This is a genomic window from Thermomonas fusca (genome assembly GCF_005862345.1).
GTDB lineage: Bacteria > Pseudomonadota > Gammaproteobacteria > Xanthomonadales > Xanthomonadaceae > Thermomonas > Thermomonas fusca.
On sequence record NZ_SROY01000005.1, the window covers coordinates 68,188 to 182,342 of the forward strand.

General features: G+C 69.8%; 96 protein-coding genes, 1 tRNA gene, 1 pseudogene and 1 riboswitch (1 of these 99 running past the window's edge). Of the genes and pseudogenes, 40 read left to right on the plus strand and 58 right to left on the minus strand.

Going from position 1 to position 114,155, the window contains the following annotated elements; genetic code table 11:
• The 5 genes from E5S66_RS11200 to pilG all read right to left on the minus strand — a co-directional run.
• On the minus strand, positions 1-2,667 hold a 2,667-nt coding region (locus tag E5S66_RS11200), incomplete at its 3' end, for an Hpt domain-containing protein (RefSeq protein ID WP_171033544.1).
• An 81-nt stretch (positions 2,668-2,748) separates the two neighbouring features.
• Positions 2,749-4,764, minus strand: coding sequence for a methyl-accepting chemotaxis protein (locus E5S66_RS11210; protein WP_028840320.1), 2,016 nt, complete (start codon positions 4,762-4,764; stop codon positions 2,749-2,751).
• 33 nt (positions 4,765-4,797) lie between these two features.
• Positions 4,798-5,349: a chemotaxis protein CheW gene (locus E5S66_RS11215; RefSeq protein WP_138349454.1), complete on the minus strand. Its 552-nt coding sequence runs from the start codon at positions 5,347-5,349 to the stop codon at positions 4,798-4,800.
• A 225-nt stretch (positions 5,350-5,574) separates the two neighbouring features.
• Positions 5,575-5,940 carry a response regulator transcription factor gene (locus E5S66_RS11220; RefSeq protein WP_028840318.1) on the minus strand — a complete coding sequence of 122 codons (366 nt, stop codon included), beginning with the start codon at positions 5,938-5,940 and terminating at the stop codon, positions 5,575-5,577.
• Between the two features lie 18 nt (positions 5,941-5,958).
• On the minus strand, positions 5,959-6,360 hold the full coding sequence (pilG, locus tag E5S66_RS11225) for a twitching motility response regulator PilG (RefSeq protein WP_028840317.1): 402 nt from the start codon (positions 6,358-6,360) through the stop codon (positions 5,959-5,961).
• Between the two features lie 158 nt (positions 6,361-6,518).
• On the opposite strand from pilG, the gene gshB reads away from it, so the two are divergent.
• Together gshB and E5S66_RS11235 are read left to right on the plus strand one after the other, a co-directional pair.
• Positions 6,519-7,481 carry a glutathione synthase gene (gshB, locus tag E5S66_RS11230; protein ID WP_138349307.1) on the plus strand — a complete coding sequence of 321 codons (963 nt, stop codon included), beginning with the start codon at positions 6,519-6,521 and terminating at the stop codon, positions 7,479-7,481.
• Entirely contained in the window at positions 7,481-8,368 is an 888-nt protein-coding gene (locus E5S66_RS11235; RefSeq protein ID WP_138349309.1) for an energy transducer TonB, read from the plus strand. The genes gshB and E5S66_RS11235 overlap by 1 nt, the downstream gene beginning before the upstream one ends.
• Before the next feature lie 7 nt (positions 8,369-8,375).
• Here the strand turns inward: E5S66_RS11235 and E5S66_RS11240 are convergent, their stop codons facing one another.
• Genes E5S66_RS11240 through mrcB form a run of 4 tightly spaced genes read right to left on the minus strand, consistent with a single transcriptional unit; the run spans position 8,376 to position 14,156 of the window.
• Complete coding sequence (locus E5S66_RS11240; protein WP_138349311.1) at positions 8,376-8,903, minus strand: hypothetical protein; 528 nt, start codon at positions 8,901-8,903, stop codon at positions 8,376-8,378.
• Between the two features lie 52 nt (positions 8,904-8,955).
• On the minus strand, positions 8,956-9,651 hold the full coding sequence (gene tsaB / locus E5S66_RS11245) for a tRNA (adenosine(37)-N6)-threonylcarbamoyltransferase complex dimerization subunit type 1 TsaB (protein WP_138349313.1): 696 nt from the start codon (positions 9,649-9,651) through the stop codon (positions 8,956-8,958).
• A gap of 3 nt (positions 9,652-9,654) precedes the next feature.
• On the minus strand, positions 9,655-11,685 hold the full coding sequence (gene yoaA, locus E5S66_RS11250) for a DNA repair helicase YoaA (RefSeq protein WP_138349315.1): 2,031 nt from the start codon (positions 11,683-11,685) through the stop codon (positions 9,655-9,657).
• A gap of 5 nt (positions 11,686-11,690) precedes the next feature.
• Entirely contained in the window at positions 11,691-14,156 is a 2,466-nt protein-coding gene (gene mrcB / locus E5S66_RS11255) for a penicillin-binding protein 1B (protein WP_138349317.1), read from the minus strand.
• Positions 14,157-14,267: 111 nt separating this feature from the next.
• Between mrcB and E5S66_RS11260 the strand changes: the two genes are divergently transcribed.
• On the plus strand, positions 14,268-16,358 hold the full coding sequence (locus tag E5S66_RS11260) for a glycosyltransferase (protein WP_138349318.1): 2,091 nt from the start codon (positions 14,268-14,270) through the stop codon (positions 16,356-16,358).
• Positions 16,359-16,400: 42 nt separating this feature from the next.
• Here E5S66_RS11260 and E5S66_RS11265 read toward each other — a convergent pair whose 3' ends face one another.
• The 3 genes from E5S66_RS11265 to hrpA form a co-directional block, all read right to left on the minus strand.
• Positions 16,401-17,909, minus strand: coding sequence for a hypothetical protein (locus E5S66_RS11265; RefSeq protein ID WP_138349320.1), 1,509 nt, complete (start codon positions 17,907-17,909; stop codon positions 16,401-16,403).
• Positions 17,906-19,948, minus strand: coding sequence for a RelA/SpoT family protein (locus E5S66_RS11270; protein ID WP_138349455.1), 2,043 nt, complete (start codon positions 19,946-19,948; stop codon positions 17,906-17,908). Before E5S66_RS11270 ends, E5S66_RS11265 begins: the two co-directional genes overlap by 4 nt.
• 159 nt (positions 19,949-20,107) lie before the next feature.
• The gene (gene hrpA, locus E5S66_RS11275; protein ID WP_425472219.1) at positions 20,108-24,121 is read right to left on the minus strand and encodes an ATP-dependent RNA helicase HrpA; all 4,014 of its coding nucleotides are present in this window, start codon (positions 24,119-24,121) and stop codon (positions 20,108-20,110) included.
• Positions 24,122-24,217: 96 nt separating this feature from the next.
• Between hrpA and E5S66_RS11280 the strand changes: the two genes are divergently transcribed.
• The 3 genes from E5S66_RS11280 to dusB all read left to right on the plus strand — a co-directional run bounded on the left by E5S66_RS11280 (position 24,218) and on the right by dusB (position 27,801).
• Positions 24,218-24,754 carry a Dps family protein gene (locus E5S66_RS11280; RefSeq protein WP_138349324.1) on the plus strand — a complete coding sequence of 179 codons (537 nt, stop codon included), beginning with the start codon at positions 24,218-24,220 and terminating at the stop codon, positions 24,752-24,754.
• Positions 24,755-24,962: 208 nt separating this feature from the next.
• Positions 24,963-26,777 (plus strand): DNA helicase RecQ, encoded by a 1,815-nt coding sequence (recQ, locus tag E5S66_RS11285; RefSeq protein ID WP_138349326.1) that lies wholly within the window; start codon positions 24,963-24,965, stop codon positions 26,775-26,777.
• Positions 26,778-26,802: 25 nt separating this feature from the next.
• The gene (dusB, locus tag E5S66_RS11290) at positions 26,803-27,801 is read left to right on the plus strand and encodes a tRNA dihydrouridine synthase DusB (RefSeq protein ID WP_138349328.1); all 999 of its coding nucleotides are present in this window, start codon (positions 26,803-26,805) and stop codon (positions 27,799-27,801) included.
• A 10-nt stretch (positions 27,802-27,811) separates the two neighbouring features.
• On the opposite strand, the gene E5S66_RS11295 is transcribed toward dusB, so the two are convergent.
• Positions 27,812-28,633, minus strand: coding sequence for a UDP-2,3-diacylglucosamine diphosphatase (locus E5S66_RS11295; protein ID WP_138349456.1), 822 nt, complete (start codon positions 28,631-28,633; stop codon positions 27,812-27,814).
• A gap of 57 nt (positions 28,634-28,690) precedes the next feature.
• Positions 28,691-30,421, minus strand: coding sequence for a bifunctional ornithine lipid synthase OlsF (olsF, locus tag E5S66_RS11300; protein ID WP_171033545.1), 1,731 nt, complete (start codon positions 30,419-30,421; stop codon positions 28,691-28,693).
• 200 nt (positions 30,422-30,621) lie between these two features.
• On the opposite strand from olsF, the gene metK reads away from it, so the two are divergent.
• Entirely contained in the window at positions 30,622-31,833 is a 1,212-nt protein-coding gene (metK, locus tag E5S66_RS11305; RefSeq protein ID WP_138349330.1) for a methionine adenosyltransferase, read from the plus strand.
• Between the two features lie 96 nt (positions 31,834-31,929).
• On the opposite strand, the gene E5S66_RS11310 is transcribed toward metK, so the two are convergent.
• A complete protein-coding gene (locus E5S66_RS11310) occupies positions 31,930-33,891 on the minus strand; it encodes a GGDEF domain-containing protein (RefSeq protein WP_171033546.1) in 1,962 nt (653 codons plus the stop codon).
• Positions 33,892-34,028: 137 nt separating this feature from the next.
• Between E5S66_RS11310 and E5S66_RS11315 the strand changes: the two genes are divergently transcribed.
• Positions 34,029-35,888 carry an ATP-binding cassette domain-containing protein gene (locus E5S66_RS11315; RefSeq protein ID WP_138349334.1) on the plus strand — a complete coding sequence of 620 codons (1,860 nt, stop codon included), beginning with the start codon at positions 34,029-34,031 and terminating at the stop codon, positions 35,886-35,888.
• A 4-nt stretch (positions 35,889-35,892) separates the two neighbouring features.
• Here the strand turns inward: E5S66_RS11315 and E5S66_RS11320 are convergent, their stop codons facing one another.
• Positions 35,893-36,417 carry a redoxin domain-containing protein gene (locus tag E5S66_RS11320; RefSeq protein ID WP_051247293.1) on the minus strand — a complete coding sequence of 175 codons (525 nt, stop codon included), beginning with the start codon at positions 36,415-36,417 and terminating at the stop codon, positions 35,893-35,895.
• A gap of 102 nt (positions 36,418-36,519) precedes the next feature.
• Positions 36,520-36,605, plus strand: a riboswitch (S-adenosyl-L-homocysteine riboswitch).
• Positions 36,606-36,632: 27 nt separating this feature from the next.
• On the opposite strand from E5S66_RS11320, the gene ahcY reads away from it, so the two are divergent.
• Positions 36,633-38,078 carry an adenosylhomocysteinase gene (ahcY, locus tag E5S66_RS11325; protein WP_138349336.1) on the plus strand — a complete coding sequence of 482 codons (1,446 nt, stop codon included), beginning with the start codon at positions 36,633-36,635 and terminating at the stop codon, positions 38,076-38,078.
• Positions 38,079-38,138: 60 nt separating this feature from the next.
• On the opposite strand, the gene E5S66_RS11330 is transcribed toward ahcY, so the two are convergent.
• Positions 38,139-38,645 (minus strand): SRPBCC family protein, encoded by a 507-nt coding sequence (locus tag E5S66_RS11330; protein WP_138349338.1) that lies wholly within the window; start codon positions 38,643-38,645, stop codon positions 38,139-38,141.
• Positions 38,646-38,808: 163 nt separating this feature from the next.
• On the opposite strand from E5S66_RS11330, the gene metF reads away from it, so the two are divergent.
• A complete protein-coding gene (metF, locus tag E5S66_RS11335) occupies positions 38,809-39,633 on the plus strand; it encodes a methylenetetrahydrofolate reductase [NAD(P)H] (protein WP_028840299.1) in 825 nt (274 codons plus the stop codon).
• A gap of 54 nt (positions 39,634-39,687) precedes the next feature.
• Positions 39,688-40,227 (plus strand): hypothetical protein, encoded by a 540-nt coding sequence (locus E5S66_RS11340; protein ID WP_138349339.1) that lies wholly within the window; start codon positions 39,688-39,690, stop codon positions 40,225-40,227.
• A gap of 36 nt (positions 40,228-40,263) precedes the next feature.
• Here the strand turns inward: E5S66_RS11340 and E5S66_RS11345 are convergent, their stop codons facing one another.
• From E5S66_RS11345 to E5S66_RS11370, 6 genes are all read right to left on the minus strand, one after another.
• Complete coding sequence (locus E5S66_RS11345) at positions 40,264-41,370, minus strand: branched-chain amino acid aminotransferase (protein WP_138349341.1); 1,107 nt, start codon at positions 41,368-41,370, stop codon at positions 40,264-40,266.
• 65 nt (positions 41,371-41,435) lie between these two features.
• A complete protein-coding gene (locus tag E5S66_RS11350; RefSeq protein ID WP_138349343.1) occupies positions 41,436-42,746 on the minus strand; it encodes a sensor histidine kinase in 1,311 nt (436 codons plus the stop codon).
• A complete protein-coding gene (locus E5S66_RS11355) occupies positions 42,733-43,416 on the minus strand; it encodes a response regulator transcription factor (RefSeq protein WP_138349345.1) in 684 nt (227 codons plus the stop codon). Before E5S66_RS11355 ends, E5S66_RS11350 begins: the two co-directional genes overlap by 14 nt.
• A 214-nt stretch (positions 43,417-43,630) precedes the next feature.
• Entirely contained in the window at positions 43,631-44,545 is a 915-nt protein-coding gene (gene rimK / locus E5S66_RS11360; protein WP_138349347.1) for a 30S ribosomal protein S6--L-glutamate ligase, read from the minus strand.
• A 107-nt stretch (positions 44,546-44,652) separates the two neighbouring features.
• Positions 44,653-44,726 (minus strand) — tRNA-Gly (locus E5S66_RS11365).
• Between the two features lie 72 nt (positions 44,727-44,798).
• Positions 44,799-46,736: an autotransporter domain-containing protein gene (locus tag E5S66_RS11370; protein WP_246037216.1), complete on the minus strand. Its 1,938-nt coding sequence runs from the start codon at positions 46,734-46,736 to the stop codon at positions 44,799-44,801.
• Between the two features lie 201 nt (positions 46,737-46,937).
• On the opposite strand from E5S66_RS11370, the gene trmB reads away from it, so the two are divergent.
• Together trmB and E5S66_RS11380 are read left to right on the plus strand one after the other, a co-directional pair.
• Complete coding sequence (gene trmB, locus E5S66_RS11375; protein ID WP_138349460.1) at positions 46,938-47,672, plus strand: tRNA (guanosine(46)-N7)-methyltransferase TrmB; 735 nt, start codon at positions 46,938-46,940, stop codon at positions 47,670-47,672.
• 37 nt (positions 47,673-47,709) lie between these two features.
• Entirely contained in the window at positions 47,710-49,548 is a 1,839-nt protein-coding gene (locus tag E5S66_RS11380; RefSeq protein WP_138349351.1) for an SLC13 family permease, read from the plus strand.
• Between the two features lie 12 nt (positions 49,549-49,560).
• Here E5S66_RS11380 and E5S66_RS11385 read toward each other — a convergent pair whose 3' ends face one another.
• Complete coding sequence (locus tag E5S66_RS11385) at positions 49,561-49,920, minus strand: Rieske (2Fe-2S) protein (protein WP_425472220.1); 360 nt, start codon at positions 49,918-49,920, stop codon at positions 49,561-49,563.
• 74 nt (positions 49,921-49,994) lie between these two features.
• On the opposite strand from E5S66_RS11385, the gene E5S66_RS11390 reads away from it, so the two are divergent.
• From E5S66_RS11390 to E5S66_RS11405, 4 genes are all read left to right on the plus strand, one after another.
• Positions 49,995-50,285: a hypothetical protein gene (locus tag E5S66_RS11390; RefSeq protein ID WP_138349355.1), complete on the plus strand. Its 291-nt coding sequence runs from the start codon at positions 49,995-49,997 to the stop codon at positions 50,283-50,285.
• Complete coding sequence (locus E5S66_RS11395; protein ID WP_138349357.1) at positions 50,285-51,010, plus strand: fumarylacetoacetate hydrolase family protein; 726 nt, start codon at positions 50,285-50,287, stop codon at positions 51,008-51,010. Before E5S66_RS11390 ends, E5S66_RS11395 begins: the two co-directional genes overlap by 1 nt.
• Before the next feature lie 34 nt (positions 51,011-51,044).
• The gene (mscL, locus tag E5S66_RS11400) at positions 51,045-51,458 is read left to right on the plus strand and encodes a large-conductance mechanosensitive channel protein MscL (RefSeq protein WP_138349359.1); all 414 of its coding nucleotides are present in this window, start codon (positions 51,045-51,047) and stop codon (positions 51,456-51,458) included.
• A gap of 69 nt (positions 51,459-51,527) precedes the next feature.
• On the plus strand, positions 51,528-52,925 hold the full coding sequence (locus tag E5S66_RS11405; RefSeq protein ID WP_138349361.1) for a M28 family peptidase: 1,398 nt from the start codon (positions 51,528-51,530) through the stop codon (positions 52,923-52,925).
• 94 nt (positions 52,926-53,019) lie between these two features.
• Here E5S66_RS11405 and aceE read toward each other — a convergent pair whose 3' ends face one another.
• Positions 53,020-55,710, minus strand: a complete 2,691-nt coding sequence (gene aceE / locus E5S66_RS11410; protein ID WP_138349363.1) for a pyruvate dehydrogenase (acetyl-transferring), homodimeric type — start codon at positions 55,708-55,710, stop codon at positions 53,020-53,022.
• Between the two features lie 255 nt (positions 55,711-55,965).
• The gene (locus E5S66_RS11415) at positions 55,966-58,266 is read right to left on the minus strand and encodes an NADP-dependent malic enzyme (RefSeq protein ID WP_138349365.1); all 2,301 of its coding nucleotides are present in this window, start codon (positions 58,264-58,266) and stop codon (positions 55,966-55,968) included.
• Positions 58,267-58,353: 87 nt separating this feature from the next.
• Here E5S66_RS11415 and gltS point away from each other — a divergent pair, with 87 nt between their 5' ends.
• Together gltS and E5S66_RS11425 are read left to right on the plus strand one after the other, a co-directional pair.
• Positions 58,354-59,550, plus strand: coding sequence for a sodium/glutamate symporter (gene gltS / locus E5S66_RS11420; protein WP_138349367.1), 1,197 nt, complete (start codon positions 58,354-58,356; stop codon positions 59,548-59,550).
• Positions 59,538-60,773: an FAD-dependent oxidoreductase gene (locus E5S66_RS11425; protein ID WP_212745351.1), complete on the plus strand. Its 1,236-nt coding sequence runs from the start codon at positions 59,538-59,540 to the stop codon at positions 60,771-60,773. The genes gltS and E5S66_RS11425 overlap by 13 nt, the downstream gene beginning before the upstream one ends.
• Here E5S66_RS11425 and E5S66_RS11430 read toward each other — a convergent pair.
• Together E5S66_RS11430 and rsgA are read right to left on the minus strand one after the other, a co-directional pair.
• Entirely contained in the window at positions 60,770-62,026 is a 1,257-nt protein-coding gene (locus tag E5S66_RS11430; RefSeq protein WP_138349369.1) for a flavohemoglobin expression-modulating QEGLA motif protein, read from the minus strand. The two genes, E5S66_RS11425 and E5S66_RS11430, sit on opposite strands and share 4 nt — an antisense overlap.
• Positions 62,013-63,140: a ribosome small subunit-dependent GTPase A gene (gene rsgA, locus E5S66_RS11435; RefSeq protein ID WP_425472224.1), complete on the minus strand. Its 1,128-nt coding sequence runs from the start codon at positions 63,138-63,140 to the stop codon at positions 62,013-62,015. The genes E5S66_RS11430 and rsgA overlap by 14 nt, the downstream gene beginning before the upstream one ends.
• A gap of 144 nt (positions 63,141-63,284) precedes the next feature.
• On the opposite strand from rsgA, the gene E5S66_RS11440 reads away from it, so the two are divergent.
• From E5S66_RS11440 to grxD, 3 genes are all read left to right on the plus strand, one after another.
• Positions 63,285-64,544, plus strand: a complete 1,260-nt coding sequence (locus E5S66_RS11440) for an aminotransferase class I/II-fold pyridoxal phosphate-dependent enzyme (RefSeq protein WP_138349373.1) — start codon at positions 63,285-63,287, stop codon at positions 64,542-64,544.
• 9 nt (positions 64,545-64,553) lie between these two features.
• Positions 64,554-65,162, plus strand: coding sequence for an SGNH/GDSL hydrolase family protein (locus tag E5S66_RS11445; RefSeq protein ID WP_138349374.1), 609 nt, complete (start codon positions 64,554-64,556; stop codon positions 65,160-65,162).
• A 115-nt stretch (positions 65,163-65,277) separates the two neighbouring features.
• A complete protein-coding gene (gene grxD / locus E5S66_RS11450) occupies positions 65,278-66,201 on the plus strand; it encodes a Grx4 family monothiol glutaredoxin (protein ID WP_138349376.1) in 924 nt (307 codons plus the stop codon).
• Between the two features lie 78 nt (positions 66,202-66,279).
• Here the strand turns inward: grxD and E5S66_RS11455 are convergent, their stop codons facing one another.
• Both E5S66_RS11455 and E5S66_RS11460 read right to left on the minus strand, forming a co-directional pair.
• A complete protein-coding gene (locus tag E5S66_RS11455; protein WP_281278281.1) occupies positions 66,280-66,822 on the minus strand; it encodes a DUF924 family protein in 543 nt (180 codons plus the stop codon).
• Entirely contained in the window at positions 66,819-67,595 is a 777-nt protein-coding gene (locus tag E5S66_RS11460) for an AMP nucleosidase (protein ID WP_138349378.1), read from the minus strand. Before E5S66_RS11460 ends, E5S66_RS11455 begins: the two co-directional genes overlap by 4 nt.
• Before the next feature lie 119 nt (positions 67,596-67,714).
• Between E5S66_RS11460 and E5S66_RS11465 the strand changes: the two genes are divergently transcribed.
• From E5S66_RS11465 to E5S66_RS11485, 5 genes are all read left to right on the plus strand, one after another.
• Positions 67,715-69,097 (plus strand): amidohydrolase, encoded by a 1,383-nt coding sequence (locus E5S66_RS11465; RefSeq protein WP_138349380.1) that lies wholly within the window; start codon positions 67,715-67,717, stop codon positions 69,095-69,097.
• On the plus strand, positions 69,094-70,404 hold the full coding sequence (locus E5S66_RS11470) for an amidohydrolase family protein (RefSeq protein WP_138349382.1): 1,311 nt from the start codon (positions 69,094-69,096) through the stop codon (positions 70,402-70,404). The genes E5S66_RS11465 and E5S66_RS11470 overlap by 4 nt, the downstream gene beginning before the upstream one ends.
• A 135-nt stretch (positions 70,405-70,539) precedes the next feature.
• Positions 70,540-71,481, plus strand: coding sequence for a DegV family protein (locus E5S66_RS11475; protein WP_138349384.1), 942 nt, complete (start codon positions 70,540-70,542; stop codon positions 71,479-71,481).
• A gap of 62 nt (positions 71,482-71,543) precedes the next feature.
• A complete protein-coding gene (locus tag E5S66_RS11480; protein WP_138349386.1) occupies positions 71,544-71,888 on the plus strand; it encodes a hypothetical protein in 345 nt (114 codons plus the stop codon).
• Positions 71,889-71,901: 13 nt separating this feature from the next.
• Entirely contained in the window at positions 71,902-72,573 is a 672-nt protein-coding gene (locus E5S66_RS11485; protein ID WP_138349387.1) for an adenine nucleotide alpha hydrolase, read from the plus strand.
• Between the two features lie 33 nt (positions 72,574-72,606).
• Here the strand turns inward: E5S66_RS11485 and fghA are convergent, their stop codons facing one another.
• The 6 genes from fghA to yihA form a co-directional block, all read right to left on the minus strand.
• Entirely contained in the window at positions 72,607-73,437 is an 831-nt protein-coding gene (gene fghA / locus E5S66_RS11490; protein ID WP_138349389.1) for an S-formylglutathione hydrolase, read from the minus strand.
• A 13-nt stretch (positions 73,438-73,450) separates the two neighbouring features.
• Complete coding sequence (locus E5S66_RS11495) at positions 73,451-74,560, minus strand: S-(hydroxymethyl)glutathione dehydrogenase/class III alcohol dehydrogenase (protein WP_138349390.1); 1,110 nt, start codon at positions 74,558-74,560, stop codon at positions 73,451-73,453.
• Positions 74,561-74,584: 24 nt separating this feature from the next.
• Positions 74,585-74,869, minus strand: a complete 285-nt coding sequence (gene frmR / locus E5S66_RS11500) for a formaldehyde-responsive transcriptional repressor FrmR (protein ID WP_138349391.1) — start codon at positions 74,867-74,869, stop codon at positions 74,585-74,587.
• A 62-nt stretch (positions 74,870-74,931) separates the two neighbouring features.
• Positions 74,932-77,646, minus strand: coding sequence for a phosphoenolpyruvate carboxylase (gene ppc / locus E5S66_RS11505; protein WP_138349393.1), 2,715 nt, complete (start codon positions 77,644-77,646; stop codon positions 74,932-74,934).
• Positions 77,647-77,722: 76 nt separating this feature from the next.
• Complete coding sequence (locus E5S66_RS11510; protein ID WP_138349394.1) at positions 77,723-79,087, minus strand: glutamate--cysteine ligase; 1,365 nt, start codon at positions 79,085-79,087, stop codon at positions 77,723-77,725.
• A 101-nt stretch (positions 79,088-79,188) separates the two neighbouring features.
• Complete coding sequence (gene yihA, locus E5S66_RS11515) at positions 79,189-79,800, minus strand: ribosome biogenesis GTP-binding protein YihA/YsxC (protein ID WP_138349395.1); 612 nt, start codon at positions 79,798-79,800, stop codon at positions 79,189-79,191.
• 100 nt (positions 79,801-79,900) lie between these two features.
• Between yihA and E5S66_RS11520 the strand changes: the two genes are divergently transcribed.
• The 4 genes from E5S66_RS11520 to E5S66_RS11535 all read left to right on the plus strand — a co-directional run bounded on the left by E5S66_RS11520 (position 79,901) and on the right by E5S66_RS11535 (position 83,094).
• The gene (locus E5S66_RS11520; RefSeq protein WP_425472221.1) at positions 79,901-80,686 is read left to right on the plus strand and encodes a c-type cytochrome; all 786 of its coding nucleotides are present in this window, start codon (positions 79,901-79,903) and stop codon (positions 80,684-80,686) included.
• Positions 80,687-80,765: 79 nt separating this feature from the next.
• A complete protein-coding gene (locus E5S66_RS11525; protein ID WP_138349397.1) occupies positions 80,766-81,464 on the plus strand; it encodes a thiol:disulfide interchange protein DsbA/DsbL in 699 nt (232 codons plus the stop codon).
• Positions 81,465-81,482: 18 nt separating this feature from the next.
• Complete coding sequence (locus tag E5S66_RS11530) at positions 81,483-82,325, plus strand: thiol:disulfide interchange protein DsbA/DsbL (RefSeq protein ID WP_138349399.1); 843 nt, start codon at positions 81,483-81,485, stop codon at positions 82,323-82,325.
• Positions 82,326-82,335: 10 nt separating this feature from the next.
• Positions 82,336-83,094, plus strand: a complete 759-nt coding sequence (locus E5S66_RS11535; RefSeq protein ID WP_138349401.1) for an endonuclease/exonuclease/phosphatase family protein — start codon at positions 82,336-82,338, stop codon at positions 83,092-83,094.
• A gap of 7 nt (positions 83,095-83,101) precedes the next feature.
• Here E5S66_RS11535 and E5S66_RS11540 read toward each other — a convergent pair whose 3' ends face one another.
• Entirely contained in the window at positions 83,102-83,902 is an 801-nt protein-coding gene (locus tag E5S66_RS11540; RefSeq protein ID WP_138349402.1) for a sulfite exporter TauE/SafE family protein, read from the minus strand.
• Between the two features lie 49 nt (positions 83,903-83,951).
• On the opposite strand from E5S66_RS11540, the gene E5S66_RS11545 reads away from it, so the two are divergent.
• Together E5S66_RS11545 and E5S66_RS11550 are read left to right on the plus strand one after the other, a co-directional pair.
• The gene (locus tag E5S66_RS11545) at positions 83,952-86,018 is read left to right on the plus strand and encodes a lytic transglycosylase domain-containing protein (RefSeq protein ID WP_138349404.1); all 2,067 of its coding nucleotides are present in this window, start codon (positions 83,952-83,954) and stop codon (positions 86,016-86,018) included.
• 24 nt (positions 86,019-86,042) lie between these two features.
• Positions 86,043-87,284 (plus strand): multifunctional CCA addition/repair protein, encoded by a 1,242-nt coding sequence (locus E5S66_RS11550; protein WP_138349406.1) that lies wholly within the window; start codon positions 86,043-86,045, stop codon positions 87,282-87,284.
• 76 nt (positions 87,285-87,360) lie between these two features.
• Here E5S66_RS11550 and E5S66_RS11555 read toward each other — a convergent pair whose 3' ends face one another.
• The 6 genes from E5S66_RS11555 to tsaD form a co-directional block, all read right to left on the minus strand.
• Positions 87,361-87,768 (minus strand): VanZ family protein, encoded by a 408-nt coding sequence (locus E5S66_RS11555; RefSeq protein ID WP_138349407.1) that lies wholly within the window; start codon positions 87,766-87,768, stop codon positions 87,361-87,363.
• A 10-nt stretch (positions 87,769-87,778) separates the two neighbouring features.
• Positions 87,779-88,969, minus strand: coding sequence for a class I SAM-dependent methyltransferase (locus E5S66_RS11560; RefSeq protein WP_246037218.1), 1,191 nt, complete (start codon positions 88,967-88,969; stop codon positions 87,779-87,781).
• The gene (locus E5S66_RS11565) at positions 88,969-89,460 is read right to left on the minus strand and encodes a 6-pyruvoyl trahydropterin synthase family protein (protein WP_212745352.1); all 492 of its coding nucleotides are present in this window, start codon (positions 89,458-89,460) and stop codon (positions 88,969-88,971) included. The genes E5S66_RS11560 and E5S66_RS11565 overlap by 1 nt, the downstream gene beginning before the upstream one ends.
• Positions 89,457-90,161 (minus strand): SDR family oxidoreductase, encoded by a 705-nt coding sequence (locus E5S66_RS11570; protein ID WP_138349409.1) that lies wholly within the window; start codon positions 90,159-90,161, stop codon positions 89,457-89,459. The genes E5S66_RS11565 and E5S66_RS11570 overlap by 4 nt, the downstream gene beginning before the upstream one ends.
• Positions 90,158-90,517 (minus strand): dihydroneopterin aldolase, encoded by a 360-nt coding sequence (folB, locus tag E5S66_RS11575; RefSeq protein WP_028840256.1) that lies wholly within the window; start codon positions 90,515-90,517, stop codon positions 90,158-90,160. The genes E5S66_RS11570 and folB overlap by 4 nt, the downstream gene beginning before the upstream one ends.
• A gap of 111 nt (positions 90,518-90,628) precedes the next feature.
• The gene (gene tsaD / locus E5S66_RS11580) at positions 90,629-91,645 is read right to left on the minus strand and encodes a tRNA (adenosine(37)-N6)-threonylcarbamoyltransferase complex transferase subunit TsaD (protein WP_138349411.1); all 1,017 of its coding nucleotides are present in this window, start codon (positions 91,643-91,645) and stop codon (positions 90,629-90,631) included.
• Positions 91,646-91,735: 90 nt separating this feature from the next.
• Between tsaD and rpsU the strand changes: the two genes are divergently transcribed.
• The 4 genes from rpsU (at position 91,736) to dnaG (ending at position 94,819) form a co-directional block, all read left to right on the plus strand.
• On the plus strand, positions 91,736-91,951 hold the full coding sequence (gene rpsU / locus E5S66_RS11585; RefSeq protein ID WP_028840254.1) for a 30S ribosomal protein S21: 216 nt from the start codon (positions 91,736-91,738) through the stop codon (positions 91,949-91,951).
• 114 nt (positions 91,952-92,065) lie between these two features.
• Positions 92,066-92,512, plus strand: coding sequence for a GatB/YqeY domain-containing protein (locus tag E5S66_RS11590; RefSeq protein ID WP_138349413.1), 447 nt, complete (start codon positions 92,066-92,068; stop codon positions 92,510-92,512).
• Between the two features lie 54 nt (positions 92,513-92,566).
• Positions 92,567-93,064, plus strand: a complete 498-nt coding sequence (locus E5S66_RS11595; RefSeq protein ID WP_138349415.1) for a GNAT family N-acetyltransferase — start codon at positions 92,567-92,569, stop codon at positions 93,062-93,064.
• 21 nt (positions 93,065-93,085) lie between these two features.
• A complete protein-coding gene (gene dnaG, locus E5S66_RS11600) occupies positions 93,086-94,819 on the plus strand; it encodes a DNA primase (protein ID WP_138349417.1) in 1,734 nt (577 codons plus the stop codon).
• A gap of 3 nt (positions 94,820-94,822) precedes the next feature.
• On the opposite strand, the gene ada is transcribed toward dnaG, so the two are convergent.
• The 6 genes from ada to E5S66_RS11630 all read right to left on the minus strand — a co-directional run bounded on the left by ada (position 94,823) and on the right by E5S66_RS11630 (position 99,819).
• Positions 94,823-95,674 carry a bifunctional DNA-binding transcriptional regulator/O6-methylguanine-DNA methyltransferase Ada gene (gene ada, locus E5S66_RS11605; protein WP_138349419.1) on the minus strand — a complete coding sequence of 284 codons (852 nt, stop codon included), beginning with the start codon at positions 95,672-95,674 and terminating at the stop codon, positions 94,823-94,825.
• A gap of 62 nt (positions 95,675-95,736) precedes the next feature.
• Positions 95,737-96,381: a DNA oxidative demethylase AlkB gene (gene alkB / locus E5S66_RS11610; protein WP_138349421.1), complete on the minus strand. Its 645-nt coding sequence runs from the start codon at positions 96,379-96,381 to the stop codon at positions 95,737-95,739.
• On the minus strand, positions 96,378-97,307 hold the full coding sequence (gene cyoE / locus E5S66_RS11615) for a heme o synthase (RefSeq protein WP_138349423.1): 930 nt from the start codon (positions 97,305-97,307) through the stop codon (positions 96,378-96,380). The genes alkB and cyoE overlap by 4 nt, the downstream gene beginning before the upstream one ends.
• A gap of 2 nt (positions 97,308-97,309) precedes the next feature.
• Positions 97,310-98,458, minus strand: coding sequence for a COX15/CtaA family protein (locus E5S66_RS11620; RefSeq protein ID WP_246037226.1), 1,149 nt, complete (start codon positions 98,456-98,458; stop codon positions 97,310-97,312).
• Between the two features lie 12 nt (positions 98,459-98,470).
• On the minus strand, positions 98,471-99,058 hold the full coding sequence (locus E5S66_RS11625; protein ID WP_138349427.1) for a hypothetical protein: 588 nt from the start codon (positions 99,056-99,058) through the stop codon (positions 98,471-98,473).
• A complete protein-coding gene (locus E5S66_RS11630; protein WP_138349429.1) occupies positions 99,055-99,819 on the minus strand; it encodes an SURF1 family protein in 765 nt (254 codons plus the stop codon). Before E5S66_RS11630 ends, E5S66_RS11625 begins: the two co-directional genes overlap by 4 nt.
• Positions 99,820-99,879: 60 nt before the next feature.
• On the opposite strand from E5S66_RS11630, the gene E5S66_RS11635 reads away from it, so the two are divergent.
• Complete coding sequence (locus tag E5S66_RS11635) at positions 99,880-100,107, plus strand: twin transmembrane helix small protein (RefSeq protein ID WP_028840246.1); 228 nt, start codon at positions 99,880-99,882, stop codon at positions 100,105-100,107.
• A gap of 66 nt (positions 100,108-100,173) precedes the next feature.
• Here E5S66_RS11635 and E5S66_RS11640 read toward each other — a convergent pair whose 3' ends face one another.
• The 5 genes from E5S66_RS11640 to coxB are packed head-to-tail and all read right to left on the minus strand — an operon-like array spanning position 100,174 to position 104,445.
• A complete protein-coding gene (locus tag E5S66_RS11640; protein WP_138349431.1) occupies positions 100,174-101,064 on the minus strand; it encodes a cytochrome c oxidase subunit 3 in 891 nt (296 codons plus the stop codon).
• A 31-nt stretch (positions 101,065-101,095) separates the two neighbouring features.
• Positions 101,096-101,674, minus strand: a complete 579-nt coding sequence (locus tag E5S66_RS11645) for a cytochrome c oxidase assembly protein (RefSeq protein ID WP_138349433.1) — start codon at positions 101,672-101,674, stop codon at positions 101,096-101,098.
• The gene (locus E5S66_RS13585) at positions 101,671-101,808 is read right to left on the minus strand and encodes a hypothetical protein (protein WP_171033547.1); all 138 of its coding nucleotides are present in this window, start codon (positions 101,806-101,808) and stop codon (positions 101,671-101,673) included. Before E5S66_RS13585 ends, E5S66_RS11645 begins: the two co-directional genes overlap by 4 nt.
• 19 nt (positions 101,809-101,827) lie before the next feature.
• Positions 101,828-103,450, minus strand: a complete 1,623-nt coding sequence (ctaD, locus tag E5S66_RS11650) for a cytochrome c oxidase subunit I (protein WP_138349435.1) — start codon at positions 103,448-103,450, stop codon at positions 101,828-101,830.
• Between the two features lie 29 nt (positions 103,451-103,479).
• Positions 103,480-104,445 (minus strand): cytochrome c oxidase subunit II, encoded by a 966-nt coding sequence (gene coxB / locus E5S66_RS11655; protein ID WP_138349437.1) that lies wholly within the window; start codon positions 104,443-104,445, stop codon positions 103,480-103,482.
• Positions 104,446-104,721: 276 nt separating this feature from the next.
• On the opposite strand from coxB, the gene putA reads away from it, so the two are divergent.
• Complete coding sequence (gene putA, locus E5S66_RS11660) at positions 104,722-107,937, plus strand: bifunctional proline dehydrogenase/L-glutamate gamma-semialdehyde dehydrogenase PutA (protein WP_171033548.1); 3,216 nt, start codon at positions 104,722-104,724, stop codon at positions 107,935-107,937.
• A 142-nt stretch (positions 107,938-108,079) separates the two neighbouring features.
• On the opposite strand, the gene E5S66_RS11665 is transcribed toward putA, so the two are convergent.
• Complete coding sequence (locus E5S66_RS11665; protein WP_138349438.1) at positions 108,080-109,459, minus strand: outer membrane protein transport protein; 1,380 nt, start codon at positions 109,457-109,459, stop codon at positions 108,080-108,082.
• A gap of 182 nt (positions 109,460-109,641) precedes the next feature.
• Between E5S66_RS11665 and E5S66_RS11670 the strand changes: the two genes are divergently transcribed.
• A complete protein-coding gene (locus E5S66_RS11670) occupies positions 109,642-110,334 on the plus strand; it encodes a rhomboid family intramembrane serine protease (RefSeq protein WP_028840239.1) in 693 nt (230 codons plus the stop codon).
• A 15-nt stretch (positions 110,335-110,349) separates the two neighbouring features.
• On the opposite strand, the pseudogene E5S66_RS11675 reads toward E5S66_RS11670, so the two are convergent.
• The 3 genes and pseudogenes from E5S66_RS11675 to gpmI all read right to left on the minus strand — a co-directional run.
• Positions 110,350-111,699: pseudogene (locus E5S66_RS11675) on the minus strand (S41 family peptidase); the annotation flags it as partial.
• A 102-nt stretch (positions 111,700-111,801) separates the two neighbouring features.
• Positions 111,802-113,007 (minus strand): murein hydrolase activator EnvC family protein, encoded by a 1,206-nt coding sequence (locus E5S66_RS11680; protein WP_138349442.1) that lies wholly within the window; start codon positions 113,005-113,007, stop codon positions 111,802-111,804.
• Positions 113,007-114,155, minus strand: the 3' portion of a protein-coding gene (gpmI, locus tag E5S66_RS11685; protein WP_246037219.1) for a 2,3-bisphosphoglycerate-independent phosphoglycerate mutase. The gene runs 411 nt beyond the window's last position; 1,149 of the gene's 1,560 nt are visible here — the last part of the coding sequence; its start codon lies beyond the right edge, outside the window — the gene reads right to left on this strand; its stop codon occupies positions 113,007-113,009. Before gpmI ends, E5S66_RS11680 begins: the two co-directional genes overlap by 1 nt.

The window sequence follows — 114,155 nt, forward strand, 5'->3', positions numbered from 1 at the left end:
CAGACGCGCCGCTTCTTCCGCGGCCAGACGCTCGGCTTCCGCCTGCTCGGCGGCCACGCGTGCAGCCTCGGCTTCCGCCGCGGCGATGCGTTCGGCTTCCAGACGCGCCGCTTCTTCCGCGGCCAGACGCTCGGCTTCCGCCTGCTCGGCAGCCACGCGTGCAGCCTCGGCTTCCGCGGCGGCGATGCGTTCGGCTTCCAGACGCGCCGCTTCTTCCGCGGCCAGACGCTCGGCTTCCGCCTGCTCGGCGGCAACACGCTCGGCCTCGGCCTGCTGCGCGTGACGCGCGGCATCGGCGTCGCCGACCGACCCGGTGTCGATGAAGGGCAAGTTGGCTTCGGGCAAAGCGTCGCGCAGTGCCGCCATCCGTTCCGCCAGCGCGGCGAACATGGGCACCTGCGTCGGGCTTTCCTGCAGCGCACGGGTGGAGGCGCGCACCGCTTCGGCCACGGCGCCCAGCGCGGCGACGCCCTCGCTGCCGGCGACCGCGTGGGCCGCCAGCAAGCGCTTCACATAACCCTCTGCGGGCGCTGTGAACGCAGTGACCGACGGCACTTCGGTCATCGCGAAGGCGCCGTTGAGGGTGTGGATTGCACGCACCAGCGCATCGCTGGCGACGGTGTCGCCGGTGCGCGCCTGTGCCAGCCACGCATCGACGGTTTCAAGGTGACCGCCAACCTCGGTGCCGAGGATCTCCAGCAGCACCGGATCGACCGCAACCACCCGCGTGTCGGCCGCGGCGGCTGGCTCGTCCGCGGTACCGGCCTGCGCCGGTTCCGGCTGCGCGGCCTGGGCGATCGGCGGCGCCGACATCAATACATCTTCGCCGGCGGCCAGACGATCGGCGATGGCTTCCATCGCAGGGATATCGGTGGTGACCGCGCCTTCGCCGCGCAGCGCGGCATGCAGCTGAGGCAGCACGCCGCGGGCCTGGCCGACGTACGCGACCACGGCGTGGCTGGCCGGGCGCGAGCCGTCCAGCACGCGGTTGAGCATGTTCTCGACGTGCCAGGCGAACTCTCCCAGCACCTTGGCACCGACCAGCCGGCCGCTGCCCTTCAGGGTGTGGAACACGCGGCGGATCGGGCGCAACGTGTCGCCATCGTCCGGCGTCAGCTTCCAGGTCGGCAGCAGGCCGTCCAGGTTGTTGATCTCGTCCTCGAACTCCTCGAGGAAGATCTCGCGGATCTCGTCGTCGATCTCGTCGCCGGCCGATTCAAAGCCGGCCGCCATCGCCACCGCGGCCGGGGCGACGCTGACCGCCACTTCGGCGGGCGCGGCAACCGGCTCTTCCTCGGCAACGATTTCGCCCTGCGCCTCAACTGCCGTCCCGTCAGCGACGGCTTCCGGCACCGGCTCGGCGAACTCTTCAGCGGGCGCGGGCAGATCGGCCGGCGCCTTGTCCACGACGGGGGCAGCTTCCGGCAGCGGCCAGTAGCGCAGCGCCTCCAGGCTGGAACGAGTCTTGTCCAGCAGGTCCTGGCGCTGGCCGTGCGGATCGTGCAGGGTCTCGAGGAAATACTCCATGCTGGACAGCGCGTCCGCCAGCGTATCGAGCTGGCGTCCGCCCGGCACCTGCGCGCGCTCGATCAGCTCGACCTGACTGTAGCGGCGCAGCGCTTCCAGGTAGTCGGCCGGTTCCGGGCGCTCCAGCATCCGCATCGCCCCGGCCACTTCGGCCAGCAGGCGGGGCACGGATTCCAGCGCGGAATGGCTCCAGTCGGTTTCGACGAAGGCCACGAACGCGTTGCGCACTTCGGCGAAATTGGTCACCGCGGCGCGGGTCAGCGCGCCCATGACCTTGCGCGATTCCTGCGCCAGCAGGTCACCGGCGTCACCCTCGGTGCTGCCGCTGCCGAGCTGGGCGACCTGGTCGTCCAGCGAGTGGTCGATGTAGAGCAGCGCGCCCGCCACTTCCAGCAAGTCGTTCTCCGCCTGCGGCCGCAGGCCGCTGGCGATGTCATGGACGATCCGGCGCTGTTCCTGTACCACCCTGCGGGCGCTGTCCAGCCCGAGCATGCCCAGGGTGTCACCGATCCGGTCCAGCGCTTCGGCCTGCGGCTGCAGTTCCTGCACGTTGTCGCGGCTGCCGCGCAGGTGCAGGTCGAGTGCGTCCTTGACCTTGAGCAGGTCTTCCTTGATCGCCGTGGACACGGTGTCCAGCAGCGCGCGGTTGCGTCCGGCCAGACTGCCGCGGGCGTGCTCGAGTTCGGCTTCAGTCGGTGCGTCCAGCAGGCTCGGCAACGCTTCCTGCCCCAGCGCGGGAACGCCGCGCGCGGCACGCAGTTCGTTGATCAGCGGCAGCAGCACGATCGGAATGTCGCGGTGCCCGCCCTGCAGTCGCTCCAGGTAGTCGGGCAGCTGCACCATGCCGCGCATCAGCACGGCCAGCGCTTCGTCGCGGTCGGCGGTGGCATCTGCGCGCAGCGAGTCCGCGAGCTGCTCCATCTCGCCGGCCACCATCGCCGGGGCCCGCAGTTCCAGCATCTGCAGGGTGCCCTGCACCTGATGCAGGTGGCCCATGCAGGTTTCCATGGGCAGCGGATCGCCGGGGTTTTCGGCGAAGCCTTCGAGCTCGATCCGCGCCTGGCGCAGGGTCTCGTCGATCTCCGGCTTCACCCAGCCCAGCGCGGTGTGGTCGATGGCATCCTGCAACGCCGTGGTCATGGCGCGGCTCCGTCACGGCCCGGCGATGCGGGGCTGGCCTGGAGGGTGTTGTTCATCCCGATCCCTGTGTTCCGGCCGGCGTCAGGCGGGCAGCTTGAAGTCGGCGACCGAACGACGCAGGTCGGCGGCGAGCTGGGCCAGGTTGCCGATCGACTCGGCGGTCTGGCTGGCGCCCTGCGAGGTCTGCGCGGTGATCGACTGGATGGTGTTCATGGTCTGGGTGATGTTGGAGGCCGCGTTGGACTGCTCCTGCGCCGCCACCGAGATGCCTTCAATCAGGCCCGACAGGTCGGACGACACCTTTTCGATCTCGCCCAGCGCGGTACCGGCGTCCTCGGCCAGGCGCGCACCGGCGACCACTTCCGAGGTGGTCTGTTCCATCGACGACACCGCTTCGTTGGTATCGGCCTGAATGGTCTGCACCAGCGATTCGATGCGCTTGGTCGCGCTGGAGCTGCGTTCCGCCAGTCGCTGCACTTCGTCGGCCACCACCGCGAACCCGCGGCCCGCCTCACCGGCCGAGGCCGCCTGGATGGCCGCGTTCAGGGCCAGGATGTTGGTCTGTTCGGAAATGTCGTTGATCAGCTCCACGATCGAGCCGATTTCCTGCGAGCTCTCGCCCAGCCGCTTGATGCGCTTGGAGGTTTCCTGGATCTGGTCGCGGATGCTGTCCATGCCGGCGATGGTCTGGCGCACCACGCCGGCGCCGTTGGTCGCGATCTGCACCGAGCGGCGCGCCACCTCGGCGGAGTCCGCGGAGTTGCGCGACACCTGGTTAATGCTGGAGGCGATCTCGTTGATGCGGTCGGTGGCGGAGTTGATCTCCTGCGCCTGGTGCTCGGCGGCGTCGGCCAGGTGCATGGCGGTGGCCTGGGTTTCCTGCGCGCTGGCCGCGACCTGCACCGAGGTGTCGTTGATGGTCGCCACCAGGGTGCGCAGCTGTTCCACCGCGAAGTTGATCGAGTCCGCGATCGCGCCGGTCATGTCCTCGGTCACGGTCGCCTTCACGGTCAGGTCGCCTTCCGCCAGCGAGCCCATTTCGTCCAGCAGGCGCATGATCGCCTCCTGGTTGCGGTCGTTGAGTTCCTTGGTGGTCTGGTAGCGGACGCGCTGGGCGCGGTTCAGGGCCCACAGCAGGCCGACGATGGAGAACAGCGCCAGCACGCCGGACAGGATGCTGACCCAGACGCCGCCGATGATGCTGGTGTCCTTCAGCGAACCGAACTGGGTGAACGACGAGAACAGGCTCTCGCTGTCGGTCAGCAGCTTGTCGGAGCCGCTGGCCAGCGCGGACGCCGAGGTCTGCGCGCCGATCAGCTTGCGCGAGTCGCCGACGATCGCGTCGAGGTCCTTCTTCATGCCCTGCCACAGGGTGTTGGACTGATTGAGCGGGCCGATCGCGCCTGCCGCGCTGACCTTGACGATGTCGCCGCTGCCGTTGATCAGCGCGTTCATCTGCCGGTCGAACACCGCCGCGTCGCGGCCCAGCGCGTTCGCCGCCACCTGCGCGCCGTCGCCGCCCGCACGCAGCTCGGCGATGCGCTGCGCCATGCGCGAGCTGATGTTGGCCTGCTGCAGCGCCGCGCTCACCTGCGCGGAATTGGCACCGCCGGAGACCAGGCCGCGCAGCACTTCGTACAGCTGCGCCTGCAGCTGCGGCACCTTGTTGGTGAAGCTGTCGGCGCGGCCGGCCAGCGCCAGCACCGCTTGCTGAGAACCCAGCACTTCCTCGGCGCGCTTGGTCAGCGGATTCCAGGTCTCGGTGACCTTGCGGATCGGCGCGGCCACGTCGGCGGCGTCGCCGAAGCGGTCGTTCAGCCACTTGATGTCGCCGTCGATCTCTTCCTTGGTCGCCTTGAAGGATTCGAACGCCTGCACGTTGCCGTCGATCGCTTCCCGGCCCTGGTTGGCCAGACGCTGCGAGTTCAGCTGCAGGCGCGAGGCCGCCGAGCTGGCGCCGCCGAGACGCGAGGCCTTGGTGGTGGCGTACAGGGTGTTGCCGGCGAACACCACCAGCGAGCCGATCAGCAGCCAGATCCAGAAGTTGGTGCTGAGATTGCGGCCCTTGCCGGCGGCGGAATCCATCAAATTGCTCATTGTGCGACCTCGGCTTACTTCGGAGTTCCGCGTTTAGGCGGCGGCTTGTCGGAATTCGGGGGTGCGGGCCAGGCGCTCGAGGCTGAACACGCCCCAGTCCTGCCCGTTCATGCGGTAGGCGCGATCGACGAAATGGGCATAGCGTCCGTCCGCCAGCGCCTCGGCGTCGATGCCCTGTTCGTCGATGAAGCTGCGCTGGCCGTACAGCTCGTCGATGGTGACGGCGACGTCGCCACCGGCCTGGCGCACCACCAGCACGCGCTGGCGCTCGTGCAGCACGGTGCGCTCGCCGTCGAGGAACTGCTTGAGGTCGACCACCGGCAGCAATGCGCCGCGGATGTTGGCCACGCCCATCATCCACGGCTGCGCGCCGGGGACGTGCGTCAATGCCGGCATCGGCAGGATTTCCACCACTTCGTCGAAACCGGATGCCAGTCGGTGGCCGCCGACGCGATAGGCCACGCCGCGCCACAGACCGGGCGCGTCCAGCTGCTCCGGCAGGCCGGCAACGTGGGCCAGGCTGCGCTGCTCGTAGTCGGCCAGCACCAGGAACGGCGAACGCCGCTCGCCGGTAGCCTGCTGCACCCATTCGGCAGCCGCCTGCTCGGCCTGCCCGGCCGCAGCGACGAATGCCTCCCGATGCCCGTCTGCCTCGGCGGATTCGATCGCTTCGGCGGGTTGTTCCGCTTCGCCGTCCGCATCCTCGTCCACGTCGACATCTCCGGCGGTGGCCAGAACCGTGGCCGCCGGCATCCCGGCGGACTGCTGCGGACGGAACTTGTGCTTGTGCTTGCCGCGCTTGGCCATGGCTCAGCGCCCGAGCAGCGCGTCGATGCGCGCGACCAGTTCGCTTTCGCGCGGCGGCTTGGCGATGTAGTCCCGCGCGCCCTGACGCATGCCCCAGACGCGGTCGGTTTCCTGACCCTTCGTACTGACGATGATGACTGGAATGTGGCTGGTGTCGGCGTCGCGGGTCAATGCGCGGGTCGCCTGGAAGCCGTTCATGCCGGGCAGGATGATGTCCATCAGGACCAGGTCGGGCTTGTCGCGCTTGCAGCTGGCGATGCCGTCCTCCGCGTTGGCGGAGGTGGTGACCTGGTGGCCGTTGCGTTCCAGCAACTGAACCATGACCGCGGCTTCGGTCGGCGAATCCTCGATCAGCAGAATGCGTGCCATTGGTGCCTTACCCCCCGGTCAGGCGTTGACGTACGTGCGGATGGCGCCAAGCAGTTCTTCCCGCGTGAACGGCTTGGTCAGGTATTGCTCGGAGCCGACAATACGGCCTCGGGCCTTGTCGAACAAACCGTCCTTGGATGAAAGCATGATCACCGGCACGCTTTTGAACGTCTGGTTGTTCTTGATCAGCGCGCAGGTCTGATAGCCGTCCAGCCGCGGCATCATGATATCCACGAAGATGATCTGCGGGGCGTGGTCGGCGATCTTCGACAGCGCCTCGAAGCCGTCGGTCGCGGTGACGACCTCGCAGCCTTCGCGCACGAGCAACGTCTCCGCCGTGCGGCGGATCGTCCTGGAATCATCGATCACCATCACCCTCAAACCCTTGAGGCCGATGCCGGAATCGTCCTGCAGCGCCATGTAGTCCCCTTGCGCGATTGCCAACCGCCGCGTCTGCGCGCGTTGCGGACTACCTTTATCCAAGCCCGCGCGCGATGTGTCAAGCACCGCAATACCCGTGCGGATGGGTGGGCGTCGGTGCCTGCTACCATCCGCGCATCCCGCCCACGGATGTGCAGATGACGGCAGCCGCACCGCTTGACGTGGTGGTCGTGATGGACCCGATCGGGTCCGTCAGGATCGCCAAGGACTCCACCTTCGCCATGCTGCTGGAAGCCCAGCGGCGCGGCCACCGGTTGCATTACGTCCGTCCCGGTGGACTGTCGGTGCGCGGCGCGCGCGCGGTGGCCGCGGCGGCCTCCCTGCAGGTGCGGGACGTGCCCGGCGACCATTTCTCGCTGACCGACTGGACAGAACTTGCGCTCGGGCCGGGCCAGGTGGTGCTGATGCGCACCGACCCGCCGGTGGACGCGAACTACCTGCACGATACCCAGGTGCTGGACCTGGCGCGGCTGCAGGGCGCGCTGGTGGTGAACGACCCGCGCGGCCTGCGCGATTTCAACGAGAAGCTGGCCGCGCTGCTGTTCCCGCAGTGCTGCCCGCCGACGCTGGTCAGCCGCGACGCCGCCGCGCTGAAGGCGTTCGTGGCCGAGCATGGGGAAGCCGTGTTGAAGCCGCTGGACGGCATGGGCGGGCGCTCGATCTTCCGCGCCCGCACAGGCGAAGCCAACCTCAATGTGATTCTGGAAACCCTGACCGACGGCGGCCGCCACCTGGCGATGGCGCAGCGCTACCTGCCGGAGATCGCGCAGGGCGACAAGCGCATCCTGCTGATCGACGGCGAGCCGGTCGATTACTGCCTTGCCCGCATCCCGCAGGGCGACGAGTTCCGCAGCAACCTAGCCGCCGGTGGCCGCGGCGAAGGCCGCCCGCTGAGCGAGCGCGACCGCTGGATCGCCGCGCAGGTCGGCCCGGAGATGAAGCGGCGCGGGATGCTGTTCGTCGGCCTGGACGTGATCGGCGACTACCTCACCGAGGTCAACGTCACCAGCCCCACCTGCATCCGCGAGCTGGACGCGCAGTTCGGGCTGAACATCGCCGCGCAGCTGTTCGAGCGCATCGAGGCGCTGGCCCGGGGCTGATGCCGGCAACCGTGGCCCCCGCCGTCCCCGCCCCGCCCCGCATCGGCGAAACCGAGCGGCTGCGCGCGACCTTCGTGCTGTCCGTGCTGCTGCACGCGATGGCGGTGTTCGGGGTCGGCTTCGCGATCGAGGACGCGGCGCCGCTGCTGCCGACGCTGGACGTGATCCAGACCCGCACGCAGACCCCATTGACCCCCGCGCAGGCGGACTTCCTCGCCCAGGCCAGCAATCAGGGTGGCGGCGAACACGAACGCAGCAGCCGCCCCAGCGCCCCGCAGGCCGGCCCGCTGCCGCAGCCGAAGGACGGCCTGGCGCCGCGCCCGCTGCGCGCGCAGACGCCCGCGCCCAGCCCGCCGCCGGAGGCAAGGGTGGTGGCGTCGGCCAATGGCGACACCGCCCTGCCGACCCCGCAGGCGCGCCCCGAAATCCCGCTGGACGACGCCCCGCGCGGGCGCGAGAAGATCGAGCGCGACATCGAGATGGCGCGGCTGGCAGCCGAGATCCAGCTGCGCTCGGTGGAATACGCCAAGCGCCCGAAGCGCAAGTTCGTCTCCGCCAGCACCCGCGAATACGCCTGGGCGCAGTACCTGCGCGGCTGGGTGGACCGGGTGGAGCGCGTCGGCAACCTGAACTATCCGGATGAGGCCCGCCGCCGCCGCATCGGCGGGCTGGTGGTGATCAGCGTGGGCGTGCGCCGCGACGGCAGCGTGGAAAGCGTGCGCATCATCCGCTCCAGCCGCATCCCGATGCTGGACGAGGCGGCGCTGCGGATCGTCAAGCTGTCGGAACCGTTCGCGCCGCTGCCGCAAAGCAACGAAGACCCGGACGTGCTGCACGTCACCCGCACCTGGCAGTTCATGCCCGGCGGCGAACTGATCGACCGCTGACCGCAGGCTAGCGGTACAGGCAGTCCACCAGCCGGTTTTCGGTCTCCACCAGCGCCTCCAGCCCTTTTTCCCAAACGCTGCCGGACTGCACCAGCGGCCCGTAGACGACACTGCCCTCGTCGCCACCCTGGGCGAGCGAGAAGTCCGATTCAACGATCTGGAAACGGCCATCGCCGGCCTCGAAACGCAGCCGGCTGCGCAGCGTCTGGGCGGAGAAACTGGCGCGGAAGCCGGTCTCCACGCTGGCCAGCAACAGGCCCTGCGCCGGATCGGCGGATTCGACGACGACACCGCCCTGCCCGGCAAGGCAGCTGCCCGCCATCTCCACCAACTGCTCGCCGCTGCGCTGGATGGCGTACTGGGTGCCGCTCATGCGCAGGATCGGCCGGGCCTCCTCGCCCGCGCCGAGTTCCAGCATGCGGCCGTTGAACGGCACGTCCTCGGCCAACGCCGGCATCGCGGCCAGCGCCGCCGCCAGCCACAGGATCCGCAACTTCACATTCACCCCGGTCTGGATGGAGCCTTCGGCGAGCATATCCAAAACGCGGGCCGGCGGGGTGCCCCGCACCGCCCGCGACGGCCAGGATTCAGCGGGTAATGCCCTGCGCCACCCGTTCGGCGATGGTGAGGGCGACGTTGTTGCGCAGGTAGGCGGGCTCGATGCGTTCCGGCGCCAGCGCTTCGCCGCGCGCGAAGGCGAGCGCAGCCAGTGCGGCGACGTCCGCGGCATGCGGCAGGGCGGCCGCATCCACGGCCACCAGCCGATCGCGGAATCTCGCCCGGAGCGCGCCATCGGCCGCGGCGAAGCCGGTGCCGGCGCCGTGCCAGCCGCTGCCATCCGGCAGCGCGGCGGCAGCCGGCGCCACCACGATTTCGTCGGCCAGCGCGCGCAGGCCGCCATCGGCTTCGCATGCGAACGCGCCCAGATAGACCTCCCCCATGCGCGCGTCGATGGCGGCGATGCGGCGCTCGCCGTCGGCCCGCATCGCCAGCGCCGCCAGCGTGGACACCGGCAGCACCGGCCGGTCCAGCCCGAGCGCGATGCCTTGGGCGATGGCGATGGCCAGGCGCACGCCAGTGAAGGCACCGGGGCCGCGGCCCACCGCGATGGCATCCAGCTGCGAGCGCGCCACGCCGGCCTCTGCCAGCAGCGCCTGCGCCCACGGCAGCGCCAGTTCGGTGTGCCGGCGCGGAGCGATTTCAAAGCGTTCGTGCACCTGGCCATCGACGTACACGGCGACCGAGCAGGCCTCGGTGGAGGTTTCGAAAGCGAGCAGTCTCATCGTTCAATTATCCGCGAAGAACGCCTGCACATCCTTCACCTCACGGGTGATCGGCAGCGGCGGCAGCGACTCCAGGAAGGTCCGGCCATAGGTTTTCCCCAGCAGGCGCGGGTCGCACAGCACCAGCACGCCGCGGTCGGTTTCGGTGCGGATCAGCCGGCCAGCGCCCTGCTTGAGCGCGATCACAGCCTGCGGCAGCTGTTCGTCGCGGAACGGATTGCCGCCGGCACGGCGGATCGCGTCCAGCCGCGCCTCGAACACCGGGTCGTCCGGCGCGGCGAACGGCAATTTGTCGATGACAACCACGCTCAATGCATCGCCGGCCACGTCCACCCCTTCGCGGAAGCTGGCGGTGCCCAGCAGCACGCCGTTGCCGGACTCGCGGAAGCGCTGCAGCAGCACGTGGCGCGGCTCGCTGCCCTGCACGAACAGCGGCCACGGGCCGCCCTGCAGTGCCTCGGCGGCTTCGCGCAGCGCGCGGTGCGAGGCGAACAGCAGGAACGCGCGGCCGCCGGAGGCTTCCAGCACCGGACGCAACGATTCCAGCAGGGCCATTCCAAAGTCGCGTGACGCCGGCTCCGGCAGGCCCTTCGGCAGGTAGCACAGCGCCTGCCGGTCCCAGTCGAACGGGCTGGGCTCGAGCAGTTCGCGGGCGTGCTCGACGCCGAGGCGCTGGGCGACGTGGTCGAAGCGCCCGGCCACCGCCAGCGTCGCCGAAGTGAACACCCAGGCCGCGTTCGAGGCCTCGCGATGGGCGCGCAGCGGCGCCGCCACGTCCAGCGGGGTTCGCTGCAGGCGAAAGCCGCGTGGGGTGAGTTCGTACCAGTGCACAGAAACGGGGTCCACAGAAACGGTGTCAGGTTCACTTTCCGGGACGGTTTTTTGCGATGCCAAACAAACGCCATCGGAAAGTGAACCTGACCCCGTTTCACCCGTTTCGCCCTCCTCGCCCAGCCAGCGCTGCAGCCGGCCCAGCTGGTCCTGCGCGCGCACGTGGCAGGCGTCGAAGCCCGGCGCGGCCTGGCGCAGCGGCGCCACCACCTCGCGCAGCGCCGTCAGCGACTGCACCAGCGCGTGGAAGGCCGGCTCGATGTCCACTTCGTCCAGCGCCCGCCAGGCGGTGCCGCGCAGCGGCAGGTTGTCCATCGCCGCACGCAGCGCGCGGGTGGCGGCTTCCAGCGCCCGTGCCGGCTCCTGCACCGCGGCCAGGGCGCCCGGCACCTCCTTGCACTCGGACACCGCATCGCGCGCCAGTTCCACCAGCGGGCGCGCGCCCAGTCCTTCGCCGAAGAACTGCGCGGCCAACTCCGGCAGCTGGTGTGCCTCGTCGACGATGAACGCCTGCGCACCCGGCAGGATTTCGCCGAACCCTTCCTGCTTCAGCGCCAGGTCGGCCAGCAGCAGGTGGTGGTTGACCACCACCAGATCGGCCGCCTGCGCGCGCTGGCGCGCCTGCACCACGAAGCATTCGCTCCAGAACGGGCATTCGGTGCCCAGGCAGTTGTCGGCGGTGGAGGTGACCAGCGGCAACAGCGGCGAATCCTCCGCCAGCGATTCCAACTCCGCCATGTCGCCGCTGCGGGTGCGCCCGCTCCACGCCACCACGCGCTGGAACTGGCTGATCTGCTCGCGCGATGTGAAGCGCGGCTCGCCCTTGGCCTGCTCCATCCGGTAGCGGCACAGGTAGTTGGCGCGGCCCTTCAGCAGCGCGGTCTTCAGGCCGATGCCGAGCGCGTCGCGCACCCGCGGCAAGTCGCGCAGGTAGAGCTGGTCCTGCAGCGCGCGGGTGCCGGTGCTGACGATGGTCTTCATCCCCGACAGCAGCGCCGGCACCAGGTAGGCGTAGGTCTTGCCGGTGCCGGTGCCGGCCTCGGCCAACAGCACCTCGCGACGTTCGAATGCATCCGCCACCGCCACCGCCAGCCGCTGCTGCGCCGGGCGCGGACGGAAACCGGGCAGCGCCTGCGCCAGCGCCGAATCTTCGCCCAGCGCGTCGCGCACGGCCCGGCCCAGCCGCGAGTCGGTGGCCGCCATCGGGCTCACTGCACCGGTCGCGGCGCCGGCGCGTCGGTCGGCGGCAGCTGCTTGGCCGGGTCGCCGCCACCGAAGAAATCACGGATCGCCTGGCCGGCGCGCTCGAGCGGATTCTGCGACCCGTCCGCAGGCGGCAGCGGGTTGCCGAATTCGTCCAGCTCCGGCGGCGGCACGTACGGGCAAGGCTGGTAGGGCGGCGCGTAACCGGCCACGAACGGCAGGTGACGCGCGCCGGGGCAGTCGCCGTCGGTGCTCTGACCGTCCAGCACCCAGCGCCAGTCGACGCCTTCGCTGGACAGCCGCAGCGGCGCGCTGGGCAGGCGCGCAAACATGTCCGACCACACCCGCATGCCACCGGTGGCGCCGTACAGGCCGGTGGACTTGTTCTGGTCGTTGCCCACCCAGACCACCGCCAGGTGGTCGCCGGTGTAGCCGGCGAACCAGCTGTCGCGGCCATCGTTGCTGGTACCGGTCTTGCCGGCCGCCGACAGCCGGCCAAGCCCGTCGCGCACCAGCGCGTTGCCGGTGCCGGATGTCACAGCGTACTGCAGCGCGCTGCCGACCAGCCGCGCTGCCACCGCGTCGCCCTTCTGCGCCGGCGGGGCCTCGCTGTCGTAGCGCTTGATGGTGCGGCCCTGCGGATCCAGCACGCCGCGCACCGCGTGCAGCGGCTGGATTTCGCCGCTGGAGGCAAGGAACTGGTACAGCTGGGCCATCGCGTACGGGCTCTGGTCGACCGCGCCGAGGATCAGCGACGGCTGCGCTTCGGATTCGATCCCGGCCAGGGTGCGGATCAGTGCCGCCAGCCGCTGCGGCTGCACCTCCATGCCCAGCCGCACCGTGGCCTGGTTGTAGCTCTGCGCCAGCGCATCCATCAGCCGCACGTTGCCGTGGCTGCGGCCATCGGAATTGCCGGGTTTCCAGTTGCGGCCGCGGCCGAGGCCGACGGTCACCGGCGCATCGCTGATGATGCTGGCCAGCGACCACTTATCCGGCTGCGCCAGCGCCAGCAGATAGACGAAGGGTTTGAGCAGCGAGCCGACCGGGCGCCGCGCATCGACCGCGCGGTTGAAGCCGGGCTCGGTGAATTCGCGGCTGCCGACCACCGCCAGCACGTCGCCGTTGTGGACATCGGTCACCACCAGCCCGGCCTGCAGCGGCGGCCGGCCCTTGGTCGACAGCGACTTGAGCGTCCGCGCCACCGCGCCTTCGGCATACCCCTGCGCTGCGGGCGCCATGCCGGTCATCACCGACAGCCCGGCGCCGGACAATTTGTCGGCCGGGTAGTCGCGCGCCAGCTGCTTGCGGACCAGGTCCACGTAGGCCGGGAAGCGGTTGGCGGCCAGGTTGCCGGCGCTGGTGGTCACGCCCAGCGGCGCCTTCACCGCGCGGCGGTACTCGGCGTCGTCGATCAGGCCGGTTTCGTGCATCTCGCCCAGCACGAAGTTGCGGCGCTCCAGCGCGCGCTCCGGGTTGCGCCGCGGGTTGTACCAGGACGGCCCCTTGACCATGCCGATCAGCAAAGCGGTCTGCTCGGAGGACAGGTCCTTGAGCTCGCGCCCGAACCAGAACTCGGAGGCCGCGGCCACGCCGCGTATCGCCTGCGCGCCGCGCTGGCCCAGGTCGACCTGGTTGAAATAGGCCTCGAGGATGGTGCGCTTGTCGTAGCGCGCCTCCAGCAGCAGGGCGAACAGGATTTCCTTGACCTTGCGGGTGTAGGTCTGCTCCTTGCCGATGCCGAGCAGGCCGCTGCGCGCCAGCTGCTGGGTCAGGGTGCTGGCGCCCTGGCGGGTGTCGCCACCGGAGCGCACGTTGACGAACACCGCGCGCAGCATGCCGCTGACATCGATGCCGATGTGGTGGTTGAAGTCGCGGTCCTCGACCGCCTGCAAGCCGGTGACCAGCAGTTCCGGCACTTCCTCGATCCGCACCAGCCGGCGCTCTTCCTGGTTTTGCCCGTACAGGGTGGCGATACGGGCGGGATCGAGGCGCGCGCTGCGCAGGGCGCGCTTGGCCTGGGCGTCGCGGATCGCCGCCACCCGGCCGCTGGAAAGGGTCACTTCCAGCACTGCCGGCGCCACCCGCCCGTCGACGTCGTTGTAGCCGCGGCTGGAGATGCGCCAGCGCGCGCCGTTGCGGGCGTAGCTGCCTGCGCGGCGGCCGTCGCCGTCGCGATAGGAGGCCGCATCCAGTTCGGTCTTCAGGGTCTGCGCGTCCATCGCCACGCCCTGACGCAGCACCAGCGGACGCGCGTACACGCGGGTCGGCACCTGCCAGCGCAGCTTGCCGAAGCGCTCGCCGACCTGGTGGTTGAGATACAGCAGGTAGGGGATCAGGAAGCCCAGCAGCAGCGCCGCCGCGGCCAGCCCCCAGGTCAGCAGACGCCGGCGCCAGCCGGACCCGCCGCCGCCCGCATCGCCACCATCGTCCTTTTCGTACAGCTCGTCTTCTTCGTCTTGGATGCGGGGCATTGGCTGGCGGTCGGCCGCTGGATGCGACAATGGCGTTGGCCCCGAGTCTAGCGCAGCCGCCTGCGCGGCCATGTGCGGATTTCCCCGATTCTTGTGCAGGAGTTCAGCCGCATGCCCGTCCCCGTCGAAGCGCGCTTCTGGATCCTGCGCGCGCTCGGCCTGTGGCGGCGCGGCTGGGCCAGCCTGCGCACGCGCGGACCGGCCGCCACCTGGCGTCGGCTGGCGCTGCAGTTCCGGCGCGCGCCCGCCAGCGCCCGCGCGCTGTACCTGCCGCCAGCGGCGCCGTTCGCGCCGTTCACCCTGCCGACCGCGGAAACGCCGCGGGCCAGCATCGTGATCCCGGTTTACGGCGCCTTCGCGCACACGCTGGCCTGCCTGCGCGCGATCGCCGCGCATCCGCCGCTTGCGCCGTTCGAAGTGATCGTGGTGGACGATGCCTCGCCCGACGATTCGCTGGAAAAGCTGCGCGCGATCGGTGGCCTGCGCGTGCATGCACGGCCGGCCAACGGCGGTTTCATTGCCGCCTGCAACGACGGCGCGGCGCTGGCTCGCGGCGAGTACCTGGTGTTCCTGAACAACGACACCGTGCCGCAGCAGGGCTGGCTGGACGCACTGCTGGCCACCTTCGGAACCGTCGCGGACGCCGGGTTGGTGGGCGCCAGGCTGGTCTATCCGGATGGCCGCCTGCAGGAGGCCGGCGGGGTGGTATTCGCCGACGGCAGCGGCTGGAACTACGGCCGTTTCGATGACCCGAACGGTTGTCGCTACGGCTACCTGCGCGACGCCGACTACCTCAGCGGGGCCGCAATCGCGATTCCGCGCGCGCTGTTCCAGCGATTGGGCGGCTTCGACACCCGCTACGCGCCGGCCTACTACGAGGACACCGACCTTGCGTTCGCAGTGCGCGCCGCGGGACTGCGCACGCTGTACCAGCCCGCGGCAACCGTGGTCCACGACGAGGGCACCACCTCGGGTACGGACCTCTCCGCCGGTCCGAAGGCGGCGCAGCTGCGCAACCAGAAGGTGTTCGCCGACAAGTGGCGTGAAGCGCTGCAGCGGCAGCTGCCGCCGGGCACCGAGCCGACGCCGGCGCTGCTGCATCGCGGCCGGCGGCAGGTGCTGCTCATCGACGCCCTGACCCCGCAGCCCGACCGCGACTCCGGCTCGCTGCGGCTGGTGGAACTGATGCGCCTGTTGATCGAAGAGGGCGCGCACGTGGTGTTCCTGCCGGCTGGCGGCAAGCCGGATGGCGACTACACGCGCGCGCTGCAGGCACTGGGCGTCGAGTGCTGGCACGCGCCGGAGGCGGCGCGGCTACCGGCCTGGCTGCGCGAACACGGGCCGCGCTTCCACGCTGCGATGGTCAGCCGCCATTACATCGCCCGGGAATTTTTCCCGCTGCTGCGCCGGTATGCGCCGCAGGCGCGGCTGCTGTTCGATACCGTCGACCTGCACTACCTGCGCGAGCGCCGCGACGCCGAACTGGCCGGCGACGCCGCCGCCCTGCGCGCGGCCGGCCGCACCCGCACACTGGAGTTGGCGCTGATCCGCGAGGCCGATGCCAGCTTCGTGGTCAGCGCGGTGGAACGCGCGCTGCTGGCGCAGGACGCGCCCGGCGCGCGCGTCGAGATCCTGTCCAACCTGCACCGGCCGGCCCCGCCCGGTCCCGGCTTCGCCAGCCGCCGCGACCTGCTGTTCGTCGGCGGCTTCCGCCATCCGCCGAACGCGGATGCGGTGCGGTGGTTCGTCGAGGCCGTGTTCCCGCGGCTGCGCGCCGCGCGTCCGGACATCGCCTTCCACTGCATCGGTGGCGATGTCCCCGAGGCGATCGCGCGGCTGGGCAGCGCCGCCGGCGTGCATGTCCACGGCCATGTACCGGACCTGCAGCCCTGGCTGGACGGCTGCCGCATTTCGGTGGCGCCGCTGCGGTTCGGCGCCGGCGTCAAGGGCAAGGTGAACCAGGCGATGGCGCACGGCCTGCCGGTGGTCGCCACCGGCTGCGCGGTGGAAGGCATGCATCTACGCGAAGGCGATGACGTGCTGGTGGCCGACGAGGCCGAGGCATTCGCGCAGGCGCTGCTGCGGCTGTACGACGACGAGGCGCTGTGGATGCGCCTGGCCGCAAACGGCCGCGCCAACGTGGCCCGCCATTTTTCCGCCGACGCCGCGCGCGCGGTGGTGCGGTCGCTGTTCCTGGACTGAAGCGGGCCCGGTTGCCGGCGGCGCAGACCGATCCTCGCGCCGTCAGCGCAGCTTCTCCAACCGCGCCGCGAATTCACCCAGACCCGGCGTCTGCGGATCGAGGGTGCGGGCCTGTTCCAGCGCGCGTCGCGCGTCGGCGGTGCGGCCCGCTTCGAGGCGCTCGCTGCCGACTGCGATCCAGCGCTGCGCCAGCCGTCGGCGCGCTGTCGCCAGACCCTCGTCTGACGGCGCCAGCTGCCGCCATGCGTCCAGGCAGACCAGCGCGCGGCCGAGGTTGTTGTCGCGCAGGGCCTCGGCATTGCATTCGCGCGCGGCCGCCAGCAGCGCCGTCGATGCCTGCAGCACGCGCGGGTCGCGCGGGGCCAACGCGCGCGCCTCGCGCAGGCGATCCCAGGCACTGTCACCGGGAGGCGTGAGCCAGTCGCCGCGGGCGCGGGCGCGCTCCATCTGTTCCAGCAGGCGGGCAACGCGCGCGCGGGTTTGCGGCGTCGTGGCGGGCAAGACCGGGTGCGGTGGGCTGCGCTGCTCGCCGCGCCGCTGCCGCTGCGCCTGCTGCAGGTGCGCGGCGTCCACGCCCGCCGCCTCCGCCAGCGCCAGCAGGCGCGCGACCTTCGCCGCGGGCGCCGTGGCCGCCGCGCGCAGCAGCGCATCGCCCAACGGCGCAGCGCAAGCCTGCGGCAACGGCCCGGCCTGCAGCTGGCGCAGCTGGTCGCAGGCCTGCGCCGCGGCTTCCAGCCGGCCGCGCGCCAGCAGCTGGCGGATGTGCTGGCCGCGCGCCTCCAGCGCCCGTGCCAGGCTCGCGTGCAGCGGCGGCAGCGCGGCGTGGCCGGGATCGAAATTTTCCGCGCGATGCAGCAGTTCCGCCGCCTGCAGCAGCTCGCCGCGCGCCAGCATTCCGCCGGCCGGCTTCAACAGGTCTTCCAGCGCGTCCTCGCGGCCTTCCAGCGCCGGCTGGCTGCGCGGCTGCGCCTGCAACACCTGCTGGTACAGCGGCAGCGCAGCATCGGAACCATCGTCCAGATGGCCGGCCGCCTGCGCGGCGCGCGCGCGCGCCAACAGCTCGTCGATGCCAACGGCCTGCGCCCGCATGGCCTGCAATCGCGCGGCCAGCGCATCGACCCGCGCCTTCGGCGCCTGCAGCTCGCGCGCCAGCTGCAGCGCGGCGTGCGCCTGCGCGGTATCGCCCTTGTCGGCACCGGCTTCGGCGCGCGCCAGCGCCGCCAGCGCCACCCGCGCCAGCCCATCGCGGGCTTCCAGCTGATCCGGCTGCAGCGCCAGCGCCGCCTCGAACAGTTCGCGTGCACCATCGCCCTGCGCATCCGTGAGTCGGCCGGCCTGCAGCGCGACCTCGGCGCGCTGGCGCAGGGCGTCGTAGCGCGGATCCGGCCACAGCCAGCGGCCCAGCGCATCGCGATATGCGAACACGCCCAGCAGCCCCAGCACCAGAACCGCGCCACCTGCGATGGCGGCGATTCGCGCCGGCTCCGGCCATGCCTGCCAGCGCGCCCGCATCGCCGCGCGTCGCGCCGGCACCGAGGCGAAGCGCTTCATGCGCGGCGCGCGGACTCGATGCCGGGCAGCGACTCCAGCCGTGCCAGCAGCAGGCCCAGCTGCTCGTAATCGGAGACCCGCACCTGCAGCCGCACCCGCACGCGGCCGCTGCCGCCGCGCATCGGCTCGGTGTGCAGGCCGAGCGCATGCACGCCGACCTGCGCCACCAGCGTGGTGATGTCCTTGAGCAGCCATTTGCGCTCCACCCCTTCGATGCGGATCGCCACGTCCTGGCCGCCGCGCCGGTTCCCCCACTCCACCGGCAGCACCCGCGCCGGCTCCTTGCCGGCCAGTCGCAGGAACGCGGCGCAACCGGGGCGGTGCACGCTGACCCCGCGGGCGCGGGTGAGATAGCCGACGATGGCCTCGCCCGGCAGCGGCTGGCAGCAGCGCGCCACCTGCGCCAGCAGGTTGTCCACGCCCTGCACGGTGACCGCGCCGGCGCCGGGCGCCGCCGGCGCCACCGGCTTGGCCGGCAACGCGGGCAGCGCCGGTTCGGGTTCCTGCGCCGCCTTTTCCAGCTCCAGCAGCGCGCGGCCGATCTGGTTGGGGCCGACGTCACCCAACGCCACCAGCACCAGCAGGTCGTCTTCGGCCTGCGCGTTGAACCTGGCGAGCACCGGGGTGAGGTCGGCGTGCAGCAGTCCCATCCGACGCAGGTCGCGCTCCAGCAGCTCGCGGCCTTCCTTCAGGTTCTGGGCGCGGTCGAGCTTGTTGAACCAGGCCCGCACCTTGTCGCGCGAGCGGCCGCTGGCCAGGAAGCCGGCGCTGGGCTGCAGCCAGTCGCGGCGCGGCGCGGCCTCCTTGCCGGTGAGGATCTCGACGCGCTGGCCGGTCTTCAGCACCTGGGTCAGCGGCACGATCCGGCCATCCACCTTGGCGCCACGGCAGCGGTGGCCGACCATGCTGTGGACGGCGTAGGCGAAGTCGAGCACGGTACCGCCCTGCGGCAGGTCGATCACTTCGCCCTTGGGCGTCAACGCGTACACGCGGTCTTCGATCAGCTCGCTGTCGATGCCCTGCAGCGGCGCGGCTTCGCCTTCGCCCGCCGCCTCCGCGGCCTGCTCCAGCAGCTTGCGCATCCACGCGATGCGCTTGTCCATCGCCGCGCCGCCGGCGCTGCTGCCCTCCTTGTAGCGCCAGTGCGCGGCCACGCCGAGTTCGGACTGCGCGTGCATCTCGCGGGTGCGGATCTGCACCTCCACGGTCTTGCCTTCCGGGCCGATCACCGCGGTATGCAGCGAGCGATAGCCGTTCGGCTTGGGCCGGGCGATGTAGTCATCGAATTCGCTCGGGATCGGCACCCACAGCGCGTGTACCAGCCCCAGCACCGCGTAGCAGGTGGGAATGTCGTCCACCAGCACGCGCAGCGCGCGCAGGTCGTAGAGTTCCTCGATCGGCAGCGCCTTGCGCTGCATCTTCTTCCAGATGCTGTAGATGTGCTTGGGCCGGCCGGCCACGTCGGCGTCGATGCCGTGCGCGGCCACCGCGTCGCGCAGCTGCGCACGCACCGCCTCGATGTAGCGCTGCCGGCCGCTGCGATTGTCGTCCAGCGACTGCGCGATGCGCAGGTAGTCCGCGGCCTGCAGCAGGCGGAAGGCCAGATCCTCCAGCTCCCACTTCAGCTGCCAGATGCCGAGGCGGTTGGCCAGCGGCGCGTGGATGTCGCGGGTCATCAGCGCCAGCGCGCGCTGCTCGTCGGCCGGCAGCCGCCACGCCGCACGCATGCGCGAAAGCTGGCGGGCCAGCACGATGGGCACCACCCGCAGGTCGCGCACCAGCGCCAGCAGCAGCCGACGCATGCCTTCCGGGTTGCGGCCGCCGCCGTGGCTGCGGTGCAGCGCCCACACCCGGCTGGCGGCGCGCTGGCCCTCCAGCAGCACGTGCAGGCGCTCCGGCACTTCCACCTGTGTCTGCGCCGCCATCGCTTCGATATCGATCAACGAATCCAGCAGGGTGGCGGCCAACACCTCGGCGTCGGCGTTGAGCGAGGCGAGGATCGACAGGGTGTCGGCCAGCACTTCCGGGCGGTCGCGCATCGGCGCGCCGGCCTCGGCATGGGTGCGCCAGCAGGCGACCAGCGGCGCCGGCAGCGCATCGGCGGGCACGCGCGCCAGCGCGTCGGTCCAGGTGAGGGTGGCGATGGCGGGAACGGACATGTTTCTACAGTAGCGGGAGGTACCTGAAGCGGCCAGCAGTCAGCGCCGCGCACCGCTTGCGCCAAGCCGTTCCACCCGCGCGGCCAGCCGCTTCGGCGAGATGCCGCCCTTGGCGCCCAGTTCCTGCGCGAACAGCGACACCCGCAGCTCCTCCAGCTCCCAGCGCAGCGCTTGGGCCTGCGGGTCGGCCGGGTCGGCGGCGGCCAGCGCGGCGGTGAACGGCGCCAGCTCCAGCATGCGCTGCTGGTCGCGCACCGGGTCGCGCTGGGCGCGTTCGGCGCGCAAGGACATCGCCTTCAGCCAGCGCGGGTATTCGACCAGCGTCGGCGCCGGCACGTCGCGCAGGAAGCCCGGCGCGGCCAGCGCCCCCAGCTGCGCCTGCATGTCGTCGAGGTTGGCGCGCGCCCAGCCGATCAGCTTCGATTCCAGCTTGGCGCGCACTTCGGCCACCAGCGACAGGATGGTTTCCGCCTGCTTGAGCCGCTGCATGGCCTCGCCGAACAGTTCCCGCGCGATGGCATCGCGGCGCTGCGCGAAGGCTTCGGCGTCGCGCACCTCCAGCAGTCCGTCGGCGGTGAGTGCTTCAAACGCGCCATCCACCAGGTCGGCGCGCAGGCGATCGCGGGAAAGGGGGTCAGAGTCACTTTTCCAGCCCTGCTTCACGGCCTTGCCACCGTGGCGAAGGAAAAGTGACTCTGACCCCCTTTCCTCCGCCGACTCGATGGCGGCGTACAGCAGCGAGGTCTTCGGCTGCACCGGCAGCTGCCGGCGCGCCTGCTTCAGCTTGTCGGCCAGCGCGATTGCCAGCAGCCGGCGCACGCCCTGCGGGTGCAGCCGCTCGGCCACCTCGCGCTGCGCGTGCAGCGCCAGCGACACCGAATCGCCATCGTCCTGCAGCGCCGGATACGCCGGCACGCCGCCGGCTCCGGGCACCGAGGCGGGAACGGGCGTTTCGGGGAACGCGGTCATGCCCGCCTGCGCCATGCCCTGCGCCGCCTGGCGCGCGAACGCCTGCGCCGCGCGCTCGCCGAAGCGGCTGCGCAGCCCGGCGAGATCGCGCGATTCGGCCAGCACCGCCTTGCCGTCCAGCAGCCGCAGGTTGGCGCGCAGGTGCGGCTCGATGGCGGCGGCATCGAAATCCGGCGCGGAGACGTCCACGCCGGAGAGCTTCTTCAGGAACCTCGCCAGCGCGCCCTCGATCGCATCCGCGTCCGGCTGGGCGAAGGCTTCGGCAAACGCGCGGGCGAAATCCGGCGCCGGCACGAAGTTGCGTCGCAGCGCCTTCGGCAGGGTGCGGATCAGCGCCGTCGCCTTGTCCTTCACGAAGCCCGGCGCCAGCCACGACAGCCTTGCTGCATCCAGCGCGTTGAGCAGGTGCAGCGGCACCGCCACGGTCATGCCGTCGTCCACCGCGCCCGGCTCGAAGCGGTACTGCACCGCCAGCCGCGCGTCGCCCAGCGCGATGTAGGCCGGGAAGCGCGCGGCGTCGCTCTGGTCGGCCACCAGCAGGTCATCGCGCGACCACTCCAGCGCGGCCTTTTCGTCCTTCGACAGTTTGCCGAACCATGCATCCAGCGCCTGGGCGTTGTGCACGTGCGCGGGCAGCCGGTCCAGATACCAGCGCGCCTGCCAGTCCTCGTCCACCACCAGCCCCACCCGGCGCTGCTTGGCCTCTTCCTGCTGCGCCAGTTCCAGCGTGCGCAGGTTGCGCGCGAGGAAGGCGCTGCGGGTGTTGATCTCGCCGGTCAGCAGCGCCTCGCGCACGAAGATCGCGCGGCTCTCCTCGGGAAACAGCGCGCCGTAATGGATCGGCCGCTTCGGCGCCAGCACCAGTCCGAACAGGCTGATCTGCTCGCTGCCCAGCACCCGCCCCTGCGCCCGCGACCAGTGCGGATCGTGCTGGCGTCGCGCCAGCAGATGCGGCAGTTCGGCGATGACCCAGTCCGGCTCGATGCCGGCATTGGTCAGCGCCCAGACCTTCTCGGTGTCGAGCAGGTTGGCCGACAGCACCCACGGCGGCGGCTTCGACGCCAGCTTCGAGCCGGGGAACAGCTGGAACTTGCGCCCGCGCGGGCCGTCGTACATGCCCTTGTCGCCGCGATTTCCGATCTGCGTGGGCAGGCCGGCGATCAGGGCGCGGTGGAGTGCCGCGAAAGGAAAAGCGGGGTCGGCGGAAAGGGGGTCAGGTTCACTTTCCGCGGAAAGTGAACCTGACCCCCTTTCCGGCCACAGTTCTTCGCACTGCAGCTTCAGCTGCCGGTGCAGCTCCCACCACTCGCGCAGTCGCAGGAAGCCGAGGAAATTGCGATCGGCCCACTTGCGCAGCTGCGACTGGGTCATTGCCTCGTGCGCTTCGCGGTAGGCCTGCCAGAGCTTGAGGATGCCGATGAACTCCGACTTGGCGTCAGCGAACTGCGCGTGCGCGGCATCTGCTGCGGCGCGGGCATCGGACGGACGCTCGCGCGGGTCCTGGATGCCGAGGAAGCTGGCAATCACCAGCATCTCGCGCACCACCCCATGCGCCTGCGCGGCCACCAGCATGCGCGCCAGCTTCACGTCCACCGGCAGTTTCGCCATTGCCTTGCCGATGGCCGTCAGCTTGCGCTGGGCATCGACGGCACCCAGTTCGCCCAGCTGCTGCCAACCGTCGGCGATCGCGCGCGGATCGGGCGGCTCCAGGAACGGGAAGCTTTCGATACTGCCCAGACCCAGCGACAGCATCCGCAGGATCACCCCGGCCAGCGCGGCGCGGCGGATCTCCGGATCGGTGAATTCCGGCCGCGAGGCGAAATCCGCTTCCGAATACAGGCGGAAACAAGTGCCCGGCGCGATGCGACCGCAGCGGCCGGCGCGCTGGTTGGCGCTGGCCTGCGAGACGTCCTCGATATGCAGGCGGTCCAGCTTCTGCCGCGGGCTGTAGCGCTTGACGCGGGCCACGCCGGGATCGACCACGTAGTGGATGCGCGGTACCGTCAGCGAGGTCTCGGCCACGTTGGTGGCCAGCACGATGCGACGCTGCGGGCCCGGATGGAACACCCGGTCCTGGTCCTTGGCCGACAGCCGCGCGTACAGCGGCAGCACTTCGGTATGGCGGTACTTGCGCTTCTCCAGCGCCTGGTGTGCGTCGCGGATCTCGCGCTCGCCGGGCAGGAAGATCAGGGTGTCGCCGATGCCCTTGTCGCGCATGATCTCGTCGCAGGCGGCGACGATGCCGTCGATGATGCTGCGCTGTCCGCCCTCCTCGCCTTCGCCCTCCAGCGGGCGATAGCGTATCTCCACCGGATAGCCGCGTCCCTCGACGCCGACCACCGGCGCGCCGCCGAAGTGTTCGGCAAAGCGGGCGGTGTCGATTGTCGCCGAGGTGACGATCAGCTTCAGGTCGGGGCGCCTGGGCAGCAGCTGCCTGAGATAGCCCAGCAGGAAATCGATGTTGAGGCTGCGTTCGTGAGCCTCGTCGATGATCAGGGTGTCGTACTTCGACAGCCAGCGGTCGTTCTGGATTTCCGCCAGCAGGATGCCGTCGGTCATGAACTTGATCGCGGTCTGCTCGCTGACCGCATCGTTGAAGCGGACCTGGAAGCCGACCGTGCCGCCCAGTGGCACCTGCAGTTCCTCGGCCACGCGCCGCGCCACCGACCGCGCGGCGATCCGGCGCGGCTGGGTGCAGCCGACCAGGCCCGCCGCTCCGCGCCCGGCCAGCAGGCACAGCTTGGGCAGCTGGGTGGTCTTGCCGCTGCCGGTTTCGCCGGCGATCACCACCACCTGGTGTTTGCGGATCAGTGCCACGATCTCGTCGGCGTGCGCGGCGATCGGCAACGTCGCATCCACCGTGGCCGCAGGCAGCGCGGCGACGCGGCGCTCACGTTCGGCGCGCGATGCTTGCAACTTGCCTGCGAACGCCTCGCGCATGCCCGCATCGCCCGGCTTGGCCTGCCAGCGCGCCAGCAGGCCGAGCAGGCGGCCGCGGTCGCGGGTCAGCGCGCCATCGATGTCGCGGCGGGCCCGATGCAGGGCGTCGGCGGGTGCCGGCTTGATGTTCGGTTCGTCAGACACCATGGTTCCAACAACGTGTTTGTTCGCCTGCAGACGGGCGCAGAATCCGCGTATTGTCGCCGCAAGTTCCCCCCGAAGCGTGTAAAGGAGTCCGCCATGCCCAAGAGCAAGACCCCCAGCAAGCCCGCGAAAGCCAAGGCCCCGGCCGCCAGCGCCGCCGACATCGACATCGGCATCAGCGCCAAGGACCGCGCCGCCATCGCCGACGGCCTGTCGCACTTCCTCGCCGACAGCTACACGCTGTACCTCAAGACCCACAACTTCCACTGGAACGTGACCGGGCCGATGTTCAACGCCCTGCACGTCATGTTCGAGACCCAGTACACCGAGCAGTGGACCGCGCTGGACGAGATCGCCGAGCGCATCCGCGCGCTGGGCTTCAACGCCCCCGGCAGCTATTCCGAATTCGCCCGCCTGTCCTCGATCCGGGAAGAACCCGGCCTGACTGCCGCGCCGGCCTGGCACGACATGGTGCAGCAGCTGGTGGACGGCAACGAAGCGGTCTGCCGCACCGCCCGCAAGATCCTGAAGGTGGCCGATGCCGGCGGCGACGACCCTACCGCCGACCTGCTGACCCAGCGCCTGCAGACCCACGAAAAGTACGCGTGGATGCTGCGGTCGCTGTTGCAGTAGGCGCCCCGCAGCGAGCAGGTCCGGAGGGGAGTCGCCGCACCGGGGCCATTCCAACCAAGCGAGTATCGGGGAGCGACTTGGAATGGCTCCGGTGCGGCGACTCCCTGCGAGGTATTTCCGGCTGCGATTGCGCCCGAACACGCAAAAACCGACCGCAGACCGGGAAGATGTCCGATGACGGCATCGCCCCGCTTGCTACCCTTGTGGCATGTCCGACCCCGCTCTAGACACCCTTCGCCGCATTTTCGGCCACGACGCCTTCCGCGGCCGCCAGCAGGAGATCGTGACGCGCGTTGTCGACGGCGGCGACGCGCTGGTGCTGATGCCCACCGGCGGCGGCAAGTCGCTGTGCTACCAGCTGCCGGCGCTGCTGCGCGACGGCTGCGGCGTGGTGGTGTCGCCGCTGATCGCGCTGATGCAGGATCAGGTGGACGCGCTGCGCCAGCTGGGCGTGCGCGCCGCCTTCCTCAATTCCAGCCTTGACGGCGCCGAGGCCGCGCAGGTCGAGCGCCGGTTCGCCGCGGGCGAGCTGGACCTGCTCTACGTCGCCCCCGAACGCCTGCTCACCCCGCGCTTCCTCGGCCTGCTGGAGCGCGCGCGGATCGCGCTGTTCGCGATCGACGAGGCGCACTGCGTGTCGCAGTGGGGCCACGATTTCCGGCCCGAATACCGCCAGCTCACCCTGCTGCACGAGCGTTGGCCGGAGGTGCCGCGGATCGCCCTGACCGCGACCGCAGACGCCCCCACCCGCCGCGAGATCGTCGAGCGGCTGGCGCTGCAGGACGCGCAGCAGTTCGTCAGCTCGTTCGACCGCCCCAACATCCGCTACAGCGCGGTGGCGCGCGACGACGGCCGCCGCCAGCTGTTCGATTTCCTCGACGGCCATCGCGGCGAGAGCGGCATCGTCTACTGCCTGTCGCGGCGCAAGGTGGATGCCACCGCCGAGCTGCTGGCCGGGCAAGGCTATCCCGCGCTGGCCTACCACGCCGGGCTGGATGCGGTCACGCGCGCCGCACGCCAGCGCCAGTTCCTGCGCGAGGATGGCGTGGTGATGGTGGCCACGATCGCCTTCGGCATGGGCATCGACAAACCCGACGTGCGCTTCGTCGCCCACCTCGACCTGCCCAAGTCGCTGGAGGGCTACTACCAGGAAACCGGTCGCGCCGGCCGCGACGGCGACCCGGCCGAGGCCTGGCTGGCCTATGGCATGGGCGATGCCGTGCTGCTGCGGCGGATGATCGAAGAGGGCGATGCCAGCGACGAACGCAAGCGGCTGGAGCACGGCAAGCTGGACGCGCTGATCGGCTATGTCGAGTCCACCGGTTGCCGCCGGCAGACCCTGCTGGCGTATTTCGGCGAAGCGCATGCCGGCGCCTGCGGCAACTGCGACAACTGCCTGCACCCGCCGCGCACATGGGATGCCACCGAGGCCGCGCGCAAGGCGCTGTCCTGCGTGTACCGAACCGGCCAGCGTTTCGGGGCGGCGCACCTGGTGGACGTGTTGCGCGGCGCCGACACGGCCAAGGTGCGCCAATTCGGCCACGAAAGCGTCAGCACCTATGGCATCGGCAGCGACCTCGACGCCCGCCAGTGGCGCGGCGTGTTCCGCCAGCTGCTGGCAGCCGGCCTGCTGGAGGCCGATCTGGAAAGCCATGGCGCCCTGCGCCTGACCGCCGAGGCCACCCCGCTGCTGCGCGGCGAGCGCAGCCTGCACCTGCGCATGGAGGCGCCCAAGGCGGAACGGCGGCGGTCGCGCGGCAGCGGCGAGACGCGTGCCACGCCCGCACCACTCGATCTGCCCGAGGACGCGGCGACCCGTTTCACCGCCCTGCGTGCCTGGCGCGCGGAAGTGGCGCGGGCACAGAATCTTCCCGCCTACGTGATCTTCCACGACGCCACCCTGCGCGCGATCGCGCTGGCCCAGCCGCATGACCTTGATGCGCTGGCCGGTATCGGCGGCGTCGGTGCCGCCAAGCTGGAACGCTACGGGCACGAGGTGATCGCCACGCTGGCCGCGGCCTGAGAAGCCGGGCCACTACAATGCGTACATGCGCATCGGCCCCCACCTGATCGACCCGAAGGTGATCCTCGCGCCCATGGCGGGCGTGACCGACAAGCCGTTCCGGCTGCTGTGCAAGCGCCTCGGCGCCGGGCTTGCGGTGTCGGAGATGACCATTTCCGATCCACGCTTCTGGAACACCAGCAAGTCGCGCACGCGGATGGACCATGTCGGCGAACCGGACCCGGTCAGCGTGCAGATCGCCGGCACCGACCCGGCCGCGCTGGCCGAGGCGGCGCGCTTCAACGTCGACCACGGCGCGCAGATCATCGATATCAATCTGGGTTGCCCGGCCAAGAAAGTCTGCAACGTGCTGGCAGGCAGTGCGCTGATGCGCGACCCGCCGCTGGTGGCGCGGATCGTGGCAGCGGTGGTGGCCGCGGTGGAGGTGCCGGTGACGCTGAAGATCCGCACCGGCTGGAATGCGGACAACAGGAACGCGCCGGAAATCGCGCGCATCGCCGAGGACGCCGGCATTGCCGCGCTGGCCGTGCATGGCCGCACCCGCGACCAGCATTACACCGGGCAGGCCGAGTACGACACCATCGCCGCGATCAAGGCGATGCTGAAGATCCCGGTGGTCGCCAACGGCGACATCGACTCGCCGCAGAAAGCCGTCTTCGTGCTTGCGCGCACCGGCTGCGATGCGGTGATGATCGGCCGCGCCGCGCAGGGCCGGCCGTGGCTGCCGGGCCACATCGCCCACTTCCTGGCCACCGGCGAGCAGCTGCAGGAGCCTTCGCCGGCGCAGGTGCGCGACATCCTGCTGGGCCATCTCGATGCCCTGCACGCGTTCTATGGCGAAGAGATGGGCGTGCGCATCGCCCGCAAGCATCTGGGCTGGTATGCGAAGGACCGGCCGGAAAACGCGGCGTTCCGCGCCGTGGTCAACCGCGCGCAGAGCGCCGACGAACAGCTGCGGCTGACCCGCGACTATTTCGACGCGCTGGCCGCAGGCGTCGCGCCCGCGCTGCCGGCCGCGGCCTGAGCGCCGCGGCTCAGGCGGCTGCGGCTTCGCCCGTATCGCGCGCCAACGGCAGCATCCTCGGCGGGACTTCCGCCAGCACCTGCCCCAGATGCGACAGCAGCCGCAGGGTGCCGTCGGCTTCTTCGACCAGCGCGCTCAGGCTTTCCACCCAGTCGCCGTCGTTGGCATACAGCAGGCCATCGTGCTGCAACAGCGCGGCGCGATGGATGTGTCCGCAGACGATGCCGTCCAGCCCGCGCCGGCGCGCATCGTCCAGACCGGCGCGAACGAAACGCCCGATGTAGCGTTCGGCGGCGCCGCTTTTCGACTTCAGGAATTCCGACAGCGACCAGTAGCGCAGCCCCAGCCGAGTGCGCAGCGCGTTCAGCCACTGGTTGCCGGTGAGGATGCGGTAATACAGCCAGTCGCCGAATTTTTCCTGCAGGCTGCCGAAGTGCGTCACCGCGTCATAGTCATCGCCGTGCGCCACCAGCAGGCGACGGCCGTCGGCGGTGACGTGGATCGCGCGCCGGCGCAGCTGCATCGCCGGCAGAACGAGGCCGCAGAAGCGGCGGATCGGGCGGTCGTGATTGCCGGGGATGTAGACCAGCTCGGTGCCGCTCCGGTTCAGCGCGTGCAGCGCCTCCACCACCCGGTTTTGGGCAGCGCCCCAGCTGGCGCGGCGCTGCGCCAGCCACCACAGGTCGACGATATCGCCCACCAGGTACAGCCGCTCGCAGCGCAGGCCGTCGAGGAAGTCAGCCAACTCGGCGGCATGGCAATGGCGTGCGCCCAGATGCACGTCGGAGATGAACACCGCGCGACGGAGCGGCGAGTGGGCCGGCACGGGCAGCCGCGGCAACGCCGCAACCGCAGCTGCGAGCTCGCCGTTGCGGGTCGGCGCGCCCACCTATCCGGCCACGTCCGCCACGACATCCACTGCCGCGCCGAGATAGCGCTGGCGCTTCTTCGGCCGCATCCGCTGGATGTCGACCTCGATCAGCCCGTCCACGGAATCGCTGAAATCGGGATCGACGCCGAAGGCGAGGAAGCGTGCCCCGCCCGGCTCGCACAGCTCGACGTACTGCTTGTAGAGCATCGGCACCTGCGCGCCCAGCGCGTCGAGGTTGGCCTTGAGCACGCGCAAGGCGGTATCGGCGTCCAGCGCGGCATCGCCGGGGTCGGCGGCCTCGTAGTGGTACGGTCGGCGCGACACCGCATCGCCCTGCGGGCCGCCGTGCCAATGCGCGTAGTGGGCGACGATCTGCGCACGCGCCGCCGCCGGCAGCGCGGCGCTGATCGAGACCGCGCCGAACAGGTAGCGCACCCGCGGATGCGCGCGCAGGTAGGCGCCGATGCCCTGCCAGAGATAGTCGATGCTGCGGCTGCCCCAGTATTCCTGTGCCACGAAACTGCGCCCCAGCTCCATGCCCTGCGCGATCCGCGCCAGCGCGTCCTCGCCGTAGTCGAACAGGCTGGCGGTGTAGAGCCCGCGCAGGCCGTGCCCGGCCAGCACCGGCGCGCCGCGGGCGATGCGGTAGGCGCCGGCGATCCTCGCCGCGGCTTCGTCCCACAGCACGATGTGCTCGTACCAGCTGTCCCAGGCATCCAGATCGAGGCGGCGGCCGGTGCCCTCGCCCACCGCGCGGAAGGTCAGCTCGCGTAGCCGGCCGATCTCGTGCAGGAGCGGCGAATCCACCGCCAGCGTGCCCACCCGGATCTGCTTGCCGTCGCCGGTCCGGCCGAGCAGGCGCAGCCCGGCCACCGCCGTGCCGACCAGCGCGGGATCGCCCGCTGCAGCCACCGGCTCGGGGCCGCGGTTGCCCGCCTGCTCCATGCGCTGTCGGCGGGTGCCCAGTGCGTACAGCTCGCGGCGGATCTGGCGCAGCAGGACCGCGTCCCCGGCATCGGCCGGGATCGCGCGCGGCGTGCCTACCCGCAGCAGCACCCGGCGGGCGCGGCGGGCGAACATCTCGCGCGCCAGCAGCGCCGTGCCCACCGGCTTGAACAGCGCCGAAGCGCCGTAGAACAGCATCGAATTGCGCGCATCGATGCGCACCGGCAGCACCGGCGCAGCGCAGGCGCGGGCGAAACGCAGGAAGCCGCGCCGCCAGCGGCCGTCGCGGATCCCGCGCGGGCCCAGGCGCGAGACCTCGCCGGCCGGGAACACGATCACGCATTCGCCGCGGGCCAGCGCCGCGCGCACCGCGCGCAGGCTCTCCGGCGCCGGTCGCCCGCCGAGGATGCGCACCGGCAGCAGCAGCTCGCCGAGCCCGCCCAGCGCGGACAGGAAGTCATTGGCGACGATGCGCACGTCGCGCCGCACCTGCCCCACCAAGTCCAGCAGCGCCAGCGCATCCAGCGCCCCGGACGGATGGTTGGCGACGATCAGCAGCCGCCCATGCGCCGGAATCCGCGCCCGGTCCGCATCGCTGGCCTCGTACCCCGCCCCCAGGTGGCGCATCGCCACGGTGACGAAGTCGAAGCCGCGCACATGCCGGTTGGCGGCGAGGAAAGCATCGATCTCGTCCAGCCGCGACCAGCGCGCGATGCCGCGCAACAGCGGCCTGGCCAATACCGCCCGGCGGCCGCGGAACCAGTGCGGGAAACGCTGCTGCAGGCGCTGTTCGAGCTGGATCATCGCGATGGGTCGCCGCCGTATTGGGCAACAGCCTGCGTGGCAACCGGGACAGTCCGGTTTCACGCGGATTACCCGGCGGTGACGGCACGCTTAACGCGCGCCCAATACCCCACTGGCCGGAAACAGGGCAGGATGCACATCCAGCCGTGTCGCTGTATCATGCGCACCCATCTTTTCATCCGAATGCAGGGATATAAGAAATGTCCAGCTATCTGTTCACTTCCGAATCGGTCTCCGAAGGTCATCCGGACAAGATCGCCGACCAGATCTCCGATGCGGTGCTGGACGCCATCCTGGCCCAGGACAAGCAGGCGCGCGTGGCCTGCGAGACGCTGGTGAAGACCGGCGCGGCGATCGTCGCCGGCGAAGTGACCACCAGCGCGTGGGTGGACATCGAGGCGCTGGCGCGCAAGGTCATCAACGACATCGGCTACGACAATTCCAGCGTCGGCTTCGATGGCCACACCTGCGCCATCATCAACATGCTCGGCAAGCAGTCGCCCGATATCAACCAGGGCGTGGACCGCAAGAAGCCGGAAGACCAGGGCGCGGGCGACCAGGGCCTGATGTTCGGCTATGCCTGCAACGAAGCCCCCGAGTTCATGCCGGCGCCGCTGTACTACAGCCACCGGCTGGTGGAACAGCAGGCCAAGGTGCGCAAGAGCGGCAAGCTGAAGTGGCTGCGCCCGGACGCCAAGTCGCAGGTCACCCTGCGCTACGACGGCAACACCGTGCTGGGCCTCGATGCGGTGGTGCTGTCCACCCAGCATGACCCGGACATCAAGCAGAAGGACCTGATCGAGGCGGTGCGCACGCACATCCTCGCCCCGGTGCTGCCGAAGAAGTGGCTGGAAGCGCTGCCGAAGAACAAGGTGCACATCAACCCGACCGGCAAGTTCGTGATCGGCGGCCCGGTGGGCGACTGCGGGCTGACCGGCCGCAAGATCATCGTCGACACCTACGGCGGCATGGCCCGCCACGGTGGCGGCGCGTTCTCCGGCAAGGACCCCTCCAAGGTCGATCGCTCGGCCGCCTACGCCGCGCGCTACGTGGCCAAGAACATCGTCGCCGCCGGCCTCGCCGACAAGTGCGAAGTGCAGGTCTCCTACGCCATCGGCGTGGCCCAGCCGACCTCGATCTCGGTCACCACCTTCGGCACCGGCAAGGTCGGCGACGACGTGATCGAGAAGCTGATCCGCGCGCACTTCGACCTGCGTCCGTACGCGATCACCCGCATGCTGGACCTGGAGCACCCGATCTACCAGCCCACCGCCAGCTACGGCCACTTCGGCCGCAAGCCGAAGGAAATCAGCTACACCGACGGCGAGGGCAAGAAGCACAAGGCCACTGCCTTCTCGTGGGAGAAGACCGACAAGGCCGAGGCCCTGCGCAAGGCGGCGAAGCTGAAGTAAGCCGTACTTCGACCAGGCGATACGCGAACGGGCCGCAGCGATGCGGCCCGTTTCCGTTGGTGCAGCCGGGATCGCAGAAACCCGGTGGCGCGTCGCTCACGCAGCCCCGGCGCGGGCGGAGGTCTGACTGCTGTCGCTCAGTTCGACCAGGCCTTCCCGGAGCGACACCTCCAGGTCCTGCGCCAGGATCCGGTCCAGCGCGCCGATGTCCGGGATCCTGTCGATGCAGACCCAGCAATCCCGCGACTTGCGCTTGCCCAGATACAGGGCGGCATCCGCCAGCTGCACCAACTGCTGCCAGGTGATTTCCGCCGGCTTGCCGCTTTCCATTCGCGGGTAGGGCACGATGCCACTCGTGCAGGTCACGTCCAGCGAAGCACCGCCCGGAATGACGAAAGGATCACTGGAGACGGCCGCGCGGATACGCTCTCCGATCCTGCACGGCTCGCCGGCATGGGCCACGCGCGCCACCAGCAGGAACTCTTCGCCACCCCAGCGCACCAGCATGTCGGTGTCGCGGATGGCGTCCTTGATCCGGCGCGCGAACTCCACCAGCACCCGGTCACCCGCCTCGTGGCCATGCTGGTCGTTGATCCGCTTGAAATGGTCGATGTCGAACAGGCAGAACGCGATCGAATGCGCGTCGCCTTCCTGCCCGGCCCGCTTGACCAGGCCGATCTCGCGCCCGACGTTGTGCTCGAAATAGCGCCGGTTGCGCAGTCCGGTAAGGCCGTCCTCCAGGCTCATCGAGCGGAACTGCCGGGCCAGCTTGCGGTTGTGCAGCAGGCGCAGCACGATGACCAGCAGCACCAGCAGCAGGATGGCGACGGTTGCCGCCGCCAGCAGCCGCTGGGTGGCAAGTTTCTCCTGCTCGGCGCGCTTCAGCGCCTGCTCCTTTTCCAACAGCTGGGCCACCAGCTTCGATTCGAGTTCGAGCCGGCGGAGTTCGGTGTGAGAGGCCGCACGGATCGCACTCTGCTTCAGCTGCGGCTCCAGCGTCCGCACGAACAGTCGGTGCAGGCCCTCCAACCCCGCCAGCCGCCAATCGGGCGGCGCCATGACGGCCAGGCGCTTGTACAGGTCGAGACGGACCTCCAACGGCGTCTCCGGGGAGAAGTCGCGGCATGCCGCCAGCGCCGCCTGCCCCTCCAGCTTGAGCTGCACCAACTGCTGGTAACAGCCAAGATAGGCGGTATCCGTCTCGGTGCTGGGCGGGGTTTCGCGGGACTCCCGCAACCACTGGCGCGCCTGCGCCGTGCGCCCCAGCTCCACCGCGGACAGGGCCGAGAACACCAGCACGCCCTGGCGCAGGTTCTTCTGGCCCGGGGCGACCTGGCCGAACCAGTGCAGTGCCCTGGCGTAGTCGTGCAGGTGCAGCGCGTGTGCCACGCCCGCGTTGAACTGGGTCATGGCGATGACGCTGTCGAAATAGCCCGCATCCTCCGCGTATTGCCGCTTCATCGCGCGGAAACGCGCAATCGCGTCCTCCTGCAGCGCGATGCCCTTGTTGATGTACGCGCGGTCGCCATGCACCACGTAAAGGGTGGCGGTATTCAGGGTCACGTCGATCAGCGTTTCCGGCCGTGCCTTTTCGGCCAGCTTCAGGGCACGTTCGTACGACTGGAACGCGGCGGCGATGTCCCCGGTTTCGGATTGCGCCCAGGCGGCCGACGACAGTGCCTGGGTGGCAATGTCGATGTCGCCCGCCTTGATCGCATCGGCGTGAATTCCCAGGAGATCCTTGGTCTGGCGCCTGCCTCCCGCATCGCTGATGGTGGCGCAGACGAGTCGGTACTGGAAATCGAAGGCGGCCGGCTTGCTCAACCGGCAGTCCGCCCTGGCTAGCGCGTTGTTGCCGGCCTGGTAGTGCTGGATGGCGCGTTCGGAGACCAGCTGGTAGCGACGCACGGGATCGGTGATGCTGGCGAGCTGACGCTCCAGCCATTCGATTCGCTGCGGATAGGTCATCCTGGCGAATTCGGCGGGAATCTTCGGCTGCGCTTCCAGCGCCTTCACGGTGATCGCCCCGTCCGCCGCCCTCACGGGCAGCGCGAGCATCAATGCGATACACGCAGCGGACGTCCAGTGCATGGCCGGGTCATGACCAGCAAGTGCCTGCGGTCAGTCTGGCGGGTGGGCCAAGGGCACGCAAGCCACGCGCCCCGCTCATCCTGCCGGCCGCGTAAAATGGCCGGATGCCCCTCCTCCAATTCCAGAACGTCGACTTCAGCGTCGGCGGCCCACTGCTGCTCGAACAGGTCAACCTGACCATCGAACCCGGCGAACGCGTCTGCATTGTCGGCCGCAACGGCGCCGGCAAATCCACCCTGATGCGGCTGATGGCCGGCGACATCAAACCCGACGACGGCGAGCTGCGCGTGCAGGGCGGCGTGGTGGTCGCGCGGATGGCGCAGGAAGTGCCGCAGGACACCCACGGCAGCGTGTTCGACGTGGTGGCCGAGGGGCTGGGCGACCTGGGCGCGCTGCTGGCACGCTTCCACCACGCCGTGCACGACGGCGACATGGATGCGATGGCCGACGCGCAGGCGCAGATCGAAGCGCAGCACGGCTGGGACCTGGATCGCCGCGTGCAGCAGGTGCTGGAGCGGCTGGAACTGCCGGAGGACGCGGATTTCGCCGCGCTGTCCGGCGGCATGAAGCGACGCGTGCTGCTGGCACAGGCACTGGTGCGTGCGCCCGACATCCTGTTGCTGGACGAACCCACCAACCACCTCGACATCGAGGCGATCGACTGGCTGGAAGGCTTCCTAAAATCCTTCAACGGCAGCATCGTCTTCGTCACCCACGACCGCAGCTTCCTGCGCGCGCTGGCCACCCGCATCGTCGAGATCGACCGCGGCCAGGTCACCAGCTGGCCCGGCGACTACGACAACTACCTGCGCCGCCGCGAGGAACGCCTGCACGCGCAGGCGCAGGAGAACGCGCGCTTCGACAAGCTGCTGGCGCAGGAAGAAGTGTGGATCCGCCAGGGCATCAAGGCCCGCCGCACCCGCAACGAAGGCCGGGTGACCGCACTCAAGACGATGCGCCGCGAGCGCGCCGCGCGCCGCGAACTCACCGGCAAGGTGAAGATGGAGGCCGCCAGCGCGCAATCTTCCGGCAAGAAGGTCATCGAGATGACCGGGGTGTCGCAGGCGTTCGGCGACAAGGTGATCCTGCGCGATGCCAGCACCGTGCTGCTGCGCGGCGACAAGGTCGGCATCATCGGCCCCAACGGCTCCGGCAAGTCGACCCTGCTGAAGATCCTGCTGGGCGAACTGATGCCGGATACCGGCACGGTGGCGATGGGCACCAACCTGCAGATCGCCTATTTCGACCAGCACCGCAGCCAGCTGGACGAAACCCGCAGCGCGCTGGAGAACGTGGCCGGCGGGCGCGACTTCGTCGAGATCAACGGCAGCCGCAAGCACATCATCGGCTACCTGCAGGAATTCCTGTTCAGCCCGGAACGCGCGCGCGCACCAATCACCCGCTTGTCCGGCGGCGAGCGCAACCGCCTGCTGCTGGCGCGGCTGTTCGCGCAGCCGTCCAACCTGCTGGTGATGGACGAACCCACCAACGACCTCGACGTGGAGACCCTCGAGCTGCTGGAAGAACTGCTGCTGGACTACCAGGGCACCCTGCTGCTGGTCAGCCACGACCGCGATTTCCTCGACAATGTCGTCACCAGCACGCTGGCGCTGGAAGGCGGTGGCCGGCTGGGCGAATACGTCGGCGGCTACAGCGACTGGCTGCGGCAGCGGCCGCAGGCGCAGATGCAGCTGCAGACAGCAGCGGCAGCGGCCCCGGCAGCGCCTTCCGCGCCCCCCCCCGCGAAGATAAAGCTCAGCTACAAGGACCAGCGCGAACTGGAGCTGCTGCCAGCGAAGATCGAGCAGCTGGAAACCGACATCGCCACCCGCAGCGCCGCCATGCAGGATGCCGCCTTCTACAAGCAGGAAGCCGCTGCCCAGCAGCGCGCGAATGTCGAATTGGCCACGCTGCAGGCCGAGCTGGACGCCGCCTACGCGCGCTGGGAAGCGCTGGGCGGCTGATCCGTCAGTCGCAGCTGCCGTCCACGCTGCAGGCCGCACCACCCGTTGCCGGGCCAGGCACGGGTTCCGCCGCCAACATCGCGATCTGCGCACCCAGCATCAGGTCCTCCACCTGACCGAAGTGGTGCTGGCGCAGGCGGCCGACGCGGTCGACCAGCAGCAGCGTCGGCGTGCCGCGCATGCCGTAGGCGGCCATGGTGCGCGGGATCGCGCCCGCCTCGGACGCTGCATCCACGCCCACCGGGAAGCCGATCCGGTATTCGTGCAGGAATGCTTCCAGCGCCACCGGCGTCATCGCCGCATGGTGTTCGAACACGGTGTGCAGGCCGATCACCTCCACATCCTCGCGCGCGAACACCTGCCGCACCCGTTGCGCCTGCGGCAACCCGTGCGAGACGCAGCCGGGGCACAGCATCTGGAATGCCTCGATGACCACCACGCGACCGCGCAGCGCGGCCAGCGACAGCGGCGCGGGCGCGTTGAACCAGCGTGAAACCTGCCATTCCGGAGCTTGCGTATCGATCGCCATGCGTGCCTCGCCGCTGCAACGCGGCCAGTCTGCGCCCGCACGGCGGCAGTGGCCAGCCATCGCTACCCATGGCTCCATCGCGATGCTGCGATACAATGCGCGACCGCCGAGGGGCGCTGCGATGGAGGCCGGGTCCAACCCCGCCGACCACCAGGCTCGGCGATGTCCAACAACGGCGCCCGTGACCGCATCCACCGCACTCACGGAGTTTCACCATGAACGCTGTTGCCAGGACCTTCTCGACCGAGGGCGATTACAAGGTCGCCGACATTTCGCTGGCCGACTGGGGCCGCAAGGAACTCGACATCGCCGAGCACGAGATGCCGGGCCTGATGTCGATCCGCAAGCAGTACGCCGCCACCACCCCGCTCAAGGGCGTGCGGGTGACCGGCTCGCTGCACATGACCATCCAGACCGCGGTGCTGATCGAGACGCTGAAGGACATCGGCGCCGACGTGCGCTGGGCGTCCTGCAACATCTTCAGCACCCAGGACCACGCCGCCGCCGCGATCGCCGCCACCGGCACCCCCGTGTTCGCCTGGAAGGGCGAGACGCTGGAGGAATACTGGGACTGCACGCTCGACGCGCTGACCTTCACCCTGGCCGACGGCACCCTGACCGGCCCGGAACTGGTGGTCGATGACGGCGGCGACGTGACCCTGCTGATCCACAAGGGCTATGAGCTGGAACAGGGCGACGACAGCTGGGTCAATTCGGCCTCCGGCAGCCACGAGGAGCAGGTGATCAAGAACCTGCTCAAGCGCGTCGCCAGCGAGCGTCCCGGCTACTGGACCCGCGTGGTCAAGGACTGGAAGGGCGTTTCCGAGGAAACCACCACCGGCGTGCACCGCCTCTACCAGCTGGCCGAGAAGGGCCAGCTGCTGGTGCCGGCGATCAACGTCAACGACTCGGTCACCAAGTCCAAGTTCGACAACCTGTACGGCTGCCGCGAGTCGCTGGCCGACGGCCTCAAGCGCGCGCTGGACGTGATGCTGGCCGGCAAGGTGGCGGTGGTCTGCGGCTACGGCGATGTCGGCAAGGGCTCGGCGGCCTCGCTGCGCGCCTATGGCGCCCGCGTCATCGTCACCGAGATCGACCCGATCTGCGCGCTGCAGGCGGCGATGGAAGGCTTTGAAGTCACCACCGTCGAGGACACCCTCGGCCGTGCCGACATCTACGTCACCACCACCGGCAACAAGGACATCATCACCCTGGCCCACATGCAGGCGATGAAGGACCAGGCCATCGTCTGCAACATCGGCCACTTCGACAACGAGATCCAGGTCGATGCGCTGTACGCCAGCGGCGCGGTGAAGACCAACATCAAGCCGCAGGTGGACAAGTTCACCTTCGCCAATGGCAACAGCATCTTCCTGCTGGCCGAAGGCCGGCTGGTGAACCTGGGCTGCGCCACCGGCCACCCGAGCTTCGTGATGTCGAACTCGTTCTCCAACCAGACGCTGGCGCAGATCGACCTGTGGGCCAACAAGGACGCCTACGAGGCCAAGGTCTACATCCTGCCGAAGAAGCTGGACGAGGAAGTGGCGCGCCTGCACCTGGAGAAGATCGGGGTAAAGCTGACCCGGCTGACGACCGAGCAGGCCGACTACCTCGGCGTGTCGACGGACGGCCCGTACAAGCCGGAGCACTACCGCTACTGATCGCCTTCCGGCGGCGGTGACAACGACGGGCGCCGCAAGGCGCCCGTTTCCGTTGCGGGACTAGCCCAACCGCGCCACCTGTTCGGCGTACGACTTGCGGGTCTGCACGAACAGGTCGAACGGGAATCGGGTCGACACGCCTTCCAGCGCCGTCCCCAGCATTTCCAGGTGGCCCTCGAAACCGGCGCAGGCCTTGGCCACGTCCTCGTCCGCCGGGATGCTCACGAACAGCTCCAGCCGGGTGCCGCCGCCGCGCGGATGCAGCTCCCAGCGCAACGGTCGCTGCGGCTGGTCACCGCTGCTCCACGAATACTCCAGCACCCGCCCCGGTTCGAACGCGGTCAGCCTGCTGTCGATGATCGTGCCGCTGTCGGCGAAATCGACCCGCACCGCGCCGCCCGGCTGCTGCTGGATGCTGCCCGGCGCCAGCCACTGCGCCATCGACGCCGAATCGGTGAGCATGGCCCAGACCGCGTCCGCCTCGTGTTCGAGGTCGCGCGAGAGATGGCCCTGGAAGCCGGTGTCGGTGCGCTGGATGCGCCCGACCGGAAACAGCATGGTGCTCATTGGCAGAATTCCTGGATGACGGCCTGCCAGTTGTACCCCCAGCGCCGCCGGCCTGCATTGACGCACGTCACCCGGCCCCGAGCGGCGGCCATGTCCGGACATATATCGCTTCATCCGGAAAAAGCGATATATAATCCCGCCACCCACGGACGATCCCGCCGAAATGCTGCCGATCAGCTTCGAGTTCTACCCGCCCAAGACCGACGAACAGCATGCCCAGTTCGACCGCACCGTGCGCAAGCTCAAGGCGCATGCGCCGCAGTTCATGTCGGTCACCTTCGGCGCCGGCGGCTCCACCCTCAGCCATACCCCGGAGACCGTGCAGCGGCTGCGCGGCGAACACGGCGTGGACGGCGTGCCACACCTGACCTGCGTCGGCGGCAGCCGCGAGGAGATCCGCACCCTGCTCAAGCTCTACCGCGCGCTGGGCTGCACCCGCATCGTCGCGCTGCGCGGCGACCTGCCCTCCGGCATGGCCCGCAGCGGCGACCTGCGCTATGCCAGCGAGCTGGTGCGGCTGATCCGCGACGAACACGGCGAGCATTTCCACGTCGAGGTGGCCGCCTATCCGGAAACCCACCCGCAGTCCGAAGACGCGCGGATCGGCCTGGGTCATTTCAAGACCAAGGTCGAGGCCGGCGCCAGCGGCGCGATCACCCAGTATTTCTACAACGCCGACGCCTATTTCCGCTTCGTCGACGATGCGCGCGCGCAGGGCATCGACCTGCCGATCGTTCCCGGGATCATGCCGATCGCCAACTTCAGCCAGCTGCGCCGGTTCTCCGAGGCCTGCGGGGCGCAGATCCCGCGCTGGATCGACCAGCGCATGCGCGCCTTCGGCGACGATGCCGAGGCGGTGCGCGAGTTCGCCGCCGACGTGGTGGCGGGGCTGTGCCGCCGGCTGGTCGAAGGCGGCGCGCCGGCGCTGCATTTCTACACGCTGAACCTGGCCAAGCCCACCCAGACGGTGCTGCAGCGGCTGGCCTGAACGCTTCGCGCGGGCTTTCTTTCGCATTGACGGGGCCACGCGTACCCTGCGGGAATGCTCCGTTTTTCCTTGCTGCTGCTCCTGCTGGCCAGCCTCGCACCGATGCGCGAGGCGTCGGCGCAGGTGCGGCATTGCGTCACCGCCGATGGCACCCGGCTGTACACCGACCGCCGCTGCGCGGACATGGGGGCGGTCGAGGAGCTCCGACTCCCAACGCTGGGCACTCCCGCGGCCTACAGCCGCCGCCCGCTCTGCGCGCGCAATGTGCAGGATCTGGCCTACGCGCTGGAAGAGGCGATCCGCTCCGGCGATGCCAACCGCATCGCCGGGCTGTACGACTGGGCAGGCATGGGCACGGCCAACGCCAACCGGGTGATGAACCGGCTGCAGGCGATCGCCAAGCGCGAGGTGGTTGAGGTGCGGCCGGTGCATGCCGGCGAACGCGGGGAGGTCACCGATCCTTGGCTGGCACCGCCACCGCCCGGCCCGCCGGTCGGTCTGCGGGTGGAGCAGGTGCAGGCCAACGGCCACACGCCGGCGCGCGCCAGTTTCGGCCTGCGCCAGCGCATGGGCTGCTGGTGGGTGCGGATGTAGCCGCCCGCGGCATGGCCGGGGACGGCTGTGCGCCGGTCAGCGCAGGCGCGCCATCCAGCCGTGGCGATCCGGCGCGCGGCCATGCTGGATGTCGGTCAATTCGCGACGCAGCGCCATGGTGACCTCGCCGGCCGGCGCATGGATGTCGCCGACCGCGAAGTCCTTGCCCTTCAGTTCGCCGATCGGGGTGACCACCGCGGCGGTGCCGCAGGCGAACACTTCGGCGATCTCGCCGGAGGCAACGCCGGCCTTCCACTCATCGATGGAAACCCTGCGCTCCTCCACCGTCATGCCGCGGTCGCGCGCCAGCTGCAGGATGCTGGAGCGGGTGATGCCCTCGAGGATGCTGCCCGACAGCTCCGGAGTGACCAGGCGACCGTCGCGGTAGACCAGGAACACGTTCATGCCGCCCAGTTCTTCCAGGTACTTGCCTTCGACCGGGTCGAGGAACAGCACCTGCGAGCAGCCCTGCGCCTGCGCTTCCTGCTGCGGCAGCAGCGAAGCGGCGTAGTTGCCGCCGCATTTGGCCGCGCCGGTGCCGCCCTTGGCCGCGCGCGCGTAGTCCTCGGACAGCCAGATCGACACCGGGGCGACGCCCTTGGCGAAGTAGGCGCCGGCCGGGCTGGCGATCACGTAATAGGTCGCCACCTGCGCCGCGCGCACGCCGAGGAAAGCTTCGCTGGCGATCATGAAGGGGCGGAAATACAGGCTGCTTTCCGGCGCCGACGGCACCCAGGCGTGGTCGACCGCGACCAGCTGGCGCAGCGATTCGACGAACTCGTCCACCGGCAGCTGCGGCAGCGCCAGCCGCGCGGCGGAACGCTGCAGGCGCGCGCCATTGGCCTCGGGACGGAAGGTCCAGATCGAACCGTCGGCATGGCGATAGGCCTTGATGCCTTCGAAGATCTCCTGGCCGTAATGCAGCACCGCCGCCGCCGGGTCCAGCGACAGCGGGCCGTAGGCGTGGACCTGCGCGTCGTGCCAGCCCCGGTCCTTGTCCCACTGGATCGCCACCATGTGGTCGGTGAAGCGCTTGCCGAAGCCCAGCTCGCCGGCCAGCAGCGCGTTGCGCTGCGCCTCGCCGAGGGCGTGATCGGACAGGTTGACCTGGTAGGCCAGCGGTGCGGCGGTGGAAGCGTGCATGCGCGAATTCCTGGAAAACGTATCCGCACATTATGACGCCGCGACGCCGCCGGCGCTGCCGCGCCTCAGCCGAAGGTCAGCGTGGCGACCACGCCCCTGCCGTCACCCGGCCGCACCCGCACGTCCCAGGCGTACAGCGCGCACAGCCGGCGCACGATCGACAGGCCGATGCCGCCACCTTGCGAATGCCCGGCGTGGGTGCCGCGGTAGCCGCGGGTGAACAGCTTGGCCGCGTCCTCGGCGCTCAGGCCCGGGCCGGAGTCGCTGACTTCCACCGCGTTGGCCAACACCCGCACCACCACCTCGCCGCTGGGCGTGTATTTCACGGCGTTGCCGATCAGGTTGCCCAGGGCCACCGACAGCACCGATTCCGGCACGTCCAGCGGCAGCGTCGCGGCGCCCTCCAGGCGCAGCTCCACCGGCTTGCCGGCAAGCTGGGCGCGATGGCTTTCCAGCAGCTGCTGCGCCACCCGCGCGGCATCGCACTGGCCCACCGCGCGCTCGTTGCGCGACAGCAGCAGCAGCGCGCTGATCAGGTCGGTGCACTGCAGTTCGGCGCGCTGGATGCGCGACAGCCGGGTGCGCGTGCGCTCGTCCAGTTCGGGCCGGGCCAGCAGCAGCTCCACCGCGCCGCGGATCACCGCCAGCGGGGTGCGCAGTTCATGGCTGACGTCGGCGTTGAATTCCCGGTCGCGCTGCACCACCTCGGTCAGCCGCGCGGCGTAGTCGTCCAGCGCCTTCGCCAGCTCGCCCACTTCGTCCTCGGGAAAGTGCGGCGCCAACGCCTCCGGGCTGGAACTGGTGCCGGAACGGCGCAGCCGCTGCGCCAGCTCGGTGACCGGGCTCATCACCCGCGCGGCCGACCACCAGCCGATCAGCAGCGAAAACACGGTGAAGATGCCGACGCTGGCCACCAGCGCGCTGTTGAGCTTCTGCTGGCTCTCGCGCTCTTCGGCGATGTCATAGGCGAGGAAGAACCAGTAATCCGGGTCCTTGCGCACCGCCAGCTTGTAGACCCGCGGCTCGCCGGACGCCTGCGCGGGCATGGCCACGTCGTGCACGCCGTTGGACAGGTCGCGCCATTCCGGCGGCACCTTGTCGAGCTTGCGGGTGCTGAACTGCCGGCCCTGGATCTTCTCGAACGGGATGCCCACCGCGGTCGGGTTGCGATAGAACCCTTCCGCGAACATGTTGTTGTTCTTTTCCAGCGCCGCGCCAAGCACGTTGCTTTCGACGCGGTTGCGCATGTAGACCGTGGTCGCCGCGATCAGCGTAGTCAGGGCGAAGCCGAACAGCACGAACGACAGGATGATGCGGGTGCGCAGCCGCCGCCGGGCCCGCGGCAGGCGCGCCAACGCAGGGTCAGTTGCCTGCATCTGGCACAGCGATCCTGTAGCCGATGCCGTGGCGGGTCTGGATCATCGGCGTGCCGAACGGCTTGTCCACCGCCGCGCGCAGGCCGTGGATATGCACCCGCAGCGAATCCGAATCCGGCAGTTCCTCGCCCCAGACGCGGCCCTCCAGGTCCTGCCGGGTCACCACCGCCGGCGAGGCCTCCATCAGCGCCTGCAGGATCTTCAGCGCGGTGGGATTGAGCTGGATCAGCTTGCCCTCGCGGTGCACTTCCAGGGTGTCGAGGTTGTATTCCAGCTCGCCGACGTGGAGCACCCGCGCCGGCAGCCCGCGTCCGCGCCGCGCCAGCGCGTTCAGGCGCACGTTCACTTCCTGCAGCGCGAACGGCTTGATCAGGTAGTCGTCGGCGCCGGAATCGAAGCCGGCCAACTTGTTGTCCAGCGAGTCGCGCGCGGTCAGCATCAGTACCGGGGTCTGCTTGCGCGCATCCACGCGCAGCTTGCGGCAGACCTCCAGGCCATCCATGCCCGGCAAGTTGAGGTCCAGCACGATCGCATCGAAGTCGTGCACCACCGCAAGGTGCAGCCCGGTGATGCCGTCGGCGGCGAAATCCACGGTGTGGCCGCAGTCCTCCAGGTAGTCGCCCAGGTTGGCGGCGATGTCGGGGTTGTCCTCGATGACCAGAATGCGCATGGGGGTTCCAGTTTGGCGGGTCCGCCGGGTGAGACCGGCGCGGCTCTCGCCGGTTCCCGATTCTTGCACAGCGGGTTCATTTGCGCGGGCCACTTGGCGCAGGCAACAAAAGGCCCGGGCGAAGCCGCCCGGGCCGAAGTTCACATGCATGCCCTGCATGCCCGACTGCGGGGGAAGTACAGCCGGGCACGTGGGGATGTTGGGCGATGCCCGATTAAGAATCCGTCAAATCGGTGTTGCGAGTGCGTTGCGTCGCTGCGGCGCGTTCGGCCACGTGCTCGATCACCGCACCGGCCACGTCCAGGCCGGTGACCGTCTCGATGCCCTCCAGTCCCGGCGACGAGTTGACCTCCAGCACCAGCGGGCCGCGCTGGCTGCGGATCAGGTCCACCCCGGCCACGCCGAGACCGAGGATGCGCGCCGCGCGCACCGCCGTGTCCACCTCGGCGCGGGTCGGCCGGATCTTCCTGGCGATGCCGCCGCGGTGCAGGTTGGAGCGGAAGTCGCCCTTCGGTGCCTGCCGCCGCATCGCCGCGACCACCCGCTCGCCGACCACGAAGCAGCGCAGGTCGGCGCCCTTGGCCTCGGCGATGAACTCCTGCACCAGGAAATTGGCATACAGGCCGCGTAGGGTTTCGATGGCCGCGCGCGACGCCGACGGCTTCTCGGTCAGCATCACCCCCGCGCCCTGGGTGCCCTCGTTGAGCTTGATGACATGCGGCGCCGGCCCCAGCATCGCCAGCAGGTCGCCGGTATCGTCGGGGTTGTCGCCGAACACCGTCACCGGCAGGCCGATGCCCTCCGCCGCCAGCACCTGGTGGCAGCGCAGCTTGTCGCGCGCGCGCGCGATCGCCGCCGCGCTGTTCGGGCTGTAGCTGCCCATCAGCTCGAACTGGCGCAGCACCGCGCAGCCGTAGCGCGTCACCGACGCGCCCACCCGCGGCACCACCGCTTCATAACCGGCCAGCGGCTTGCCCTTGTAGCGCATGTCGAAGCCGTCGCTGCTGATCCGCAGGTAGCAGCGCAGCGGGTCGAGCACGCGCACGCTGTGTCCGCGCTCGCGCGCGGCCTCCACCAGCCGGCGGGTGGAATACAGCTTGCCGTTGCGGGAAAGGATGGCGAGTTTCATCTCGGTAAGACCCTGCATGCGCCGCTGCCGACGGTGCCCATCATCAACTGCTTCGCCAACGGAAAGGGCGGCATCCACGCGGATGCCGCCCTTGCAACTGATCATCTTGGAGCGGGTGAAGGGAATCGAACCCTCGTCAGTAGCTTGGGAAGCTACAGCTCTGCCATTGAGCTACACCCGCGAGGCCGGCAAGTCTATGCCGGTGGCGGTGCGGGATGCAACGCAGGCGCGCCGCATCCCGCCCGCCCACGGATCAGAACGCGCCGCCGAAGGTGACGAAGAAGGTGGTGTTGCTGCCGCCCTGCTGTTCCACCGTGACGTTGGCGCCGCCGGTCACGTCCATCCCGAACAGCTTGCTGCGCACGCCCATGCCCAAGGTGCCGTAGCTGTCGTCGAACGCCACGCCCGGCACCGCGTAGGGGGCCGTGCCCGGCATCGACAGCGACTGCGCCCAGGCCTGCGCCGGTGCGTCCTCGAACTCGCGGTCCCAGGTCATCCGCACGTACGGCTTGATGTGGTCGTTGAGGGCGAAGCTGGCCTGCCAGCCGGCGCTGCCGATCAGCGAATCGACGTCCTGCGGCAGGAAGCCCAGCGCGGTCGACTGGGTGCTGTTTTCGGCGTAGCCGTCGACGCTGATCCGCTGCGCCAGCACCGCCACCACCGGGCCGTGCTCCAGCGCGCCGTGCTTGAACGTCCAGCCGGCGCTGGCACCGGCACTCAGGTTGTCGCCGTCCGGCGAGCCGCTGTGGATGCGGGTGGCCTGGCCGAGGTTGACCTGGCGGTCGACCTTGTAGCCCAGCTTGGTCCAGCTCAGCTGGCCGTTGACCCATGCGCTGTCGCCGGCCCACCCCAGGAAGCCGCCGACGCTGGCGTCGGTCTGGCGGAAGTCGCCGCGGCGGTAGCCGAAGTCGATGTCCTGCCGGCCGTAGCCGGCGAATGCGCCGTACATCAGGTTGCCGCTGCGCCAGCCGATGCCGAACGAGCCGGTGCCGCCCATGCCGTCGTAGCCGCTGGAGTTGACGAAGCGCTGCTGCTGGCCGCGCAGGTCGGCCCACCAGTGCATGCCGTCGCCCTCGGCTGCAGCCATGCCGGAAGCCACGCCATCGACCATCTGCGCGCGCGCGCGGCCGGTGGTGGTGGCCGACTGCGGCAGCAGCGAGATCAGGCGCGGGCCGTCGATGACCGAGATCGCGAAATCCGCCACCGCCTCGTGCGCGGCAGCGGTGGGATGCACGCCGTCGGCAAACAGGTAGCTGTTGGCGCCGCCCGGCACGGTGGAGGGCGGGCTGCAGAACAGCGAGTTGCCGCCCTGCACCGCGGTCGAACAGGCGGTGCCGGTGACGTTGGTCAGGCCAAACGCAGCCGGATTCGCGACCACTTCCTGCAGGAAGTGGTAGGTATCCAGCGGGATCACGCTCAAGCCGGCACTGGCCAGCCCCGCGAACAGCGCATTGTTGTAGCTATTCGACAAACCGTTCGCGAGGAACTTCCCAGGCGTGCCACCCGCAGCCGCCGACGGCGTCACCCCCATGTCCGGCAGGGTGGGCACCAGCACATACTGCGCGCCGGCATTCTTCAGCGCATCGATCAGCCCGATCTGAGCGCCGACGGCCGGCGCAATGACTGCGCCCGCAGCTGCCTGCCCGGCGGCCTCGGCCTGCGTCGTGGTGCCGCCGCCCATCAGGCTCGCTACATACGCGGTCTGGTAGCTGGTGATGGCTTGGAAGACATCGTTGGCGCCGCCCCAGACGGTGTAGAGCGCACCCGGATCGACCGTGTTGCCGGCGGCCAGGTAGGCCTGGTACTGCGCGGTCAGCGACGGCGTGTAGCCCAACCCACCGACGACGCTGGTGCCGGCTCGGGCGCCACCCACCGCCCAGTTGTCGCCGCTGCCGTCGGTCGGGGTGGCGGTGGTGTTGCCGGTCCACGCCGGCGAGGCGTCGCCACCGTAGTAGCTGGCCAGGTGCTGCGACCAGACATAGCCCGGATTGGTGGTGAACTGGCCGACGACCGCGCCGTTGGGGCCCAGCATCTGGATCAGCAGCGGGCGGAAGTAGCCGCCATCGGTGAGGCTGTCGCCGAAGAAGATGGTGCGGGTGAACGGCGACGGCGGCACGGTCTGCGCAACGGCAGGCATCGCAACCATGGCAAGGGCGGCGGACAGCAGGGTCCGGCGGAACAGGGTTTTCATCGGCATCCTCGATCTGGACAGGGAATTCGGTTGTGAGGGACGTGGCAGCCGCGTCATCACGACATACGCCAGCGAATGGCGGAGCATCGTTTCATGAAATCATAACGGCCTCACGCTGCGCTGCGTCACGACACGCCGCAACCGGCGACAATAGCCGTCCGGGCCTGCATGCTTGCGCAGGCCGCGCCAGAGACCGCCGATTTGACCGACCCGTTTTCCAGCAGCGGCGCCAAGGCCCCGCCCAAGCCCTTCACCGCCACCGAAGGCGTGCGCAAGGTGCGCAGCTTCGTGCTGCGCCAGGGCCGCTTCACCGACGCCCAGCAGCGCGCCTTCGACGAACTGTGGCCACGCTTCGGTCTGGACTATGCAGGCGCGGCGCGCGATTTCGACGCCGCATTCGGCCGCAGCGCCAGGCGCATCCTCGAAATCGGTTTCGGCAACGGCGAGGCGCTGCGCTACTCGGCGCGGCGCGATCCGGCCCGCGACCACATCGGCATCGAAGTACACGCGCCCGGCGTGGGCCGGCTGCTCAACGCGCTGGCGGAAGACGAGGCGAAGAACGTCCGGCTCTACCACCATGACGCAGTGGAAGTGCTGGAAAACGAGATCGGCGACGGCAGTCTCGACGAGGTGCGCATCTACTTTCCCGATCCCTGGCACAAGAAGCGCCACCACAAGCGCCGGCTGGTGAATCCGGCGTTCGCCGCGCTGCTGGTGCGCAAGCTCGCGCCCGATGGCCGCTTGCACCTCGCCACCGATTGGCAGGAGTATGCGGAGCAGATGTGGGATGTGCTCGATGCCACCGCCGGCCTGGTCAACACTGCCGGGCCGCGCGGCCACGTGCCGCGACCGGAATGGCGGCCGCAGACCCATTTCGAGACGCGCGGGCAGAAGCTGGGGCACGGCGTCTGGGACCTGCTGTACCACCGCTGCTGAGCCGCGGGCCAACACGTAAGGAAGCCGACGACACCTGATGGACACCACCCTCACCCTCACCGGCGACATGCTCTGGGTGCTGGGCCTGGTGGCGTTCACCATGGCGATGTTCCTGTTCGAGCGCATCCGCGCGGACGCCGCCGCGCTGGTGGTGCTGGTGGTGCTGGGGCTGACCGGGCTGGTGGCGCCGGAGGACATCTTCGGCGGCTTCTCCTCGGACGCGGTGATGAACGTCATCGCCACCATGATCCTGGGCGCGGGATTGGACCGCACCGGCGCGCTCAACCGCCTGGCCAGCTGGCTGCTGCGGCGCGCACACGGCGTCGAGCAACGGCTGCTGCTGCTGTCCTCGGCGGTGGCCGGGCTGAATTCGGCATTCATCCAGAACACCTCGGCCACCGCGCTGTACCTGCCGGTGGCCTCGCGGCTGACCGCGCGCACCGGCATCAGCCTGTCGCGGCTGCTGATGCCGATGTCGGCGGCGATCATCATGGGCGGCAGCCTGACCATGGTCGGCAACTCGCCACTGATCCTGCTCAACGACCTGCTGGTGTCGGCCAACGCCAACATGCCGTCCGGCGCGGCCGCGCTGCAGCCACTGAAGATGTTCGCGCCGCTGCCGATCGGGCTGGCGCTGCTGGCCGGCTCGCTGGCGTATTTCCACTTCTTCGGCAACCGCGTGCTGCGCGAGGATGGCGACGACGCGGTCACCCCCGCGCGCACCCAGAGCTATTTCGCCCGCGCCTACGGCATCGATGGCGACATCCACGAGCTCACCGTCAGCGCCGACAGCCCGCTGGTGGGCATGAGCGTGGGCGACGCCGAATCGCTGGTCGACATGCCGCTGCTGCTGGCGCTGCAGACCGGCAACGAATCGCGGCTGGCGCCGCCGGCCGACACCCGCATCTGGGTGGGCAGCGTGTTGGGCGTGATGGGCGAGCGCCAGCGCATCGCCGACTTCGCGCAGAAGAACTTCCTGCGCGACTCCGCCCGCCTGCGCGCCTTCGCCGACCTGTTCAACCCCAGCCGCGCCGGCATTTCCGAAGCGGTGGTGCCGCCCACCTCCGGCTTCATCGGCAAGCCGCAGGCGCAGCTGCGCCTGCGCAAGCAGTTCGGCCTGAGCCTGCTGGCGATCAACCGCGACAAGCAGGTGCTGCGCGACGACGTGCGCAACATCCCGATCCGCGCCGGCGACATGCTGGTGCTGCACAGCATCTGGACCGACCTGGCCGAAGCCGCGCGCAGCCGCGACTTCGTGGTGGTCACCGACTATCCCAAGGGCGAGCAGCGCCCGCACAAATTCAAGATCGCGATGGCGATCTTCGCGGTCACCATGCTGCTGGCTCTGTCCACTCGCATCCCCACTTCGATCGCGCTGATGACCGGCGTGGCCGGGATGCTGGTGACCGGCGTGCTGAAGATGGACGAGGCCTACGCCGCGATCAGCTGGAAGACCGTGTTCCTGATGGCCTGCCTGATCCCGCTGGGCTGGGCGATGGATTCCAGCGGCGCCGCCGCGTGGGTGGCCGGGCACAGCATCGAGCGGCTGCCGGAAGGCATGCCGCCGTGGCTGATCGGGCTGGCGCTGGCGCTGTTCACCACCGCCTTCTCGATGGTGATCAGCCACGTCGGCGCCACCATCGTGCTGGTGCCGCTGGCGATCAACCTGGCGCTGGCGGTGGGCGGCAATCCCACCGCGTTCGCGCTGATCGTGGCGCTGTCGGCGTCCAACAACTTCATCACCGCGTCCAATCCGTCGGTGTCGATGATCACCGGCCCGGCCGGCTACACCCCGCGCGACATGTGGCGCGCCGGCGGCCCGCTGACCCTGCTCTACACCTGCATCATCGTGCTGATGGTGAACCTGATCTTCTGAGGCCGGGCAGGATCAGCCGGCGTCACCCAGCCGCACTTCGCCTTCGGCCACGTGCACCGGCACCGCACGCAGGCAGTCGCCGCGGCAGGGGCCGGCCACGCAGTTGCCCTGCGGCAGCGCGAAGGTCGCGCCGTGCACCGCGCAGACCAGTTCGCCGGCCTTGCTGCGCAGGAACCTGCCGGGCGCGAAGTCCAGCCGGCGCCCGGCGTGCGGGCAGACGTTGCGCCAGGCGCGCACCTCGCCCTGCGGGTCGCGATAGAGGATCAGCGGTTCGTTTTCGCCATCGACCGGCGCATCGCAGGCGTGCAGGCTGTCCGGTGGCAGGGCGTCCAGCGGTGCCAGCGCCACGACCTCATTTAACGAACTACTCACAACTGCCCCGCCGGTTCTGCCGATACTTCGCCGCATTGTGTCATGACGCTGTCGCGTTCAGGATCTTCACCACGATGTCCAGCTTCCACCGCCGCACCTTCCTGCGTTTCCGCAACCTTGCCTTCAACGCTCCGCGCAGGCCGCGCCATCCGCTGCTGCGCGTCGCCGTGGGCCTGCTCGGCGTCGCCCTGCTGCTGGCGCTGGTGGTGGTGGGCGTGTTCGTCGGGGCGGCGATGCTGGCCGGCGGCCTGCTGTGGCGGCTGTGGGTGCAGCGCGGCGCCCGCGCCGGCGTGCGTCGCCGCGATCAGGCCTTCGAAGGCAGCTACCGGGTCGTCGGCAAGGCGCAGCTGCCGCTGGCGCACTGATGGATCTGATTGTCGCCGCGGCCACGCCGCGCATCGCCGTGGTTGACGGCAGCGGCGCCGCGTTGGGCACGTTCCCGGTGCGCCGGATCTACTGCGTGGGCCGCAACTTCGCCGACCACGCGCGCGAAATGGGTGCCGCGGTGCCGGCCTCGAAGGCCGAGCGCGGTACCCCGGTGTTCTTCATGAAGCCGGCCGATGCCATCGTCACCGATGGCGTGGTGCCCTACCCGCCCGGCACGTCCGACCTGCACCACGAGGTGGAGCTGGTGGTGGCGCTGGGTCGGGATGCGCCCGTCGGGGTGTTGCCGGTGGAGGCCGCCGCCGCGCTGGTGTTCGGCTACGGCGTCGGCCTCGACCTGACCCGCCGCGATCTGCAGGCTGCGGCCAAGGCCAAGGGCCTGCCGTGGGATACCGGCAAGGGCTTCGATCATTCCGCGCCGGTGTCGACGTTGCTGCCAGTGGCCGCGTTCGGGCCGCTGCAGGCGCAGCCGATCTCCCTGGACATCAATGGCGAGCGTCGCCAGCAGTCGCATCTGGACCAGCTGATCTGGGACGTGCCCGAGATCCTGCACGAGCTGTCGAAGCTGTACGCGCTGCGCGCCGGCGACCTGGTGTTCATGGGCACGCCCGCCGGCGTGGCTGCGCTGCAGCCGGGCGATCGCTTCGAGGCCCGCATCGGCGATGCGCTGCGGCTGCAGGGCCACATCGCGCCCGCGAACGGTTAACCTTCGGCTTCACGCCACCAGGGGAGTGCAACCGATGGGAATGATGACCGAGTTCCGTGAGTTCGCGATGCGCGGCAACGTGATCGACCTTGCCGTGGGCGTGGTGATCGGCGGCGCGTTCGGCAAGATTGTTTCCGCGCTGGTGGACAAGGTGATCATGCCGCCGATCGGCCTGCTGATCGGTGGCGTCGACTTCTCCAAGCTGGTCATCACGCTGAAGGCGGCAACGGTGGATGCCGCCGGCAAGGAAGTGCCGGCGGTGGTGCTGGGCTACGGCGAGTTCATCAACGCGCTGATCCAGTTCGTGATCGTGGCCTTCGCCATCTTCATGGTGGTCAAAGGCATCAACAAGATGCACAAGAAGCCGGAAGCCGCCCCCGCCGCGCCGGCCGCACCTGCGGAAGAAGTCCTGCTGCTGCGCGAGATCCGCGATTCGCTGCGGAAGTGAAACTTCCGGCACGGTCGCAGCGCAAGCCCCGGGCCTAGACTGGGGGCTTTCCGTTTGTGGAGCCCGTCGATGCGCATCACCCTGCTTGCCGCCACCCTTGCCCTGCTGGTCGCCAACCCGCTGCAGGCGGCGCAACCCACCCGCATCGATGCCAAGGCGCTCACCCAGGCCGCCAACCTGCGCGATGCGGTGCTGAAGGACGCCACCGCCTGGCAGGTCACCGAGTCGCTGACCACCGAGGTGGGTCCGCGCCTGGCCGGCAGCGAAGCCGACGCGCGCGCGGTGGAATGGGCCAAGGCGAAGTTCAAGGCGCTGGGCTACGACAGGGTGTGGACCGAGCCGGTCACCTTCCCGAAATGGGTGCGCCGCGGCGAAGCCGCGCAGGTATTGGGCGCGCACGCGCAACCGCTGCGGGTGGCGGCGCTGGGCGGCAGCGCCGGCGGCACGGTGGAAGCCGAAGTGGTGCGCTTTGCCGATCTGGCCGCGCTGGAAGCCGCACCGGACGGTTCTCTGGCAGGCAAGATCGCCTTCGTCGACTACCAGATGCAGCGGCGACAGGACGGCGGCGATTACCGCACCGGCGGCGGCATCCGCGGGCGCGGTCCGTCGCTGGCGATCCGCAAGGGCGCGGCCGGCTTTTTGATGCGCTCGGCCGGCACCGACACCTCGCGCGCGCCACATACCGGCAATACCCGCTACGAAAAGGGCCTGCAGCCGATCCCGGCCGCCGCCCTGTCCACCATCGACGCCGCCCAGCTGGCGCGGCTGGTGGCGCTGGGCCCCACCCGCGTGCGGCTGGCGCTGGACTGCGGCTGGGACGGCGAATACACCTCGCAGAACGTGATTGGCGAGATCACCGGCAGCAAGCGCCCGCAGGAAGTCGTGCTGATCGGCGGGCACCTGGATTCCTGGGACTACGGCACCGGCGCGATCGACGATGCCGCCGGCATCGGCATCACCATGGCGGTGGGCGCACTGCTCAAGCCGATGCGGCCCGCGCGCACGATCCGCGTGGTCGCCTTCGCCAACGAGGAACAGGGGCTGTGGGGCGGGCGCGCCTACGCCGACAGGCACGCCGCCGACGTCGCCAACCACGTGGTCGCGATGGAGAGTGATTTCGGCGCGGGGCGCATCTACGGCTTCGATGCCAGCGCGCGCGACCTGCAGCCGGCGGCGCTGGCGCAGATCCAGCAGGTGCTGGCGCCGCTGGGCATCGAGTGGATGCCGGGCAAGGGCGATCCGGAGTCCGACATCGGCCCGATGACCCAGCGCGGCATGGCCTGGGCCTGGCTGGGCCACGATGGCAGCGGCTACTTCGACCTGCACCACAACGCCGAGGACACCCTCGACAAGATCGACCCCAAGGACCTGGCGCAGAACACGGCGGCCTATGCGGTGTTCACCTGGCTGGCGGCACAGGCGGAGGGCGACTTCGGCAGCACCCCCGCGGCGGCAGGCAGGGACTGATCCACTTGCGATCCACGCACGAAAAAGGCGGCCGGTGGCCGCCTTTTTCCTTCCGGGGCTCCCGCCGGTGCGCGGCGGGAGGTCCGTCCGGCGATCAGGCCAGCAGCGGGTTCGGCCGCTCCGTGTCCAGCTTGTAGAGCTTGATCGCGCGGGCGACGTCCTTGGCGGTGAGCTTGCCTTCGGCGGCCAGCGCGGCAACCGCGGCGTGGGCGACGTGGTAGCGGTCCACCTCGAAGTGGCGGCGCAGGTTCTCGCGGGTGTCGCTGCGGCCGTAGCCATCGGTGCCCAGCACGCTGTAGCGCATCGGCACGTATTCGCGGATCTGGTTGGCGAACGTGCGCACGTAATCGGTGGCGGCGATGGCCGGGCCCTGGCGGCCTTCCAGCAACCGCGTCACCCATGCCTTGCGTGGCGCCTTGGCTTCCGGATGGAAGCGGTTCCAGCGCTCCACGTCGCCACCATCGCGGGCCAGCTCGGTGAAGCTGGGGCAGGACCACAGATCGGCCTTGATGCCGAAGTCCTTGTCCAGCAGCTCGGCCGCGGCGATCACTTCGCGCAGGATGGTGCCGCTGCCCAGCAGCTGCACGCGCAGGTCGGTCTTCTTGCCCTTGCCGGCGTCGCGCAGCAGGTACATGCCCTTGATGATCCCTTCCTCGCTGCCCTGCGGCATCTCCGGATGGCTGTAGTTCTCGTTCATCAGGGTGATGTAGAAGTACTCGTCGTGCTGCTCGGCCAGCATCCGCTGCATGCCGTACTGCACCAGCGTCACCACTTCGTAGGCGAAGGTGGGGTCATAGCTGCGCACGTTCGGGATCAGCGAACTCTGCACGTGCGAATGGCCATCCTCGTGCTGCAGGCCCTCGCCGTTGAGGGTGGTGCGGCCGGCGGTGCCGCCCAGCACGAAGCCGCGCGCGCGCATGTCGCCGGCCTGCCAGGCGAAGTCGCCCACGCGCTGGAAGCCGAACATCGAGTAATAGATGTAGAACGGCAGCATCTGCAGGTTGCTGCTGCTGTAGGCGGTGGCCAGCGCCATCCAGCTGGCGAACGCGCCGGCCTCGGTGATGCCTTCCTCCAGTACCTGCCCGGCGGCGTCCTCGCGATAGAACATCAGCTGGTCGGCGTCCACCGGCTTGTACTTCTGGCCCTGCGGGGCATAGATGCCGAGCTGGCGGAACAGCCCTTCCATGCCGAAGGTGCGGGCTTCGTCGGCCACGATCGGCACGCAGCGCGGGCCGACCTGCTTGTCGCGCAGGATGATGTTGAACATCTGCACGAACGCCATGGTGGTGCTGATCTCGCGCTCGCCGGTGGACTTCAGCAGGCGTTCGAAGGTTGCCAGCGGCGGCACTTCCAGCGCCTGGCTGGCCTTGCGCCGGCGCTGCGGCAGATGCCCGCCGAGGGCGGCGCGGCGATCGCGCATGTACTCCATTTCCGGCGACTTCTCGTCCGGGCGGTAGAACGGCACTTCGCCGTCGCGCAGCGCATCGTCGCTGATCGGCAGCTGGAAGCGGTCGCGGAACGCGCGCACCGCGTCGTTGTCCAGCTTCTTGGTCTGGTGGGTGGGATTGAGTGCCTCGCCCGCGCTGCCCATGCCGTAACCCTTGACCGTCTTGGCCAGGATCACGGTGGGCTGGCCGGTGGTCTTCACCGCCGCGTCGTAGGCCGCGTACACCTTGTGCGGGTCGTGGCCGCCGCGGTTGAGGCGCCAGATGTCGTCGTCGCTGAGGCTGGACACCATCGCCAGCGTTTCCGGCGACTTGCCGAAGAAATGCTCGCGGGTGTAGGCGCCGCCGAAGGCCTTGCAGTTCTGGTACTCGCCGTCGACGGTCTCCATCATGATCTTGCGCAGGACGCCGTTGGTGTCCTTGGCCAGCAGCGGATCCCAGTAGCTGCCCCAGATGGTCTTGATGACGTTCCAGCCGGCGCCGCGGAACTGGCCTTCCAGTTCCTGGATGATCTTGCCGTTGCCGCGCACCGGCCCGTCCAGGCGCTGCAGGTTGCAGTTGATGACGAACACCAGGTTGTCCAGCCCTTCGCGGCCGGCAACACCAATGGCGCCCAGCGATTCCGGCTCGTCGGTTTCGCCGTCGCCGAGGAAGCACCACACCTTGCGGTCGGTCTTCGGCATCAGCCCGCGCGCTTCCAGGTACTTCCAGCTGCGCGCCTGGTAGATCGCGGCCAGCGGGCCCAGGCCCATGCTGACGGTGGGGGTCTGCCAGAAATCCGGCATCAGCCACGGGTGCGGATAGCTGGAGATGCCGCGGCCGTCCACTTCCATGCGGAAGCTGTCCAGCTGCGATTCGCTGAACCGGCCTTCCATGAAGGCGCGGGCATAGATGCCCGGCGAGCTGTGGCCCTGGATGTAGAGCAGGTCGCCCGGGTGCTGGTCGGACGGCGCGCGCCAAAAGTGGTTGAAGCCGACGTCGTACAGCGTGGCCGAGCTGGCGAAGCTGGCGATGTGGCCGCCCAGCGAACCCGGCTTGCGGTTGGCGCGCACCACCATGGCCATGGCGTTCCAGCGGATCATCGAGCGGATCCGCCATTCCAGGTGCGCATCGCCCGGCATCCGCGGCTCCATGTGCGCGGGGATGGTGTTGATGTAGGCGGTGGTCGGCGCGAACGGCAGGTGGGTGCCGGCGCGGCGGGTCATTTCGACCATGCTCTCCAGCAGCTGGTGCGCGCGCTGCGGGCCGTCATGGTCGATGACCGCCTTCAGCGACTCGATCCACTCGCGGGATTCCTGCGGATCGGGATCGTTCTGCAGCATTTCGTTGAGCCAGTTCATCGCGCGCGCTCCATCGGCCGGACAGTGTCGAAAGGCCGAGTCTAGCAAGCGCCGGGCGCCGGCGGATGCTGCAATGCAACTCAAATTTGTTTTTACCCGGATTTTTCAAATCAAGCAGTGCCGCATCGACCGGGCATCGATGCAACCCGCCACGCAGCTCGCCGGCAGCGGCGCAATGCACGCGCAGACCAACGCCCCGGTGCGGTGCACCGGGGCTCGAATGCAGGCGTGGAACGCGGCTGGACGCCGCGCGGTTCAGCCGTTGCGGGCGCGAAGCTCGGCGCGGATCTGCGCGTCCACCGCCGCGATGGCGGTCATGTTGACCACCCGCCGCGACGACGACGCCGGGGTCAGGATATGCGCCGGCCGGTCCAGGCCCATCAGGATCGGCCCGATGGCGACGCCGCCGGTGGCGACCCGGATCAGGTTGTAGGCGATGTTGGCGGCGTCCAGGTTCGGCATCACCAGCAGGTTGGCCCGGCCCTTCAGCGTGGTGTTGGGGAACATGCGCAGGCGCAGCGCCTCGTCCCAGGCGGTATCGGCCATCATCTCGCCGTCCACCTCCAGCTTCGGCGCGCGCCGGCGGATGATCTCGAATGCCTGCCGCATCTTGCCGGCGCTGCCGTCGAGGTGGCTGCCGTAGTTGGAATGCGACAGCAGCGCCACCTTCGGCTCGATCCCGAACAGCTTGAGGCGGTAGCTGGCCTGCAGCGTGGCCTCGGCGATCTGCTCGGCGGACGGGTCCAGCTGCACGTGGGTGTCGACGAAGAACCACGCGCCCTTGTCGTTGATGACCCCGGTCATCGCCGCGGTGCCGGTGACCCCGGGCTCGAAGTCGAACACGCTGCGCAGGTAGCCCAGCTTCTTGTGGTAGCGGCCGACCAGGCCGCAGATCAGCGCGTCGGCTTCGCCGCGCTCGACCATCAGCGAGGCGATCAGGGTGGGCCGCGAGCGCAGCAGGTTCTTGGCCGCGTCCGGGGTCACGCCGCGGCGCTCGGTCAGCGCGTGGTACTGCTTCCAGTAATCGTCGAAGCGCGGATCGTCGTTGATGTTGGTGAGCTCGAAATCCACCCCGGCGCGCATCCGCAGGCCCAGTTTTTCGATCCGGCTTTCGATCACCTCCGGGCGGCCGATCAGCACCGGGAAGGCCAGGCCTTCGTCGATCACCGTCTGCACCGCACGCAGCACCACGTACTCCTCGCCCTCGGCGTAGGCCACGCGCTTGCGGTCGGCGCGGGCGCGCTCATACACCGGCTTCATCATCAGGCTGGTGCGGTGGATGAACTGGCTGAGCTTCTCGCGATAGGCGCAGACATCGGCCAGCGGGCGCTGGGCCACGCCGGAATCCATCGCCGCCTGCGCCACCGCCGGCGCCAGCATGGTCAGCAGGCGCGGGTCGAACGGGCGCGGGATCAGGTATTCGCGGCCGAAGGTCGGCACCTCGCCACCGTAGGCCGCGCCGAGATCGGAAGCTTCCTGGCGCGCCAGCGCGGCGATCGCGCGCACGCAGGCCAGCTTCATCGCCTCGTTGATCTGGGTGGCACCCACGTCCAGCGCGCCGCGAAAGATGTAGGGGAAGCAGACCGCGTTGTTGACCTGGTTCGGGAAGTCGGACCGGCCGGTGGCGATGATGGCGTCCGGGCGCACCGCCTTGGCGTCGTCCGGCAGGATCTCCGGGTATGGATTGGCCAGCGCCAGGATGACCGGGTTGGGGGCCATCGTGGCCACCATCTCCGGCTTCAGGATGCCGCCTGCGGACAGGCCGAGGAACACGTCGGCGCCGTCGACGATTTCGGCCAGCGTGCGCTTGTCGGTGTCGCGCGCGTAGCGGGCCTTGTCCGGATCGAGGTTGGCACGGCCGCTGTGGATCACGCCGTCGCGGTCGAACGCCAGGATGTTCTCCGGCTTCACCCCCAGCGCCACCAGCATGTCCAGGCAGGCGATGCCGGCGGCGCCGGCGCCGGTGGTGGCCAGCTTCACCTCGGCGATGTTCTTGCCCGCCACTTCAAGCGCATTCAGGATCGCCGCGCCGACGATGATCGCGGTGCCGTGCTGGTCGTCGTGGAATACCGGGATCTTCATCCGCTCGCGCAGCTTGCGCTCGACGATGAAGCATTCCGGCGCCTTGATGTCTTCCAGATTGATGCCGCCGAAGGTCGGCTCCAGGCTGGCGATGATGTCGACCAGCTTGTCCGGGTCGCGCTCGTCGATCTCGAGGTCGAACACGTCGATGCCGGCGAACTTCTGGAACAGGATGCCCTTGCCTTCCATGACCGGCTTGCCGGCCAACGGGCCGATGTCGCCCAGGCCCAGCACCGCGGTGCCGTTGGAAATCACCGCCACCAGGTTGCCGCGCGCGGTGTATTCGCTGGCCTTGGTGGGATCGGCGGCGATCTCCTCGCAGGCGTACGCCACGCCCGGCGAATAGGCCAGTGCCAGGTCCCGCTGGGTCACCATCGGCTTGGTCGCGGTGACCCGGATCTTGCCCTTCGGTTCCTGCCGGTGATAGTCGAGAGCAGCCTGTTTCAGATCGTCGCTGGCGGGGGTGTCGGACATCGAAGCGCATTCCATGGTGCGGATAGGGGATGATAACGGCTTCATGCCGGCCGGTTCCGCCACCGGCGCCGCCGGAGACCCCGCGACATGCTGCAACTCGATGCCGTGCAGACGCTGGCGCTGGCCGGCCTTGCCCTGTTCCTGGGTTACGGGTTGTGCCGGGTGATCCCGGTGCTGGGCCGCTACAACCTGCCGCCGCCAGTGATCGGCGGGCTGGTGTTCGCGCTGGCCGCATGGATCGCGCACGCGCGCGGCGCGAGCCTGTTCGTGCTCGATACCGGCCTGCAAAGCCCGCTGATGATCGCGTTCTTCACCACCATCGGCTTCAACGCCAGCGTCTGGCTGCTGCGGATCAGCGGCCGCCAGGTGATGCTGTTCCTGCTGCTTGCCTCCGTGTTCGCGGTGGCGCAGAACCTGCTGGGCATGGCGGTGGCGACCGGCTTCGGCCTGCATCCGCTGTTCGGCGTGCTGGCCGGTTCCACCACCCTGACCGGCGGCCCCGCCACCGGGCTGGCATTCGCGCCGCTGTTCGAACGCGCCGGCGTGGCCGGAGCGGAATCGATCGCGGTGGCCTCGGCGATGGCGGGCATCGTCTGTGGCGGGCTGATCGGCGGGCCGGTGGCTACGCTGCTGATCCGCCGCTTCAACCTGACCTCGATCCGTCCCGACGACCACCGCGCGCCGGCCGATTCGGCCACCCTGCCGGCCGCCAGCGAGGCCGAACGCGAATACAGCGCGCTCAAGAGCATCGTGGTGATCCTGGTGGCGATGTGGCTGGGTGCGTGGGTGAGCAAGGCGATTTCCGCCACCGGCATCACCCTGCCGGCCTACGTCGGCGCGATGCTGGTCGGCGCGCTGGTGCGCAACCTCGACGACCGCACCCGCCTGATCGGGCTGTCGGTGCCGACCACCGAGCTGATCGGCAACGTCTGCCTGTCGCTGTTCCTGGCGGTGGCGCTGATGAACCTGAAGCTGTGGGAGCTGGCCGGGCTGGCGCTGCCGCTGCTGGTCAACCTGGGCCTGCAGGCGCTGCTGGTGACCGCATTCTGCGCGCTGGTGTTCCGCGCGATGGGCCGCGACTACGACGCCGCGGTGATGGGCGGCGGCTTCATCGGCTTCATGCTCGGCACCACCGCCAACGCGATGGCGGTGATGCGCACGCTGGTGGAGCGTTACGGCGCCGCGCCGCGGGCGTTCCTGGTGGCGCCGCTGGTGGGCGCGTTCTTCATCGACTTCACCAACGCGCTGATCATCACCGGCTTCATCAATCTGTGGCCGCACTGATGCCCGCAGGTGGCGATGCCGACGTGGCGGTGGTCGGCGCCGGCGTGGTCGGCCTGGCCACTGCCTGGGCACTGGCGCGCCGCGGCTTGCGGGTGCTGCTGCTCGACCGCGCCGATGGCCCGGCGCTGGGCGCCTCGTTCGCCAACGGTGCCCAGCTCAGCTACGCCTATACCGACGCGATGGCCGGCCCGGCAATGTGGAAGCAGCTGCCCGGCATGCTGGCCGGCGGCGACGCCGCCTTCCGCGTGCGCGCCTCGCTGGACCCGCATTTCTGGGCCTGGGGCCTGGCCTTCCTGCGCAACGCCACCGCCGCGCGCCTGCAGCGCAACACCCTGGCGACGCTGGCGCTGGCGCTGGAATCGAAGGCGGCAATGGATGCGCTGCTGGCGCGCCATCCGCTCGACTTCCAACATCGGGTGGCCGGCAAGCTGCACGTGTACTACGACGCCGCCGCGCTGCCGAAGGCGCGGGCGATGATCGACACCAAGCGGCAGTTCGGGGTGCGCCAGCAGCTGCTCTCGCCCGCCGAGGCGATCGCCGCCGAACCGGCGCTGGCGGACGCACGCGGCATGGTCGGCGCGGTGCATTCGCCGGAAGAGGAAGCCGGCGATCCGTGGCGGTTCTGCAGCGGCCTGCTGCAGATCCTGCAGGCGCAGTACGGCATGCAGGCGCGCTTCGGCTTCGATCTGCAGCGCGCGCAGCGCGAGGGCGCGCACTGGCGCCTGCACGCGGCCAACGGCGACAGCGTGCAGGCGGGAAAAATCGCGATCTGCGCCGGCATCGACAGCCACGCGCTGCTGCGGACGCTGGGCCTGGCCTCGCCGCTGATGGCGATCAAGGGCTATTCGTTCACCTCCCCCTGCGGCGCCCATGCACCGAGGGCCAGCATCACCGACACCGCGCGCAAGCTGGTGTTCTGCCGGCTGGGCGAACGGATCCGCGTGGCCGGCCTTGCCGACCTCAACCATTGGGATCCGAGGCCCGACCCGGCGCGCATGCAGCAGCTCATCGCGATGGCCCGCGACTCGCTGCCGGAGGCCGCGGACTATGACCGCATCGAAAGCCGCTGGGCCGGCCTGCGCCCGGCAACGCCTTCCTCCAGCCCGGTCATCCGTCAGCCGCGCGACGGCCTGGTGCTGAACATCGGCCACGGCATGCTCGGCTGGACGCTGGCGATGGGCAGCGGCGAGCGCGCCGCGAACCTGTTGCTGGACGCGGCCTAGAGATCGGCCACGCTTTCCGCCGACACCACCTGCTCCAGCCGGATCCGATTGGCGAACAGCGAGAACGCCAGCGTCCCGGCCAGCCCGTTGGCGCGCGCCACCCACGGCGGCAGCCAGCGCGGCTCGCGCAGGTCGCCGCTTTCGAACAGCGGCTCGAAGCGCTGCACGTCGGCCAGGGTCATCTTGCCGGCGAACAGCAGCCGGCACAGCCGCAGCTTGCGGTGCTTGAGCGCCCAGCGGAAGAAGGTGTGCACGCCCAGCAGTCCGCGCAGGTACACGGTGTCCTTGGTGAACGCGGCGCCGCCGCTGGTGGGCACGCCGCGGTACACGCGCTGCGCCGAGGTGAAGCTCTCCACTTCGGCTTGGCCGGACTCGAGGAAGTAGCGGAACACCTGCAGGAAGTCCGCGCCCTCCAGCGCCATCGCCACCGCCTCGATGCGCAGGCTGACCCGCTTCATCCGTTCGATGTCGATGCTGCCGGTGATCTGCTCGGCGAACACCGCCAAGCCCTCCTGGGTGGCGGTGACCCGCGGCGAGGACAGTGCCAGGCTGGGCAGGATCTCCTGCTGCCGGCCGTTGAGCGCGGTCAGCGAATGCACGAACGCCTCGTGCTGCAGCAGCTGCTGCAGGTCGTAGTCGGAGAACGCCGCGCCCGAGCGCAGGCGGATGCGGGTGGCGCCGGCGGCGGCCTTGGCGATCAGGTCGGGGTCGAGTTCGACGCCGATGACGCGGCTGTCGAAGAAGTCGTCCAGCTCGGACTGCAGCCGCAGCGCCAGCGCGGTAGCGGAAATCTGCACCTGTTCGGCGGGCGCGATCAGCTCGCGGTCGAAATCATCCGCCACGCGCAGGAAATGGTTGGCCGCCTCGCGGGTGGTGATGCCGCCCGGCAGCGCCTGATCCGGAGTGCCGAACAGCGCGATCGACAGGTCGGTCACCTGCCTGCTGCCGAGATGCTCCAGCAGCTCGGCGGCCAGCACCCAGCCCTGCGCGGATTCGACCAGATACTGGCCGAGCGGATGCGCGGGATCGGCTGCCGCGGCGACCGCGGCCAGCTCGCGGCGCGCCTCGGAGAAATCGTGCTTCGGATACTGGTAGTCCGGCAGCCGGGGATTGCCGCGCGCCCAGCCGGCAAGGAAGGCCTGCTGTTCGCTGGCCGGCCAGCTGGCCAGGCTGAGCAGCCGGATCGGCTTGGCCGCGCGCGCCATCCGCGCGTCGAGCGCAGCGTGATGGGCGATGGCGTCAGTGCCGGCCATGCCTCTCGTCCGGCCGCCGATATTGCGCCTTGGCCTTGCCCGGCACCTTGGCATCGGCCTTCTGCGCCAGCCGGGTGGCGAGCCGATTGGCCGCACCCGCCACCTCGTCCGACAGCTTGAGGAAGTTGGCGACGCGATGAACGTCCAGCTCGCCGCTTTCCACCGCCGCGCGCACCGCGCAACCCGGCTCCTGCGCATGCTTGCAGTCGCGGAAGCGGCACTGCTCCGCCAGCGCCTCGACGTCGGCGAAGCTTTCCGCAACGTCTTCTTCGCCGGTGGGCTTGAGCTCGCGCATGCCCGGGGTATCAATCAGGCAAGCACCCTCGGGCAGCGCCAGCAGCGCGCGGTGGGTGGTGGTGTGGCGGCCACGGGCGTCGCTTTCGCGCACCGCGCCGGTCTTCATCTTCTCGATGCCGAGCAGGGTGTTGCTCAGGGTCGACTTGCCCGCGCCGGAGCTGCCCACCAGCACCACGCTGCAACCCGCGCCCAGCCACGGCGCCAGCGCAGCGGCGGCGGCCGGGTCTCTGGCGTTCAGCGCCAGCACCGGCACCCCCAGCGCACGCAGTGCCTGCAATGCGGCCTCGACGTCGGCGTCGGCCCGGTCGGATTTCGTCAGCACGACCACCGGCTGCACGCCGCTGCCGGCCACCAGCAGCAGGTAACGCTCGATCCGGCGCGGGTTGAAGTCGGCATCCAGCCCGCAGACCACGAACACCGTATCGATGTTGGCGGCGATCACCTGCTGGCGGTAGTGCTCGCCGGCGGCGCCGCGCTTGATCGCGGAAAAACGCGGCAGCAGCGCGACGATCCGCAGCGATTTCGGCGCCTCGCCTTCCACCAGCACCCAGTCGCCCACCGCGGGGCGCGCCTCGGGATTAATCTCGCCCTTGCGGTAGCTGCCGGCGCGCTGCCATTCCGGCAGCGATTCGGCCGGGTCGACCTGGTCGATGACCTCGGCCACGCGATAGCCGCTGCGGTGCTGTTCGACGATCCGCGCCGGCCGCGCGGCCGGATGCGCCGCCAGCAGCGCCGCCCAGCCAGGCTCCAGCGCCTGCGGCGGCCAGCGCCAGCCAATGGCGGAAAGCGCGGGGAGCGGGAAAGACGTGGCGGACAGGCTCATTTGCGGCAGTTTTCAGTCATGCGGCGGATTCTAGCCCTGCCGGGAGGCGGCCATGCGGTGCGCCGCCCGGCCGGGCAAGCCGTGGCGGCGCGCCATTTTCCGCTAGGCTTTGCTTCCCCCCTCCCTGCGTTCACGCCGATGTCATCGTTCAACCCCCGCAACAGGATCGCCACCCGCACGCGCCTCACCGAGGTCCGCTACGAAATCCGGGGTGAACTGGCGCGGCGAGCGCGGGAGCTGGAAGGCCAGGGCCGCAAGCTGATCAAGCTCAACATCGGCAATCCCGGCGCGTTCGGGTTCCGCGCGCCGGAACATCTGCAGGACGCCATCGCCGGCGGCATCGCCCGTACCGACCCCTACACCCACCAGCAGGGCCTGCCGGAAGCGCGCGAGGCCATCGCCGCCTTCCACAAGGCGCGCGGCACGCCCAACGCATCGCCGGAGCGGGTGTTCGTCGGCAACGGCGTGTCCGAGCTGATCGATATTTCCCTGCGCGCGCTGCTCAACCCCGGCGAGGAAGTGCTGGTGCCCTCGCCCGACTACCCGCTGTGGAGCGCCGCCACCATCCTCAACGACGGCCGCCCGGTCTACTACAAGTGCGACCGCGAGAACGGCTTCCTGCCCGATCCCGAACAGATCGAATCGCTGGTGTCCTCGCGCACCCGCGCGATCGTGCTGATCAACCCGAACAACCCAACCGGCGCCAACTACCCGCGCGCGCTGCTGGAGCGCATCGTCGAGATCGCCCAACGCTACCGGCTGCTGCTGCTGGTGGACGAGATCTACGACGGCATCCTCTACGACGACGCGGTGTTCCAGCCGGTCGCGCCGCTGGCCGGCGACCTGCCGTGCATGAGCTTCGGCGGCCTGTCGAAGGTGCATCGTGCCTGCGGCTGGCGCGTCGGCTGGGCGGTGCTGTCGGGCGATCCGCTGGCCTGCGGCGATTTCCACCACGCGCTCGACCTGCTGGGCGCGCTGCGCCTGTGCGCCAACGTGCCGGGCCAGTTCGCCATTGAACAGGCCCTGCACGGCACCGACACCATCGGCGAACTGGTGCGCCCCGGCGGACGCTTGTATGAAACCCGCCGCGCGCTGATCGACAGCTGCGCCGCCAGCCCGCACCTGTCGCTGGTAGCGCCGGCCGGCGCGCTGTACGGCTTCCCGCGCATCGTCGGTGCCGCCGCGCAGGGCCTGGACGACCACGACTTCGCGCTGGAGATGCTGGAGCAGGAGGACGTGCTGATCGTCCCCGGCACCAGCTTCAACGTGCCCTACCGCGACCACTTCCGCGTCACCCTGCTGCCGAAAGCGCCGGTGCTGCGCGAGGTGTTTTCGCGCGTCGACCGCGTGCTGACCCGCCGCGCCGAACGCGCGCAGCGGCAGAGCGCGGTGGCGTAAGCGCGACGGGTGCTCCGCTACCTCGCCCTCGGCGACTCCTACACGATCGGCGAAGGCGTCGGGGATGCGGGCCGCTGGCCGGCGCAGCTGGCGGCGCGACTGCGCGACGCGGGGATCGCGATCGGCGAGCCACGGATCATCGCCACCACCGGCTGGACCACCGACGAACTGGCGGCGGCGATGGACGCGGCCGAACCGCTGGGCGACTGGGATTTCGTCTCCCTGCTGATCGGCGTCAACAACCAGTACCGCGGGCGCAGCGTGGACGACTACCGCGAGGAATTTGCCGCGCTGCTGCAGCGTGCTATTGCGCTAACGCGCCAGCGCGCCGCGCGGGTGTTGGTGCTGTCGATCCCCGACTGGGGCGTGACGCCATTCGCCCGCCGCGAACTGCGCAGCCCGTGCCGGATCGCACAGGAGCTGGACGCCTACAACGCCGCCGCGAGCGAGCTGTGCTCGGCCGAGGGCGTGGCGTTCGTGGACATCACCGCGATTTCCCGCACGGGCGAGACCGCCGACATGCTTGCGGCCGACGGCCTGCATCCGTCCGCGCTGCAATACGCACGCTGGGCCGAGGCGGCGCTGCCGCTGGCGAGACGGCTGCTGGCGACGCCCTGATTGCCCGCCATTGCATCCGGCGGCCACCGGCGCCGCGCAGCTTGACCCGCGTCATCCGGCCAGCCACGGCCGCCGGCGTAGAATTGGCGGCTCTCCCCACGTCGGAAGCTGCACCATGTCCCTCGACCCCGCCCTGCGCGCCCGCATCGAATCCGTGCTGGCCGCCAACCCCGTCGTCCTGTTCCTGAAGGGCACGCCGGATGCGCCGCAGTGCGGCTTCTCGGCCAAGACCGCCGCGGCGATGGACGCCACCGGCGCCGACTACGCCCACGTCAACGTGCTGACCGACCCGGAAATCCGCGAAGGCATCAAGGCCTACGGCGACTGGCCCACCATTCCGCAGCTTTACATCCGCGGCGAACTGGTCGGCGGCTGCGACATCGTCACCCAGATGGCCGCCAGCGGCGAGCTGCACGCCGCGCTGGGCGTGGCTGCGCCCGACCGCACGCCGCCGCAGATCACCATCACCCCGGCCGCCGCCGAAATGCTGAAGTCCGCGCTGTCCAATGCCGGCGAGGGCTATGCGCTGCAGGTCGAGGTGGACAAGGGCTACAACGCCCGCCTGCAGCTGGCACCGGTGGACGATAGTGCCATCGCCAGCGAATCCGCCGGCATCCGCGCCCAGTTCGACCTGCTCAGCGCGCAGCGCGCGCGCGGCATGACCATCGACTGGGCCGACGATGCCCGCGGCAAGGGCCTGATCATCGACAACCCCAACGCCCCGCCGAAGGTGCAGGCGCTGACCCCGGCGCAGGTGCGCGAGCGCGTGCAGGCCGGCACCCTGGTGCTGGTGGACGTGCGCCCGGCGGATGAACGCGCGCTGGCGGAAGCGCCGGTGGCGTATCGCCATTTCGACGACGGCGTGGAGGAAATCGAGGCGCTGCCGAAGGACACCGCTCTGGCCTTCCTGTGCCAGTCGGGCGCCCGCAGCGGGCAGGCGGCGGAGCACTTCCGCGCGCTGGGCTTCAAGGCGCTCTACAACGTGGCCGGCGGCATGGTGGCCTGGGCCGACCTGGACCCGGCGGTGGCGCGCTACTGAGGCACCGAAGGTCGTGCGGACACTTCCCGCATGACCTGCCCGCGGCGCGCACCCGGCGGTGCGCGCCTGCGGAATCCGTCAAAAGCCGCCGCCGGCGTCCAGCCATGCCTGTTCGTCGGGCCGGTTGATCCGCCCCAGCGCGGCGTTGCGATGCGGGAAGCGGCCGAACTGGGCGATCACGTCGCGATGCGCCACCGCATAGCCCAGCAAATCGGGATCATCCAGCGCGGTGAACAGCTCCACCGCGCGCTGTTGGTCGGCCATCGCTTCGGAATGCTCGAACGGCATGTAGAAGAAGAACCGCAGCGCCGGCTCGACCCGTGCATCGAAGCCGGCGTCGATGGCGCGCGCAGCGTAGTACAGCGCCAGCGGATCGGTGGCGAAGGCGTGGCCGCTGCCGCGGAAGATGTTGCGCGAAATCTGGTCCAGCAGCAGCACCAGCGCCAGCGCACCGTCGGCATCGGCCATCCAGCCGTCATGTTCGCGGCGCGCGGCGGCGAAATGCGCGGCCTGCCAGCGCGCGCGGCATTCCTCGTCGAACGCGGCGCCACCGCGGAACCACTTGCCCATGCCGGCGTCGCGCCAGAACGCGAGCAGCGCAGCGGCGGTGTCGCGGCTCACTCGTCGAACCTCATGTGCCGCACCGACTTGCCGTTGCGGCGGATCAGCTTCAGCGATTCGATGCCGACCCGGATATGGTTCTGCACGAACTCGGCCGACACCTTGGCATCGCTGGCCTCGGTCTTCACGCCCTCCGGGATCATCGGCTGGTCGGACACCAGCAGCAGCGCGCCGCAGGGAATGCGGTTGGCGAAACCGGCGGCGAAGATGGTCGCGGTTTCCATGTCGATGGCCATGCAGCGCATCGCGCGCAGGCGCTCCTTGAAGGCGTCGTCGTGTTCCCAGACCCTGCGGTTGGTGGTGAACACGGTGCCGGTCCAGTAGTCCAGCTCCATGTCGCGGATGCTGGTGGAGATGACGCGCTGCAGGGCGAACGCGGGCAGCGCCGGCACCTGCGGCGGCAGGTAGTCGTCGCTGGTGCCCTCGCCGCGGATCGCCGCGATCGGCAGCACCAGGTCGCCCAGCTGGTTCTTCCTCTTCAGCCCGCCGCACTTGCCGAGGAACAGCACCGCCTTCGGGCAGATCGCCGACAGCAGGTCCATTACCGTGGCCGCGTTGGGGCTGCCCATGCCGAAGTTGATCAGGGTGATGCCATCGGCGGTGGCGCTGGGCATCGGCCGGTCGATCCCGACCACCGGCGCGCCGGTCATTTCCGAGAAATGCGACAGGTAGCCGCCGAAGTTGGTCAGCAGGATGTGCTGGCCGAAGCTCTCCAGCGGTACGCCGGTGTAGCGCGGCAGCCAGTTGTCGACGATCTCCTGTTTGCTTTTCATCGCGGTCCTTTTCGTTTCCCGGATTCTAAGCCCGGCCCCATGACCTCGGTCATGTGGCGGCCTGCGCGCGATGACGCTAGGGTGCGTGCATCGTTTTTCCGCACCAGGGGAACCACCGCATGAAACCGTTGACCGCCGCCGTGCTGGCGGCGCTGCTGGCCGGCTGCGCGAGTGCGCCGCAGAAGCCGGCTGCGCCCGCCAAGCCGTACGACTTCGCCGCCGATCCCTACCCCAGCACCTACCAGCGGATCGCCTCGCCGCCGGTGCTGCTGCAGCACGCCACCGTGCTGACCGGCACCGGCACGCGGCTGGATGATGCCGACGTGCTGATGCGCGACGGCCGCATCGTCGCGGTCGGCAACGGCCTTGCAACCGGCGGCGATGCGGTGCGGGTGGACGCCACCGGCAAGTGGATCACCCCTGGCATCATCGACATCCACTCGCACCTGGGCGTCTACGCCAGCCCTGGTGCCAGCGCGCACAGCGATGGCAACGAGGCCACCGCGCCGGTGACTGCACAGGTGTGGGCCGAACATTCGGTATGGCCGCAGGACCCCGGCTTCCACGCCGCGCTGGCCGGCGGCGTGACCGCGCTGCAGATCCTGCCCGGCAGCGCCAACCTGATCGGCGGGCGCGGCGTCACCCTCAAGAACATCTCTGCCACCACCTACCAGGGCATGAAGTTCCCCGGCGCGCCGTGGGGCCTGAAGATGGCCTGCGGCGAGAACCCCAAGCGCGTCTACGGCCAGCGCGGCGGCCCGTCCACCCGCATGGGCAACGTGGCCGGCTACCGCGCCGCGTTCGCCGATGCCGCCGACTACATGAAAAAGCGCAAGGCCGGCGGCAAGGACGCTGAGGCCAAGCGCGACCTGAAGCTGGACACCCTGGCCGGCGCGATCAACGGCGACATTCGCGTGAACATCCACTGCTACCGCGCCGACGAGATGGCGATCATGCTCGACCTCGCCAAGGAGTTCGGCTTCAGGATCGCCGCCTTCCACCACGCCGTGGAGGCCTACAAGATCGCCGACCGGCTGGCCGCGGAAGGCGTCTGCGGCGCGCTGTGGGCGGACTGGTGGGGCTTCAAGATGGAAAGCTTCGACGGCATCCAGGAGAACATCGCGCTGGTCGACCGCGTGCCCGGCGGCTGCGCGATCGTGCATTCGGATTCCGCCGAGGGCATCCAGCGGCTCAACCAAGAGGCAGCCAAGGTGATCGCCAACGCCGGCCGCGTCGGCATCCGCATCAGCCCCGAACACGCCATCCAGTGGCTCACCCGCAACCCCGCCAAGGCCATGGGCATCGACGACCAGACCGGCACGCTGGAGGCCGGCAAGATGGCCGACGTGGTGGTGTGGAACGGCAGTCCATTCAGCAGCTTCGCCCAGGCCGAACAGGTCTACGTGGACGGCGCGCGGCTGTACGACCGCCGCGACCCGGCGCGGCAGCCGACCTCGGACTTCCTGCTCGGCCAAGAGACCGTCCCGGGAGGCGTGCGATGAGCGCCCCCATCCTCAAGCGGCTGGCACTGGCGGCGGCCATCTTCGGCGCCTGCGGGCTTGCGCAGGCGCAGGACCTGCTGATCCGCAACGCCACCGTGCACACCGCCAGCGCGCGCGGCACCCTGCGCAACACCGATGTGCTGGTGAAGCAGGGCCGCATCGCCGCCATCGGCAGCGGTCTGGCGACCGGCAGTGCGAAGGTGGTGGATGCGCAGGGACAGCCGTTGACGCCGTCGCTGTTCGGCGGCATCACCGACATCGGCGTGGAGGAAGTCTCCGGCGAATCCAGCACCGTCGACGCCACCCTGGCGCTGGGCGCCAACGCCGCCGACATGCAGGTGCGGCCGGAGTTCGACGTCACCCTGGCCTACAACCCGGATTCGGTGCTGGTGCCGGTAGCGCGGGTGGAAGGCGTCGGCTGGACCCTGCTGGCGGCAGGCACTCGTCCCGGCGGCTCGCTGATCGGCGGCCAGGGTGGCGTGGTGCGGCTGGACGGCAGCCTGGACGCGGTGGGCCCGCGCGCACTGTTCGTCACCCTCGGCGGCGCCGGCGCCAACCTCAGCGGCAGCTCGCGCGCGGCGCAGTGGATGCTGCTCGACCAGCTGATCGACGAGGTGCGCGGGCGCATCCCGGCCGACTCGCAGTTCGCCCTGCTCACCCCCGCCGGCCGCTCCACCCTGGCGAAATACTTCGGCGGCGGTGGCCGGGTGCTGGCGCGGGTGCAGCGCGCGGCCGACATCGTCCGCCTGCTGCGCTGGGCCAAACAGCGCGGCGTGCGGGTGGCGCTGGTGGGCGCGGCGGAAGGCTGGAAGGTGGCACCGCAGATCGCCGCGGCCGGCGTGCCGGTGTTCGTCGACGTGCTGGCCAACCTGCCCGGCGATTTCGACGAGATCGGCGCCACGCTGGAGAACGCCGGGCGCCTGCACGCGGCCGGGGTGAAGGTGTCGTTCTTCCAGGGCGGCGACGCCTCCCACAACGCACGCAAGCTGCGCCAGCTGGCCGGCAACGCGGTGGCCAACGGCCTGCCCTGGGAAGCGGGCCTGGCCGGCCTGACCTCGGTGCCGGCGGCGGCGCTGGGCGCGGGCGCGGACATCGGCGCGACCATCGCCGTCGGCCAGCGCGCCGACCTGGTGCTGTGGAGCGGCGATCCGCTGGACGTGGCCAGCGTCGCCCGGCAGCTGTGGCTGGACGGCCGCGCGATCCCGATGCGCAGCCGCCAGACCGAGCTGCGCGACCGCTACCTGCGCGCCGCCGGCACGCCCCAGGAAGGCCAGTTGCCGCGCGCCTACCCGGCCGACGCCCGCTGACGCCCGCGGCAAACCGGGGCGCGCGCAGCTGAACGGCGGCGCTCTCCGGGACGCACCGGTGCCGCGCGGGCGCATGCACGCACGCCCGACTTGCGGTACGGTCGTGGGCAACTGAACGGGGGGCTGGAGGACAACATGCGCATCGGGATCATCGCGGATTCGGCCTGCGACCTGCCAAACGACTTCATCGAACGCGAGAACATCACCATCCTGCCGGTGACCGTGCAGATCGGGCAGGCGGTGCTGGCCGACGTGCGCAACGAGGAAGCGACGATGAACTTCCTCAGCGGCGAAACCGCCGCGCGGGCGTTCGAGGCGGAAACCACCCCGTTCACCGTGCAGCAGGTGCACGACCTGTTCCTGGGCAAGCTGGTGCACGACTACGACTACGTGTTCTGCATCACCACCACCCGCACCCGCAGCGGCATCCACGACAACGCGCAGCAGGCCAGCTTCACCATCCTCAACGACTACAAGGCGGTGCGGGCCGCCTCAGGCAACAACACTCCGTTCTCGCTGCGGGTGATCGACAGCCAGAGCGTATTCGCCGGGGTCGGCGTGCCGGTGATCGAAGCGGTGCGCATGCGCGCCGCCGGCGAGTCGCCGCCGCGGATCCGCGCGCACCTGGAGGCCATCGCCAGCAATACCCACGCCTACATGGTGGCGCCGGACCTGAACTACCTGCGCAACCGCATCAAGAAGCGCGGCGACAAGAGCGTCAGCTTCCTCAGCGCAACCCTGGGCACGGCGCTGGACATCAAGCCGATCCTGCATTGCAACCAGGGCGAAACCGGTCCGGTGGCGAAGGTGAAGGGTTTTGCCGCGGCCAGCCGCAAGCTGTTCGACTTCACCGCCGAACGCGTGGCGTCCGGGCTGCTGACCCCCACCGTCAACCTCTGCTACGGCGGTGCGCTGGACGAGATGCGCGCGCTGCCGGGCTACCAGCACCTGCGCGACGTGTGCAAGGATCGCGGCGTCGAAGTGTTCGAGAGCTTCATGGGCCTGTCCGGGTTGGTGAACGTCGGTCGCGGCGCGTTGGTGGTGGCGTTCGCTGCGCCCCCGCACCGCTTCGGCTGAGCAGTGACGGCGCCTCCACGGCCAGGCCGCTAGCCTCTGGACACATCTTCCCGGGATCGCCCATGACCACTCGCTATTACATCCGCCTGCCCAACCCCGACCAGGCCCGCGGCAACGACCCCGACCTGAGCTTCCGCTCGCGCGGTGCGGAAGGATTCGCCGAGGAACTGCAGCAGGCACTGCGCGACGACACCCTGTTCCTGCGCTGGCAGGCCCGGCAGGAAGAGCCCGACGACGTCGACCCGGCGCTGTCCGCGACCGATCCTGCCGCCCGCGTCACAGGCCAGCAGGACGACCTGCACATCGACCTGATCGTGGACACCCGGTTGTCCTCGGCGCTGCTGCGCCAGCGCATGGCGCTGCTGGCCGGCAGCCACTGGCAGCTGCGCGACGTCACCGCGGCCTGAGGCTCCCGACCGCATGATCCCGGTTCTGCTGTCATGGAGCGGCGGCAAGGACGCCGCGTGGGCCCTGCACGCGCTGCGCGCGGCTGGCGAAGTCGAGGTGGTGGGCCTGCTTACCACCCTCACCGAAGGCTTTGATCGCGTATCGATGCAGGGCATCCATCGCGACGTGCTGCATGCGCAGGCCAGCGCCGCCGGACTGCCGCTGATCGAAGCGTGGATTCCGCAGGCGGCCGACAACACGAGCTACATCGCCAGCTTCACCGATGCATTGGCGCGTGCGCAGGCGCGCTGGCCGGACCTGGCCCATATCGCCTACGGCGACCTGCTGCTCGCAGACATCCGCAGCTGGCGCGAGACGCTGTGCGCGCAGCTGGGCTGGACGCCGCTGTTCCCGCTGTTCGGCAGCGACACCGCGCAGCTGGCGCGGGAGATGATCAAAGGCGGCCTGCGGGCGCGGTTGTGCTGCGTGGACACCACCCAGCTGGACGCCGCGTTTGCCGGTCGCGCCTTCGATGCCGCGCTGCTGGCGGAACTGCCGCCCGCCATCGACCCCTGCGGCGAGCGCGGCGAATTCCACACCTGCGTTGCCGCCGGGCCGATGTTCACCGCGCCGCTGGCGCTGCAACCCGGCGACACCGTGCTGCGCGACGGGCGCTTCGCCTATACCGACTTCACGCTGGCCTGACTGAAGCCATCCCGCAGCGCCGCTGGGGCGGCGCTATGCCTTCAGCGCCGCCGCGTGGTGGGCGATATGCTCGCCGATGAAGCTGGCGATGAAGTAATAGCTGTGGTCATACCCCGGCTGCATGCGCAGATACACCGGGTGCCCTGCCGCATCGGCGGCGTCCTTCAGCCGCCACGGCTGCAGCTCGACCTCGAGGAATTCATCGGCCTCGCCCTGATCGATCAGCACCGGCAGCTTTTCCACTGCCGCCGTGATCAGTGCGCTGGCGTCGTACTGCGCCCACGCCGCACGGTCATCGCCAAGGTAGGCGGCAAACGCCTTCTGCCCCCACGGCACCAAGGATGGCGCCACGATCGGCGCGAACGCCGACACGCTGCGGTAGCGGCCGGGCTTCGACAGCGCCAGCACCAGCGCGCCGTGGCCACCCATCGAATGCCCGCTGATCGCGCGCGCATCGCTGACCGGGAACTGCGCTTCCACCAGCGCCGGCAGTTCGTCGGCGACGTAGTCGAACATGCGGTAATGCGCCGCCCACGGCGCCTGCGTGGCGTTGACGTAGAAGCCGGCGCCCTTGCCGAGGTCGTAGCCATCGGCATCGGCCACGCCGTCGCCGCGCGGGCTGGTATCCGGGCAGACGATGGCGATGCCGTGCTCCGCCGCGTAGCGCTGCGCGCCCGCCTTGGTGATGAAGTTCTGCTCGCTGCAGGTCAGCCCCGACAGCCAGTACAGCACTGGCACCGGGCCGTCCTGCGCCTGCGGCGGCAGATAGATCGCGAAGCTCATGTCGCAGCCCAGCACCGCCGAGCGGTGCCGGTACACGTCCTGCCAGCCGCCGAAGCAGGCGCGGTGTTCGATGCGTTCCATCAGGCCATCCCCCTCAGAAATGCACCACCGAGCGGATCGACTTGCCTTCGTGCATCAGTTCGAAGGCTTCGTTGATACCCTCCAGGCCCATCGTGTGGGTGACGAACGGCGCAAGCTGGATCTCGCCGGCCATCGCCTCCTCCACCATGCCCGGCAGCTGGCTGCGGCCCTTCACGCCGCCGAACGCGGTGCCCAGCCATTTGCGACCGGTGACCAGCTGGAACGGGCGGGTGGCGATCTCCTGCCCCGCCCCGGCCACGCCGATGATCACGCTCTGGCCCCAGCCGCGGTGCGCGCATTCCAGCGCCGCGCGCATCACGTTGACGTTGCCGATGCACTCGAAGCTGTGGTCCACGCCCCAGCCGGTCATCTCCACGATCACCTGCTGAATGGGTTTATCGAAATCCTTCGGGTTCACGCAGTCGGTGGCGCCCATGTCGCGGGCCATGTCGAACTTCGAGGGATTGGTGTCGATGGCGATGATCCGCCCGGCCTTCGCCCGTTTCGCGCCCTGGATGACGGCCAGGCCGATGCCGCCGAGGCCGAACACCGCGACCGAATCGCCCTCCTGCACCTTCGCCGTGTTCTTCACCGCGCCAAGCCCGGTGGTGACGCCGCAGCCCAGCAGGCAGACCTGCTCGTGGTTGGCCTCGGGGTTGATCTTCGCCAGCGAAACCTCGGCCACCACCGTGTATTCGCTGAAGGTGCTGCAGCCCATGTAGTGGTACAGCGGCTGGCCGTTGTAGCTGAAGCGGGTGGTGCCGTCCGGCATCACGCCCTTGCCCTGGGTGGCGCGCACGGCCGTGCACAGGTTGGTCTTGCCGGACTTGCAGAACAGGCACTGCCCGCATTCGGCGGTGTACAGCGGAATGACGTGGTCGCCCGGCGCGACGCTGGTGACGCCCTCGCCCACCTCCACCACCACGCCCGCACCCTCGTGGCCCAGCACGCAGGGAAACAGGCCCTCCGGGTCGTCGCCGGACAGGGTGAAAGCATCGGTATGGCAGACGCCGGTATGGCTGATCTTCACCAGCACCTCGCCGGCCTTGGGCGGGGCGACGTCGATCTCGACGATCTGCAGCGGCTGGCCTGCGGCGAAGGCGACGGCGGCGCGGGATTTCATGGGCGTTCTCCTGGAAGCAAGGGATTACTTGAGATAGGACCGCACCAGCGCGATCACTTCGTCGATGCTCTGCTGGTGCTGCTTACGGATTTGGGGATCGGCAGCGAGCTGGGTGAACTCCTCGCGCAGATGGCTGTCGAGGATCTCGGCCATCAGCCCGTTCACCGCGCCACGCAGCGCGGCCAGCTGTTGCAGGATCGGCGCGCACTCGCTGCCCGCCTCCACCGCGCGCTCCAGCGCATCCACCTGGCCGCGGATGCGGCGCAGGCGGGTGGTGGCGCGCTTCTTGTCTTCCGGCGAGTGCGGCACGCGGCGTCTCCGATACTGGTGGGGAGTATAGGGCGAAACCGGCAGCGGTGGCGCCCGTCCGCCTAACCGGTATTCTGGATCCCCGCGGCGATGCCGTTGACGGTGGACACCAGCGTGCGCAGCAGGTCTTCGTCCTCGCGCCCGCTTTCGCGCCAGCGGCGCAGCAGGTCCACCTGCAGCAGACTGATCGGATCGACGTAGGGATTGCGCAGCCGGATCGACAGGCGCAGCCGGTAGTCGTCGGCCAGCAGCGCGTCGCGCTGCCTGATCGTCAGGATGGCCTCGCGGGCAAGCGCGAACTCCCGCGCGATGCGCGGGAAGAACACCGGATGCAGCTCGCCGGCCAGCGCGGAGTAGCGTTCGAAGATGTCGATGTCGGACTTCGCCATCGCCATCTCCACATCGTCGATCATCGCCGTGAAGAACGGCCAGTCGCGGGCCATCGCCGCCATCGCATCCAGTCCGTGCGCGTCGATGCCGTGGCGCAGGGCGGTGCCGACGCCGTACCAGCCGGTCAGGCCGGAACGGCTCTGCGCCCAAGAAAACACCCACGGGATGGCGCGCAGGTTGGCGATGCCGCCGTCGCGGCGGCGCGAGGGCCGCGAACTGATGTGCAGCCGCTCGATCACGTCCACCGGGGTGGCGGTACGGAAGTAGGCCGGGAAGTCCGGATGCTCGTGCACCAGCGCGCGGTAGTGCGTGCGCGAGACCTGCGCCAGCTCGGCGGCAATTGCGCGCCACCGCCCCTCGCGCGGCTCCGGCGGGCGCGGCCGCAGCGATGCGCGCAGCACGGCGGAGGTGGTCTGCTCGAGGTTGCGCAGCGCCAGCGCGCGTATCCCGTATTTGCGATGGATCACCTCGCCCTGCTCGGTGACGCGCATGCGCCCGGCCACGCTGCCGCGCGGCGCTGCCATGATCGCCCGCTCTGTCTTGCCGCCGCCGCGGCTGACCGAACCACCGCGGCCATGGAAGAACACCAGCTGCAGGCCGGCCGAGCGCGCCACGTCCAGCAGCTCGACCTGCGCGCGCTGCAGCGCCCAGCGCGATGCCAGCAGCCCGCCGTCCTTGGCGCTGTCGCTGTAGCCCAGCATCACCACCTGACGCCCGCCGCGCGCGGCCAGGTGGCGGCGGTACAGGGGGTCGGCGAACAGCGCCTGCATCGTCGCCGGCGCAGCCTCCAGGTCGTCCACCGTCTCGAACAGCGGCGCCACGTCCAGCGGCACTTCGCCGTCGGCGACGCAGCCTGCGATCCGCGCCAGCGCCAATACCGCCAGCGCGTCGGCGGCATTGCGCGCCATGCTGATGATGTAGGGGCCGAAGGCGTGTTCGCCCAGCACCGCGCGCAGTTCGCGCACGACGCGGAACACCTCCAGCGTGGCCATGGCGTCGGCTGCGCCCGCATCGGTCGGTGCAGCGCCCGAGATCAGCGCATGCAGCCGCTCGACACGCGCCGGCAGCGGGCGCGCGGCCCATTCGGCATCCCCCTCCAGCGCAGCCAGCGCCTGCTCGTGCACGGCGGAGTCCTGGCGCAGGTCCAGCGCCGCCATGTGCAGGCCGAAGCTGCGCGCACGCCAGAGGATGCGTCGCAGCGCGAAGCGGCCGGCGTGGTCGCCGCGGTGCCGGGCCAGACTGGCGTCGATCAGTTCCAGGTCGTCGATGAAGGCGGCCGCGTCGGCATAGCCACCCGCCGCGCCCTCGTTGGTTGCCTGCAGGCGCGCACGCATCGCCCACAGCAGCTGCCGGTACGGCATGTCGGCCAACCGCGGCCGGTTGCGCACCATGCCTTCCGGCAGCAGCGCGCGGTGCGCGGCGGCGCGCGCCTCGACCTCTGCATCGATGCCGGCATGGCCGTGGCTCTGGGTGAGGATGTCGCCGAGGGTGCGCAGGTCGGCCAGATAGCAGTCCAGCGCCAGCGCGCGCTGGGCGGTCAGCGCGTCGCGCACGCTGGCCGCGCCGACGTTGGGGTTGCCGTCCATGTCGCCGCCGACCCAGCTGCCGAAGCGCAGCATCGGCGGCAGCGCGATGCGTTCGCCATACACGGCTTCGACCGCATCGGAAAACGCCTCGTAGAACACCGGCAGCACCCGGTACAGCACGCTGCCGAGGTAGAAGCCGACGTGCTCGACCTCGTCGGCCACGCTGGGCCGCTGCGGCGGCGCCTCGTTGGTCTGCCAGGCGGTGGTCAGCGACTGGCGGATGCGGGCGTCGTCGGCGCGACGTTCGGGCGGCGTGCGGGTGCGGTCGATGTCGGCGATCAGCCGTTCGACCACGGTCTTTTCCTTCAGCAGCAGCGCGCGCCGCACCGCTTCGGTGGGATGCGCGGTGAACACCGGCTCCACGCACAGCCCGGCCAGCTGCGCCTGCAGTTCGGCCAGCGTCACGCCCTCCTCGCGCAGGCCGCGCAGCACCGCTTCCAGCCCGCCGGGCTGCGGCGCCGTGCCCAGCCGCTGGTAGTCGCGGCGACGGCGGATGCGATGCACGCGTTCGGCCACGTTGGTGGCGCTGAAGTAGGCCGCGAACGCGCGCACCAGCGGCTCGGCCTGCGCCAGCGGCACCTGCGCCAGCCGCTGCGCCAGCGCATCCACCGGCTCGCCCTGCTCGCGCCTTGCGATCGCGATCCGCCGCAGCGCCTCGACCTGTTCAAGGAATACCGGCGCCACCTGTTCGGCCAGCATGTCGCCGACCATCGCGCCGAGCCGGCGCACATCGTCGCGCAGCGGCGCGTCGGTGGCTGTGAAATCAAGCTGCTCGCGCAGCGGCGCGTCGGGAGTGGCCATGGCCGCAGGCTAACGCGATTTTTGCTGCGTTGCGTCAACGGTTGCGCATGGGACTATCCGCGCCGCGCGCCTGCGCTCAGTAGGAAAACTCGCAGAACACCGGATCCACGCTGCCGCGCCATTCACCGTGGAACAGCGCCAGCTTGCGCTCGGCGGGGGTCTTGCCGGATTCCACGATCTCCACCAACGGGTCGAGGAAGCCGGTTTCGTCGGCGCCGCAGCGATCCTGTACCGCGCGGCGACGCAGGCCGGCGACGGAAATCTCCAGCGCGCGGCGGGCCAGCTCGCGCAGCGTGCCGCCGCGGAACGGCAGCCCCAGCGCCTGCTTGGGCACGCCATCGCGCAGGGCATGGCGCTCGGCCATGCTGAAATCCTTGACCAGGTCCCAGGCCGCATCCAGCGCCGCGTCGTCGTACAGCAGGCCCACCCAGAACGCCGGCAGCGCGCACAGCCGGCCCCAGGGACCGCCGTCGGCGCCGCGCATCTCCAGGAATTTCTTCAGCCGCACTTCCGGGAAGGCGGTGGTCATGTGGTCGTTCCAGTCCGTCAGCGTCGGCAGCGCGCCAGGCAGCACGTCCAGCCGGCCCTGCATGAAGTCGCGGAACGACTTGCCGCTGGCATCGTGGTAGACGCCATCGCGATAGCTGAAATACATCGGCACGTCGAGCAGGTAGTCGACGTAGCGCTCATAGCCGAAGCCATCCTCGAACACGAAGTCGAGCATGCCGGTGCGGCCGGCGTCGGTATCGGTCCAGATGTGCGAGCGGTAGCTGAGGTAGCCGTTGGGCCGCCCTTCCGTGAACGGCGAATCGGCGAACAGCGCAGTCGCAATCGGTTGCAGCGCCAGCGACACGCGGAACTTCTTCACCATGTCCGCTTCGGACGCGTAGTCCAGGTTGACCTGCACCGTGCAGGTGCGGGTCATCATGTCCAGGCCCAGGTTGCCGACCTTTGGCATGTAGTCGCGCATGATCTTGTAGCGGCCTTTCGGCATCCACGGCATTTCGTCGCGCCGCCACTTGGGCTGGAAACCCATGCCGAGGAAGCCGAGCTTCAGCTCGTCGGCCACTTCCCGCACTTCGCGCAGGTGGCTGCCGACTTCCTTGCAGGTCTGGTGGATGGATTCCAGCGGCGCCCCCGACAGCTCCAGCTGGCCGGCCGGCTCCAGCGTCACCGACGCGGCATCGCGCGACAGCGCGATCACCCGGCCGTTTTCCTCGTAAGGCGCCCAGCCGAACCGGACCAGACCCTTCAGCAGTGCCTCGATGCCGCGCTCGCCGTCGAAGGTTGGCGGGCGCAGGTCGTCCAGCCGGAAGCCGAATTTCTCATGCTCGGTGCCGATCCGCCACGCCTCGCGGGACTTCTCGCCCGAGGCCAGCACCTCGGCCAGCTGGTGGCGGTCGGTGATCGGCGTGTCGCTGGCTGTGCTGGGTCCGGACATCGGCATCGCCTATCGGTTTGGCGAAGCAGGATAGCCGGGCCGCGGCGGCACCGCAGCAACGCCGTTGTGGCATCAGCGTTCCGTGATTGCGCGCAATTGGGCTATATCGCCAGCCAGCCGGCGACCACAGCGCGCAGTTCGTCCACGCCCTGCTTCGACTCGCCGGAGAACAGCTGCACGCTGACGCTGTCGGCGAACGACCGCGCCAGCTCCATCCGCACCGCCTGCAGGGTATTGCCGGCGGCGCCGCGACCGAGCTTGTCGGCCTTGGTCAGGATCACGTGCGCCGGCAGCCCGCGGCGCATGGCGTAGCCGAGCATCTGCCGGTCGTATTCCTTCAGTGGATGGCGCACGTCCATCACCACCACCAGCCCGCGCAGGGCGTCGCGGCTGCCGAAATACCCCTCGAGGAAGGCCTGCCAGTGCGCCTGCAGGTCCTGCGGCACCTTGGCATAACCGTAGCCCGGAAGGTCGACCAGGTATTTGTTCTCGTGCGGCGGCAAGCCGAAGAACACCAGCTGCTGGGTGCGGCCGGGCGTCTTGGACACGCGTGCCAGCGCGTTCTGCTGGCAGAGCGCGTTGAGGGCGGAGGATTTGCCGGCGTTGGAGCGGCCGGCAAAGGCCACTTCGAAGCCGCCATCGGGCGGCAATTGCCGGTGATTGTGGGCGGCCAGCAGGTACTGGGCGCGCGCGAACGGGTTGGGTGCAGCCATGGGCATAGCATGGCATGTCCGCGCCGATGCAGGTCCGGTTTGACCGCTCCGGGCGCGCCGACCATAATTTGCAGGTTGCGCGGCACCTGTCCGCGTCCTTATGCCAGTGGAGTTACGCATGCGTCCTGTCCATGCCCTTGCCGGTGTTGCCTGTCTTGCTCTTGCCGCGGCCGCCTGGGCCCAGAGCACGCCGGTCGCCGCACCCGACAACGCCCCGGTGCAGACCGCGCCGCTGGTGGAGAAGCCCGCCACCTGGGGTGATGCCCAGGCCGGACAGGCCAAGGCCGGCGCCTGCGCGGCCTGCCACGGCCTCGACGGCAACGCCATGCAGCAGAACGCGCCGCGCATCGCCGGCATGCCGGAACGCTATCTCGCCGAGCAACTGCACCTGTTCAAGAGCGGTCAGCGCACGGGCGGCCTGGCCGCGATCATGGCGCCGTTCGCCGGCATCCTCAGCGCGCAGGACATGCGCGACGTCGGCGCCTGGTACGCCACCCAGAAGGCCGGCACCGGCGTGGCCGACGATACCGCGATTGCCGAAGGCCCCAACCAGGGCCTGAAGTTCTACCAGGTGGGCGAGCGCCTGTTCCGCAGCGGCGACCCCGCCCGCGGCCTGCCCGCCTGCATGGCCTGCCATGGCCCGTCCGGCGCCGGCAACCCCGGCCCGGCCTACCCTGCCCTGCACGGCCAGGATTCGGCGTACGTGACGCGGCGGCTGGAGGAATACCGCACCGGTACCACCACCTACACCGCGCCGGCGCACTTCAAGCTGATGGCCGCGGTCAGCAAGTCGCTGAGCGACGAGGAAATCCGTTCGCTGGCCAGCTATGTGCAGGGCCTGCATACCCGCGCGCCCGGGACCACCAAGGAAAGCATCGCCCGCTGAGCGCGATGCTTCATCATGCGTTGGCCCTGGCCCGTGCATGCTCATCGGGCCCCTTAGTTGACCGCCGGAGCCTGATTTCATGCGCGCACTGCTGTTGTCGCTTGCCCTGCTGCTGACCACCGCGCTCGCGCCCGCGCAGGCACAGCGCGTCCTGCCCGGCCTGACCGAGGGCGTGCAGTACCGTTACGTCGACAACGGTCAGCCCTACCGGCCGCTGCCGCCCGGCATGGTGGAAGTGGCCGAGGTGTTCGCCTACACCTGTCCGCACTGCGCGCACTTCTCGCCGATGCTGGAGGCGTGGGCGAAGCAGCTGCCCGCACACGCCCGGCTGGTACTGGTGCCGGGCGTGTACGACCGCGACGATCCGTGGCCGCGGGTGTTTTTCGCCGCGCAGGCCGCCAAATCCCTGCCGGTGCTGCATCCGCGCCTGTTCGCCGCGATCCATGAAACCGGTGAACTGCCGCGCAATGCCGACGCCGCCCAGATCCTCGCCTTCGCCAGCCGCGTGCAGGGCAGCAATGCCACCGCGCTCAAGATCGCGATGGCCAACGACGCGAGGCTGCTGCCGCAGCTGAAGCAGGCCTATGAATTCGGCGCCCGCAGCCAGATCGACGGCACGCCGTCGCTGATCGTGGCCGGGCGCTACGTGATCCTCGGCAACAGTTATGAAAGCCTGCTGGACAATGCGCGCGCGGTCGTCGCCGCGCTGGCGCCAAAGCAGAAACCCAAGGCGACCGCGCGCCCGGCGCCGGCCAAGCCCGCCTCTCCCCGATCCTGACCGACTGACGGAACCGCCATGACCGCACTGCGCCACGCCCTGCTCCTGCTCGTCCTGCTGCCGCTGGCCGCCTGCAAGAACGACGCACCCGCGCCGGTTGCGGCCGGCGAGGCCGCTCCGGCCGAACAGGCCACCACCCAGGCCGCCAGCGCCGAAGACCCGCAGCGCGCCGCGCAGGCCGAAGCGGCGGTGCAGGCCGCCGCCGAAGCCGCCGCCAAGGCGCCGCCGCCGGTGGAAGGCACCGACTACGTCACCATCGCGAACGGCCAGCCGTTCGATACCGCGCCGGGCCGGATCGAAGTGGTCGAATTCTTCGGCTACGTCTGCCCGTTCTGCGCCGCGGTGCAGCCGCAGGTGGCGGCGATGAAGGCCAAGCTGCCGCCGGACGTGCATTTCGTCTACGTGCCGGCCGCGTTCGGTGCGATGTGGGACAACTACGCCAAGGCCTTCTACGCCGCCGAAGCGATGGGCCTGCTCGACAAGACCCACGATGCGATGTTCCGCGCCATCCACATCGACCAGACCCTGAAGGGCGAGCGCGGCATGGACAAGCCGGAGGACATCGCCGGGTTCTACGCCAACTACGGCGCCAACCCCGGGCAGTTCCTCAACAGCATGCAGAGCTTCGCGGTGGCCACCAAGATGAACCGCGCCCGCCAGTACATGACCGAAGCCTTCGCCAACGGCGACCAGATGGGGACGCCGGCCTTCGTGGTCGCCGGCAAGTACCGGGTCAAGGGCAAGAGTGTGGACGACATGTTCCGCATCATCAACCAGCTGATCGTCGCCGAACGCACCAAGCTCGGTGCCGCCACGCCGGCGGCGCCGGCGCCCGCCGCGGCGGAAGCGCCGCAGGGCTGATCCCGCCGCCATGCACAACCGCCGGCTGCGCCTGCTGAGCGCGAACATCCAGGCCGGCTCCAGCACGCGCGGCTATCACGACTACGTCGCGCGCAGCTGGTCGCACGTGCTGCCGGCAGGCAACAAGCGCGGCGCGCTGGACACCATCGCCGAACTTGCCGGCCGCCACGACATCGTCGGCCTGCAGGAGGCCGATCCCGGCAGCCTGCGTTCGGGCTTCACCAACCAGACCCACTACCTGGCCGAACGCGCCGGCTTCGCCTACTGGAGTCACCAGCCCAACCGCAGCGTGGCCGGGGTGGCCTCCAGCGCCAACGGCCTGCTCAGCCGGCTGGAACCGCGGCTGGTCGAGGACCACCCGCTGCCCGGCCGGGTCAAGGGCCGCGGCGTGCTTACCGCCACCTTCGGCGAGGGCCGCGACGCGCTGACCGTCGCGGTGGCGCATCTCTCGCTGGGCAGCCAGTCGCGGCGCTCGCAGATCGACTTCATCGCCGACATCCTCGCCGGCCTGCCGCACGCGGTGCTGATGGGCGACTTCAACTGCGATCCGGAGCAGCCGGAGATGCAGCAGCTGTATCGCAAGACCCGGCTGCAGCCGCCCGACCGCTGCGTGCCCACCTTCCCCTCGTGGCGTCCGCAGCGTGCCATCGACCACATGCTGGTGACCCCGGCGCTGGCGCTGGCGACGATGCAGGCGCTGCCCGCCGCGCAGTCCGACCACCTGGCGCTGTCGGTGGAGCTGGACGTGCCGGAAGCGGCGCTGCGCTGAAGCGGCGCTAGAGCGCGCTGTACGCGAACGCGCAGCCAACCACCAACAGGAACACCGCGAATACCCGCTTCAACGCCGGCCCGCTCAGCGCATGCGCCAACCGCGTGCCCAGCGGCGCCGCCAGCACCGAGGCCAGCGCCACGCCGATCGCCGCCGGCAGATAGACATAGCCCATCGCCCCCGCCAGCGGCAGCGCGTCCGCCGGCGCCTGCAATGCGTAACCCAGCGCGCTGCCCAGGCCGATGAAGATGCCGCAGGCGGACGAGGTGCCCACCGCGCGCACCGGCGCCACCCCGCGCCAGACCAGCAACGGCACGGTCAGGCTGCCGCCGCCGATGCCGACGATCGCCGACACGATGCCGATCCCGCCGCCGGCCAGCGTGTAGCCGGGGCCTTGCGGCACCAGCGCGGCATCGCCGCCCGACTTCGGCTGCACCAGCAACATCTGCGCGGCCACGATCCAGCAGTAGCCCGCCACGCACCAGCGCAACACGTTGCCGTCCAGCGCGATGGCGAAGCGGCTGCCCAACCAGCCGCCCAGCAGCACGCCCGGCACCATCCACGCCACCGTCGGCCACAGCACGCTGCCGCGGCGGTGGTGCGCGCGTGCCGACGAGGCGGCGGTCAGCACGATGCTGGCCAATGAACTCGCCAGCGCCGCGTGCATTGCCGCGTCCGCCGGCACGCCTTGGGTCGGCAGCAACCATGCCAGTGCACCCACCAGCACCAGTCCGCCGCCGATGCCCAGCAGCCCGGCCAGCACGCCGGCGCAGGCGCCCAGCGCCAGGTAAAGAAGCAGCAAAGACATCGCGCACCATCGAAAAAGACGTTCATCGATGCTCGGCTATAGTCGGGCGATGCACAAGATCGCGCCTTCGCTGCTGCTGTTGTCGTCGCTGGTTGCCGGCACCGCCACCGTCCACGCACAGTCGCCCACGCCGCGCCCGGCGCCGCTGTTGCAACCGGCGCCGGTGCGGATCGCACCGTCCGACCCGGCACTGCGGGCCGCCTTCGACAGCGCCGCCAGCAGCAGCGGGCTGGATGATCTGGCGCTGGCCGGCTTCTCCAGCCAGCCGCTGGCCGGCTGGCTGGAATACGTGGCCCTGCGCGGGCGCATGGATACGCTACCGCTGGCGCGCGGCAATGCCTTCCTGGCGGCACGCCGCGGCGAGCCGGTGGCCACGGCCTTCCGCACCGACTGGCTCAACGCGCTGGCCCGTCGCAACGAATGGCAGGCCTTCCTCGACCAGTGGGATGCCAGCATCGACGGCGCCGCGCTGCGCTGCCTGCGCCTGCAGGCGTTGATGGCGGTCAATCGCGCGGATGCTCAATGGACTGCCGACGCACAGGCGTTGTGGCGCAGCAGCGGCCGCTCGCTGCCGGCGCAGTGCGACGCGCCGTTCGCGCTGCTGACTGCAAAAGGTGGCCTGACGGATGCGCTGCGCTGGGAGCGCTTCGACCTTGCCGCCGCCGATGCGCAAGTCGGAGTGATGCGCGCGATCGCCGCCGGCCTGCCCACTGCCGATGCGGCCCTGGCGCTGCAGTACGCGGCCTATCTGGATGCACCGGAGGCCGCCGTGGACGGGTGGCCGAAGACTGCACGCAGCCGGCTGGTGGCTTCGACCGCGCTGGCGAAACTCGCCAAGACCGATCCGGACCGCGCCGAAGCGCTGCTGCCCGGCGTCGCGCAGGCGCTGGCGTTCGACGAAGCCGGCCGCAGTCGCGTGCTGTACCAGGTCGCACTGTGGACGGCGGCGTCCTACCTGCCGGAGTCCGCGCGCCGCCTCGCCAGCGTCCCGGCGTCGGCCTACGACGACAGCCTGCACGAATGGCGGGTGCGCGAAGCGCTGTCGCGCAGCGACTGGGCCGCTGCGCTGGCCGCGATCAGGCGCATGCCGGACGCGCAGCGCAACGACTCGCGCTGGCTGTATTTCGCCGCCCGCACCAGCGAGCTGACCGGCGATACGGCCGGCGCCAGGTCGCTGTACGCGCAGGCCGCGCGCAAACCCGACTTCCACGGCTTCCTCGCCGCCGACCGCCTCGAACAGCCGTACGCCCTGTGTCCGTGGCTGCCGGCGCCGACGCCGGCGCTGAAGCAGGCGGTGGCCCGCGATCCGAACATCATCCGCGCCGTGCAGCTGTTCCAGCTCGACCGCAGGGGCTGGGCCGCGCGCGAATGGAACGCCGCGCTGGCGCGCTTCAGCGACGAACAGCGGCGGCTGGCGGTGGAGGTGGCGCAGGACAACGGCTGGTTCGACCGCGGCGTGTTCGGCCTGGTCAACGTCGATGGCAAGCGCTACCCGGAAGAGCAGCGCCTGTACCGGCTGCGCTTCCCGCTGCACCACGACGCCACGATCCGCCGCGAAGCCGCACGCAACGGCCTCGATCCGGCGTGGGTAGCGGCGGAGATCCGCGCCGAAAGCGTGTTCGACCCGAACGCCCGCTCCGGCGCCGACGCGCGCGGGCTGATGCAGGTGCTGCCGGCCACCGGCGCGGCGGTCGCGGCGAAGACCGGCCTGCCGTGGCGCGGCGCCGAGGGCCTGTTTGATCCCGACCTCAACATCGCCATCGGCAGCGCCTACCTGCGCCAGTTGATGGACCGCTACGGCGGCAAGCCGTACCAGGTGATCGCCGGCTACAACGCCGGCCCGACCCCGCTGAACCGCTGGGTGTCGCAGCGCCCGGCGATGGACCCGGATTTGTGGATCGAGACCATCAGCTACAAGGAAACTCGCGAATACGTGGCACGCGTGCTCAGCTTCAGCACGATCTACGACTGGCGTCTGGACGGCAGCGCGCAGCGACTGACCGACCGCATGCTCGGCCTCGCCAGCGGCCAGCGCAAAGCGTTTGCCTGCCCGGCGGAACCGAGCGCCGCACCTGCCGCGGCGACAAAACACGCACCGGCGAAGCGCCGCAGGTAAGGCAGCTCGGGCATCATCGGCGACATGACCGCGCTTCCCGAGACCGTTAAAACCTACCTCGTCGGCGGCGCCGTACGCGACGCGCTGCTCGGCCTGCCGGCGGGCGACCGCGATTTCGTGGTGGTCGGCGCCGGCGTGCAGGAGATGCTGGATGCCGGCTTCCGCCAGGTTGGCCGCGACTTCCCGGTGTTCCTGCATCCTGATACCGGCGAGGAACACGCGCTGGCCCGCACCGAGCGCAAGTCCGGGCGCGGCTACACCGGCTTCGTGGTGCATGCCGACCCGTCGGTGACGCTGGAGGACGACCTGCGCCGCCGCGACTTCACCATCAATGCCATCGCCCGCGCCGAAGACGGCACCCTGGTCGATCCGTTCGACGGCGCGCGCGACATCGAAGCGCGCGTGCTGCGCCACGTCGGCGAGGCGTTCGTCGAAGACCCCTTGCGGGTGCTGCGCGCGGCGCGTTTCATGGCGCGCTTCGCGCCGCTGGGTTTCACCGTCGCCCCGGAGACGCTGGCGCTGATGCGGCAGATGGCCGCCAGCGGCGAGCTGGCCGAGCTGGTGCCGGAACGGGTCTGGCAGGAGCTGGCGAAGGCGTTGCGCGCCGCCGCCCCCGGCGCCTTCCTGCGCACCCTGCGCGAGGCCGACGCCCTGCGCGCGGTGCTGCCGGAAGTCGATGCGCTGTACGGCGTGCCGCAGCGCGCGGAATACCACCCGGAAATCGATACCGGCCTGCACTGCGAGCTGGTCTGCGACATGGCCGCCCGCCTCGCGCCCGGCGACGACCTGATCGGCTACGCCGCGCTGTGCCACGATCTCGGCAAGGCGCTCACCCCCGCGGACATGCTGCCGAAGCACCTGATGCACGAGCAGCGCGGGGTCGCCCCCGCCATCGCCATGAGCCAGCGGTTGAAGGTGCCGAACGAACACCGCGAACTGGCGGTGGCCTGCTGCCGCGAGCACCTCAACGTCCACCGGATCGCCGAACTGAAGGCCGCAACCGTGGTTGATCTGATCGCCCGCTGCGACGGCTTCCGCAAGCCGGCCCGCATCGACCAGCTCGCCAGCGTCTGCGAAGCCGACGCGCGCGGCCGTACCGGCCTGGCCGAAGCCGACTATCCGCAGGCCGACACCCTGCGCCACCTGCACGCGGCGGCGATGGCGGTGCGCGGCGCGGACATCGCCGCGCAGGGCGTCACCGGCCCGGCCTTCGGCGAAGTGCTGCGCAAGGCGCGGATCGCCGCGATCGCCGCAGCGCGCGGCTGAGCCGGCATTGCAACGCTCCTCCGCGAACCGTCCGCCCCCGATCCAACGCAGCTGCGCGCGCAGCGGCCGCCGTTCGTCAGCCGCCTCGGTCCAGCCGCAGCAGCGCATCGCGCAGCGGCGTGAATGCGCTGGCCAACCCGATCAGGACGCCGAAGGTATTGGCCAGCGCGTCGTTGCGATCCAGCATCCGCCCCAGCTTCATCGACGCCTGCAGGTATTCCAGCCCGACCCCCAGCAGCACCAGCAGCAGGCAGATGAAGCCCCACGACAGCCGCCGCGCGAACAGCTGCACCGCCCCCGCGGCCAGCACGGCGTAAGCGACGAAATGCTCCATTTTGTCGCTGACCGGCAGCGGCGGCAGGTCCTTGCCCGGCAGCAGCGAGCCGATCACCACGATGGCGATCGCCAGCATCCACAATCCCGCCCACAGCCACGGCCGCTTGAACGGCTTCAGCGAACGGCCGATGCGCGGCGCGCGACTCATCGGCAGTGACTCACAGGCGATGGCTCAGGTCGCCGACCAGGAACGCGGCGTCGAGTTCGACGCCGCGCTGGAAGCCGATCGCCTGGAAGCGCTCGCCCATCTCGCTGGGCAGGGTCAGCACCTTGGCCTGCTGGCGCAGGTTGTGGCGCGCCACTTCATCGGCGGTCTGCGCCTCGGCGGCGGCAAGATTTTCCTGCAACCGGTTGCCGAGCAGGAAGCTGGCCTGCGAGCAGTAGCCGGAAAATTCGAAGCCCGCGCCCACGCCGGCTTCGGCCAGCGCGGTGAAATCCACCGAGGCGGTGATGTCCTGCAAGCCGGGCCAGGCGAACACGTCATTGGTGACGTGGTGCTGGCGGAACGCCCGCAGGGTGCCGTCGTCGCGGTCGGGCTGGTAGTACTCGCTGCGCGCATAGCCGTAGTCGATGAACAGCAGCGCGCCGTTGCGCAGGCCGCCGGCCACCGCCGGCAGCCAGTACGGCAGCTGCGCCAGCACCTCGCTGCGGTAGCCATCGGCAAACGGTGCCGGCAGCTGCGATTCGATCCGGCGCACCGCCGCCGACAGCATTGCATCCGCCGGCTGTTCGCTGCGGACAAAGCGGCCTTCGCCGTCCAGCGTCACGCATTCCTCCAACACTTCGCCATTGCGGATGGCGAAGCGCGGGGCCGGCAACGCATCGATCACTTCGTTGGCGAACAGCACGCCATCCCACGGCTGCGCAATCGGCCCGTCCAACCATTCCACCCGTGCGAACAGCTCCGCCGGCAGCCGTGCCTGCAGCCGCTCGCGCTGGCGCTGGCGCAGGTCGGCGCTGGGCTCCAGGATCGCGTAGCGCGCCGGCAGCACGCCATCGGCCTGCAGCTTCTCCAGGCAGGCTTCGGCGAACGCACCGCTGCCGCCGCCCACTTCCATGAACACCGCGCCCTTGCCGGCCTGGCGCAGCGCCGGCGCCAGCGCGTCCGCCACGCAGGCGCAGAACAGCGGAGAGCGCTCCGGCGCGGTGGTGAAGTCGCCGCCGGGGCCGAACTTGTGCGCGCCGGCGCTGTAGTAGCCCAGCCCCGGCGCGTACAGCGCCAGCTCCATGAACTTCCAGAACGGAATGCGCCCGCCGGCGGCGATGATCTGTTCCTGGATCACCTCGCGCAGGTGCGCGCTGTGCGCCTGCGCGTCGGCGGACGGCATCGGCAGGGTGGAAGCGGCCATCAGTCGAGCTCCATGCGCCGGCCGGCGCTCTGTCCCGGTCCGGAAAACACCCGTACCTCGATCGCCGCGATGGCGTGCGCGCGCAGCGCGTCGCGGTCCTCGCACAGCCGCTGCAGGAACCAGTACGCGAACTCCTCCAGCGTGGCGTTCTCGATCGGCAGCAGCAGCACGTCGCCGCGCAGGAACGGGATGCACTGGCCATTGAAGTGCGCGTGCACGTGTTCGCCCGCTTCCTCGATGCGCAGGTACTTCGAGCGCGTCGGCAGGATCGTCCACTCGTTCAGTTCGCGGCACAGCGCGACGATGCGGTCCTTGTATATGCCGTAGTCGAAGCACATGCCGTTACCCAGCATGCGCGCGTGGATGTCGACCTCGACGGTGAAGTTGTGGCCGTGCAGGCGCTCGCGTTCGGTCGCGTTGAAGATGGTGAAATGCGCCGCCGAGAACTTCATGTTCTGCTTGGCCAGGCGGATGACGACGGACGGGCTCACGGGAAATCCGCCTCGCCGATGTCGCCCAGCTGCGGCCGCATCAGGATGTCCTCCACCACCGTGCGCGCCGACAGCGACCACGCCGCCCACGCCATTTCCGCCACGTCCGCGGCCGGCATCAGCCGTTCCGGCGGCAGCGGCACGCCGTCCCACGATGCGGTCAGGGTCGCGCCCGGCAGCAGCGCCACCACGCGCACGCCGTGCGGCTTCATTTCCTCGCGCAGGTTGCGCGAAAAGCCGTACAGCGCGTGCTTGGCGATGCTGTAGGAACCGCCGTTCGGATAGGCGGCGATGGACGCGGTGCTGCACACGTTCAGCACCATGCCGCTGCGCCGCTCGACCATCTTCGGCAGCAGCCGCCTGGTCAGCCGGTAGGCACCGAACAGGTTGGCCTGCAGCATGTCCAGCAGGGCGTCGTCGTCCTCGCCGGCGATCCCGCCGGGCCGGAACGCGCCGGCATTGTTCACCAGCAGGTCGATGGCGCCGTGCTGCGCGAGGACGTCGCGTGCCAATGCATCCACGGCGTCGCCGTCGCGCATGTCGCAGGCATGGCATTCGACCTGCGGCAGCGCGGCACGCAGTTCATCAAGGCCTTCCTGCCCACGTGCGCAGGCGATCACGGTGGCGTCTTCGCGGGCGAAGCGTTCGACGATGGCGCGGCCGATCCCGCGCGAGGCGCCGGTCACCAGCACCACGCTCATGCAAAACTCCCGCGCTCGATCTCCACGCCCACCGCGGCGGCGTTCGCCAGCGCGTCCGGCTTGGACAACTTCAGCCGCACCGCCTTGGCCCCGAATTCGGTCAGGATCAGGTCGGCGCAGCATTCGGCCAGCGTTTCCACCAGCATGAAGTCGGTCTGGGCCACGTAGTCGGCCAGCCGCAGGCTCACCGCCTCGTAGTCCAGCGCATCGGCCAGGGTGTCGCTGCTGGCGGCGATGCGGTTGTCGAAGCGCATGCGGATGTCCAGCAGCACCGGCTGGGTGGCGTGGCGCTCGCGGTCATGCACGCCGATCAGGGCGTCCAGGCGCAGGCCTTCGATGAAAACGGTATCTGTCATGGGCGTGTTCGCGTATCCCGGGGAACCGGATACCGCGGCGGAATGGGGATTGGATGCACAGCTTAACAACCCGTCCGTGCGCGCCGCCGCCGGCGCGCAGCGCCCGCCCGCTCACACCGCCGCGAGCGTCGCCATGTCCCAGCGCGGCACCGCGCGGATCGCGGCATCGTCGTGCTGGCCGGCGGCCAGCCGCAGGGCGCCGGCGAACGCGATCATCGCGCCGTTGTCGGTGCACAGCGCCGGGCGCGGGAAGCACGCCCGGCCACCGCGTTTTTCGCACATCTCCACCAGCTTGGCGCGCAGCCGCCGGTTGGCACCCACGCCACCGGCCACGATCAGGGTGTCGGTGCCGGCCGCATCCAGCGCGCGGCCACACTTGATCGCCAGCGTGTCCACCACCGCGTCCTCGAAGCCGCGGGCGATGTCGGCGCGGGTCTGCTCGGACTGGTCGCTGTCGCGCCACGCCAGCAGCACCTGCGTCTTCAGGCCGCTGAAGCTGAAATCCAGCCCCGGCCGGTCGGTCATCGGCCTCGAGAATCTGAATTTTCCCGGCACGCCCTGCTCGGCCAGTTTGGCCAACTGCGGTCCGCCCGGGTACGGCAGGCCCATCATCTTGGCGGTCTTGTCGAAGGCCTCGCCGGCGGCGTCGTCCAGGGTTTCGCCCAGCAGCCGGTAGCTGCCGATCGCCTCCACCGCCACCAGCTGGGTGTGCCCGCCGGACACCAGCAGGGCGACGAACGGGGGCTGCGGCGCGTCTTCCTCGATCAGCGGCGCCAGCAGGTGGCCTTCCATGTGATGCACGCCGATCGCCGGCACGTCCAGCGCCCACGCCAAAGAACGGGCCACGCCCGCGCCGACCAGCAGCGCGCCCACCAGCCCGGGCCCGGCGGTATAGGCCACGCCGTCGATGTCGGCGGTGGACAGGCCGGCTTCGGCCAGGGTCTGGCGGATCAGCGGCAGCAGCTTGCGCACGTGGTCGCGGCTGGCCAGTTCCGGCACCACCCCGCCGTATTCGGCATGCAGGGCGATCTGGCTGTAGACCGCATGGGCGCGCAGGCCGCCCGCGCCGGTGTCGTAGACCGCGACGCCGGTTTCGTCGCAGGAAGATTCGATGCCGAGGACGTTCATCCCCCTATCTTGCGCCGAAAGCCGGGCTGCTGCTATCATGCGCGGCTCGCCCACTTGTCCGGGCGAACTCTCCAGCCACGAGATTCCCCGATGCCCGCCGTCAAAGTCCGCGAAAACGAACCCTTTGAGTTTGCCCTGCGCCGCTTCAAGCGCACCTGCGAGAAGGCCGGCGTGCTGGCCGAAACCCGCAAGCGCGAGTTCTACGAGAAGCCGACCCAGGAGCGCAAGCGCAAGGCCGCTGCCGCCGTGAAGCGCCAGGCGCGCCGCAGCTCGCGCGACGTCACCAAGCGCCAGCGCCTGTACTGAGCGCGGTGGTTGGCTGCGGAAGCCGGCACGCGCGAGCGTGGCCGGCTTTTCGCGTTTCTGCATTCCAGTTTCTTGTGAAGCACGCCCGATGAAACACGCCCGATGGAGCACGCCATGAGCCTCAAACAGCAGCTCACCGATGACATGAAGGCCGCGATGAAGGCCGGCGAAAAGGATCGTCTGGCCGTCATCCGCCTGATCAACGCCGCCATCAAGCAGAAGGAAGTGGATGAGCGCGTGGAGATGACCGACCCGCTGGTGCTGGCCGTACTGGAAAAGATGGTCAAGCAGCGCAAGGACTCGATCACCCAGTACGAAGGTGCCGCCCGCGAAGACCTTGCCGCGATCGAGCGCTACGAGCTGGGCGTGATCGATGCCTACCTGCCGGCCAAGCTGGACGAGGCCGCGATCCAGGCCGAGATCGACAAGGCGATGGCCGCCACCGGCGCGGCTTCGGCTGCCGACATCGGCAAGCTGATGGGCGTGCTGAAGCCGGCGCTGGCGGGCCAGGCCGACATGGGCCTGGTGTCGAAGCTGGTGAAGCAGAAGCTGGCGCCGTAAACCAACGGGTGTTCCTGCCCCACCAAGGGCTGCGCTTGCCGGTACCCTGACGCCATGAACAACGCCCTCCTCTCGATCCGCCCCGCCACCCCGGACGACGTGCCGGTGATCCGCCAGCTGATCGCCGAACTGGCCGAGTACGAACGGCTGGCGCATGCCGCCGTGGCCACCGACGACGACCTGCGCACGCAGCTGTTCGGCGAGCGTCCGGCTGCCGAGGTGCTGATCGGCGAAATCGACGGCACGCCCGCCGGCTTCGCCCTGTTCTTCCACAACTTCAGCACCTTCCTCGGCAAGCGTGGCCTGTATCTGGAAGACCTGTTCGTGCGCCCGTCCTACCGCGGCAGCGGCCTCGGCAAGCACCTGATGGCCGCGCTGGCGCGGATCGCCGTGCAGCGCGACTGCGGCCGCTTCGAATGGAGCGTGCTGGACTGGAACGAACCCGCCATCGGCTTCTACCGCAGCATCGGTGCCACCGGCATGGACGAATGGACCGTGCAGCGGCTGGAGGGCGCGGCGCTGCACGCGCTTGCCGCCCGCGACGAGCTGTGAGCCGGGCCACCGGCTAGCGCAATGGCCCGCATCCCCGACGCCTTCATCGATGACCTGCTGGCCCGCTCCGACATCGTCGAAGTGGTCGGCGCGCGGGTGCCGCTGAAGCGGCAGGGCAAGGAATACGCGGCGCGCTGCCCGTTCCACGACGAGCGCAGCGCCAGCTTCACGGTCTCGCCGACCAAGCAGTTCTACCACTGCTTCGGCTGCGGCGCACACGGCACCGCGATCAGCTTCCTGATACAGTACGACCGGCTGGAATTCCTCGACGCGGTCGAGGAACTGGCCCGGCGCGTCGGCCTGGAAGTGCCGCGCGATACCGCACAGCGCAACGCCAACCCCGAGACCCGCGACCTGTACGGCGCGATGGAAGCGGCCTCCACCTTCTTCCGCACCCAGCTGGCGCGCAGCGACAAGGCGCGTGCCTACGTGGACAAGCGCGGCATCGCCGCGGAGATCGTCGAGCGCTATGCCATCGGCTATGCGCCGGACGGCTTCTCCGGACTGCGCGACGCGCTGGGCAGCGACCCGCAGCGCATGCAGCTGCTGGAGCGCGGCGGGCTGTTCTCGAAGAACGACAAGGGCCACGTCTACGACAAGTTCCGCGACCGGCTGATGTTCCCGATCCACGACCGCCGCGGGCGCACGATTGCTTTCGGCGGCCGCGTGATCGATCCCGAGGACTCGCCGAAATACCTCAACTCGCCGGAAACCCCGCTGTTCCACAAGGGCCGCGAGCTGTACGGGCTGTGGCAGGCCAAGCAGGCCAACCAGAAGCTGGAGCGGCTGATCGTGGTCGAGGGCTACATGGACGTGGTGGCGCTGGCCCAGTACGGCGTGTCGCAGGCGGTGGCCACGCTGGGCACCGCGACCACGCCGGACCACGCCGAGCTGCTGTTCCGCAGCGCGCCGGACGTGTATTTCTGCTTCGACGGCGACCGCGCCGGCCGCAGCGCCGCGTGGAAAGCGCTGGAGTCGGTGCTGCCGCGCATGAAGGATGGCCGGCAGGCGCTGTTCCTGTTCCTGCCCGACGGCGAGGACCCGGATTCGATCGTGCGCCAGGAAGGGGCGGATGGTTTCGACGCGCGCCTGCGCGCGGCCACGCCGCTGTCGGAGTTCTTCTTCGCCCAGCTCTCGGCCGACGTGAACCTGTCCAGCCTCGACGGCAAGGCGCGTCTGGCCGAGCGTTGCAAACCGCTGCTGGCACAAATTCCCGACGGCGCGTTCGGCGACCTGATGCGCCAGCGCCTGACCGAACTCACCGGCGTCGGCGCGCGCGCCAGCACGCCGCAAACGCACGTGCCGACCAAGCGTGCCAGCGCGCAAATGCGCGGACAGCCGGCACAAAAACCCAGTTTGATCCGCAGTGCCATCACCCATCTGCTGCACCGCCCCGGCTTCGCGCTGGCGCTGCAGCCGCCCTATCGCTTCGCCGTGCTGCGCCAGCCCGGGATCGAGCTGCTGTCCGAACTGGTGCTGTTGGTGCACGAGCGCCCGGACATCACTACCGGCCTGCTGCTGGAACACTTCGCCGAGCGCGAGGAAGCCGCTGCGCTACAAAAACTGGCGGTTCTGGAGCTGCCCGGCGAGGAGGATGTACTTCGCCAAGCCTTTATCGACAACATTGAACGACTTGATGCTGAGGCCCTTGGACAGCGCCGCGAGGAATTGCAGCAGCAGCAGCGCGACGGCAGCCTGGGCGACGCGGAAAAGCAGGAACTGCGCGCACTGCTGCAGGCGATGCTGCAGCGCTGAGACTCACTCGGTGCCGCGCTCGCGCGCCAGCAATTGCTGCTTGCGCGCGATTCCCCAGCGATAGCCGGACAGCGCGCCGTCGCTGCGCACCACCCGATGGCAGGGAATCGCCACCGCCAAGGTGTTGGCCGCGCAGGCCTGCGCCACCGCGCGCACGGAGGTCGGCCTGCCGATGCGCGCGGCGATCTCGGCGTAGCTGACCGTCGCCCCCGCCGGCACCTTGCGCAATGCCTCCCACACCCGCTGCTGGAACGCGGTGCCGCGGATGTCCAGCGGCAGATCCAGGCCCAGCCCCGGTGCTTCCACGAAGCCGATGACCTGGGCCACCAGCCGCTCGAATCCGGGATCGCCGCCGACCAGTTCCGCGCGCGGGAAGCGTTCCTGCAGTTCGCGCAGCAAGGCTTCGGGGTCATCGCCCAGCGAGATCGCGCACAGGCCACGCCCGCTGCGCGCCACCAGGATCGCGCCCAGCGCGCACTGGGCGATGGCGAACTCGATCCGTGCATCCGCGCCGCCGTCGCGGTACTGCGCCGGCTTCATGCCCAGCAATGCGTCGGCGCTGTCGTAGAAGCGGCTGCTGGCGTTGAAGCCGGCATCGAACGCGGCATCGACCACCCGCGCGCCCGGCCTCGCCAGCGCATCGCGCAGCGCCCTGCCGCGCCGGGCCTGCGCGTAGGCGCGCGGCGTCAGCCCGGTGACGGCCTTGAACAGGTGGTGGAAGTGATGCGGGCTGAGCCCCGCCTCGCGCGCCAGCACGTCCAGCGCCGGCGGCGTATCGGCCTGCTCGATGCGGCGGCAGGCGGCGGCGACCAGGGCGGCATCGCGGCGGGTCTTGGCGGTGGCGGAAGCGTGCATGGCGCAACTGTAGTCCGGCACCGCGCGGCGCACATCCCGGTTCTTGCGCAGCCCGGGCTGGTTCAGCGCACCTTGCGGAAGGTCAGGTTGAGCCGGCACTCGCCGGTGGCGGGATGCAGGCCCGGCGACACCGGCAGCACGCCGTGGAAGCGCATGCGATCCGCGCCGCCCCAGACCACCACGTCGCCGTGCATGAGCGGCACCCGCACGGTCTTGTCGCCGCGGGCGAAGCCGCCGAACAGGAAGGTGGCCGGCAGTCCCAGCGACACCGACACGATCGGCGCCACCCGGTCATCCTCGTCGCGATCCTGATGCAGCGACAGCCGGGTGCCCGGCGCGTAGCGATTGAGCAGGCAGGCATCGGGCCGGTAGCCGGGAAACCCCGCCGCTTCCGCGGCTTCGCCGGCGAGCGCGAGGAAGGCTGGCGGGAACGCGGGCCACGGCCGGGCCGTCTGCGGATCGTTGGGGTCGTAGCGGTAGCCGCGGCGGTCGCTGCACCAGCCGAAGCGGCCGCAGTTGCTCATCGCCACCTGCATCACGTGTCCGCCCGGCGTGACCAGATGACGCAGCGGCGCGGCGGCAAGGACCGCATCGATCCCGGCCAGCAGCGCCTCCGCGAACGGCAGCGCGAAGCCGTGCAGCACGCGGGCCTGCGGCCCCAGCGCGGTGCTGCGGCCCTGCACCTGCGCGGCGAACAGATCGCTCACGGTGCGGGCGCGAACTCCAGCGCGGGCGCGGCGTCGAACAGCGGCAGCAGCCAGTGGTCGACCAGCAGGAAGGCGAACAGCGCCATCAGGTAGACGATAGAATAGCGGAACGTGCGCATGGCGAAGAACTCGTCCGGCGGGTCCAGCAGCTTCCACGCGTACCACAGGAACACCGCGCCCAGCACCAGCGCACCGGCGAGGTAGAACACGCCGCTCATGCGGGTGGCCCAGGGCAGCACGGTCACCACCACCAGCAGCACCGTGTACAGCAGGATCTGCCAACGCGTGTAGGTCACGCCGTGGGTCACCGGCAGCATCGGCACCAGCGCGCGCGAATAGTCCTCGCGGCGGAAGATCGCCAGCGCCCAGAAATGCGGCGGCGTCCACACGAAGATGATCAGCACCAGCAGCAGCGCATATGCCCAGTCCCATTCGCGCTGCATGCCGGTGACCGCAGCCCAGCCCAGCAGCGGCGGCACCGCCCCGGCCAGCCCGCCGATCACGATGTTCTGCGGGGTGGCGCGCTTGAGGAAGCCGGTGTAGATGATGGCGTAGCCGATCAGCCCGGCGAAGCTCAGCAACGCGCAGATCCAGTTGACCCACAGCACCAGGATCAACATCGACCCCAGCCCGAGCAGCAGCGCGAAACCCAGCACCTGCCCCGGCCGCAGCGCGCCGGTGGCCAGCGGCCGTTCGGCGGTGCGCGCCATCAGTTTGTCGATGCGCGAATCCAGCAGGTGGTTGATCGCCGCGGCGCTGGCCGCCGCCATCCAGATGCCGATGCTGCCGGCCAGCAGCCGCGACCATGGCCACTCATCGCCGGGCCGGATCGCCAGCAGCATGCCGATGACCGCGGTGAACACGATCAACGCCACGATCCGCGGCTTGGTGACCGCCCAGTACTGCCTCCACAGCGGCCAGGTCATGCTCAGGCCTCCGGCAGGCGCAGCCGCGCCAGCAGGGTGACCAGCACGAACAGCAGCGCCACTGCGCCGGCGTTGTGCAGCACCGCGATCTTCAGCGGCAGCGACAGCACCACATTGGCAATGCCCAGCCCGAACTGGGCGCAGACCAGCACCGCCAGGGTGCTGCCCCAGCCGCGCAGTCCGGGGGTGCGCAGCAGGCGCACGGCCATGAACAGCAGGTAGCAGGCCACCACCACCGCCATCATCCGGTGCGCCAGCTGGATCGCCACGCGCGCGGCGTTGTCGAGGATGCCGCCTTCGTAATCCACGCCGATGCCGCGCCACAGCACGAAGCCTTCGGTGAAGTCATGCGCCGGCCACCACGCGCCCGCGCACTTGGGGAAATCGGTGCCGCAGGCCAGCGCCGCGTAGTTGGCCGACGTCCAGCCGCCCAGCGCGATCTGCACCGCCAGCAGCGCCAGGCCGATGCCAAGCAACAGCCGCAGCTTGCGCGCATCGCCGCTGACGATGGGGATGCCGGTGGCGCGCCACGCGATCCACACCAACAGCGCGAACGTGGTCAGCCCGCCCACCAGGTGCCCCATGACCACGATGGGCTTGAGCAGCCAAGTCACCGTCCACATGCCCAGCAGGGCCTGGAAGATGATCACCGCCAGGGTCAGGGTGCTGGCGCGCGCCAGATCCACGTTCGACCAGCGCAACACGCCGGCGAGCAGCAACGCCTCGCCCACCACCGCCAGCGCCGAAGCAGACACGTGCAGGCCGCGCATGTACAGCGGGATCGCCACCGCCACCGCGGTGGCCGCGCCGATCACGTGCAGCCAGCCGCGCGGCCGCCGGCGCGTGGCCAGCAGGGCCAGCGAGAGCACCAGCACGCCCAGCAGGCCGGCGATCATGCGGTGGAACTGTTCGCGCCAAGCCTTGCTGGGCTCCACCGGGCGGATCGCGGTGGCGACGTGGTCAACAATTTGATCCGCATGCGTCGGCCATGCCGCCTTGCCGTAGCAGGTGGGCCAGTCCGGGCAGCTCAGGCCGGCATTGGACAGCCGCACGAACGCGCCGAACACGATCACGCAGGTCGCCAGCAGCACCGCCAGCCAGGCGAGACGATGGAAGTGGCGATACAGATAGGCGGGCTGGGTGGTGGGCATCGCACTCATGGCTCAGTTGACCCTCAGCAGCCGCGCAAGGTCGCTGCGCAGGTCGCCCGGGTCGGAACCGCCAGCGTAACGCAGCACCACGAAACCATTGGGATCGACCAGCCAGACCGGATCGGTGCCGGCGGCGTCCTTGTCGCTGCGTGCCAGCACGCTGCGCAGGCGCGCATCGGCGCGGACCAGATGCACTTCGCGCAGGGTGGCCACTTCCACCGGCGCTGCGCCGGCCCAGAGCACGTGCACGCGGTCGGCGTTGCGGCCCATCAGCCGCCAGACCTTGTCCAGGTCGCCAAGCAGGCGCGTGCAGGCCTCGCGACGCGCGCCGTCGCAGTCGCGCGGCATCGCCACGATCCGCCAGGTGCCCGGCGCGTCGCGCCAGGCGTAGGCGCGACCATCGGCCAAGGTCGGCGAATACCCGCGCAGGTCGCCATAGGGCTGCAGCATCTCGCCCTTGTTGATCATCCCGGCCGGACGAAAGCCGGAAAACCGCAGCGCGCCAGCCACCAGCATGCCGCCGAAGAACATCCCCAGCACCACCAGCAGGGCGACGCGGTTGCGGCGTTGCACCGTACGCGCCGGATTGGATTCCGTCATTTCGCTTTCTTCTTCATTCTGAACGTGAGGGTGGCGGCGACGACCAGCACGGTCAGCGCCAGCCCGAACCATTGCACCGCATAGCCGAGATGACGCTCGGGCAGCATGGTGTTGGGCAGGATATCCAGATCGCGCTCGCCGGGCGCCGCCATCACCCCGGTATCGCCCGGTTCGCGCTGCGGGGCCAGCCGCAGCACGCGCGGTGCGATCGCCACCCGCAGCTCCAGCGCCTGCGCCAGTGCCGCCAATTCCATCCGCGAGGCCAGCCAGCGATCGCCGTCCTGCTTCGCCAGCGCGTCGCCATGGGCCAAACCGGGCGTCGGCGGCGGCGCCAGCAGGCCGCGCACGCCCTGCCCGATCCCGGCCGGGCATCCTGCTTGCGGCAGTTCGCGGCTGCCCGCCAGCGGCCACCAGCCTGCATCCACCAGCAGCGCCTGCGCGCCGTCGTCGGGCAGCAGCAGGCAGTACTGGCGCACGCCGACGCGGCCTTCGCGCTGCTGGCCATCCAGCCACACGGTGGCGGCTAGCAGGGTGCCGCGCCCGGCCGCCCAGTCGTAACCCTGTGCGCGCGCCGGATCGGAAGCCAGCAGCAGCGGCTGCGGATGCGCGTGATCCAGCGCTGCGGACGCCGCCGCCAGCATCGCCTGCTTCTCGTGCATGCGGCCCAGCTGCCAGCGCCCCAGCTGGGCGAAACCGGCCGCCACCAGCAGCGCCAGCAGCCACCAACCCAGCACTCTTCGCGCGCCGATATTCACCGCCATGCCCCCGGCTGCTGCGATAATGCGGCGCGGGCACAAGCTGCCCGGAACTTGGAGCAATGCATGAGCGATTCGCTGAAAACCCTGCTCATCGTCGGGATCCTGATCCTCATCCTGTGGAACCTGGGCGCGGGCCTGTACTACATGCTGGCCGACAAGGGGCAGACCAAGCGCACCGTGAATTCGTTGACCAAGCGCATCGTGCTGAGCATCGCGCTGATCCTGTTCGTCGTGCTGGCCATCCACCAGGGCTGGATCACGCCGCACGGGGTGGGTCGCAGCCCGGTCTGATCCAGCTGGCGCCCCAGAAACAAAGGCCGGCATTGCCGGCCTTTTGTCTGCTCGCCGCGAGGCTGGTTACAGCACGTAGACGAACAGGAACAGGCCCAGCCACACCACGTCGACGAAGTGCCAATACCAGGCCACCGCCTCGAACGCGAAGTGGTTGTCCCTGGTGAAATGGCCCTTGGCGCAGCGCAGCCACATCACCGCCAGCATGATCGTGCCGAGGGTGACGTGCGCGCCGTGGAAGCCGGTCAGCATGAAGAAGGTGGAGCCGTAGATGCCCGACCCCAGGGTCAGGTTCAGCTCGGTGTAGGCGTGGATGTATTCCTCGGCCTGGAAGAACAGGAACAGGCCACCCAGCAGCACGGTCAGGCCGAGGAACAGCAGCAGCGCGCCGCGCTTGCCGGCCTTCAGGGCGTGATGGGCGATGGTCACGGTGACACCGGAGGACAGCAGAATCAGCGTGTTGAGCAGCGGCAGGCCCCAGGCGGGCACGGTCTGGTAGCTGCCGCCGATATCGGCCGGGCCGTTGCTCGGCCAGCCGCCGGCGAAGCCCGGCCACAGCAGGCTGTTGGTCACCGCGCCGTGGCCTTCGCCGTTCAACCACGGCAGCGCGAACTGGCGGGCGTAGAACAGCGCGCCGAAGAACGCCGCGAAGAAGAACACTTCCGAGAGGATGAACCAGACCATGCCCATGCGGAAGGACACATCGACCTGCTTGTTGTAGTGGCCGGCCAGCGACTCGCGGATGACGTCGCCGAACCACTTGAACAGGATCGCCAGCAGGCCGGCGAGACCGACGAAGAACACGGTGCGTCCCCAGCTGACTTCGTTCAACCAGGTGGCGAAACCGACCATGGTGGTGAACAGGGCGACCGAGGCGAACAGCGGCCACTTGCTGCTGTGCGGGACGAAATAGGTGTCCTGGTCGTGGCTGCCTTGGGCGGCGTGGGCATTGGCCATGGCGATTTTCCGGTTGGGTCTTGGCGGAGGATCAGGGCGCGGAACGGACCGCGCCCGCGTGGCCCGTCGTTGCCGCGAGTGCGGCGGTCTGGGCGTCGTTCTTGTAGAAGGTGTAGGACAGGGTCAGCGTCTTCACCCCGGCCGGCAGCGCCGGATCGATGATGAAGCGCACCGGCATGTCGCGGGACTCGCCCGCCGCCAGCGTCTGCGCGGTGAAGCAGAAGCATTCGGTCTTGTTGAAATAGCCGGAGGCGCGCGCAGGTGCGACCGAAGGTACGGCGCTGCCGACGATCGCGCGGTCGGCGGTGTTGCGGGCGAAGTACAGGGCCTCGTACTGGCGGCCCAGCTGCACCCGCATTGTGCGCTGCTCGGGCGCGAACTTCCACGGCAGCTTCGAGTTGACGCCGCCATCGAACTGCACGGTCACCCAGCGCGCGTCGTCGCCTGCGGCAGTGGCGCCTTTCGCCGCCACCGGGCCCTGCTCCAGCCGCACCCCGAACACCTTCTCGCAGGCGATCCGGTACAGCGGCACCAGCGAGAAGGCGAAGCCGAACGCGGCCACCGCCACGCCGACCATCTTCCACACGCCGAAGGTGCGCGAGGCGCTCATCGCCCCGCCACCCCGGACAGGAAGAACAGCGCGTACACCGCCACCGCGATCACCGCGCAAAGCAGCGCGGTGCGGCGGGCGCGCTTGCGGCGCGCTGCCAGGGTGGGATCGACGGTGGCGGGATCGACGGGCATCTGCGCGTTCCGGGCGGCGTCAGTGGCTGACGTCGCCGTGGGCCAGGTCGCCGTCCTTGATCACCGGCGGACGCTCGAAGGTGTGGTGCGGGGCCGGCGACGGCACCGTCCACTCCAAGCCGCGCGCGCCTTCCCAGGCGCGGGCTTCCGCCACGGCGCCGTGCTTCTTCGAGCGCAGCAGCACGAAGGCCATCATGAACGGGGTGAGGAACATGCCGAACGCACCGATCGAGCTGATCAGGTTCCAGTCCGCGAACACCACGTTGTAGTCCGGGATGCGGCGCGGCATGCCGGCCAGGCCGAGGAAGTGCTGGGGGAAGAACAGCAGGTTGACGAACACCATGGTCCACCAGAAGTGGAACTTGGCCAGGCCTTCGCTGTACATGCGGCCGGTCCACTTCGGCCACCAGTAGTAGATCGCGGCGATGATCGCGAACAGCGCGCCGGTCACCAGCACGTAGTGGAAGTGCGCCACCACGAAGTAGGTGTCGTGGTACTGGAAGTCGGCCGGCACGATCGCCAGCATCAGGCCGGAGAAACCGCCGATGGTGAACAGCACCACGAACGAGATCGCCCACAGCATCGGCGCTTCGAAGGTCAGCGAACCGCGCCACATGGTGGTGACCCAGTTGAACACCTTCACCCCGGTCGGGATCGAGATCAGCATGGTGGCGAACATGAAGTAGACCTCGCCACCCAGCGGCATGCCCACCGTGAACATGTGGTGGGCCCACACGATGAACGACAGGAACGCGATCGCGGCGGTGGCGTACACCATCGCCTGGTAACCGAACAGCGGCTTGCGGCTGAAGGTCGGGATGATCTCCGACACGATGCCGAACGCCGGCAGGATCATGATGTAGACCTCGGGGTGCCCGAAGAACCAGAAGATGTGCTGGTACATCACCGGGTCGCCACCGCCGGCCGCGTTGAAGAAGCTGGTGGCGAAGAAGCGGTCGGTCAGCAGCATGGTCACCGCGCCCGCCAGCACCGGCATCACCGCGATCAGCAGGAACGCGGTGATCAGCCAGGTCCAGCAGAAGATCGGCATCTTCAGCAGGTCCATGCCCGGCGCGCGCATGTTGAGCACGGTGGCGATGATGTTGATCGCGCCCATGATCGAGCTGATGCCCATCATGTGGATGGCGAAGATCGCGAACGCCAGGTTGCTGCCGCCCTGCAGCGACAGCGGCGGGTACATGGTCCAGCCGCCGCCGGGCGCGCCGCCCGGCAGGAAGAAGGTCAGCAGCAGCAGCGCGAACGCGAACGGCATGATCCAGAAGGACCAGTTGTTCATGCGCGGCAGCGCCATGTCCGGCGCGCCGATCTGCAGCGGGATCATCCAGTTGGCCAGGCCGACGAAGGCCGGCATGATCGCGCCGAAGATCATCACCAGCGCGTGCATGGTGGTCAGCTGGTTGAAGAACTCGGGCTTGACGAACTGCAGGCCGGGGGTGGCCAGCTCGGTGCGGATGCCGACCGACAGCGCAGCGCCCACGATCGCCATCACGAAGGCGAACACCAGGTACAGCGTGCCGATGTCCTTGTGGTTGGTCGAGAAGAACCAGCGCTCGATGAAGCCCTGCTTGTGATGGCCGTGGGCGTCGTGCTGGCCGACGGCGTCTGGATGCGTGGCGGACATGGGGAAACCTTCTGGATGCGATGCGTGGATCAACCGGCCTGCGCGGCGGCGGGCTGGGCGGTTTGCGGGGCGGCGGCGGCGGTGGCCTCGGGCGCGGCTTCGGCGGCGGCCGGAGCGGCAGGCTCGGCTTCCGGGGCGGCCGGCGCCGGCATGGCAGGCTCGCGCTTTGCCTTCTCTTCGGCCAGCCACTGCGCGAACTCGGCCTTGCTCACGGCCTTCACCACGATCGGCATGAAGCCGTGGTCCTTGCCGCAGAGTTCGGCGCACTGGCCGCGGTAGATGCCCGGCTTCTCGATCTGCGCCCAGGCCTCGTTGACGATGCCCGGCACCGCATCCTGCTTCCAGCCCAGCGCCGGCACCCACCAGGAGTGGATGACGTCGTCGGCGGTCAGCACGAAGCGCACCTTGGTGTCGACCGGCAGCACCAGCACGTTGTCGACGTTCAGCAGGTAATGCGGGTCATCGGCCTCGGTCACGATCTTGCCGCTCTGGCGCAGTTCGTCGTGCTTGCGGTCGAGGCGGCTGGTGAAGGACACGTCTTCGCCCAGGTACTCGTACTTCCACATCCACTGATAGCCGGTGACCTTCACCGTCATCGCCGAATCGCGCACGTCGTACATGCGCATCAGGCCGCTGGTGGCCGGGAACGCAAGGCCGACCAGGATCAGCACCGGGATCGCCGTCCACATCGCTTCCAGCTTGGTGCTGTGGACGAAGCCGGTGTCCGCCACCGCGCCCTTGGACTTGCGGAACTTGAAGATGGCCACGGCCATGGCGCCGAATACCAGCACGCCGATCACCACGCAGACCCAGAGCACCACCATGTGTGCGTCATAGGCGGCCTGCGAGGTCGGGGTGACGCCCGGCCCCATGTTCAGCTGCCAGCGGTGCGGGTCGGCGGGACCGGCCGCGGCGTCCTGCGCCTGGACCGCCAGCGGCATCGCCACGGTCATCGCGGCGGCCAGCGCCAATTGTTTGAAACGACGGGATGTCATCACTCCGAGCCCCACATGTCCTGAATCGATTCCGGGATGGATGGCCGCGACACGGATTTCCGGGCTGCAGGGCAGCCTGGAGAACCGGATTCGCGCCCGACAGGTCGCCAGTAGACAGCAACCCGTTTTGACCTGGATCAAGTCCGCGCAGCGTTCGCGCCGGGACTTGACCTGAGTCAAAGATTACTGGCGCAGCGGGGCCACGGCAACCGGCGCATGTCCGTTTGGTGCGGTCGATCTACACTATGACCCCCTGCGAACACAGCCTGCGGGCGCATGAGCATCGATTCCCCAACCGTTTCCGTCGCCCACATCCTGTCCCCGGAGCTGGCCCCGCCCGCGCCGCCCACCCGCGCCGCGATCACCGCCGGCTGGATCCGCGACGAAGCCAGCCACGTGAACTGGCTGCTGGAGCAGGCCCGCCTGCCGGCCGCCGAACGCGACGCCGCGCAAGCGGTGGCCGCCGACCTGGTGCGCCGGGTTCGCGCCCGCGCGAAAAGCCAGGGCGTGGTGGAAGCCTTCATGCGCCAGTACGACCTCGGCAGCGAGGAAGGCGTGCTGTTGATGTGCGTGGCCGAAGCGCTGCTGCGCATCCCCGACCAGGGCACCGCCGACGCGCTGATCCGCGACAAGCTGGGCGATGCCAACTGGAAGCGCCACCTCGGCCAATCCGACTCGGTGCTGGTCAACGCCTCCACCTGGGGCCTGATGCTGACCGGCAAGCTGGTCGATCTGGCCGATGACACCAAACGCGATGCCCACGGCGCCTTCCAGCGCCTGGTCGGGCGCGCCGGCGAGCCGGTGATCCGGCTGGCGGTGCGCCAGGCGATGAAGATCATGGGCCACCAGTTCGTGCTGGGCCGGACCATCGACGAGGCGCTGGCGCGCAGCCGCAAGGGCGAGGGCGCGAACTACCGCTATTCCTTCGACATGCTGGGCGAGGGCGCGCTGACCACCAAGGATGCATTGCGCTACCAGGAGGCCTATCGCAGCGCGATCCACGCGATCGGCCGCGACTACGCGCCGCACCGCACGCAGGCGCCCGACGCGGTGTTCGGCGCGCCCAGCATCTCGGTCAAGCTGTCCGCCCTGCACCCGCGCTACGAGCATGCCAAGCGCGCGCGCGTGCTGGACGAGCTGGGGGGCCGCCTGCTGGAGCTCTCGCAGCTGGCCAAGCAGTACGACATCGGGCTGACCATCGACGCCGAGGAAACCGACCGGCTCGAACTCTCGCTGGACCTGATCTTCCAGGTGCTGGCGGACGCGTCGCTGGGCGGCTGGAACGGCTTCGGCATCGTCGTGCAGGCCTACCAGAAGCGCGCGCCGTTCGTGATCGACCACATCGCCGACATGGCCGGCCAGCTGGGCCGGCGCATCCCGGTCCGGCTGGTCAAGGGCGCCTACTGGGATGCCGAGATCAAGCGCGCGCAGATGGACGGCCAGGCCGGCTATCCGCTGTTCACCCGCAAGCAGAACACCGACGTCAGCTACATCGCCAATGCGCGCCGGCTGCTCGATGCGGGCGATGCGATCTACCCGATGTTCGCCACCCACAACGCGCAGACCATCGCCACCGTGCATCGGTTGGCGCGGGCGATGCGCGGCCGCCGCGACTTCGAGTTCCAGAAGCTGCACGGCATGGGCGACGACCTGTACGCGGAGGTGATCCCGGCCGACCGCCTGGACGTGCCCTGCCGCGTGTACGCGCCGGTGGGCTCGCACGAAGACCTGCTGCCCTATCTGGTGCGCCGCCTGCTGGAGAACGGCGCCAACTCCAGCTTCGTCAACCGCATCACCGACGAGAGCATCCCGGTCGAAGAGCTGATCCGCGACCCGGTGGAGTTCGTGTCCTCGCTCGAGCACATCCAGCACCCCCGCATCCCGCTGCCGGTGGACCTCTACCGCAGCCAGAACCAGCACCGAGGCAATTCCATGGGCATCAACCTGGCCAACGACGACGCGCTGCGCGACCTTGCGGCGGCGATGAACAGCGCCGGCGCCGGCAGCTGGACCGCCAGCCCGCTGGTCGCCGGCACCCAGCCTGCCGGCGAGAAGATCGCGGTCACCAACCCGGCCGACCGCCGCGAAACGGTAGGCCACTGGCAGGCCAGCACCAGCGCCGACGTCGAGCGCGCGCTGGCCAACGCCGTGGCCGCGCAGCCCGGCTGGGACGCCACCCCGGCCAGTTCGCGCGCCGCCCTGCTGGAACACGCCGCCGACCTGCTGGAGGCGCGCATGCCGGCCTACATGGCGATGTGCACCAAGGAGGCCGGCAAGACCCTGGCCGACGGCATCGCCGAAGTGCGCGAGGCGGTGGATTTCCTGCGCTATTACGCATTACAGGCAAGGGAGCACTTCGCCCCGATCGCCCTGCCCGGCCCCACCGGCGAATCCAACCAGCTGCAGCTGGCCGGCCGCGGTGTGTTCGCCTGCATCAGCCCGTGGAACTTCCCGCTGGCCATCTTCCTCGGCCAGATCGCCGCCGCGCTGGCCGCCGGCAACACCGTGATCGCCAAGCCGGCGGAACAGACCAACCTGATCGGCTTTGCCGCGGTCAAGCTGATGCACGATGCCGGCATCCCGCAGGACGTGCTGCAGTACCTGCCCGGCGACGGCGCCACCGTCGGCGCCGCGCTGACCCGCGACCCGCGCGTGGCCGGCGTCTGCTTCACCGGTTCCACCGAAACCGCGCGCCTGATCAACCGCGCCCTGGCGAGCCGCGAGGCCGGCCCGATCGCCACCCTGATCGCCGAAACCGGCGGCCAGAACGCGATGATCGCCGACAGTTCCTCGCTGCCCGAACAGGTGGTCAAGGACGCGTTGGGCTCGGCCTTCACCTCCGCCGGGCAGCGCTGCTCGGCCGCGCGCGTGCTGCTGGTGCAGGACGACATCGCCGACAAGGTGATCGGGATGCTGGCCGGCGCGATGGCCGAGCTGAAGGTCGGCGATCCCGGCCTGCCGTCCACCGACGTCGGCCCGGTGATCGACACCGAGGCCAAGTGCGTGCTCGACGAGCACGCCGCGAAGATGCAGGGCTCGGCGAAGTTCATCGCCCGGGCCACGCTGGGCGAAGGCACCCAGCACGGCACCTTCTTCGCGCCGACGGCGTGGGAACTCAAGTCGATCGCCGAACTGGACCGCGAGAAATTCGGCCCGGCGCTGCACGTGGTGCGCTGGAAGGCCGACGAACTGGACGCGCTGATCGACACCATCAACGCCACCGGCTACGGCCTGACCCTGGGCATCCATTCCCGCATCGACGCCACCATCGACCGCATCGTGGCGCGCGCCAAGGTCGGCAACATCTACGTCAACCGCAACCAGATCGGCGCGGTGGTCGGGGTGCAGCCGTTCGGCGGCCAGGGCCTGTCCGGCACCGGCCCGAAGGCCGGCGGCCCGCACTACCTGCCGCGCTTCGCCACCGAGAAGACGGTGACCGTCAACACCACTGCCGCCGGCGGCAACGCTTCATTGCTGACGCTGGGCGACTGATCCGGCCGCGCACCCGGCAGATGATGGAAAACCCCGCCGCGGCGGGGTTTTCCATGTGCGCTTGGCGCAACGGGGCATCCTGCACCGCGCAAAAAGAAGCCCCGCTTGCGCGGGGCTTCCGGTGCTGCAATGACCCGGTCGATCAGAACTTGTAATTGATCGAAGCACCCAGCACGTCGCCGCGGACGTCGTAGCTGCCCTTCAGGGTGCTGCCGGTGGCCGAGGTGATGTTGATCGAAGGAGCGTTGGTGAACAGATGCGTGTATCCGAAGTCGAACTCGGTCTTCTCCGACGGCGTCCAGCCCAGGCCGAACGACAGCCAGCGGCGCGAAACGTCCGGCACGCGCACGTCGCGGTGCGCATCGGTGGTCGGGGTCTGGTCGTAGGCCACGCCGCCGCGCAGGGTGATGGTGTCGGACAGCTTGTACTCGGCACCGATCGAGGCGAAGGTGGTGTCGTCGTAGCCGAACACCAGCACGTTGTCGGGCTGGTTGGAGGCGAAGTCCACCACCACCTGGTCGAACGACGGTGCCCATGCGGTGCGCGACAGGTCGCCCATCACCGTCCAGCGGTCATTGACGCGGTGGGTCAAGCTCAGGGTGGCCGAGGCCGGCAGGGTCAGCTCGGCCTTGCCGCCGGTGTTGACGAAGATGCCGCGCGCCTGCGTCTGCAGCGCGGTGGCCACATTACCCGGGACATCGAAGGTGGCCTTGCCGTCGTCGATCTTGTGCTTGACCTTGGAACGGTAGCTCAGCGCGATATTGGTGTCTTCGGTCACGCTGAAGGTGGCGCCCAGCACGTAGCCCCAGGCGTTGTTCTTGCCTTCGATGGTGGCGAAGCCATCGGCGCTGCCCGGGTACAGGCCCAGCGCGGCGCTGGCGCCGTTGGTCGCGCCATAGGCAACGGCGCCGAAGTCGACCGCATTGCTCAGCTCGATGGCCAGGTGCTCGTAGAACACGCTGACGCCGAACGAGACGTACGGGTTGACGTCATAGGAGAACGCGGCACCCAGGTCGACCGCCTTCAGGTCGGTCTTGACGCCGTGATAGCGGCCAACCCAGGTGCGGTCGTATTCGGTCTTGAAGCCGAACGGCGCAGTCAGCGACATGCCGAAATGCATGTTGTCGTTCTCGCCGAACGGCATGTGGAAGTAGGTCGCCGGGACCGGCGCGATCATGCCGGCGTCGCCGCCGTTGCCGCCCTGGATCGGCATCCCGGTACCAGCGCCGCCGGGACCGGCAAAGCGGCCGCTGTAGCCGTCCTGCATCTTGGCCGAGAAGGAGATGGCGCTCACGTCGGCCTGGAACTGGCGGCCGTCGAGCAGGCGCATCGACGCCGGGTTGGTGGCGACCACGGAGGCATCGCCCCAGGCGCTGGTGGAACCGGCAAACGCGCGGCCCAGGCCCTTGGCGCTGTTTTCCTTGAGCTGGAACGCCGCGGCGTCGGCCTGGCCCCAGGCCAGCGCACCTGCGATACCGACGGCCAGGGCGGTGATTCGGGCGATTTTGGAAGCGGTATGCATGGTGGACGCTCTCTCCATAGGACGATGTGGGTTCATGGGTGCGCCTGCATCACCGGGATCGCCGAACGATCTTTACGATGCGCCGGGTGGATTCGGTCCCGACATACGACGCCGTATGTGACTATACCCGAACTTTAACTGTCCAATAACATTCCCGTATCGGCCCCATCTATCGAATCCACATGTTCGTCGGCATCCGTCCCCGCCAGCACCGCCTGATCCTGTGGGCTACCCCGCTGCTGTTCGCCACGCTGTGGCTGAGCTACGTGATTGCTGCGCTGCGCGCGCCGCCCGGCAGCATCGCCGCCGCACTGGACTGGGGCGTGCTGACCGGCGGGTTGGACAGCGTGGACGCGTGGCGGCGGGCGCTGGCCGACGGCAGCGTGTTGCGGCTGTTCTCGGGCCTGTTCCTGCACGCGGACTGGATCCACCTGCTGGGCAACCTGGTGTTCCTGCTGATCTTCGGGCTGCCGGCGGAACGCACCATGGGCGGCGGGCGTTTCCTGCTGCTGTTCCTGCTCGGCGGCGCGTTTTCCAACCTGGCGGCGGTGCTGGCCATCGACGCGCCGGACCGGGTGGTGATCGGCGCCAGCGGTGCGGTGTCGGCATTGATCGGCGCCTATCTGGCGCTGTTCCCCGGCGCGCGACTGGGCGTTGTGCTGCCACTGGGGTTGTTCCTGCAGTTCGTGCGGGTGCCGGCGTTCCTGCTGATCGGCATGTGGGCGCTGCTGCAGGTGGGTTTTGCCTACAGCGGCCCGGCGTTCGGCGCGGTGGCCTGGCCGGCGCATATCGCCGGCTTCGTGTTCGGCGTGCTGTTCGCCCTGCTTACCCGCGCCGCGATCGCCCGCCGGCTGCGCCGCAGCCGCGGCTACTAGGCCGGCGCCTCGTTACGGAACGGGTTTCGGCTTCGCGGCCGGCTTCGGCGCCGGCTTTGCGGCCGTGGCAATCCCGGCCATGCGCTTCAATTCGGCCAGGGCGGAATCGATGGGTTTGCTGCCGGGCAGCACCTCGCCGGCATTGTCGCCTTCCATCGCGTCGGTCTCGGCGGCCAGGTGGCCCGGCAACACGGCTTCGCTGACCACGGCCGGACGCCGCTGTACGCCTTCCGGATGCAGGACCACGTCCGGCTGGATGCCCAGCGCCTGGATCGAATGCCCGCTGGGCGTGTAGTAGCGCGCGGTGGTGAGCTTGATCGAGTCGCCGTTGTCCAGCGGCAGCAGGGTCTGCACGGAGCCCTTGCCGAAGGTGCGGCTACCGATCACGCGCGCGCGCTTGTTGTCGTGCAGGGCGCCGGCCAGCACCTCGGCGGCGCTGGCCGAGCCCGCGTCCACCAGCACCACCAGCGGCGCGCCGTGCAGGCGATCGCCCGGGGTGGCGTCGAAGCGGCTGTCGCCGATGGTTTCGCGCCCGCGCGTGCTGACGATGCCGCCGCTTTCCAGCAGCTCGTCGGCGATCTGCACGGCGCCGATCAGCAGCCCGCCCGGGTTGCTGCGCAGGTCCAGCAGCAGGCCCCGCAGCGGCGCGTCCTTCTGCAGCGCGTCCAGCTGCTTGTTGAAGTCGGCCGCAGTCGAGGCCTGGAAGCTGGAGATGCGCAGGTAGCCCAGCCCCGGTTCGAGCATGCGCGAACGCACGCTGGTGGTACGGATGGTGTCGCGCACCAGGCTCAGGTCGAACGGTTCGCGCACGCCCTCGCGCAGCACCTTCACCAGCACCTTGGTGCCGGCCTTGCCGCGCAGCGGCGCGGAAGCATCGCTTTGCCCGGTCTTCAGGATCTTGCCGTCGATGGCGACGATGCGGTCGCCGCTGCGCAACCCGGCGCGCGCGGCGGGGCTGTCGTCCAGCGGTGCGATCACCCGCAGGGTGCCGTCCGGCAGCTGCTGCAGCTCGACCCCGACGCCGTCGTAGCTGCCGCGGGTCTGCTCGTCGAACTGGTCGGCGTCGGCCTTTTCCAGGTAGGCGCTGTGCGGATCGAGGTCGAACAGCAGGCCGCGCACCGCCGACGCCATCAGCTCGCGGTCGTTGACCGGGTCCACATAGGCCTGGCGGATCGCGTTGAACACGGTCACGTAGCGGCGGATCTCGTCCAGCGGCACTTTCGCCGCCTCCGCTGCCACCGCGTCGGGATCGTCGCTGGCCAGCGCGGCATCCTGCGCGGCGGCCTCCGCGGGCGCGTCCTGCGCGACCGCCAGTGGGGAATACAGCGCCGCCGCGATCAGAATGGAAAGAAGCCTGGCCCGCATGCGTTACTCCGTATGGCTGCGTCTGTGAGTCCGTTGGGCGGTTCGACCCGCGCCAGCTGGCGCGGGTTCCCCATCATGCCTGCGAACCGCGCGCAGGCGGCGTCATTGCCGCGTCAGCCAGCCGGAGGGGTTCACCGGCGCACCGTTGCGGCGCAGCTCGAAATACAGCGCCGGGCGCTCCTGCCCGCCGGAACTGCCCACCGCGGCCAGCGCATCGCCGCGCCGCACGGCATCGCCGGCGGCGCGCAGCAGGCCGTCGTTGTGGGCGTACAGGCTCATGTAACCGTTGCCGTGGTCGACGATCAGGATGTTGCCGTAGCCGGTCATCCAGTCCGCGAACACCACCGTGCCATCGGCCACCGCCTTGACCGCGGTGCCGGCCGGCGCTGCGATCAGCACGCCGTCGCTGCGCCGCCCATCCGGCAGCCGGCCTCCGAACGCGGCCAGCAGGTTGCCCGACACCGGCCAGCTCAAGCCGCCTACCCGCATTGCCGGCGCGCTGGCAACCGCGCTGCGCTTTGGCGCCGGCTTGCCGCTGGCCTTGGCCCGCCGTTCGGCCTCGCGACGGGCGCGGGCGGCTTCGCGCGCCGCCTTCGCCGCGGCCGCGCGCAGCTGCGCCAGCAGGTTCTGCAGCGCCTTGGCATCCTGCCCCAGCGCCTTCTCGCGCTGGGCGCGGTCGCGGTACTGCTGGTCGAGTTCGGCCAGCAACCCGGCGCGCTGCTGGCGCGCGGCCCGCAGCTGCGCCAGCTGTTCGGCCTGTTTGCGGTCGGCCGCATCCAGCGCGTTGCGCCGCTGCAGGATTTCATCTTCCAATGCGCTCAGCCGCGCGACCTCGGCGCCGAGGACGCGGATGCGCTCGACCTGTGCGCGCTGCAGATAGCCTTGGTAAGTCAACGCGCGCTCGGCTTCCGCCACCCGATCCTGCGCCAGCAGCGCTTTCAGCGGCGGCGCCTCGCCGGCGAACTGCGCGGCGCGCAGCAGCTTCGCCAGCTCGGCGCGCTTGGCCGCCAGGTCGCCGGCATGGCGCTGGCGCTGCTGCTGCAGCTGCTGCAGCGCTTCCGCGTCCCGGCGCATCTGCGCGCGCGTCTGCTGCAGGGCGCGCTGGGTGCCGCCCACCTGCTGGTCGGCCTCGCGCAGCTTGCGGCTGGCGTCGCCACGCTGGCCTTCCAGCTTGCGCCGCTGCGCGGCGACCTCGCGCAGCTCGCCGCGCACGCTTTGCAGGCGCTTTTCGGCGTCCTTCGTGTCCTGCGCACGCGCGCCGCCGGCGAGCGCCAGCAGGCAGGCGACGGCAACGACGAATGCGCGCATCAGGCCGGCAACAGCAGGCTCTGCCCGCTCATTTCCGCGGGCTGCGCCAGCCCCAGCAAATCGAGCAGGGTGGGGGCGACGTCGCGCAGGGCGCCGCCTTCGCGCAGCGTGGCGCGGCGTTCACCGACGTAAACCAGCGGCACCGGGCCGACGGTGTGGGCGGTATGCGGCTGGCCGGTAACAGGGTCGCGCATCATTTCCACGTTGCCGTGGTCGGCGGTGATCAGCATTGCGCCCCCCGCCGCCCGCACCGCCGCCACGATCTGGCCGACGGCCACGTCCACCGCCTGCGTGGCAAGGATGGCGGCTTCCAGCATCCCGCTGTGACCGACCATGTCCGGATTGGCGATGTTGCAGACGATGGCGTCGAAGCCGCCGCCCCTGATCGCATCGACCAGCTTGGCGGTCAGCTCGGGGCAGCTCATTTCCGGCTGCAGGTCGTAGGTGGCCACCTGCGGGCTGGGGATCAGGATGCGCTGCTCGCCCTCGAACACATCCTCGCGGCCGCCGCTGAAGAAAAACGTCACGTGCGCGTATTTTTCGGTTTCGGCGATGCGCAGCTGGGTCTTGCCCGCGCTGGCCAGCACCTCGCCGAAGGTGTGGCGCAGGTCGTCCGGGGCGAATGCCAGCGCCGCCGGCAGCCTGGCGTCGTATTCGCTCAGGCAGACGAAGCGCGCCAGCACCGGGCGGCGCGCGGCGAAGCCGTCGAATGCGGGATCGACGAACGCAGCGGTCAACTGGCGGGCGCGGTCGGCGCGGAAATTCATGAACACCACCGCGTCGCCGTCGCGCATCGGCTGCGCGCCGTCGAGCACGGTGGGCGCGACGAATTCATCGTTCTCGCCGCGCGCGTAGGCCGCCTGCAGTGCGGTCAGCGCATCAATCGCGTGCTGCCCGCTTTCGGCTTCGACGATCGCGTCCCAGGCACGGCGCACGCGCTCCCAGCGCTTGTCCCGATCCATCGCGTAATAGCGCCCACCCACCGTGGCGATGTGCGCGTTGCCGAGCCGGGCGCACAGCGCCTGCAGGGTGCGCAAGCTGGGCTCTGCGGATTGCGGCGGGGTGTCGCGGCCATCAAGGAAGGCATGCACCGCGACCCGCGGCACGCCGGCGCGCTGTGCCAGCTCCAACATCGCAAACAGGTGCTG

Excerpts from the sequence above, each read along its gene's own strand:
- E5S66_RS11530 (WP_138349399.1), top strand. The coding sequence starts at position 81,483 with ATGACCGCACTGCGCCACGCCCTGCTCCTGCTCGTCCTGCTGCCGCTG.
- E5S66_RS11470 (WP_138349382.1), top strand. The coding sequence starts at position 69,094 with ATGAGCGCCCCCATCCTCAAGCGGCTGGCACTGGCGGCGGCCATCTTC.
- ahcY (WP_138349336.1), top strand. The coding sequence starts at position 36,633 with ATGAACGCTGTTGCCAGGACCTTCTCGACCGAGGGCGATTACAAGGTC.
- E5S66_RS11670 (WP_028840239.1), top strand. The coding sequence starts at position 109,642 with ATGTTCGTCGGCATCCGTCCCCGCCAGCACCGCCTGATCCTGTGGGCT.
- E5S66_RS11460 (WP_138349378.1), bottom strand. The coding sequence starts at position 67,595 with ATGAAAAGCAAACAGGAGATCGTCGACAACTGGCTGCCGCGCTACACC.
- E5S66_RS11485 (WP_138349387.1), top strand. The coding sequence starts at position 71,902 with ATGATCCCGGTTCTGCTGTCATGGAGCGGCGGCAAGGACGCCGCGTGG.
- E5S66_RS11235 (WP_138349309.1), top strand. The coding sequence starts at position 7,481 with ATGCCGGCAACCGTGGCCCCCGCCGTCCCCGCCCCGCCCCGCATCGGC.
- ctaD (WP_138349435.1), bottom strand. The coding sequence starts at position 103,450 with ATGTCCGCCACGCATCCAGACGCCGTCGGCCAGCACGACGCCCACGGC.
- metK (WP_138349330.1), top strand. The coding sequence starts at position 30,622 with ATGTCCAGCTATCTGTTCACTTCCGAATCGGTCTCCGAAGGTCATCCG.
- olsF (WP_171033545.1), bottom strand. The coding sequence starts at position 30,421 with ATGATCCAGCTCGAACAGCGCCTGCAGCAGCGTTTCCCGCACTGGTTC.
- folB (WP_028840256.1), bottom strand. The coding sequence starts at position 90,517 with ATGACAGATACCGTTTTCATCGAAGGCCTGCGCCTGGACGCCCTGATC.
- E5S66_RS11665 (WP_138349438.1), bottom strand. The coding sequence starts at position 109,459 with ATGCATACCGCTTCCAAAATCGCCCGAATCACCGCCCTGGCCGTCGGT.
- E5S66_RS11350 (WP_138349343.1), bottom strand. The coding sequence starts at position 42,746 with ATGCAGGCAACTGACCCTGCGTTGGCGCGCCTGCCGCGGGCCCGGCGG.
- E5S66_RS11570 (WP_138349409.1), bottom strand. The coding sequence starts at position 90,161 with ATGAGCGTGGTGCTGGTGACCGGCGCCTCGCGCGGGATCGGCCGCGCC.
- E5S66_RS11395 (WP_138349357.1), top strand. The coding sequence starts at position 50,285 with ATGGATCTGATTGTCGCCGCGGCCACGCCGCGCATCGCCGTGGTTGAC.
- yihA (WP_138349395.1), bottom strand. The coding sequence starts at position 79,800 with ATGGCTGCACCCAACCCGTTCGCGCGCGCCCAGTACCTGCTGGCCGCC.
- rimK (WP_138349347.1), bottom strand. The coding sequence starts at position 44,545 with ATGAAACTCGCCATCCTTTCCCGCAACGGCAAGCTGTATTCCACCCGC.
- E5S66_RS11525 (WP_138349397.1), top strand. The coding sequence starts at position 80,766 with ATGCGCGCACTGCTGTTGTCGCTTGCCCTGCTGCTGACCACCGCGCTC.
- E5S66_RS11590 (WP_138349413.1), top strand. The coding sequence starts at position 92,066 with ATGAGCCTCAAACAGCAGCTCACCGATGACATGAAGGCCGCGATGAAG.
- putA (WP_171033548.1), top strand. The coding sequence starts at position 104,722 with ATGAGCATCGATTCCCCAACCGTTTCCGTCGCCCACATCCTGTCCCCG.
- dnaG (WP_138349417.1), top strand. The coding sequence starts at position 93,086 with ATGGCCCGCATCCCCGACGCCTTCATCGATGACCTGCTGGCCCGCTCC.
- E5S66_RS11310 (WP_171033546.1), bottom strand. The coding sequence starts at position 33,891 with ATGCTCGCGCTGCCCGTGAGGGCGGCGGACGGGGCGATCACCGTGAAG.
- E5S66_RS11560 (WP_246037218.1), bottom strand. The coding sequence starts at position 88,969 with ATGGCCGCTTCCACCCTGCCGATGCCGTCCGCCGACGCGCAGGCGCAC.
- E5S66_RS11405 (WP_138349361.1), top strand. The coding sequence starts at position 51,528 with ATGCGCATCACCCTGCTTGCCGCCACCCTTGCCCTGCTGGTCGCCAAC.
- E5S66_RS11510 (WP_138349394.1), bottom strand. The coding sequence starts at position 79,087 with ATGTCCGGACCCAGCACAGCCAGCGACACGCCGATCACCGACCGCCAC.
- E5S66_RS11355 (WP_138349345.1), bottom strand. The coding sequence starts at position 43,416 with ATGCGCATTCTGGTCATCGAGGACAACCCCGACATCGCCGCCAACCTG.
- E5S66_RS11315 (WP_138349334.1), top strand. The coding sequence starts at position 34,029 with ATGCCCCTCCTCCAATTCCAGAACGTCGACTTCAGCGTCGGCGGCCCA.
- E5S66_RS11680 (WP_138349442.1), bottom strand. The coding sequence starts at position 113,007 with ATGCGCGCATTCGTCGTTGCCGTCGCCTGCCTGCTGGCGCTCGCCGGC.
- E5S66_RS11345 (WP_138349341.1), bottom strand. The coding sequence starts at position 41,370 with ATGCACGCTTCCACCGCCGCACCGCTGGCCTACCAGGTCAACCTGTCC.
- E5S66_RS11415 (WP_138349365.1), bottom strand. The coding sequence starts at position 58,266 with ATGTCCGACACCCCCGCCAGCGACGATCTGAAACAGGCTGCTCTCGAC.
- E5S66_RS11535 (WP_138349401.1), top strand. The coding sequence starts at position 82,336 with ATGCACAACCGCCGGCTGCGCCTGCTGAGCGCGAACATCCAGGCCGGC.
- mscL (WP_138349359.1), top strand. The coding sequence starts at position 51,045 with ATGGGAATGATGACCGAGTTCCGTGAGTTCGCGATGCGCGGCAACGTG.
- E5S66_RS11440 (WP_138349373.1), top strand. The coding sequence starts at position 63,285 with ATGTCATCGTTCAACCCCCGCAACAGGATCGCCACCCGCACGCGCCTC.
- tsaB (WP_138349313.1), bottom strand. The coding sequence starts at position 9,651 with ATGAGACTGCTCGCTTTCGAAACCTCCACCGAGGCCTGCTCGGTCGCC.
- E5S66_RS11210 (WP_028840320.1), bottom strand. The coding sequence starts at position 4,764 with ATGAGCAATTTGATGGATTCCGCCGCCGGCAAGGGCCGCAATCTCAGC.
- pilG (WP_028840317.1), bottom strand. The coding sequence starts at position 6,360 with ATGGCGCTGCAGGACGATTCCGGCATCGGCCTCAAGGGTTTGAGGGTG.
- E5S66_RS11635 (WP_028840246.1), top strand. The coding sequence starts at position 99,880 with ATGAGCGATTCGCTGAAAACCCTGCTCATCGTCGGGATCCTGATCCTC.
- E5S66_RS11555 (WP_138349407.1), bottom strand. The coding sequence starts at position 87,768 with ATGAGTCGCGCGCCGCGCATCGGCCGTTCGCTGAAGCCGTTCAAGCGG.
- ada (WP_138349419.1), bottom strand. The coding sequence starts at position 95,674 with ATGCACGCTTCCGCCACCGCCAAGACCCGCCGCGATGCCGCCCTGGTC.
- metF (WP_028840299.1), top strand. The coding sequence starts at position 38,809 with ATGCTGCCGATCAGCTTCGAGTTCTACCCGCCCAAGACCGACGAACAG.
- E5S66_RS13585 (WP_171033547.1), bottom strand. The coding sequence starts at position 101,808 with ATGCCCGTCGATCCCGCCACCGTCGATCCCACCCTGGCAGCGCGCCGC.
- E5S66_RS11265 (WP_138349320.1), bottom strand. The coding sequence starts at position 17,909 with ATGAAGCGCTTCGCCTCGGTGCCGGCGCGACGCGCGGCGATGCGGGCG.
- E5S66_RS11280 (WP_138349324.1), top strand. The coding sequence starts at position 24,218 with ATGCCCAAGAGCAAGACCCCCAGCAAGCCCGCGAAAGCCAAGGCCCCG.
- grxD (WP_138349376.1), top strand. The coding sequence starts at position 65,278 with ATGTCCCTCGACCCCGCCCTGCGCGCCCGCATCGAATCCGTGCTGGCC.
- E5S66_RS11550 (WP_138349406.1), top strand. The coding sequence starts at position 86,043 with ATGACCGCGCTTCCCGAGACCGTTAAAACCTACCTCGTCGGCGGCGCC.
- fghA (WP_138349389.1), bottom strand. The coding sequence starts at position 73,437 with ATGGAACGCATCGAACACCGCGCCTGCTTCGGCGGCTGGCAGGACGTG.
- E5S66_RS11545 (WP_138349404.1), top strand. The coding sequence starts at position 83,952 with ATGCACAAGATCGCGCCTTCGCTGCTGCTGTTGTCGTCGCTGGTTGCC.
- E5S66_RS11320 (WP_051247293.1), bottom strand. The coding sequence starts at position 36,417 with ATGGCGATCGATACGCAAGCTCCGGAATGGCAGGTTTCACGCTGGTTC.
- E5S66_RS11645 (WP_138349433.1), bottom strand. The coding sequence starts at position 101,674 with ATGAGCGCCTCGCGCACCTTCGGCGTGTGGAAGATGGTCGGCGTGGCG.
- E5S66_RS11240 (WP_138349311.1), bottom strand. The coding sequence starts at position 8,903 with ATGCTCGCCGAAGGCTCCATCCAGACCGGGGTGAATGTGAAGTTGCGG.
- E5S66_RS11520 (WP_425472221.1), top strand. The coding sequence starts at position 79,901 with ATGCCAGTGGAGTTACGCATGCGTCCTGTCCATGCCCTTGCCGGTGTT.
- rpsU (WP_028840254.1), top strand. The coding sequence starts at position 91,736 with ATGCCCGCCGTCAAAGTCCGCGAAAACGAACCCTTTGAGTTTGCCCTG.
- E5S66_RS11390 (WP_138349355.1), top strand. The coding sequence starts at position 49,995 with ATGTCCAGCTTCCACCGCCGCACCTTCCTGCGTTTCCGCAACCTTGCC.
- E5S66_RS11370 (WP_246037216.1), bottom strand. The coding sequence starts at position 46,736 with ATGAAAACCCTGTTCCGCCGGACCCTGCTGTCCGCCGCCCTTGCCATG.
- ppc (WP_138349393.1), bottom strand. The coding sequence starts at position 77,646 with ATGGCCACTCCCGACGCGCCGCTGCGCGAGCAGCTTGATTTCACAGCC.
- E5S66_RS11340 (WP_138349339.1), top strand. The coding sequence starts at position 39,688 with ATGCTCCGTTTTTCCTTGCTGCTGCTCCTGCTGGCCAGCCTCGCACCG.
- dusB (WP_138349328.1), top strand. The coding sequence starts at position 26,803 with ATGCGCATCGGCCCCCACCTGATCGACCCGAAGGTGATCCTCGCGCCC.
- E5S66_RS11220 (WP_028840318.1), bottom strand. The coding sequence starts at position 5,940 with ATGGCACGCATTCTGCTGATCGAGGATTCGCCGACCGAAGCCGCGGTC.
- E5S66_RS11260 (WP_138349318.1), top strand. The coding sequence starts at position 14,268 with ATGCCCGTCCCCGTCGAAGCGCGCTTCTGGATCCTGCGCGCGCTCGGC.
- E5S66_RS11495 (WP_138349390.1), bottom strand. The coding sequence starts at position 74,560 with ATGAAATCCCGCGCCGCCGTCGCCTTCGCCGCAGGCCAGCCGCTGCAG.
- mrcB (WP_138349317.1), bottom strand. The coding sequence starts at position 14,156 with ATGCCCCGCATCCAAGACGAAGAAGACGAGCTGTACGAAAAGGACGAT.
- gltS (WP_138349367.1), top strand. The coding sequence starts at position 58,354 with ATGCTGCAACTCGATGCCGTGCAGACGCTGGCGCTGGCCGGCCTTGCC.
- tsaD (WP_138349411.1), bottom strand. The coding sequence starts at position 91,645 with ATGAACGTCCTCGGCATCGAATCTTCCTGCGACGAAACCGGCGTCGCG.
- E5S66_RS11330 (WP_138349338.1), bottom strand. The coding sequence starts at position 38,645 with ATGAGCACCATGCTGTTTCCGGTCGGGCGCATCCAGCGCACCGACACC.
- E5S66_RS11620 (WP_246037226.1), bottom strand. The coding sequence starts at position 98,458 with ATGCCCACCACCCAGCCCGCCTATCTGTATCGCCACTTCCATCGTCTC.
- E5S66_RS11630 (WP_138349429.1), bottom strand. The coding sequence starts at position 99,819 with ATGGCGGTGAATATCGGCGCGCGAAGAGTGCTGGGTTGGTGGCTGCTG.
- E5S66_RS11595 (WP_138349415.1), top strand. The coding sequence starts at position 92,567 with ATGAACAACGCCCTCCTCTCGATCCGCCCCGCCACCCCGGACGACGTG.
- gshB (WP_138349307.1), top strand. The coding sequence starts at position 6,519 with ATGACGGCAGCCGCACCGCTTGACGTGGTGGTCGTGATGGACCCGATC.
- E5S66_RS11380 (WP_138349351.1), top strand. The coding sequence starts at position 47,710 with ATGGACACCACCCTCACCCTCACCGGCGACATGCTCTGGGTGCTGGGC.
- yoaA (WP_138349315.1), bottom strand. The coding sequence starts at position 11,685 with ATGGCGGCCACCGACTCGCGGCTGGGCCGGGCCGTGCGCGACGCGCTG.
- E5S66_RS11480 (WP_138349386.1), top strand. The coding sequence starts at position 71,544 with ATGACCACTCGCTATTACATCCGCCTGCCCAACCCCGACCAGGCCCGC.
- E5S66_RS11540 (WP_138349402.1), bottom strand. The coding sequence starts at position 83,902 with ATGTCTTTGCTGCTTCTTTACCTGGCGCTGGGCGCCTGCGCCGGCGTG.
- E5S66_RS11270 (WP_138349455.1), bottom strand. The coding sequence starts at position 19,948 with ATGCGCGACCGCCCGGAAGTGCTGGCCGACACCCTGTCGATCCTCGCC.
- E5S66_RS11625 (WP_138349427.1), bottom strand. The coding sequence starts at position 99,058 with ATGACGGAATCCAATCCGGCGCGTACGGTGCAACGCCGCAACCGCGTC.
- E5S66_RS11640 (WP_138349431.1), bottom strand. The coding sequence starts at position 101,064 with ATGGCCAATGCCCACGCCGCCCAAGGCAGCCACGACCAGGACACCTAT.
- coxB (WP_138349437.1), bottom strand. The coding sequence starts at position 104,445 with ATGACATCCCGTCGTTTCAAACAATTGGCGCTGGCCGCCGCGATGACC.
- E5S66_RS11475 (WP_138349384.1), top strand. The coding sequence starts at position 70,540 with ATGCGCATCGGGATCATCGCGGATTCGGCCTGCGACCTGCCAAACGAC.
- aceE (WP_138349363.1), bottom strand. The coding sequence starts at position 55,710 with ATGAACTGGCTCAACGAAATGCTGCAGAACGATCCCGATCCGCAGGAA.
- E5S66_RS11465 (WP_138349380.1), top strand. The coding sequence starts at position 67,715 with ATGAAACCGTTGACCGCCGCCGTGCTGGCGGCGCTGCTGGCCGGCTGC.
- E5S66_RS11430 (WP_138349369.1), bottom strand. The coding sequence starts at position 62,026 with ATGGCCGGCACTGACGCCATCGCCCATCACGCTGCGCTCGACGCGCGG.
- cyoE (WP_138349423.1), bottom strand. The coding sequence starts at position 97,307 with ATGACCTGGCCGCTGTGGAGGCAGTACTGGGCGGTCACCAAGCCGCGG.
- recQ (WP_138349326.1), top strand. The coding sequence starts at position 24,963 with ATGTCCGACCCCGCTCTAGACACCCTTCGCCGCATTTTCGGCCACGAC.